This window comes from Clostridium neuense (genome assembly GCF_045310695.1).
Classification (GTDB): Bacteria; Bacillota; Clostridia; order Clostridiales; family Clostridiaceae; genus Clostridium_S; species Clostridium_S neuense.
Map to the genome: position 1 here is coordinate 1 of NZ_JBJIAA010000008.1, position 115,343 is coordinate 115,343.

General features: G+C 30.5%; 116 protein-coding genes and 1 pseudogene (1 of these 117 running past the window's edge). 81 read left to right on the plus strand and 36 right to left on the minus strand.

The genetic code is table 11. The features are described 5' to 3' along the window. Window positions 1-130: 130 nt before the first annotated feature. The 3 genes from ACJDT4_RS10400 to ACJDT4_RS10410 all read right to left on the minus strand — a co-directional run bounded on the left by ACJDT4_RS10400 (window position 131) and on the right by ACJDT4_RS10410 (window position 1,781). Window positions 131-418, minus strand: a complete 288-nt coding sequence (locus ACJDT4_RS10400; protein WP_406787500.1) for a putative quinol monooxygenase — start codon at window positions 416-418, stop codon at window positions 131-133. A gap of 16 nt (window positions 419-434) precedes the next feature. After that, window positions 435-944, minus strand: a complete 510-nt coding sequence (locus tag ACJDT4_RS10405) for a nitroreductase family protein (RefSeq protein WP_406787501.1) — start codon at window positions 942-944, stop codon at window positions 435-437. Window positions 945-1,343: 399 nt separating this feature from the next. Then, the gene (locus ACJDT4_RS10410; protein ID WP_406787502.1) at window positions 1,344-1,781 is read right to left on the minus strand and encodes a MarR family winged helix-turn-helix transcriptional regulator; all 438 of its coding nucleotides are present in this window, start codon (window positions 1,779-1,781) and stop codon (window positions 1,344-1,346) included. Window positions 1,782-2,165: 384 nt separating this feature from the next. Here ACJDT4_RS10410 and ACJDT4_RS10415 point away from each other — a divergent pair, with 384 nt between their 5' ends. The 11 genes from ACJDT4_RS10415 to ACJDT4_RS10465 all read left to right on the plus strand — a co-directional run bounded on the left by ACJDT4_RS10415 (window position 2,166) and on the right by ACJDT4_RS10465 (window position 12,529). Further along, window positions 2,166-2,453: a CD3324 family protein gene (locus ACJDT4_RS10415; protein WP_406787503.1), complete on the plus strand. Its 288-nt coding sequence runs from the start codon at window positions 2,166-2,168 to the stop codon at window positions 2,451-2,453. 169 nt (window positions 2,454-2,622) lie between these two features. Continuing rightward, complete coding sequence (locus ACJDT4_RS10420) at window positions 2,623-3,396, plus strand: class I SAM-dependent methyltransferase (RefSeq protein WP_406787504.1); 774 nt, start codon at window positions 2,623-2,625, stop codon at window positions 3,394-3,396. Between the two features lie 265 nt (window positions 3,397-3,661). Beyond that, the gene (locus tag ACJDT4_RS10425) at window positions 3,662-4,003 is read left to right on the plus strand and encodes a hypothetical protein (RefSeq protein WP_406787505.1); all 342 of its coding nucleotides are present in this window, start codon (window positions 3,662-3,664) and stop codon (window positions 4,001-4,003) included. A 186-nt stretch (window positions 4,004-4,189) separates the two neighbouring features. Continuing rightward, a complete protein-coding gene (locus ACJDT4_RS10430) occupies window positions 4,190-4,825 on the plus strand; it encodes a CPBP family intramembrane glutamic endopeptidase (protein WP_406787506.1) in 636 nt (211 codons plus the stop codon). Between the two features lie 227 nt (window positions 4,826-5,052). After that, a complete protein-coding gene (locus tag ACJDT4_RS10435; RefSeq protein ID WP_406787507.1) occupies window positions 5,053-7,581 on the plus strand; it encodes an ABC transporter permease in 2,529 nt (842 codons plus the stop codon). Between the two features lie 72 nt (window positions 7,582-7,653). Then, on the plus strand, window positions 7,654-8,370 hold the full coding sequence (locus ACJDT4_RS10440; protein ID WP_406787508.1) for an ABC transporter ATP-binding protein: 717 nt from the start codon (window positions 7,654-7,656) through the stop codon (window positions 8,368-8,370). Beyond that, window positions 8,367-9,170: an efflux RND transporter periplasmic adaptor subunit gene (locus tag ACJDT4_RS10445; RefSeq protein WP_406787509.1), complete on the plus strand. Its 804-nt coding sequence runs from the start codon at window positions 8,367-8,369 to the stop codon at window positions 9,168-9,170. Before ACJDT4_RS10440 ends, ACJDT4_RS10445 begins: the two co-directional genes overlap by 4 nt. A gap of 144 nt (window positions 9,171-9,314) precedes the next feature. Then, window positions 9,315-9,515 (plus strand): helix-turn-helix transcriptional regulator, encoded by a 201-nt coding sequence (locus ACJDT4_RS10450; protein ID WP_406787510.1) that lies wholly within the window; start codon window positions 9,315-9,317, stop codon window positions 9,513-9,515. Further along, on the plus strand, window positions 9,516-9,926 hold the full coding sequence (locus ACJDT4_RS10455; protein WP_406787511.1) for a DUF2178 domain-containing protein: 411 nt from the start codon (window positions 9,516-9,518) through the stop codon (window positions 9,924-9,926). A 232-nt stretch (window positions 9,927-10,158) separates the two neighbouring features. Beyond that, entirely contained in the window at window positions 10,159-10,893 is a 735-nt protein-coding gene (locus tag ACJDT4_RS10460) for an ABC transporter ATP-binding protein (RefSeq protein ID WP_406787512.1), read from the plus strand. Then, window positions 10,880-12,529, plus strand: coding sequence for a putative ABC exporter domain-containing protein (locus tag ACJDT4_RS10465; RefSeq protein ID WP_406787513.1), 1,650 nt, complete (start codon window positions 10,880-10,882; stop codon window positions 12,527-12,529). The genes ACJDT4_RS10460 and ACJDT4_RS10465 overlap by 14 nt, the downstream gene beginning before the upstream one ends. A gap of 97 nt (window positions 12,530-12,626) precedes the next feature. On the opposite strand, the gene ACJDT4_RS10470 is transcribed toward ACJDT4_RS10465, so the two are convergent. Beyond that, the gene (locus ACJDT4_RS10470; RefSeq protein WP_406787514.1) at window positions 12,627-13,142 is read right to left on the minus strand and encodes a nitroreductase family protein; all 516 of its coding nucleotides are present in this window, start codon (window positions 13,140-13,142) and stop codon (window positions 12,627-12,629) included. A 373-nt stretch (window positions 13,143-13,515) separates the two neighbouring features. Between ACJDT4_RS10470 and ACJDT4_RS10475 the strand changes: the two genes are divergently transcribed. After that, window positions 13,516-13,701, plus strand: coding sequence for a (2Fe-2S)-binding protein (locus ACJDT4_RS10475; RefSeq protein WP_406787515.1), 186 nt, complete (start codon window positions 13,516-13,518; stop codon window positions 13,699-13,701). 1,009 nt (window positions 13,702-14,710) lie between these two features. Here ACJDT4_RS10475 and ACJDT4_RS10480 read toward each other — a convergent pair. Then, the gene (locus ACJDT4_RS10480) at window positions 14,711-15,961 is read right to left on the minus strand and encodes a WS/DGAT domain-containing protein (RefSeq protein ID WP_406787516.1); all 1,251 of its coding nucleotides are present in this window, start codon (window positions 15,959-15,961) and stop codon (window positions 14,711-14,713) included. Between the two features lie 12 nt (window positions 15,962-15,973). After that, window positions 15,974-17,089 (minus strand): acyltransferase family protein, encoded by a 1,116-nt coding sequence (locus ACJDT4_RS10485; protein WP_406787517.1) that lies wholly within the window; start codon window positions 17,087-17,089, stop codon window positions 15,974-15,976. Between the two features lie 107 nt (window positions 17,090-17,196). Between ACJDT4_RS10485 and ACJDT4_RS10490 the strand changes: the two genes are divergently transcribed. The 3 genes from ACJDT4_RS10490 to ACJDT4_RS10500 all read left to right on the plus strand — a co-directional run bounded on the left by ACJDT4_RS10490 (window position 17,197) and on the right by ACJDT4_RS10500 (window position 20,820). Continuing rightward, window positions 17,197-18,483, plus strand: a complete 1,287-nt coding sequence (locus ACJDT4_RS10490; protein ID WP_406787518.1) for a helix-turn-helix domain-containing protein — start codon at window positions 17,197-17,199, stop codon at window positions 18,481-18,483. 220 nt (window positions 18,484-18,703) lie between these two features. Further along, entirely contained in the window at window positions 18,704-20,074 is a 1,371-nt protein-coding gene (locus ACJDT4_RS10495; protein ID WP_406787519.1) for an MATE family efflux transporter, read from the plus strand. Between the two features lie 77 nt (window positions 20,075-20,151). Then, window positions 20,152-20,820 carry a TetR/AcrR family transcriptional regulator gene (locus ACJDT4_RS10500; protein WP_406787520.1) on the plus strand — a complete coding sequence of 223 codons (669 nt, stop codon included), beginning with the start codon at window positions 20,152-20,154 and terminating at the stop codon, window positions 20,818-20,820. A 26-nt stretch (window positions 20,821-20,846) separates the two neighbouring features. Here the strand turns inward: ACJDT4_RS10500 and hepT are convergent, their stop codons facing one another. The 3 genes from hepT to ACJDT4_RS10515 are packed head-to-tail and all read right to left on the minus strand — an operon-like array spanning window position 20,847 to window position 22,720. Beyond that, window positions 20,847-21,257, minus strand: coding sequence for a type VII toxin-antitoxin system HepT family RNase toxin (gene hepT, locus ACJDT4_RS10505; protein ID WP_406787521.1), 411 nt, complete (start codon window positions 21,255-21,257; stop codon window positions 20,847-20,849). Next, entirely contained in the window at window positions 21,250-21,666 is a 417-nt protein-coding gene (gene mntA, locus ACJDT4_RS10510) for a type VII toxin-antitoxin system MntA family adenylyltransferase antitoxin (protein WP_406787522.1), read from the minus strand. Before mntA ends, hepT begins: the two co-directional genes overlap by 8 nt. A 40-nt stretch (window positions 21,667-21,706) precedes the next feature. Next, window positions 21,707-22,720: a LacI family DNA-binding transcriptional regulator gene (locus ACJDT4_RS10515; protein ID WP_406787523.1), complete on the minus strand. Its 1,014-nt coding sequence runs from the start codon at window positions 22,718-22,720 to the stop codon at window positions 21,707-21,709. A gap of 142 nt (window positions 22,721-22,862) precedes the next feature. Between ACJDT4_RS10515 and ACJDT4_RS10520 the strand changes: the two genes are divergently transcribed. Both ACJDT4_RS10520 and ACJDT4_RS10525 read left to right on the plus strand, forming a co-directional pair. Next, on the plus strand, window positions 22,863-23,822 hold the full coding sequence (locus tag ACJDT4_RS10520) for an L-lactate dehydrogenase (RefSeq protein ID WP_406787524.1): 960 nt from the start codon (window positions 22,863-22,865) through the stop codon (window positions 23,820-23,822). Between the two features lie 324 nt (window positions 23,823-24,146). Further along, window positions 24,147-24,728 carry a cupin domain-containing protein gene (locus ACJDT4_RS10525; RefSeq protein WP_406787525.1) on the plus strand — a complete coding sequence of 194 codons (582 nt, stop codon included), beginning with the start codon at window positions 24,147-24,149 and terminating at the stop codon, window positions 24,726-24,728. Between the two features lie 287 nt (window positions 24,729-25,015). On the opposite strand, the gene ACJDT4_RS10530 is transcribed toward ACJDT4_RS10525, so the two are convergent. Further along, on the minus strand, window positions 25,016-25,813 hold the full coding sequence (locus ACJDT4_RS10530; RefSeq protein WP_406787526.1) for a class I SAM-dependent methyltransferase: 798 nt from the start codon (window positions 25,811-25,813) through the stop codon (window positions 25,016-25,018). Window positions 25,814-25,987: 174 nt separating this feature from the next. Between ACJDT4_RS10530 and ACJDT4_RS10535 the strand changes: the two genes are divergently transcribed. From ACJDT4_RS10535 to ACJDT4_RS10570, 8 genes are all read left to right on the plus strand, one after another. Beyond that, complete coding sequence (locus tag ACJDT4_RS10535) at window positions 25,988-26,350, plus strand: GntR family transcriptional regulator (protein WP_406787527.1); 363 nt, start codon at window positions 25,988-25,990, stop codon at window positions 26,348-26,350. A 10-nt stretch (window positions 26,351-26,360) separates the two neighbouring features. Further along, window positions 26,361-27,233: an ABC transporter ATP-binding protein gene (locus ACJDT4_RS10540; RefSeq protein ID WP_406787528.1), complete on the plus strand. Its 873-nt coding sequence runs from the start codon at window positions 26,361-26,363 to the stop codon at window positions 27,231-27,233. Continuing rightward, window positions 27,226-27,942 carry a hypothetical protein gene (locus ACJDT4_RS10545; protein WP_406787529.1) on the plus strand — a complete coding sequence of 239 codons (717 nt, stop codon included), beginning with the start codon at window positions 27,226-27,228 and terminating at the stop codon, window positions 27,940-27,942. Before ACJDT4_RS10540 ends, ACJDT4_RS10545 begins: the two co-directional genes overlap by 8 nt. Before the next feature lie 12 nt (window positions 27,943-27,954). Continuing rightward, entirely contained in the window at window positions 27,955-28,491 is a 537-nt protein-coding gene (locus ACJDT4_RS10550; RefSeq protein WP_406787530.1) for a hypothetical protein, read from the plus strand. Between the two features lie 25 nt (window positions 28,492-28,516). Next, on the plus strand, window positions 28,517-29,443 hold the full coding sequence (locus ACJDT4_RS10555) for a CPBP family intramembrane glutamic endopeptidase (RefSeq protein ID WP_406787531.1): 927 nt from the start codon (window positions 28,517-28,519) through the stop codon (window positions 29,441-29,443). 402 nt (window positions 29,444-29,845) lie between these two features. Next, a complete protein-coding gene (locus ACJDT4_RS10560; RefSeq protein ID WP_406787532.1) occupies window positions 29,846-30,583 on the plus strand; it encodes an ABC transporter ATP-binding protein in 738 nt (245 codons plus the stop codon). Then, on the plus strand, window positions 30,573-31,751 hold the full coding sequence (locus tag ACJDT4_RS10565; protein ID WP_406787533.1) for an ABC transporter permease: 1,179 nt from the start codon (window positions 30,573-30,575) through the stop codon (window positions 31,749-31,751). Before ACJDT4_RS10560 ends, ACJDT4_RS10565 begins: the two co-directional genes overlap by 11 nt. A gap of 25 nt (window positions 31,752-31,776) precedes the next feature. Further along, window positions 31,777-32,715 (plus strand): AEC family transporter, encoded by a 939-nt coding sequence (locus tag ACJDT4_RS10570; RefSeq protein ID WP_406787534.1) that lies wholly within the window; start codon window positions 31,777-31,779, stop codon window positions 32,713-32,715. Between the two features lie 254 nt (window positions 32,716-32,969). Here ACJDT4_RS10570 and ACJDT4_RS10575 read toward each other — a convergent pair whose 3' ends face one another. After that, the gene (locus tag ACJDT4_RS10575; protein ID WP_406787535.1) at window positions 32,970-34,169 is read right to left on the minus strand and encodes a S8 family serine peptidase; all 1,200 of its coding nucleotides are present in this window, start codon (window positions 34,167-34,169) and stop codon (window positions 32,970-32,972) included. 128 nt (window positions 34,170-34,297) lie between these two features. On the opposite strand from ACJDT4_RS10575, the gene ACJDT4_RS10580 reads away from it, so the two are divergent. Beyond that, a complete protein-coding gene (locus ACJDT4_RS10580) occupies window positions 34,298-35,077 on the plus strand; it encodes a PhzF family phenazine biosynthesis protein (RefSeq protein WP_406787536.1) in 780 nt (259 codons plus the stop codon). 92 nt (window positions 35,078-35,169) lie between these two features. Next, window positions 35,170-35,361: an FmdB family zinc ribbon protein gene (locus ACJDT4_RS10585; protein WP_406787537.1), complete on the plus strand. Its 192-nt coding sequence runs from the start codon at window positions 35,170-35,172 to the stop codon at window positions 35,359-35,361. Window positions 35,362-35,650: 289 nt separating this feature from the next. Here the strand turns inward: ACJDT4_RS10585 and ACJDT4_RS10590 are convergent, their stop codons facing one another. The 3 genes from ACJDT4_RS10590 to ACJDT4_RS10600 all read right to left on the minus strand — a co-directional run bounded on the left by ACJDT4_RS10590 (window position 35,651) and on the right by ACJDT4_RS10600 (window position 37,455). Continuing rightward, on the minus strand, window positions 35,651-36,082 hold the full coding sequence (locus tag ACJDT4_RS10590) for a DMT family transporter (protein ID WP_406787538.1): 432 nt from the start codon (window positions 36,080-36,082) through the stop codon (window positions 35,651-35,653). A gap of 88 nt (window positions 36,083-36,170) precedes the next feature. Then, window positions 36,171-36,656, minus strand: coding sequence for a dUTP diphosphatase (locus ACJDT4_RS10595; protein WP_406787539.1), 486 nt, complete (start codon window positions 36,654-36,656; stop codon window positions 36,171-36,173). A gap of 244 nt (window positions 36,657-36,900) precedes the next feature. After that, window positions 36,901-37,455: a 2'-5' RNA ligase gene (locus ACJDT4_RS10600; RefSeq protein WP_406787540.1), complete on the minus strand. Its 555-nt coding sequence runs from the start codon at window positions 37,453-37,455 to the stop codon at window positions 36,901-36,903. 129 nt (window positions 37,456-37,584) lie between these two features. On the opposite strand from ACJDT4_RS10600, the gene ACJDT4_RS10605 reads away from it, so the two are divergent. The 7 genes from ACJDT4_RS10605 (at window position 37,585) to ACJDT4_RS10635 (ending at window position 43,179) form a co-directional block, all read left to right on the plus strand. Further along, window positions 37,585-37,752, plus strand: coding sequence for a DUF1540 domain-containing protein (locus tag ACJDT4_RS10605; RefSeq protein WP_406787541.1), 168 nt, complete (start codon window positions 37,585-37,587; stop codon window positions 37,750-37,752). Between the two features lie 218 nt (window positions 37,753-37,970). Next, the gene (locus ACJDT4_RS10610; protein ID WP_406787542.1) at window positions 37,971-39,227 is read left to right on the plus strand and encodes a UDP-N-acetylglucosamine 1-carboxyvinyltransferase; all 1,257 of its coding nucleotides are present in this window, start codon (window positions 37,971-37,973) and stop codon (window positions 39,225-39,227) included. Between the two features lie 16 nt (window positions 39,228-39,243). Then, window positions 39,244-40,035 (plus strand): MBL fold metallo-hydrolase, encoded by a 792-nt coding sequence (locus ACJDT4_RS10615; protein ID WP_406787543.1) that lies wholly within the window; start codon window positions 39,244-39,246, stop codon window positions 40,033-40,035. A 41-nt stretch (window positions 40,036-40,076) separates the two neighbouring features. Further along, complete coding sequence (locus tag ACJDT4_RS10620; RefSeq protein ID WP_406787544.1) at window positions 40,077-40,652, plus strand: GerMN domain-containing protein; 576 nt, start codon at window positions 40,077-40,079, stop codon at window positions 40,650-40,652. A gap of 101 nt (window positions 40,653-40,753) precedes the next feature. Next, window positions 40,754-41,254: an SEC-C metal-binding domain-containing protein gene (locus ACJDT4_RS10625; protein WP_406787545.1), complete on the plus strand. Its 501-nt coding sequence runs from the start codon at window positions 40,754-40,756 to the stop codon at window positions 41,252-41,254. A 158-nt stretch (window positions 41,255-41,412) separates the two neighbouring features. Then, window positions 41,413-41,892: a 23S rRNA (pseudouridine(1915)-N(3))-methyltransferase RlmH gene (gene rlmH, locus ACJDT4_RS10630; protein WP_406787546.1), complete on the plus strand. Its 480-nt coding sequence runs from the start codon at window positions 41,413-41,415 to the stop codon at window positions 41,890-41,892. Window positions 41,893-42,177: 285 nt separating this feature from the next. Next, window positions 42,178-43,179 carry a hypothetical protein gene (locus ACJDT4_RS10635; RefSeq protein ID WP_406787547.1) on the plus strand — a complete coding sequence of 334 codons (1,002 nt, stop codon included), beginning with the start codon at window positions 42,178-42,180 and terminating at the stop codon, window positions 43,177-43,179. Window positions 43,180-43,616: 437 nt separating this feature from the next. Here the strand turns inward: ACJDT4_RS10635 and ACJDT4_RS10640 are convergent, their stop codons facing one another. Further along, entirely contained in the window at window positions 43,617-46,853 is a 3,237-nt protein-coding gene (locus ACJDT4_RS10640) for a DEAD/DEAH box helicase (RefSeq protein WP_406787548.1), read from the minus strand. Further along, window positions 46,846-47,712: a hypothetical protein gene (locus tag ACJDT4_RS10645; RefSeq protein ID WP_406787549.1), complete on the minus strand. Its 867-nt coding sequence runs from the start codon at window positions 47,710-47,712 to the stop codon at window positions 46,846-46,848. The genes ACJDT4_RS10640 and ACJDT4_RS10645 overlap by 8 nt, the downstream gene beginning before the upstream one ends. Before the next feature lie 750 nt (window positions 47,713-48,462). Between ACJDT4_RS10645 and ACJDT4_RS10650 the strand changes: the two genes are divergently transcribed. The 4 genes from ACJDT4_RS10650 (at window position 48,463) to ACJDT4_RS10665 (ending at window position 51,646) form a co-directional block, all read left to right on the plus strand. Continuing rightward, window positions 48,463-49,773 (plus strand): hypothetical protein, encoded by a 1,311-nt coding sequence (locus ACJDT4_RS10650; protein ID WP_406787550.1) that lies wholly within the window; start codon window positions 48,463-48,465, stop codon window positions 49,771-49,773. A gap of 267 nt (window positions 49,774-50,040) precedes the next feature. Beyond that, window positions 50,041-50,481, plus strand: a complete 441-nt coding sequence (locus ACJDT4_RS10655; protein ID WP_406787551.1) for a site-specific integrase — start codon at window positions 50,041-50,043, stop codon at window positions 50,479-50,481. A 130-nt stretch (window positions 50,482-50,611) separates the two neighbouring features. Continuing rightward, window positions 50,612-51,232, plus strand: a complete 621-nt coding sequence (locus ACJDT4_RS10660) for a hypothetical protein (protein WP_406787552.1) — start codon at window positions 50,612-50,614, stop codon at window positions 51,230-51,232. Between the two features lie 18 nt (window positions 51,233-51,250). Then, the gene (locus tag ACJDT4_RS10665) at window positions 51,251-51,646 is read left to right on the plus strand and encodes a hypothetical protein (RefSeq protein ID WP_406787553.1); all 396 of its coding nucleotides are present in this window, start codon (window positions 51,251-51,253) and stop codon (window positions 51,644-51,646) included. A 478-nt stretch (window positions 51,647-52,124) separates the two neighbouring features. On the opposite strand, the gene ACJDT4_RS10670 is transcribed toward ACJDT4_RS10665, so the two are convergent. Then, window positions 52,125-52,226, minus strand: coding sequence for a putative holin-like toxin (locus tag ACJDT4_RS10670; protein ID WP_231017283.1), 102 nt, complete (start codon window positions 52,224-52,226; stop codon window positions 52,125-52,127). 380 nt (window positions 52,227-52,606) lie between these two features. On the opposite strand from ACJDT4_RS10670, the gene ACJDT4_RS10675 reads away from it, so the two are divergent. The 12 genes and pseudogenes from ACJDT4_RS10675 (at window position 52,607) to ACJDT4_RS10730 (ending at window position 63,334) form a co-directional block, all read left to right on the plus strand. Then, window positions 52,607-53,326, plus strand: coding sequence for a hypothetical protein (locus ACJDT4_RS10675; RefSeq protein WP_406787554.1), 720 nt, complete (start codon window positions 52,607-52,609; stop codon window positions 53,324-53,326). An 87-nt stretch (window positions 53,327-53,413) separates the two neighbouring features. Beyond that, window positions 53,414-53,740: a hypothetical protein gene (locus ACJDT4_RS10680; protein WP_406787555.1), complete on the plus strand. Its 327-nt coding sequence runs from the start codon at window positions 53,414-53,416 to the stop codon at window positions 53,738-53,740. A 105-nt stretch (window positions 53,741-53,845) separates the two neighbouring features. Then, the gene (locus tag ACJDT4_RS10685) at window positions 53,846-54,016 is read left to right on the plus strand and encodes a hypothetical protein (protein ID WP_406787556.1); all 171 of its coding nucleotides are present in this window, start codon (window positions 53,846-53,848) and stop codon (window positions 54,014-54,016) included. A 448-nt stretch (window positions 54,017-54,464) separates the two neighbouring features. Then, complete coding sequence (locus tag ACJDT4_RS10690; RefSeq protein ID WP_406787557.1) at window positions 54,465-55,040, plus strand: barstar family protein; 576 nt, start codon at window positions 54,465-54,467, stop codon at window positions 55,038-55,040. A 604-nt stretch (window positions 55,041-55,644) separates the two neighbouring features. After that, on the plus strand, window positions 55,645-56,295 hold the full coding sequence (locus tag ACJDT4_RS10695; protein WP_406787558.1) for a CPBP family glutamic-type intramembrane protease: 651 nt from the start codon (window positions 55,645-55,647) through the stop codon (window positions 56,293-56,295). Window positions 56,296-56,318: 23 nt separating this feature from the next. Continuing rightward, the gene (locus tag ACJDT4_RS10700) at window positions 56,319-56,627 is read left to right on the plus strand and encodes an MGMT family protein (protein ID WP_406787559.1); all 309 of its coding nucleotides are present in this window, start codon (window positions 56,319-56,321) and stop codon (window positions 56,625-56,627) included. 35 nt (window positions 56,628-56,662) lie between these two features. Continuing rightward, window positions 56,663-57,574, plus strand: a complete 912-nt coding sequence (locus ACJDT4_RS10705; RefSeq protein WP_406787560.1) for an AEC family transporter — start codon at window positions 56,663-56,665, stop codon at window positions 57,572-57,574. A 268-nt stretch (window positions 57,575-57,842) separates the two neighbouring features. Then, window positions 57,843-58,349 (plus strand): GNAT family N-acetyltransferase, encoded by a 507-nt coding sequence (locus ACJDT4_RS10710; RefSeq protein ID WP_406787561.1) that lies wholly within the window; start codon window positions 57,843-57,845, stop codon window positions 58,347-58,349. A 113-nt stretch (window positions 58,350-58,462) separates the two neighbouring features. After that, window positions 58,463-59,784: pseudogene (gene xylA, locus ACJDT4_RS10715) on the plus strand (xylose isomerase). Window positions 59,785-60,018: 234 nt separating this feature from the next. Beyond that, window positions 60,019-60,606 carry a TetR/AcrR family transcriptional regulator gene (locus tag ACJDT4_RS10720; RefSeq protein ID WP_406787562.1) on the plus strand — a complete coding sequence of 196 codons (588 nt, stop codon included), beginning with the start codon at window positions 60,019-60,021 and terminating at the stop codon, window positions 60,604-60,606. Window positions 60,607-60,742: 136 nt separating this feature from the next. After that, window positions 60,743-61,921: an acetyl-CoA C-acetyltransferase gene (locus ACJDT4_RS10725; RefSeq protein ID WP_406787563.1), complete on the plus strand. Its 1,179-nt coding sequence runs from the start codon at window positions 60,743-60,745 to the stop codon at window positions 61,919-61,921. A gap of 381 nt (window positions 61,922-62,302) precedes the next feature. Continuing rightward, complete coding sequence (locus tag ACJDT4_RS10730; protein WP_406787564.1) at window positions 62,303-63,334, plus strand: epoxyqueuosine reductase; 1,032 nt, start codon at window positions 62,303-62,305, stop codon at window positions 63,332-63,334. Between the two features lie 33 nt (window positions 63,335-63,367). Here ACJDT4_RS10730 and ACJDT4_RS10735 read toward each other — a convergent pair whose 3' ends face one another. Further along, entirely contained in the window at window positions 63,368-64,027 is a 660-nt protein-coding gene (locus tag ACJDT4_RS10735; protein ID WP_406787565.1) for a flavodoxin family protein, read from the minus strand. Window positions 64,028-64,153: 126 nt separating this feature from the next. Between ACJDT4_RS10735 and ACJDT4_RS10740 the strand changes: the two genes are divergently transcribed. From ACJDT4_RS10740 to ACJDT4_RS10755, 4 genes are all read left to right on the plus strand, one after another. After that, window positions 64,154-64,480 carry a winged helix-turn-helix transcriptional regulator gene (locus tag ACJDT4_RS10740; protein ID WP_406787566.1) on the plus strand — a complete coding sequence of 109 codons (327 nt, stop codon included), beginning with the start codon at window positions 64,154-64,156 and terminating at the stop codon, window positions 64,478-64,480. Between the two features lie 344 nt (window positions 64,481-64,824). Then, window positions 64,825-65,829, plus strand: coding sequence for a tocopherol cyclase family protein (locus ACJDT4_RS10745; RefSeq protein WP_406787567.1), 1,005 nt, complete (start codon window positions 64,825-64,827; stop codon window positions 65,827-65,829). Between the two features lie 149 nt (window positions 65,830-65,978). Beyond that, entirely contained in the window at window positions 65,979-66,596 is a 618-nt protein-coding gene (locus ACJDT4_RS10750; RefSeq protein ID WP_406787568.1) for a TetR/AcrR family transcriptional regulator, read from the plus strand. A 23-nt stretch (window positions 66,597-66,619) separates the two neighbouring features. Then, the gene (locus ACJDT4_RS10755) at window positions 66,620-67,243 is read left to right on the plus strand and encodes a DUF998 domain-containing protein (protein ID WP_406787569.1); all 624 of its coding nucleotides are present in this window, start codon (window positions 66,620-66,622) and stop codon (window positions 67,241-67,243) included. An 18-nt stretch (window positions 67,244-67,261) separates the two neighbouring features. Here ACJDT4_RS10755 and ACJDT4_RS10760 read toward each other — a convergent pair whose 3' ends face one another. Beyond that, complete coding sequence (locus tag ACJDT4_RS10760; protein ID WP_406787570.1) at window positions 67,262-68,026, minus strand: DeoR/GlpR family DNA-binding transcription regulator; 765 nt, start codon at window positions 68,024-68,026, stop codon at window positions 67,262-67,264. A 134-nt stretch (window positions 68,027-68,160) separates the two neighbouring features. Between ACJDT4_RS10760 and ACJDT4_RS10765 the strand changes: the two genes are divergently transcribed. Both ACJDT4_RS10765 and polC read left to right on the plus strand, forming a co-directional pair. After that, entirely contained in the window at window positions 68,161-68,952 is a 792-nt protein-coding gene (locus ACJDT4_RS10765) for an HAD family hydrolase (protein WP_406787571.1), read from the plus strand. A 102-nt stretch (window positions 68,953-69,054) separates the two neighbouring features. After that, a complete protein-coding gene (polC, locus tag ACJDT4_RS10770; RefSeq protein WP_406787572.1) occupies window positions 69,055-73,395 on the plus strand; it encodes a DNA polymerase III subunit alpha in 4,341 nt (1,446 codons plus the stop codon). A gap of 232 nt (window positions 73,396-73,627) precedes the next feature. Here the strand turns inward: polC and ACJDT4_RS10775 are convergent, their stop codons facing one another. After that, window positions 73,628-75,961, minus strand: a complete 2,334-nt coding sequence (locus ACJDT4_RS10775) for a bifunctional metallophosphatase/5'-nucleotidase (RefSeq protein ID WP_406787573.1) — start codon at window positions 75,959-75,961, stop codon at window positions 73,628-73,630. Window positions 75,962-76,317: 356 nt separating this feature from the next. On the opposite strand from ACJDT4_RS10775, the gene ACJDT4_RS10780 reads away from it, so the two are divergent. The 3 genes from ACJDT4_RS10780 (at window position 76,318) to ACJDT4_RS10790 (ending at window position 78,923) form a co-directional block, all read left to right on the plus strand. Beyond that, window positions 76,318-77,046: a glycosyltransferase family 2 protein gene (locus ACJDT4_RS10780; RefSeq protein WP_406787574.1), complete on the plus strand. Its 729-nt coding sequence runs from the start codon at window positions 76,318-76,320 to the stop codon at window positions 77,044-77,046. 53 nt (window positions 77,047-77,099) lie between these two features. Beyond that, window positions 77,100-77,912: an aldolase/citrate lyase family protein gene (locus tag ACJDT4_RS10785; RefSeq protein WP_406787575.1), complete on the plus strand. Its 813-nt coding sequence runs from the start codon at window positions 77,100-77,102 to the stop codon at window positions 77,910-77,912. Window positions 77,913-77,981: 69 nt separating this feature from the next. Continuing rightward, window positions 77,982-78,923 carry an NAD(P)-dependent oxidoreductase gene (locus ACJDT4_RS10790; RefSeq protein ID WP_406787576.1) on the plus strand — a complete coding sequence of 314 codons (942 nt, stop codon included), beginning with the start codon at window positions 77,982-77,984 and terminating at the stop codon, window positions 78,921-78,923. 239 nt (window positions 78,924-79,162) lie between these two features. On the opposite strand, the gene ACJDT4_RS10795 is transcribed toward ACJDT4_RS10790, so the two are convergent. Both ACJDT4_RS10795 and ACJDT4_RS10800 read right to left on the minus strand, forming a co-directional pair. Next, window positions 79,163-79,432 carry a hypothetical protein gene (locus ACJDT4_RS10795; protein WP_406787577.1) on the minus strand — a complete coding sequence of 90 codons (270 nt, stop codon included), beginning with the start codon at window positions 79,430-79,432 and terminating at the stop codon, window positions 79,163-79,165. 209 nt (window positions 79,433-79,641) lie between these two features. Beyond that, window positions 79,642-80,532 carry a LysR family transcriptional regulator gene (locus ACJDT4_RS10800; protein WP_406787578.1) on the minus strand — a complete coding sequence of 297 codons (891 nt, stop codon included), beginning with the start codon at window positions 80,530-80,532 and terminating at the stop codon, window positions 79,642-79,644. A gap of 139 nt (window positions 80,533-80,671) precedes the next feature. On the opposite strand from ACJDT4_RS10800, the gene ACJDT4_RS10805 reads away from it, so the two are divergent. Beyond that, window positions 80,672-81,400 (plus strand): YoaK family protein, encoded by a 729-nt coding sequence (locus ACJDT4_RS10805; protein WP_406787579.1) that lies wholly within the window; start codon window positions 80,672-80,674, stop codon window positions 81,398-81,400. An 86-nt stretch (window positions 81,401-81,486) separates the two neighbouring features. Here ACJDT4_RS10805 and ACJDT4_RS10810 read toward each other — a convergent pair whose 3' ends face one another. Then, window positions 81,487-82,371 (minus strand): AraC family transcriptional regulator, encoded by an 885-nt coding sequence (locus ACJDT4_RS10810; RefSeq protein WP_406787580.1) that lies wholly within the window; start codon window positions 82,369-82,371, stop codon window positions 81,487-81,489. 165 nt (window positions 82,372-82,536) lie between these two features. Between ACJDT4_RS10810 and ACJDT4_RS10815 the strand changes: the two genes are divergently transcribed. The 5 genes from ACJDT4_RS10815 to ACJDT4_RS10835 all read left to right on the plus strand — a co-directional run bounded on the left by ACJDT4_RS10815 (window position 82,537) and on the right by ACJDT4_RS10835 (window position 87,589). Beyond that, complete coding sequence (locus ACJDT4_RS10815) at window positions 82,537-84,096, plus strand: alpha-amylase family glycosyl hydrolase (RefSeq protein ID WP_406787581.1); 1,560 nt, start codon at window positions 82,537-82,539, stop codon at window positions 84,094-84,096. A gap of 526 nt (window positions 84,097-84,622) precedes the next feature. Further along, on the plus strand, window positions 84,623-85,474 hold the full coding sequence (locus ACJDT4_RS10820) for an amidohydrolase family protein (RefSeq protein ID WP_406787582.1): 852 nt from the start codon (window positions 84,623-84,625) through the stop codon (window positions 85,472-85,474). Between the two features lie 2 nt (window positions 85,475-85,476). Next, entirely contained in the window at window positions 85,477-85,905 is a 429-nt protein-coding gene (locus tag ACJDT4_RS10825) for a secondary thiamine-phosphate synthase enzyme YjbQ (RefSeq protein WP_406787583.1), read from the plus strand. 13 nt (window positions 85,906-85,918) lie between these two features. Beyond that, the gene (locus ACJDT4_RS10830) at window positions 85,919-86,707 is read left to right on the plus strand and encodes a PfkB family carbohydrate kinase (RefSeq protein WP_406787584.1); all 789 of its coding nucleotides are present in this window, start codon (window positions 85,919-85,921) and stop codon (window positions 86,705-86,707) included. Between the two features lie 51 nt (window positions 86,708-86,758). Then, window positions 86,759-87,589 (plus strand): sugar phosphate isomerase/epimerase family protein, encoded by an 831-nt coding sequence (locus ACJDT4_RS10835; protein WP_406787585.1) that lies wholly within the window; start codon window positions 86,759-86,761, stop codon window positions 87,587-87,589. Between the two features lie 246 nt (window positions 87,590-87,835). On the opposite strand, the gene ACJDT4_RS10840 is transcribed toward ACJDT4_RS10835, so the two are convergent. Then, complete coding sequence (locus ACJDT4_RS10840; RefSeq protein ID WP_406787586.1) at window positions 87,836-89,179, minus strand: APC family permease; 1,344 nt, start codon at window positions 89,177-89,179, stop codon at window positions 87,836-87,838. 363 nt (window positions 89,180-89,542) lie between these two features. Further along, window positions 89,543-90,025, minus strand: a complete 483-nt coding sequence (locus tag ACJDT4_RS10845; protein ID WP_406787720.1) for a staygreen family protein — start codon at window positions 90,023-90,025, stop codon at window positions 89,543-89,545. Between the two features lie 429 nt (window positions 90,026-90,454). Between ACJDT4_RS10845 and ACJDT4_RS10850 the strand changes: the two genes are divergently transcribed. Continuing rightward, window positions 90,455-91,063, plus strand: coding sequence for a sugar O-acetyltransferase (locus ACJDT4_RS10850; RefSeq protein WP_406787587.1), 609 nt, complete (start codon window positions 90,455-90,457; stop codon window positions 91,061-91,063). A gap of 38 nt (window positions 91,064-91,101) precedes the next feature. Here the strand turns inward: ACJDT4_RS10850 and ACJDT4_RS10855 are convergent, their stop codons facing one another. After that, window positions 91,102-91,854, minus strand: a complete 753-nt coding sequence (locus ACJDT4_RS10855; RefSeq protein WP_406787588.1) for a 3'-5' exonuclease — start codon at window positions 91,852-91,854, stop codon at window positions 91,102-91,104. Window positions 91,855-92,078: 224 nt separating this feature from the next. On the opposite strand from ACJDT4_RS10855, the gene ACJDT4_RS10860 reads away from it, so the two are divergent. Further along, window positions 92,079-93,029: a metallophosphoesterase family protein gene (locus tag ACJDT4_RS10860; protein WP_406787589.1), complete on the plus strand. Its 951-nt coding sequence runs from the start codon at window positions 92,079-92,081 to the stop codon at window positions 93,027-93,029. A gap of 66 nt (window positions 93,030-93,095) precedes the next feature. Here ACJDT4_RS10860 and ACJDT4_RS10865 read toward each other — a convergent pair whose 3' ends face one another. After that, window positions 93,096-93,812, minus strand: coding sequence for a 4Fe-4S dicluster domain-containing protein (locus ACJDT4_RS10865; RefSeq protein WP_406787590.1), 717 nt, complete (start codon window positions 93,810-93,812; stop codon window positions 93,096-93,098). A 158-nt stretch (window positions 93,813-93,970) separates the two neighbouring features. On the opposite strand from ACJDT4_RS10865, the gene ACJDT4_RS10870 reads away from it, so the two are divergent. From ACJDT4_RS10870 to ACJDT4_RS10880, 3 genes are all read left to right on the plus strand, one after another. Further along, the gene (locus ACJDT4_RS10870) at window positions 93,971-94,555 is read left to right on the plus strand and encodes a TetR/AcrR family transcriptional regulator (protein ID WP_406787591.1); all 585 of its coding nucleotides are present in this window, start codon (window positions 93,971-93,973) and stop codon (window positions 94,553-94,555) included. 99 nt (window positions 94,556-94,654) lie between these two features. Then, entirely contained in the window at window positions 94,655-94,996 is a 342-nt protein-coding gene (locus tag ACJDT4_RS10875; protein WP_406787592.1) for a cupin domain-containing protein, read from the plus strand. Between the two features lie 29 nt (window positions 94,997-95,025). Continuing rightward, window positions 95,026-95,448: a hemerythrin domain-containing protein gene (locus tag ACJDT4_RS10880; protein WP_406787593.1), complete on the plus strand. Its 423-nt coding sequence runs from the start codon at window positions 95,026-95,028 to the stop codon at window positions 95,446-95,448. A gap of 454 nt (window positions 95,449-95,902) precedes the next feature. On the opposite strand, the gene ACJDT4_RS10885 is transcribed toward ACJDT4_RS10880, so the two are convergent. Further along, the gene (locus tag ACJDT4_RS10885) at window positions 95,903-96,772 is read right to left on the minus strand and encodes a DMT family transporter (RefSeq protein WP_406787594.1); all 870 of its coding nucleotides are present in this window, start codon (window positions 96,770-96,772) and stop codon (window positions 95,903-95,905) included. A gap of 164 nt (window positions 96,773-96,936) precedes the next feature. On the opposite strand from ACJDT4_RS10885, the gene ACJDT4_RS10890 reads away from it, so the two are divergent. From ACJDT4_RS10890 to ACJDT4_RS10905, 4 genes are all read left to right on the plus strand, one after another. Next, window positions 96,937-97,359 (plus strand): MarR family winged helix-turn-helix transcriptional regulator, encoded by a 423-nt coding sequence (locus ACJDT4_RS10890; RefSeq protein ID WP_406787595.1) that lies wholly within the window; start codon window positions 96,937-96,939, stop codon window positions 97,357-97,359. A gap of 73 nt (window positions 97,360-97,432) precedes the next feature. Then, complete coding sequence (locus ACJDT4_RS10895) at window positions 97,433-98,263, plus strand: alpha/beta fold hydrolase (RefSeq protein ID WP_406787596.1); 831 nt, start codon at window positions 97,433-97,435, stop codon at window positions 98,261-98,263. A gap of 112 nt (window positions 98,264-98,375) precedes the next feature. Then, on the plus strand, window positions 98,376-99,098 hold the full coding sequence (locus tag ACJDT4_RS10900) for a flavodoxin family protein (RefSeq protein WP_406787597.1): 723 nt from the start codon (window positions 98,376-98,378) through the stop codon (window positions 99,096-99,098). A gap of 22 nt (window positions 99,099-99,120) precedes the next feature. Next, on the plus strand, window positions 99,121-99,747 hold the full coding sequence (locus ACJDT4_RS10905; RefSeq protein ID WP_406787598.1) for an MBL fold metallo-hydrolase: 627 nt from the start codon (window positions 99,121-99,123) through the stop codon (window positions 99,745-99,747). Here the strand turns inward: ACJDT4_RS10905 and ACJDT4_RS10910 are convergent. Continuing rightward, on the minus strand, window positions 99,744-100,382 hold the full coding sequence (locus ACJDT4_RS10910) for a TetR/AcrR family transcriptional regulator (protein ID WP_406787599.1): 639 nt from the start codon (window positions 100,380-100,382) through the stop codon (window positions 99,744-99,746). The genes ACJDT4_RS10905 and ACJDT4_RS10910 overlap by 4 nt on opposite strands. Before the next feature lie 210 nt (window positions 100,383-100,592). On the opposite strand from ACJDT4_RS10910, the gene ACJDT4_RS10915 reads away from it, so the two are divergent. From ACJDT4_RS10915 to ACJDT4_RS10925, 3 genes are read left to right on the plus strand one after another with little or no spacing between them, the layout of a single operon-like run. Beyond that, the gene (locus ACJDT4_RS10915; RefSeq protein WP_406787600.1) at window positions 100,593-102,293 is read left to right on the plus strand and encodes a molecular chaperone HscC; all 1,701 of its coding nucleotides are present in this window, start codon (window positions 100,593-100,595) and stop codon (window positions 102,291-102,293) included. After that, complete coding sequence (locus ACJDT4_RS10920) at window positions 102,293-104,260, plus strand: J domain-containing protein (protein ID WP_406787601.1); 1,968 nt, start codon at window positions 102,293-102,295, stop codon at window positions 104,258-104,260. Before ACJDT4_RS10915 ends, ACJDT4_RS10920 begins: the two co-directional genes overlap by 1 nt. Continuing rightward, complete coding sequence (locus tag ACJDT4_RS10925) at window positions 104,244-104,912, plus strand: DUF1266 domain-containing protein (protein WP_406787602.1); 669 nt, start codon at window positions 104,244-104,246, stop codon at window positions 104,910-104,912. Before ACJDT4_RS10920 ends, ACJDT4_RS10925 begins: the two co-directional genes overlap by 17 nt. Window positions 104,913-105,164: 252 nt before the next feature. Here the strand turns inward: ACJDT4_RS10925 and ACJDT4_RS10930 are convergent, their stop codons facing one another. The 3 genes from ACJDT4_RS10930 to ACJDT4_RS10940 all read right to left on the minus strand — a co-directional run bounded on the left by ACJDT4_RS10930 (window position 105,165) and on the right by ACJDT4_RS10940 (window position 107,064). Next, complete coding sequence (locus tag ACJDT4_RS10930) at window positions 105,165-105,554, minus strand: YsnF/AvaK domain-containing protein (protein WP_406787603.1); 390 nt, start codon at window positions 105,552-105,554, stop codon at window positions 105,165-105,167. A gap of 64 nt (window positions 105,555-105,618) precedes the next feature. Continuing rightward, window positions 105,619-106,068, minus strand: a complete 450-nt coding sequence (locus tag ACJDT4_RS10935; protein WP_406787604.1) for a YsnF/AvaK domain-containing protein — start codon at window positions 106,066-106,068, stop codon at window positions 105,619-105,621. Between the two features lie 162 nt (window positions 106,069-106,230). Continuing rightward, entirely contained in the window at window positions 106,231-107,064 is an 834-nt protein-coding gene (locus ACJDT4_RS10940) for a methyl-accepting chemotaxis protein (RefSeq protein ID WP_406787605.1), read from the minus strand. Between the two features lie 212 nt (window positions 107,065-107,276). Between ACJDT4_RS10940 and ACJDT4_RS10945 the strand changes: the two genes are divergently transcribed. From ACJDT4_RS10945 to ACJDT4_RS10955, 3 genes are read left to right on the plus strand one after another with little or no spacing between them, the layout of a single operon-like run. Beyond that, entirely contained in the window at window positions 107,277-108,098 is an 822-nt protein-coding gene (locus tag ACJDT4_RS10945; RefSeq protein WP_406787606.1) for a hypothetical protein, read from the plus strand. A gap of 21 nt (window positions 108,099-108,119) precedes the next feature. After that, window positions 108,120-108,659 carry a hypothetical protein gene (locus ACJDT4_RS10950; protein ID WP_406787607.1) on the plus strand — a complete coding sequence of 180 codons (540 nt, stop codon included), beginning with the start codon at window positions 108,120-108,122 and terminating at the stop codon, window positions 108,657-108,659. 21 nt (window positions 108,660-108,680) lie between these two features. Next, entirely contained in the window at window positions 108,681-110,168 is a 1,488-nt protein-coding gene (locus ACJDT4_RS10955) for an AAA family ATPase (protein ID WP_406787608.1), read from the plus strand. A gap of 83 nt (window positions 110,169-110,251) precedes the next feature. On the opposite strand, the gene ACJDT4_RS10960 is transcribed toward ACJDT4_RS10955, so the two are convergent. Then, window positions 110,252-111,547, minus strand: a complete 1,296-nt coding sequence (locus ACJDT4_RS10960; RefSeq protein ID WP_406787609.1) for an Nramp family divalent metal transporter — start codon at window positions 111,545-111,547, stop codon at window positions 110,252-110,254. A 183-nt stretch (window positions 111,548-111,730) separates the two neighbouring features. Here ACJDT4_RS10960 and ACJDT4_RS10965 point away from each other — a divergent pair, with 183 nt between their 5' ends. Then, window positions 111,731-112,198 (plus strand): metal-dependent transcriptional regulator, encoded by a 468-nt coding sequence (locus ACJDT4_RS10965; protein WP_406787610.1) that lies wholly within the window; start codon window positions 111,731-111,733, stop codon window positions 112,196-112,198. Window positions 112,199-112,247: 49 nt separating this feature from the next. On the opposite strand, the gene ACJDT4_RS10970 is transcribed toward ACJDT4_RS10965, so the two are convergent. From ACJDT4_RS10970 to ACJDT4_RS10980, 3 genes are all read right to left on the minus strand, one after another. After that, window positions 112,248-112,982 carry a TIGR03943 family putative permease subunit gene (locus ACJDT4_RS10970; RefSeq protein ID WP_406787611.1) on the minus strand — a complete coding sequence of 245 codons (735 nt, stop codon included), beginning with the start codon at window positions 112,980-112,982 and terminating at the stop codon, window positions 112,248-112,250. A 26-nt stretch (window positions 112,983-113,008) separates the two neighbouring features. Further along, a complete protein-coding gene (locus ACJDT4_RS10975; protein WP_406787612.1) occupies window positions 113,009-114,118 on the minus strand; it encodes a permease in 1,110 nt (369 codons plus the stop codon). A gap of 633 nt (window positions 114,119-114,751) precedes the next feature. Further along, on the minus strand, window positions 114,752-115,343 hold the 3' portion of the coding sequence (locus ACJDT4_RS10980) for a metal ABC transporter substrate-binding protein (protein ID WP_406787613.1). The gene runs 314 nt beyond the window's last position; only the last 592 of its 906 coding nucleotides appear in the window; its start codon lies off the right edge, out of view; its stop codon occupies window positions 114,752-114,754.

The following is a 115,343-nucleotide window of genomic DNA, read 5'->3' on the forward strand; positions in this document are numbered from 1 at the left end:
CTGTTATCAGTTTTTGGAAAATGCATTAATCTTTTATTCAATTAGGACTTTTTCAGTGGCCTCAAAAATTCCTCCGTGCCTACGGAATTTTAGGCGGGAATCTTTTTATAGAAAATTATGTTATAAAGTTTTATATTACTTTCTTATAAATATTAATTTCAACTGGTTTATCCATGAATTTTTCAAGTTGTGGTGCAAGGGACTTAAATTCATTAGAATTCAAATGGTTTGTTAAATCCTCTCTGGTATTCCACTCTTCTATCATTGTAAGTATACTCTTATCTTTTTCATCTTGGTACATCTCATAATTTATGCAGCCTTGTTGTTTTATAGTTATTGCTACAAGTTCTTTTACAACACTTAGCATTTCTTGAATTTTGTCTTTTTTTACAAAATGTTTTGCAACTACTTTTACCATATATACACCTCTTTATTTATTTCCAGCTTTCATAATGTACTTTGCTTTCATTGAATCTGTCTATGAATTTATTTTCTTGCCCCTCATCTGGATATCCAACAGAAATTAAAGCAAAAGGTTTAATATTCTCTGGCAGGTAAAAGAAATTTGTTATAAATTTAGAAGCATCTTCTGATGTTGCAACTCCAAGCCATACGGCTCCAAGATCTAATTCTACTGCCTCTAATAAAAGATTTTCTGCTGCAGCTCCCATATCGTGCTGCCAGCCTGTTTCAACTCTAAAGGCTTCAGCATTTGCAACAAGCACAATTGCAACGCCGCAGCTTGCTACCATTTTTGAATAAGGACTCATATTTGAAAGCTTGCTTAAGGTATCTTTATTTTGAACAACTATAAACTCCCAGGGTTGTTGATTAGCTGCTGATGGAGCCTGCATTGCTGCTCTTAAAAGTTTTTCTACTTTTTCTTTTTCAATTGGTTTATCCTTATATTTTCTTATACTTCTCCTGTTAAAAATTGCGTTCATTTTTATTACCTCCAGTTATTTTCTTTTATATTTTAAAACATAGTTTACAAAACTATACTTAGTTGTACATACAAATACGATGTCAAATAGCAATGCTTCGTCGCATAAACCAACGGGGGTTTGGGCGTTTAGCCCATGTGATTCTTGAACTAGATAAAAGCATTCCCTTAAATAACTATATAAATCTAAGGCTTAAAAATCATAAAATCCTAAGAGTTGAGAGTAACTCGCCTATGGCTCAAACAGATTTAAAACTCTAAGCATTTTGTGATTTTTAAGTCAAGATTTATTAGAATTTTTTTAAATCGTTTCGTCAGCATTGTTATTTGGCTCCCACGGTAGTGCAAGGAAAAAATTCCTCCGTACCTACGGAATTTTGGTGTGAATCCTTATAGTGCATTATTTGAGCAAGTCATCAATACTTTCACACGCATTGTTAATTACTTTTGTAAGGCTTTTATATTCATCTTCGCCTAAGGCATTTAAGCATTTTAAGTGAAAATTTGTCCATGCTTTGTTAATTTCAGTTTGGAGTTCTAAGCCTTTGTCTGTTAAATATATAAAGGAATTTTTACCATCATTTTTTCTATTTAAAAGACCTTTATTTTCAAGTTTATCAATAAATCTGGTTGTTGTAGATGGAGTAATATGAAGAATTTCTCCTATGTTTTTTTGGCTTATGCCTTCACTTTCGTTTACAATGCTAATTAAAAATGCATAAGTAGGAGATAATCCTGTAATTCTAAATTCTTCATCTGCTATTTTTCCTAATGCCCTAGATAATTTATTGCACGAAAAATATAGGCATTCGCATAAAGCTTCATTTATATCTGACATTATTTTACCTCTTTATAAAGTTTTATTTTCAAAGTATGTTAGTTGTACATACAACTATATATTAAATAATAAAATATGTCAATGTTTTTTTATGCTTTATATTAATTTTTATATAATTCCATGTAACTATCCTCTATATATTGAAAATATTATTAATAATTTTATATAATAGTAATATTAATAACTCAAAATTTAGAGGTGATTGCATGTGTTATAGGATTTTAGATAATAAAACCAGATGCTCCAAGCGAGAACTGCAAGAAGACGAATTTATAATAATTCGTTTGGAGCCTAATTCTCATAAATAGATTAAGCGAATTGTTGTATGCGTTTAATTGTGGTTTTTGCTTTAACCTAAGAAAATATTAGGAAGGAGCAGAAGCTATGAATTATGTAAAAGCTGAGGATATATTGCCAGATGATTTATTAAAGATGATTCAGCAATATACTGATGGTGTGTATATATATATTCCAAGAAAAAATGAAGAACGTAAGGCTTGGGGAGAAAATAGTGGGATAAGGAAAAGTCTTAAATTCAGAAATAGGTTAATTTATAAGGATTACATTAAAGGCAAAAAGGTTAAGGTTTTATCTCAAAAATATTATCTTTCAGAGCAAAGTATTTGGAGAATTATAAATAACGAAAAAAATTCTCTCGAAAACAAAGCATAAGCATTTATGAAATTGAGAAATAAAAAGAGAATATGTTAAAATGCAAGTAATAAGAAGAAACTACATGAGATTTTTAAATTGTAGTTTCTTTTTAAATTTTCAAACTTCAATGGAGAAAATTTAATATTAATTGTTTAGTGTGAACTAATTTTATAAGGAGGGAATTTGTTTGGATAAAACTGAAACAAGAGAAAATTGGGACAAAATGGCCGAAGCGTATGAGGAATTTACTTCTGTTGAGGATTCCTATAGTAACTTAATTGAATGGAGAACTATAAAAGGTATACTTCCAGAACTTAAAGATAAATCTATTCTTGATTTAGGATGTGGAACTGGAAGATTTAGTTTTTTATTTGAAGAATACAAACCAAAGAAAATAGTAGGCATGGATATTTCAGAAGGGATGATAGCAATAGGTAAGAAAATTGCTGAAGAGAGAGGATCTATTGTAACTTTTCTTAACAAGGATGCAGAAAGTCTTTCGGAAATTGAAGCCAGCAGTTTTGATCTTATATTTTCTTCAACTATGCTTCATTATATAAAAGATTTAGATAATGTCTTGAAGGAAATTTATAGACTTACAGCTGAAAATGGAACATGCATTTTATCTATAATTAATCCAGTTTATTCAGCTTGCTATCCAGTAATGAGAGCAGATGGAAAGTTTCCTAAGGATGAAGAATGGAAAATTAGATATCTGGATTACAGACTGAGGGCTTATATTCAACCCTGGATTGAATATAATGATGCTGTAAGTGATTTCCTTTCTTATAGTTATCACCATACAATGTCAGATTATATAAATGCTATTGTGAAATCTGGCTTTCAGATTAAAGAGATGTTAGAGCGAATACCTCCAGCAGAATGGAAGGAAAATAATTTGCCAAGGTATTATGGATATTTAGAAACACCAACATATGCAATATTTAAGTGTCAAAAGTAAGTTTTATAGGTAGGCTTTGTTTTAAATAAGAGTAGATTTTGTACTTATTTAGAGCAAAGCTTTTTAGTATGTTTAAAATTGCGAAGTCTACTCTTCGTAGATATTATATATTCAACTATTCATAGGTTGATATTATTAAAAATATTGTGATTGCAATAATCTTCATAATTTCTATACTTTCATCATGTATTTGTTTGCTGTGTAATTATCTCGTTAATAATAAATTTAATTGGTCGTTATATGTGGTAGGAGCATTCATTGTTTTATGGCTATAATAATTCCTATATTTAAATTAAAAAGATTTAGGGCAGTGATTTCCTTAGCAGGATTTACAGTAACTTTAATACCTTATTTATTCTTGATACAATATCTTGCACCTGTTAAAGGATGGGTAACTCCGCTTGCACTTCCTATAGTAATTTTGTCAATTTTAGCCCTAGGCAGTTCTTTATTTATATGGTTTTATACTAAAATTAATAAGTTTTATAGTGCTGCTATTACAGTATTACTATTTGGTGTAGTTTGTGAGATAGGAATTCAGAAAATCACTGAAAACTTTGTTGGAAATTCTGGAGCAAATGAACTCTCAATGATTATTACATATTGAGTTCTATTGTTATATCAGCAATATTGGCTGCTTTTGGATGTATAAGGAAAAATAAAAAGCTTAGCTCGCAAAATAATTTTACGAGCTAAGCTTTTTATTTGTAAATGTACTTTGACAGACGAGGTATATATAAGTATAATATAAATAAAATATTGTAATATAAAAATTGGATATGGGGGGAGTAAAATGAAAAAATACATAATAGGGTTGGTAGTGCCAATTTTGTGGGAAGTATTATTTCTTATGTCATGTATCTTTTTGCCAGAGAGATATTTTGTATATACTAATTTTTTATTTTACTTTGGAATTATTGTGTATTTTGTACTAAGAAGAAATTTCAGTTTAAAGGAGCTGAAAGTAAATTTAACTGCTGGAAAGAAGTTCTGGGTACCTGTAGGAGTAACATTTTTATTTTTAGTTTTAGCCTTTGTGGTAAGCTATTTACCTAAAATGGTTTTTCATAATTTAGATAGTGGAATGATTAATTTAGAGAAAAATACATGGATAAAGTTAATTGCGTTTGCAATATCAACAATAATTTTCCCGTGTTTGGCAGAAGAATTATTTTATAGAAAGGCAATGATAAATTTTGAAAGTAAAAAGGTTTTGTTTCTATCTACTATTGTAAGTCTGCTTTTGTTTGCATTGGAGCATTCTCTTACTCCATATGGGATTTTACAGGCAATGATATGGGGAATTCCTTTTAGTATAGCTTATATAAAAACAAAGAATATTTATATCCCAATGACAGCACATTTTATTAGTGATTTTATTGGAAATTTTCCTTCTGTTGTCATTACGATTATTCATTTTTTACACTAGCACGTAAGAATCATAAGAAATTAGTAAGATTTAGTTAATAAAAAATAAACAATAGGAAGCTAGAATTATAAATGTGACATTAGTCATATGTTTTTATTACTCAAGTCAGTATAAAGTTACAACATTATTTTGTATAATATAATATATTAATTCTATGTGTAAAATAGTATACTATATGAATAATACAGTATGATATATAAACTAATAAGGAGAAATGAGGTGACTGAATGGGAATAATTCTTAAATTTATGCTAAGGAATATAAAAGAAAAGAAATTAAGGACTTTTCTTGTAGTCTTTTCAATAATGGCATCAACAGCATTGTTTTTTGCATCAAGTGGTATGAATACGAGTATAAAGCAAACTTATGTGGATATTGTAAGACAGTTTTATGGAAATGCAGATATAGAAATAAACACAAACAGTAAATCTCCAACACCGTATTTAAATATAGAAAAAACAGATATAGTAAGAAGTAAAACTGATTATATAACTGGAGAATTAGATGCAAATGGGGTATATGCCCATGATAGTAAGGATAGGAACATAATTCTTAGAGGCTTCAATTATGATGACATAAAATTTATGGACTTGTTTGATTTTAATAGTAAGGGATCTGTTACACCTTTTAGTGGAAACAAGATAATAATAAGTAAAAAAGCTGCTGATCAATATGGACTATCAGTAGGAGATAAACTTCCAGTGAAAGTTGGCAAGGAGGCTGTAAAGCAAAATTTTAATATAGTTGGCATAGCTGAGAATAAAGGTATGTTTGCAATGGAAAGCGAACAAAATATGATGGCAGTAATCCCTATGGAGCAAGCTGAAAATATAAACAATGTAAAGGGAAAAGTGTCAAATATATATATGAAAGCTTCAAAAGCTGATGATATAGATAAAATTGTAAATGAGCTGACTCCAGTTTATAAGAACTATACTGTAGCGAAGGTAATTAATGAAAAAGCAATAGATGAAGCACTTGGTTCTATAACTACAGCATTTAGACTTATGATGATTGTAGTTTTAATGATGAGCACGTTCATAATATATACAGTATTTAAGGTAATAGTTGCAGAAAGACTTCCGGTTATAGGAACCTTTAGAAGCATTGGTGCTACAAAAACATCTACTAGTATGGTTCTTGTAGGAGAAAGTATAATATACGGCATAATGGGCGGTGCAATAGGAGATCTTGCTGGTATAGGAGTACTTAAAGTACTAATGAAGCTCATGGCATCAAGTATGGCACAAGGAGTGGCTATAACAGCTTCAGTTAATTATACTTCTGGACAATTAATAAGCGCATTCATATTTTCAATAGTCATATCGTTTTTGAGTGCTATCCTACCTATAATAAAATCATCAAGATTATCAGTAAAGGATGTTGTACTTAATACTATAGATAATGTTGAAAAAGAAAAGCTTTGGAAACTAGTTTTGGGTTTGGTATTTGTATTAAGCACAATCATTATTCCAAGCATCATTAAAGGAAGCTCTTTAAATAGCAGTGAAGGATTAATGCTGCTTGTAGTATGTATGGTACTTTCAGTTATTGGCATTGTAATGATTATCCCATATGTTACTGAGCTTTTGGCAATAGTATTGAATAGATTTTACAACATTATATTTGGAAATGAAGGAAGTCTTGCTGCGAAGAATTTAAGAAAGAATAAAAGTTTAATAAATAATATCTCACTTTTGGCAATAGGAATATCAACTTTATTTATGATTAATGTTGTTAGTGCTAGTTCTGGTGCAGTACTTGCTAAAGCTTATAGCTTTTTTAATTATGATGTGGTTGTATGGAATGAGGATGGAAATTCCTTTGATAGAGCAACCATTGATAATGTGAAAAATACCGCGGGAATTAAAGAAGTAGAAGAAGCTTATTCATCGCGAAATATTGAGGTTGCTCAAAGCAAAGAGGCGATTACAGCAATTTATTTTATGGATACCTATGAAATAGATAATTTTGCAAAGGTTAAAACTCTTCAAGACAGAAGTGAAGTATTTAAGAATTATAATGATGGAAGAGCTATAATACTCACTAAGAGTAATTTGAAAAGATATAACAAGCAAATAGGAGATTATATTACTATAAAGACTACTAGAGGTAATAGGGAGTATAAAATAGTTGGTTCTTTTGATACAATGATGCAGGATGGGAATATGGCATTAGTACCTAGAAAATATGCTAAGGGAGATTTTAAATTGTATCAATGCTCTTCTTTAAATATTAAGACTTATAAGAGCCCTGATTATATAAAAAGTGTTCTTTCTAAAAAGTTTAAAACTAGGCAAATCGGTATTGATACAATGGAGCATGAGCAGGCACAAAATAAAAAGCAAAATGATCAAATGCTCTTTTTAGTTAAAGCATTTCCAGTAATAGCACTTATAATAGGAGCTTTTGGTGTAATAAACAATTTTGTCATAAGCTTTATAGAAAGAAAAAGATCACTTGCAATATATGCTTCTGTTGGAATGAGTAGGTCGCAAACAAGGAAAATGCTATTTGTAGAATCACTTTCCATAGGACTTATAGGAAGTCTTTTAGGAATTGCAGGGGGAATGCTTATGATTCACATAATGCCATTTATGTTTGAACTTGCAAATTTTCCTATGGAATTAGAATATAACGGCAGCGTTTTTGCAACAAGTATAGTATTAGGAATATTAATAACTGTTATAGCTTCAATTGTTCCATCTCTTAAATCATCTAAACTAAATATTATAGAGGCTATAAAATATGAATAAAGATAAACCACTTGAAACTTATAAATTTCAACATTTAAGTTTGTTTATCTATAAAAATTAGGAGGTATAAATATGGAAGCCTTAGATGAAAAAGTTGAACCTAAACTTGGGAAACCAGTAATAGAAGCTGTTAATTTAAATAAATCCTTTAAGCTTGGTAATTCAAATGTAGACATTCTAAAAGATATTAATCTTGTAATAAAAGAAGGGGAATTTGTATCAATAATGGGACCTTCAGGTTCTGGTAAAAGTACTCTTTTGTATCTTCTTGGCGGGCTTGATAAACCAACTTCAGGAAGTGTTAAAATAGCTGGTAAAGAGTTATCAACTATGAATGATAAGAAACAAAGCATAATGAGAAGAAGGGACGTTGGTTTTGTATTTCAGTTTTATAATTTGATACCTAACCTTAATGTTGAAGAAAACATAATGCTGCCAATACTTCTCGACGGAAAAAAGCTTAAAAATTATAAAGATAAGCTTGAGGATATATTAAAAGTAGTCGGCTTAGAGGATAGAAGAAAGCACACACCAAGAGAACTTTCAGGTGGTCAGCAGCAGAGAGTTGCAATTGCAAGAGCGCTTATAAATAATCCCGATGTAATACTTGCAGATGAACCTATTGGAAATCTAGATAGTAAAACGGGAACAGGAGTAATGGAACTTTTAAGAGAGATAAACCTTGAAAAGGGAAAAACCATAGTTCAGGTTACTCACTCTGAGGAAGCTGCAAAATATGGCCAGAGGATAATATATGTAAGAGATGGAAAGGTGGTAGAAAGTAGATGAAAAGATCAAAAATAATATTGTCAGCAGTAATTATAGGAATGCTTGTTACAGTAGTTGGATGCGGAAGTTCAAATTCTAGTGCAGGAGATACAAAGAAAACTACAAAAAAGGCTGTTAGTAATTATATAGAGGCATCGGGTGTTATAAAATCTCATAATACTGAAAACATAGTTATAGACGGTGGTCAAACCATTATAAAGGTAAATTCAATTAATGTTAAAGAAGGGCAAAAAGTTAAAAAAGGGGATAAACTTTTAGACTTAGACATATCTCAACTTAACTACCAAATAACAGCTAAAGAGAAGGCTGTAGAAGCAGATAAAGATTTAAAAAACGATGCTCAAAATCAAACTGATAATCAAAAAAATGCCCAGGATGCAAAAATAGCAGCAGAGCAAGCAGAGGTTGATGCTCTTAATTCAATTTTAAACAAAAGTTATTTAAGTGATGGCAGTGTGATTTCTGATATGGACAATGCTGTTGTGACAGAGCTTAATTATAAAAAGGGTGATGTGGTTTCAGCCCAACAAAAAATTCTCAGTCTTCAAGATTTAAGCAGCTTGTACGTAAACGCCAAGGTTGGAGAGGAATTTATAAAGGATGTTCAAGTTGGAAAAACAGTTACTATAGTTCCTACATCAAATTCTTCTGCAAAATACACAGGAAAAGTAGTTGCCATATCAAATGCAGCAGTAACAGAACAAAACGGAGAGACAAATATACCTGTAGAAATATCTATAGATAATAACGATGGCAAGCTTTTACCAAATTACAACGTAGATGTACAGATACAGAAATAAGATCTTTTATTCTAAAGCTCCCCTAAAATCCTGATATACTCAATCGGGATTTTTTTATTAAAACAATGTAAAGCAAACTTGACATGCATTTGATATAGTAATACAATTAATGTAAAGTAAACTTAACATAAGGAGTTCCTAGGATTGAAAAATAAAATTAGAGCTTTAAGAGAACAGTTTGGATTTACACAGCAGGATTTAGCAGAAAAAGTTCACGTGTCAAGGCAAACAATTATATCGCTTGAAAATGGAAAATATAATCCATCCATAACCTTGGCACATAGCATATCAAAGACTTTTAAAATGACTATTGAGGAGATTTTTATTTTTGAGGAGGAATTATAGATGAATGTAGAAGCTTATATAAAAAAAGGAATTTTATATTCAGGAATATTTATTGCTGTAGGAGGACTGGCGGCAGTTTTGGGTTTAGTATTTGGGTATGAAAAAGATCTTATGTTTGGTATTATGATAGGTTTTCTTCCTACAGGAATAGGAATGTTAATTATCTATAAATACTCAAAAAATAAACCTAGTGCTATAAGGAATATAGAAATTGAGAATGAAGAAAGAAATGTATTTATTAACAATAAGGCTGGTCATACTGCATTTTGGATATCATATTGGTTTATATTTGTGGCTGCTATCTTGCAACACTCAATAAAAATATCATTATGGCAATTCCTAGTTATAGCTTTATTTTTTATGCCAATAATATACTTCTTATTTGTAGTTATTTATCACAAAAAATATTAGATATTTAGAAGAAAATATATTGACTAAGCTAAAACAATAGTGTACTATGTATATATAACAGTGGAATACATAAAATTCTAATTAAGCTGTTATTTTATATAAATATTGTGTAAAAAATAAATACAAGGGAATATTACTCGTGTTCCCAACCTCCCCTAAAATCCCGATGCTGCCCAATCGGGATTTTATTAAACATAGATTATAAAAATATAATTTTAAGGAGTAGTAAGTAATGGAAAGAAAAGTATTGGAAGTAATAAATCTAAAAAAACACTATAAAGGAAATAAAGCAGTAGATGGTATCTCTTTTCATCTTAATGCAGGAGAAATAGTTGGACTTACAGGACCTAATGGTGCAGGAAAAACTACAACTATAAAATGTATACTTGGACTTCTTAGAAAAACAAAGGGAAGAATTCTTGTGGATGGAATGGACAGCACAAAGCAGGAGTCAAAATACAAACTTGCATATATACCTGAAACACCGGATATATATCCTATGCTTACGGTATGGGAACATTTGAAATTTATTGCTCTTGCTTATTATATAGATAATTGGCAGGAATATGGCAGTGAAATATTAAAGAGATTTGATCTTTGGGATAAAAAGGACAGCCTTGGAAGGGATTTATCTAAAGGAATGAGACAAAAACTTTCAATTTGTTGTGCTCTTTTGCATAAACCAGATGTGTTCTTAGTTGATGAACCTTTAGTAGGACTTGACCCTAAAGCTATAAGGGAACTTAAAGACGCATTTAAAGCGCTGCGTGCTGAAGGGAAATCTCTTCTTATTAGTACTCATATGCTTGATACGGCAGAAGGTCTTTGTGATAGAATAGTTGTTTTAAAGAAAGGTACTCTCATTATGGAGGGAACTATAGAGGATTTAAGGCATAAAGTTAATGCAGGAGAAGATACTTCTTTGGAGGATCTATTTTTGGAGGTAACTGAGGATGAAAAAGAATAACCCTGTACGGGATTGTATAAATTTATCGTATATAGAATTTTTGAAGTTTAAGAATTATCTTAAGGTTACCATGACACATCCACTTACAGCAATAAAAACTGTGTGGTCATACTTGTTTGTAATAATAACGTTTGCAATGCCTTTATTTTCAGGTAAGAACTCAAAAAAGAGAATAATTGTTGATATTTCAGTTAAAGACAACTTTACTCTTAATATTATTTCTTTAATTGTAACTATAATACTTTTAATTGTTTTCTTTTACGCTATATATTCTGCGGCTAATAAGTATAGACCAAGTCAGTTTAGTATATCTGATGCAAATTATCTTTTTTCATCACCAATTGAACCAAGAACAATATATTTATGGACTATGCTTAGGAGCATTATCAGTAGTCTTGGATTGATTTTATTTTTTATAGTTATGTATCTTTTATATGGAGTTAGGTATTATAAAATAAATTTAAGTAATTTTGTTTATGTTGCTTTTGGATTATTATTTTTAGTTTTGCTTTTAAAATCACTTTCATTTTTTATATATTCTGTTTGCATGAAATTTAAAATACATGGATTAATTAAAGGTTTTGTATATGTGTGTATGTCAGCAACAGGAATATATGCAGCAGGGTCAATGCTATATAAGAAGGCTATTTTAAAGGGATTATTTTGGAGCTTGAACAGCAGTATAATCAGCAATGTACCAGTGGTTGGATGGATAAGAGATGTTTTAATTTCACCTTTCTTTTCAGAATATAATCCATTATATAAGGTCATTGCTCTATTTATTATAGCTCTAGTTTTCTTCTTTTTAGCAGTATACTTTGCTACAGATTACTATGAAGAAGCAGTTCAAACTATTGAGGTTGTTGAAAGAAATAAGAAAGCTGTAAAATCACAAAATTCAGATGATATTCAAGATATAGCTGGTGAAAAAGAGAAGAAGAAAGTAAAGGCAGTAAAAGATAAATTTGAATTTAAGGGACCATGGGCTTTTATATGGAAAGCAAATATTGTGAATCAAAGAACATCTACTAATGTAGTTATGTATATATTTTGGGGACTAGCGTTTGTTGTTTCCATGATTGTAGCATATTTAGAACGAAACTCAAGCTCAAGTAAAATTTTAGAAGAGTACCTTACAACTACGCTTATTATGGTAACTTCAGGTGGAATGAGTGTAACTTCATTAAAATATGAAAGAACAAAGCAATATTTATTTATAATACCAGGTAAAGCCTGGGAGAAAATAGTTTCTCTTCATTTCTTTGATTTTATAAGGAGTTTTTTATTAAATCTTTGTATCGTACTTCCTATTGTAATTATGAATAGAAAGGTTAATTTATTTGGAGTGTTGTTTTTACTTCTTGGATTATGGGGTACGTATATAGTTACAGTTTTTAATAAGCTTTTAATAAACTTGATTATGCCATCTTTTGACGATGGAAAAAATGGCTTTTTAATGGCAATATTTGATATGCTTGCATTTGCACCAGCTGGAGTACTTGCTGGAGTTGTAGGATATTTCCTTTTCCATAGTTTAGTTTGGGGCTTGTTTATATATTGTCTAGGGCTTATTGGAACGGGAGTGCTTTACTGCTTGTTTATGGAAAACTTGTTTAGTGCCATAGAAATGAAATAAGGACAAGTAATATTGATTTGGAACATTAAATAAAGCTGATAAAGCTCTATTTAATGTTCCAATTTAATATAGTTGTTCATATTTATTTTTAGAATTATTAAAATTTATTAAAGTGGAGCTTATTGTAAAGCAAATCTTTATCTTCATAAGCTTTTTTCTCTTCATCAGGATAGCCTACTGCTATCATGCATTCAACGTTATATTTTTCAGGTATATTTAAAAGCTTTTTTATATAATCGGAAGTTGTTTCGTTTTCTGTATGCATTCTCTCATGAGCTTGAACCCAGCAAGAGCCAAGACCTAATGAATGAGCAGTTAGATGAAGTATGGTTGCTGCAATAGAAGCATCTTCTACCCATACATCGACATCCTTGTCAGCTAAAACCACTATTGCAAGAGGAGCTCCTTTTAAAAATTGACTTCCAAATTGTCTGCTTTGAGAAAGACTTTCAAGCAAGTTTTTGTCTGTTACAGCTATAAACTCCCAGGGTCTTCTTCCTTTTGAGGATGGTGATAAAAGAGCTGCTTTTAAGAGTGTATCAATTTTTTCTTTTTCGATTTCTTTATCTTTGTATTTTCTAATGCTTCTTCTTGTTTTTAATAAATCAATCATCTTATAACCTCCAAACAAATGTATTTAGAATAATAATACTACAAAATTTTAACTAATTAAATATAAATTCTTTGTATATAAAGATAAAAAACCTTGGAACTTGGAATTCTAGGTTTATTCTGGCACAGTAGGGGTTGAAGCAATTTACAATTTTAAAATAATAATTAATGTATCTTACATATTAAAGTAATAAATGGTGAAACTAATTATTGCTAGATAAATTTATGCCCCTAAGTATAGCCATCTGAAAATTTGAATTTCATGTGTACTTGAGAAGAATTCATATATCTTAGTACACATGGATTTCATTAATAGAACTTTGCTTATAGGGTACTTAAATTACAGATAATAATCAATAAGAGGAGGAAATACGATGAGAGATAAGGATGAAATAATATGTGGATGTTTTGATCTTAAGGTTGAGGACATAATAAAGGCTGTAGAGAATGGAGCTACAACATATGACGAAGTTCAAGAAGCTACTCAAGTTGGTACTGCTTGTGGTCAATGTGAAGATGAAGTTAAAGAATTAATTGATGAAATATTAGCACAAAAATAATAGTGCGCGAAGTAACAATGCTTCGTCATATTAAAAAAATTCTATAAATCTAAAACTCAAAAACCGTAAAATCCTAAGATATTTCAATAACTCGCTGAAAAAATGCTCAGACAATTGAAATATCTAAGGATTTTACGGTTTTTAAGTTAAGATTTATTAGAATTTTTTTAAATAATTCCTTCAGCATTGTTACTTTGCTCTCACGGTAGTGCAAGGAAAAAATTCCTCCGTGCCTACGGAATTTTGAGTGATAAGCTTTATTTAATATCCCAAACCAATATTACTTCACCCTTTGATTCCAAACATAAATATAAATACTCTAAATCTTTTCAATATCTCATAGGTCATTAAACTAACAGTGAGTGCAAGGATTATAATTAAAATATATTGAAGCAAAAATATGTTTGTTAGTTTTAAAATAAAATATGCAAATATAACAATGTAAGTTTGATGAATAATATAAATTGTGAAGGATGCATGGGAAAAATGTGAAAGAAAATTTGTACTGAAGTTTAAGTACCGTTTACCACAGCCTATAAATGTGAGTAGTGAGCACCATATAGTAAAGTAATATATTAAGGAAAAGATTATGCCAAGAAGGCTAAAACCTGATTGCCAACCTATTGAACTTATTTCAATAGAAATTATTGTATATCCAGCAATTGAGCAAATGAGATAAAAGCTTTTATGACTTTCAAGCATACTTAGAATAATATCATCTGAAGCTATTAAAAAACCTAAAATTACATAAATTCCATATACAAATATGTTTTTACCAGCTATACTTGGCAGTGCTGAGGCTATAGTAATTGAATACATATAATTAGTATTTTAAATGATCCCTTAAACAATCTTATATTATGTGTTGAAAGCTTTTTTATAATTGGTAAAGTAATTAAGGAGATAATAAATAAGTATAATATAAACCATAGGTCTCCAGGAGTAAAACTTCCATGGTATCCTGTTAAATCAGAATAATTTTTTCTCATAAATAATGTACCCTAATTTTTTAATTTGGAAGTTCTTTATCAAGTAAGGAAAAAAAGTTTTCTATGTTTTCTTTGTCTTTTGAATTACCATATAAGTTTACGGTAAAGGTCATAATATTATTATAGCTTGTCAAGGCTAATTGAAAATATGGTTTGTATTTCATTGAACCAAACATAAAAGCATTACTTATTTGTGCGCCTTCAAAACAGAGCCTTTTAGAATCTAGAATTCCAATATTGGTCATGCCTATTAGGGGGTTTTTAAAACCATTTTTAAGTAACTTTTTAACATGCTTGTAGCTAAATAATTTAAAGAGCAGTGAAATTTTAACGAAGGCATTTAGTCCAATAAAATTCTTCTTTTTTAAATTCATGTCATTGTTAACCTTTCTTACAGTATCATCAAAAGTATCATTAGCTTCAATATTTAGATTACTAATAACTGTAGCACTAAGATTGGTAAGTGCATTGATATTTTTATCTTTTAAATATTTACGCATATCTACCGCTACTGATATACTGAGTTCATTTTTATTTAGAATTTTATAAAGTGCTCTGTAGAATGCAGCAAGAGTTACATCGTTAATTGTAATCTTGTGGCTTTTACAGTATTTTTTTATAGATAAAAATCTATCTTCAGGAATTTCATGTGTTAATATAAATGGTTTCGCTTCTTTTTCGCTACTCATTGGGAAGTTGAGATCAATAAAACCATTGCTTTCTTTTCCTTGAAGCATAAGTGTTTTAAATTTGTCTTTGAAGCTAAACTTATTGTTTATAACATCTATGCTTCTATCTCCATTAAGAAGGTGCTTTACTGTGTAGCCAGGATTCTTTAGTAAATTTGAATATAAGCTGCACAGCAAATAAAGGTATTCTTTGAAACCAGCAGCATCGCATATCATATGGTTCATAAGTATGCATAATGAATCATTACTTGAATTAAGCAGACAAGCTTTTACTTGAGGTCCGGTGGCTTCATTAGTTCTTGATGTGATAAATGAATTAAATTCACTTTTAGTGTTTGCAAAAGTTAGAATATCTTTAAAACTTGAACTATCTATTCTTTCCCAGTAGGGTTCTTTAGTATTTTCTACGTATTTACTGCTTAATATTGGAACAACATCTAAGGTTATAGTTAGAGCTTTTTTTAAAACTGTTTTATTAATGTTACCGTTAAAGTGTATAATACAGTGAAGATTATGATCATTAAATTTATAAGTTTCAAAAAGGAATTGAAGCTTATCAAAAATCTCAGATTTAAACAGCATAATAAGTCTCCTTTATAATATTTTTTTAAGTAATGGTAGTCTTCTTAAAACGTAATGGCTCAAAGAAAAACAAATAACACTAACAGAGGTAACAACAATTGAAAATTTTATAAATGGATGAACTGAAAAACCAATAATTAAACATTCAATTAAAACACTGATAGGGGCATGAATTATATACACAGGATAGCTGCTTAAAGCCATAGAAGACCAAAAACTTGAATAAGTATTAAACTTGTCCCTAAAAGAAGTTATAAATTTTAAACAAACTCCAACACACATAAACTGTTCCCAGGCTGCATATATAAATGACTGCCAGTGAAGGCCTCCTAAGAAGTCATCAACGCTATTTGAGTTTGCACCAAGTAAGAGGGTTATTACTAATATAAATATACTTGCAATAGCTATGTTGAACCATAAGTTTGCACAGGAACTTTTTATTTCATTAAGCCAATTGTTTTCGTAGGCGATAATTCCAAGAGTAAAAAGAAAAATATATTGCGGAAAATATCCAAGCTGCATTCCTAAAATCTCAACACCTGTTGGACATACAAGCCGTGTAAGAAATGATAGCAAGCCTAGAAAAATAATAAATGAAAAAATTATCTTATTATTAGGAAAGGGAATACTAATTTTGTTTTTAAATAAATTCTTAATTCCAACATAAAAGAGTGAGAATATAAGTAAAGCCGTAACAAACCATAATGGACCAAAGCCTAAATTTTTTAGATTTGATATCGAGTGGTAAAGAAAGCTTAAATAAGACAAATTCTTTTTATAAAGTATTGTTAACAAAGTATATGAAATTGTGGGATTTAATATGAAATAAAAAATAATAACTGGAATGCCAAGTCTTAAAAATCTATCCTTCAAAAATTTTAGAGTTCCTTTTTTATTGAAGGATCTAGGTGTAAAGTATGCCGATATAAAAAAGAAAAAACCCATTGAAAAAGATTGCACAACGGCATTAAATATTGTGAATACAACTTTTGCCGTCATACTGCTTGTGCTTTCGGTGTAGTACCAGCTTCCTGATCCACCGTAGCAGACAGAAGCATGGATAGATATAACCATTAGGCAGAGTAAGACCTTTATTTTGTCTATGTAGTATATTCGTTTGCTAGTCATTTTTAACCTCCAGGATTTTGTTTATAGACTTATTATACAAACAAATGTTATGATTTAATATAAATGGGACAATTCTGGACTGGACAAATTGTTTTGGAGGTACATATATGGAAAATAAAGCGCTATTTGGGGATTTGCTTTCTCAATTACTTGAGCTTAGAGGGTGGACAGCTTCTAAATTAGCACGAGAAATAAATGTTGATGGATCTTATGTTAGAAAATGGATTAGGGGTGAAAGGACACCAGCTCTAAAATCGGATTATGTTGAAAAAATATCAGGTTGTCTTTCAAATGGCATGGATGAAAAAGTTTATATGAATTATATAGAAAGCTTAGGATATAAAGTTGAAACTGGCATTTTGGATATATTAATGGAAGCACAAATAAATTCTTTAACACTAAATAAAAAATATAATTCGCCAATAAAAAAACGAAATAATTTAAGTAAGGTACCAAGTTTTGTGAAGGGTAAAGAAGAAGTTTTTAAATATGCCAGTATGATTTTAAATGCTGCGTATGAAAATAATAGTTGTAATAAAGAAATATTTATGACATTCCAAGGTGAAAAAGATATACTTGATGGGTATGAGAAAACTCATGATTACTTTATAAATATTGTATCAAAGTTAGTAACTAAGGGCTGGAATATAAAACATCTCTGGAGATTAAAAGACAATGATGCTAGGATTGCTACGCTTGTAAGAAATATTACAGAACTTCTTAAATTAGAAAAAGGGTATGAGCCAAGATATTTCATAAAATATGGCACTATAACTCCACCTTCAGAATTTATTATAGTTGGGAGTTTAGCAGCAATACTTTTTATATCAGATGAAACTAGCGAATATATAAGCTCTGCCTTTTTTTATACAAATAGGGATGAGGTAGAAGCATTAAGAAAGCATGTCTTCCTTATGTCGCTTCAAACAGTGCCTATTATAAATTACAAGTATGATAAAAATCTCTATAATATTATAAATGGAAATGGAGATATATTTTCAATTGATACAGAAGAAAGATTTGCATTACATAAAATAAATGATGAAGAGATATTAAGAAATCATAATATAAAAGAGATAATAGTTGTTCAAAATGTCAGTGATAAGAGTAACTTAAATTGTTTTAAAAATATGCTTAACTTACTTGAAAATTGTCCTAATTATGAAATTGCTATACTTGATAAGATTCCTTTGACAAGAAAGATTCCTAAATTTATGCTTTTAAAGGAAAATGCAAAGTTAATTATAAAGGTAGGAGAGGAAGAAGCAAGCGTAGAAGAGACAATTACAATTGGGGGATTTAAGGAGTTTTTTATGAGTATATGGGATGGGATTTCTCCAATAAATAAGGATAGACAGTATAGTATAAAATGGATTAAAGGGAAGATAGGTTAGACAAAAAAATTTTAGCAATAGATAAACTGCTTCAACTATTGAAATTTATTTGCACCAAAATGCCTAGAAGATGGTATTTTTGTACAAATAAATTTCAAGTTTCAAGATGGTTTATCTTTAAAAATAGAAATTAATAAAAGCATATATTGACTTAAGTCAGTCATTTGTGTAAAATACTAATTGACTTAAGTCAGTCAATAAAATATATGGAGGTTAAATTATGTCAAATGTAAATGAAATGGAAAGTGGAGAAATTAAAAAGCTTTTATTGAAGTTTTCTATACCATCTATAATATCTATGCTCGCAAATGCATTATATAATGTGTGTGACAAAATATTTGTAGGTATTGGAGTTGGAGTTCTTGGAATTTCAGCTGTAACTATATCATATACTGTAACTTTAGTAATATTGGGATTTTCACTGTTAGTTGGATTAGGGGCAACTTCACTTGTTTCTATAAATCTTGGACAAAATAATATTAAAAAATGTGAAACTATTGTTGGAAATACATTTATCATGTCTTTTATAGTGTCTATTATTTTAATGATTTTTGGTTATAGCTTTTTAACACCTATACTTATGGCGTTAGGAGCAAAGGGAAAGGTTTTAAGCTATGCAGTAACTTATACAGGCATAATACTTTTAGAAACGCCTTTTCAAGTTTTAAGCTGTTCTATGAATAACATTTTAAAGGGTCAGGGAAAAGCTAAGCGGGCAATGGTCAACTTTTTAATATCAATTATTCTCAACATAATTTTCAACCCACTGTTTATATTTGTATTCCATATGGGCGTTGCTGGTTCTGCCATCGCTACAGTAATTTCAACAGCAATTGGCGCAATATTTTCTACATCACCTTACTTTGCAAAAAATTCTAATATAAGAATTCATTTTGAAAATTTGAAACTAAAAAAGGATATTGTTATTTCATCGCTTTCAATAGGGATGTCGGGATTTGTAATGCAGGTTGCACTGGCAGTAATAAATATTATTATAAGTAAAGAGTGTTTAATATATGGAGGAAATACAGCTGTAGCAGCTTTTGGTATTATATATAATGTTAATATGCTGGTTTTGATGCCTATAAATGGTATTAATCAAGGAGTTCAACCTATAATAGGATATAACTATGGAGCAAAAAGATATGATAAGATACTTAAAGCATTTAAATTATCTGTTTTGTTTGGAACCATTATTTCCTTAATTGGGTTTATTTTATTTGAAGTATTTAGTAAAAATATTTTTTATGTTTTTGGGCAAGGAACTAAGGAACTTATAGTAATAGGAGTACCAGCTATGAGATTATATTCAATGAGCCTTCCTATACTTGGATTTATGCTTTTGGGAGCAAGTTACTTTCAGTATGTTGAAAAGGCAAAGTATTCAATAATTTTGATCATGCTTAGACAGGTTATTATAATTATACCAATGCTTATTATATTGCCTAAGTTTATGATGATTATAGGATTATGGATAGCAACTCCAATTACAGATTTGATTTCAGTAGTAATTCTTTTGAGACTCATATTTCCCGAAATAAAAAAGTTGAGTTCATTAGAAAATGCAGAAGTAATACAGTGTGATGATTAATTGACTTATGTCAATCAACTAATTATAATTAAATTAGTCATCTTAAAGGTAAAAAACGTTCAATTGGAGGGGTTAACTTGAGAATTTCAAAAGATCCAGAAGAAAGAAAAAACGAATTAATTGATGCAGCAGAAGAGCTTTTTTCAACTGTTGGATATGATAAAACTTCGGTAAGCGATATAGTAAAGAAAGTTTCGGTAGCTCAAGGAACTTTTTACTACTATTTTAAATCAAAAGAAGATATATTTATGGCAATTTTCACAAGAGGCTCTGAAAAATTGCTTTTGGAAATGAAGGAAAAAGTAAAAGAAAAAAATATTGATGCTGTAGAAAAGCTAATAATAGTAATAAAATTATATGTTGAATCAAAGAAAAACAATGTAAGTAATAAACACAAACTTGTTGAGGCACTTCATAATGACGAAAATACAAGTTTGCATCACAAGGTAATTGTAGTGGAAATAGCAACTAAGCGAGCGATGCTTACTAATATTATAAAACAGGGAATAGCCGAAGGGGTATTTCATACAGAGTATCCAGAAGAAGTAGCAGAATTTATACTTACTGAATTATATTTTGTATTTGATCCCAAAGTTTTTGGATTTAATAATGAAGAAATTTTAAAAAAGTCAGAAGCTTTAGCAGATATGGTTGAGAAGCTTTTGAGTGTTACTAAAGGAACGTTTGTGAGTAAAGTTGTACAATTAAAAGAATTATATAGTAGCAGTAATATAACTGATTTATAAAGTTCCATAGCATAACTAATTGTGCACTAAAGTTTATAGCTTATAATGGTATCACAAAATTCTTTTAAATCTATAAGATGATGCTCAATTATTTCTTTTACAACATCGAGATTTACGGCTTGATAATCGTGTACAGCTATATTTCTAAAGCCAACCATGCTTTTTAACTTCTTTGTAAGCTTGGAACCAATAATATTATTACTATATAATACATCAAAAGCATCACGACTAGTTTGTGGTATTCCAAGCTTTTTTTCTGAAGCTATATGCATCGCTAAATCTATGCATGCTTCACAAGAACGTTGAATGTTTAATATTATTGAATCTTGTTTTGTATAATCAGTTAAATTTTTAAAATCATTGTCATACACAGCATTAATTCTATTTATACATCTTTCAATTGTAGATATTTTATTAAAAATAACATCATTACCCATAGATGTTTCCTCTCTTTCTAATGCCATCTAAAATTTCTTTTCTTTCCTCATTTAGCAATGCATAATCCTTAAAAGCATACATTTCAAAGTACATTCGCTTAGTATCATCACTGCAATAAATAACTTTTCCGTTTCCAACGATTTGTGCTTTAAATACAGTTGATGCCTTATTTAAATCTATTAAATCTACATCTCTTTTAACAATATCAGCAATATCATTTGCTAATATAAATATTTCATAGTTTGATAAAGCTACATCGCTTAAATATGCTATATCAATGTCACTGTCTTCCCTAAGTTCATTTCGAGCAGCTGAACCAAATATATATATTAATGTAGGCTTTACATTTTTGATTAATATATCAATAATATTTTTAAGAGTGTTTTCATTTAATTTTGACGACATCATGTTAAATCACCTCTTTAATATATTATATCATTATTTTGATTTAATATTTGCAGGAATCTCTAATAATCAAGGGCGCATCAACAAAAATGGAAGTTGGTTTTTCAAGTTTTTGATTAAGCATATCTGAAATAAGTTCAATGCATTTTCCAGCCATTTTCTCAATAGGTATATCGACTATAGTAATAGGTGGTGTGCTAAATTCAGTATGCTCAGAGTCATTCATTCCAATTGCAATTATTTCTATGTCTTCTGGAACTTTTATTCCTTCCTTATTAAATACATGAAGAGAACCTAAAGCTATGCTGTCAGAATTACAAAACAAGGCCTTTGGCATAGTTGGCAGTTTTAGAAGCTTTTTTGCAGCAAGAACACCGCCTTTTAGGGAATTATCAGCATCTAAAATGTGTTCTTGTGCAATTTTAATATTATTTAGGCTACAGGTTTCTGTAAAACCTTTATTTCTATTATCCATTGCAGTATTTAAGGATTTAGTGAGTATAGCGGCAGCACTTTTATACTTTTTCTCAATAAATAGGTTAGCTGCCTTTTCTCCCATTTTGTAGTTATCAACGTTTACTGAAGAATATTTCTCTGATAACCGATTGAACAAAATTATTGGGAGTTTTGGTGTGATTTTATTTAAATAAGCCATGTCTAAAGTAGATACGTTAGCTATAATTGCTGCATCAAACATATTATTATTAATACCCTTTTCAAGGTGAATAAAATCATTTTTATAAGGGCAAATTACAATATCAAAGTTGTAATTAGACTTAATAATTTCATCTTGTAAGCCCCTTAAAAATCTAGATATTATATTAACACGAATGGTAGATGACCAATATAATGCTATAGTAGGATTACTTCGAGTATTTTGGTCTCTAAGTTTTCGTGCTGAAATATTTGGACGATAATTAAGCTCTTTAACAGCATTAATAACCTTCTTTTGGGTTTTTTCTGATATTTTTCTTTTAGCTGAATTACCATTTAAAATTATAGATACAGTACTTGGTGAAACACCAGATAATCTTGCAACATCTTTTATGGTAGCCACTACTAATCACTCGTTTCAAATAAGATTAATGTATATATTTTTACATACTTTAGGATAAAAGTAAATAATATTGACTAGCGGTACAACGTTGTACTAAAATTAAGTATAACGTTGTACTCAGTTAAATAATGGAGGGATAATAATGAATTTTGTTAAAAATAAACTTGTTGTTGTAGGAGCAGGTATGGTTGGATCAGCTGTACTTAATACTGTTCTTTCACTTAATCTTTTGTCAGAGGTTGTAATTGTTGATATAAATGATAAAAAAGCAAGAGGAGAAGCACTTGATGCAAGTCATACAACATCCTTTGCATATAGTCCTAATGTAAATGTTAGGGCAGGAAGTTATGAAGATTGCAAAGATGCTCAAATAATTGTTGTAACAGCAGGACCAAGCTTAAAAATAGGTGATAAGATGGACAGATTGGTTTTAGCAGATACTAATGTAAAAGTTGCTAAATCAATTATGGAGAATATAACTAAATATACTAAGGATGCAATTATAATTGTGGTTACAAACCCGGTTGACATAGCAACTTATTACTGCCAGAAATATTTTGACTATCCTAAGAATAAGATTATAGGTACAGGAACACTTCTTGATACTGCACGTATGAGAAAAATCATAGGTAAAAAATTTAATGTAGATAGTAAAAATGTTCATGGATATGTTCTTGGAGAGCATGGAGGAACTTCATTTACTGCATGGAGTGGTGTTAATATTGCAGGAATTCCTTTTGATGAATTAGATGCTACTTTTAATGCTAATAACAATATAAATAAAGATGAAGTAGATAAGGAAGTTAGAGAAGCGGGAATAGAAGTTTTACAGCTTAAAGGTTATACAAGTTCTGGTATTGCAATGAGTGTAAGTAGACTAGTGAAAGCAATACTTTTAAATGAAGAAAGTATTTTGCCAGTATCATCAACACTTGAAGGTGAATATGGAATTAACAATGTAGCTTTAAGTATACCATGCGTTATAACTAGTAACGGAATAGAGAAAAAGCTTCAAGTTCCGCTTAAACAGCATGAAGTTGAAGAACTTAAAAATAGTGCAGAAAACTTAAAAACAATAATTAACGGATTAAAATTAGAATAAAGTAATAGGATTTCGAAACATTAAATATAATCCATAAATCTAAGAGCCTAAAGCTTAAAAAACTAAGAACTTTCAATAACTCGCAAAGCTCAGACAAATTGAAAGTTCTAAGCCTTTTAAGCTTTAGGCTCTAAGATTTATTGGAATATATTTAAAACGTTCTCTCAACCCTATTATTTTATCCAAGGTGGGTTTAAGGAATATTTTCCTCCATTTCATTACGGAAAATAAGCGAGATAATGTTTTATAAGATAAAATAAATACACACCTATAAAACTTGTTGCATATTATAATTCTGTAATATTACAATAAGGAAGGAACAATATGAATAACAATTATGGGACATATGGTTGTCCTTTTTTGAGCAATACATTAAGATATGATGAAGATAGTATGTATGATGGATATAGGACTTATCAGTGTCCTTATTTTCATGAGCCTTATATTCCCTTTGATGATGAAATGGAATATGGCTCAAGATTTGCTTCTCCACAAGCTGATAATGCAGCAATTTCATTGCAGGATTATGGACCACAACCTTATGTGGTTAATATTAATGAGGCTGCTAAGCAAAATACAAATTTTCGTACAGCGCTATGGACAGGAAAACATTTGCAAGTTACTTTGATGAGTATTAATGCTGGTGATGATATAGGCTTAGAAATTCATCCAAATGTTGATCAATTCATACGTGTGGAAGATGGTCAGGGAATTGTTAAAATGGGAAAGAATAAAAATAGGTTAGATTTTCAAGCAAAGGTTTATGATGAAATTGCAATTATGATACCTGCTGGCACTTGGCATAATGTTATCAATACAGGCAATAAACCACTTAAGGTATACTCAATTTATGCACCACCTCAACATCCCCATGGCACAGTACATGTAACTAAACCAGTGGAGTGAAGGAACAATGCTTTGTCGCGTTAAAAAAGTTCTATAAATCTAAGACTTAAAAATCGTAAAATACTAAGAAATTTCAATAACTCGCTGAGAAAATGCTCAGACAATTGAAATATCTAAGTATTTTACGATTTTTAAGTCGAGATTTATTAGGACTTTTTTAAATCGTTTCTTCAGCATTGTTCCTTCACTCCCACAGTAGTGCAAGGAAAAAATTCCTCCGTACCTACGGAATTTTCGCGTAAACATTTATAGTGCATTATTTAAACAAGTTATCACTGTTTTTATTGTTAGCAGAGTTTCAAGTGTACAATTCTATCATTAAAGCGGTTTTTAAAGGCTGGAATTAGTGAAGGAAGACGCATCCAGTGCCATCTATCTCTGTGATAATCAAAATAATTCCATTCTTCAATAAACTTAATTTTACTATTATAACTTTCCATTTGTTTTCCACTTTTTATGCCCCAGTTAAATTTAACCCCAAGTTTGCTTGCAGTGTCATGATGTTTACTCATTTTAGCAACAGTCGGAGTCATCATTTCAAAAAGTACTTCTGCACCTGGAAATGCTTTGATAATTTCATTAAATAAGCTTTTTATTTCATCTTCTGTAAAATACATTAGTATTCCTTCAGCTATAATTAAAACTGGTTCATTTGATATGTTTATTTCATTAATCCAGGAGTAATCAAAAACAGATTTAGCTATCATTTTATATCTTTCTGTTTCGGCAAAAAATTGTTTGCGTATTCTAATTGGCTCTGGCAAGTCTAGGTCATACCATTTAATTTTGTCATTATCTAGTCTGAAAAATCTAGTATCTAGACCACAGCCAATATTTATAATTACGGCATTAGGGTATTTATGAATAAAGGTTTTAGTACTATTGTCTAAAAGTTCAGTTCGTACAGCAACTCCTATTTGGGACAACCATGTATTATCAAATTTTGAAAAATCATAATCGATGTTTTTCATCATTTCTACTGCCTTATAATCTTTTACTATAGGGCTTGAACTTTGCGTTTCTGTTGCCCTTGCCCATAGTGGAATGAGTAATGTCTCTGGAACACCTTTTAATTTTTGCTGCAAGCGAATTACCTTCCTTCAAAGCGATATTGATATTCATTATCATTTACTATAATTTTATAGTAGCAAATTAAAAATGATATGTCAATGATTTATAGTCTTGCAAAAGTATTCCGTTTGTTATATAGTTAGTTGTATAAGTAATTAACCAACTAAGTAAAGGAGGCATGAAATTCAGTGAAAATAAATTTAGATGATGCAAAACCAATATATCTTCAAGTAGCGGAAGGTATTGAGGATGATATATTGGATGGATACATAAATGAAGAAGAACAAGTTATGTCCACCAACCAGTTTGCCTCTATGTATGGAATAAACCCGGCTACTGCAGGCAAGGGAATAAATCTACTTGTAAGTGAGGGAATACTTTTTAAAAAAAGAGGTATAGGAATGTTTGCTAAAGTTGGAGCTAAGGAGCAAATAAAGAAAAAGAGAAGAAAATTGTTTTTTGATGAATATGTTATTTCAATGCTTAAAGAGGCAAAAAAGCTAGATATAACCAAGGATGAAATAATAAAAATGCTTAGTGAAAGTGAATAGGAGTGGTAAAATGTCATATGCGCTTGAAATTAAAGATTTAAATAAATGGTTTGGAAAAATACAAGCAATAGATAATTTTAATATAAGACTTGAAGAAAATAAAATATACGGCTTACTTGGTAGAAATGGGGCTGGAAAGACTTCTCTTCTAAAATTAATAGCTGCACAGTATGTTAAAAACAGCGGTAGCATTAAGGTGTTTGGAGAAGAAGTATTTGAAAATGAAAAGGCTCTTTCTAAAATTTGTTTTGTAAATGATGAGAACTCTTTCATTTCAAATCTAACAGTAGGAGAAATATTCAATATATCAAAGATTTTTTACAATAATTGGGATGATGAATTTAAAGAAGAACTCGTGCAAAAATTTGATTTAGATTTGAAACGCAAATATGGTGAACTTTCAAAGGGAATGAGGTCAGCTGTAGCAATAGTTGTAGGACTTTCAAGTAGAGCAGAATTAACAATATATGATGAGGCTTATTCTGGTCTTGATGCAGCTGCAAGAGAAATATTTTACGATGAGCTTTTAAAGGACTATGGTGAAAATCCAAGGACTATAATTTTCTCAACTCATTTAATTGATGAGGTAAGTAAAATTTTTGAGTCGACAATAATTATTGATAGAGGAAGGCTTAAACTGTTTGAAGATTGTGATGAGCTTAGAGAAAAAGCTTTTTATATTATGGGCAATAAGAATAAGCTGAATGCAGCTTTGAAAAACGCAAAGGTTATTCACAGAGAAGAATTCGGTGAAACCTTGAAGGCAGCTATATTTGAAGAAAAGGATAAAACTTTTAAACAAAGCTTGAAAAATGAGGGCTTTGAAATAAGTGCACTGCCCCTTCAAAAATTATTTGTTTATGTAACTAAAGGAAGTGATTAAAATTTTAAGTGAATTTGATAAAAGAAAGTTTAAAATAAAGCTTCATGTACAGTTAAGCAAAGTAATATTAATACTTATAGCAATTTGTCTTTTAAGTATAGGTGCAGTTATTGCTTTAGATACTGATTATAAAAATCAATTTGCATGTGTTTATTCAGCAGTTCTTCTTCTAATGATATCTTTTGCTCAAATACAAACTGCATTTTATGGAGAGGTTTTAAAGTATTTTTCTAGACTTAACTTTAGCAGAAAGCAATATTACTCAGAAAATATATTGTTGTTATTAGCTGCATCTGGTATAACATCCGTAGTTATTTCCATAGCTATTATGATAAATAAAATAGCCTATAATAGGGAGCAAGTAATATGCTTTTGGTATAGATTCTCCAGGGTAGATTTTATTTCGATTACTCAAATAATAATTTTGAACTTTGTTATTGTTACTGTGATTTATTTTTTCGCTAATTTAATATCAATAATTTGTATAGGTAAAGCAAAGCGGTATAATCTTGCAACGATAATATTAATTTTAACGATAATTTCATTATGTGTGGCAAATACATTTTGGAAGAGTAATTACTTTAATGTTATGTCAGGTTTTATTGAATATAATAAAAGTTATGGTCTATATTTAATAGGCTTACTGCTTACAGTATTCTTAGAGTATTATATAGGAAAGAAAATGTTTATGAAAAAGGACATTGATTGAGGGTGAGTAAATATGTGTGGATTGAAAAAGAGCATACAGACTATATTAATAATTAAGAAAAAGCCATTGATATGCATAAGTATTTTGTCTTTAATTATGTTTTTTGTAAGTATATATTTTAAATATAATGCTGCGGTTTTTATATCCGAAATGATAGTTATAACTATATTTTCGGCATGGCCATCATATAAATATATGGTAGCAGGTGGTATAACAAGGAAAGCCGCTTTTTTAGGAAACCTTATTTTGAATATAGCTTTATGCTTCTTATTGTGTATAATTCAATTTATTATGGTTGATTACCAAAATATACTTTTGTTTCTAACAGTAGCGTTTGCTTCAGCATTTATAAGTATATTAGTTGAAGCACAAAACAAAGCAAAGGCAGCACTTATTTTTCTACTGTATTATATAATTTTTGTGTTATTGTACTTTTTTCCTGTTATAATGTTTAGAAGCAATGAAATTATATATGAAATTATAATTTTCTTATTGAGTAGTTTATCATTAATATGGGGGTGGAGGGTTTTAAAAAAGCAGGATATATAAATTTTATTTTGAGGAGGAAGGCATTTTGAAAAGACCTATAAAAGTAAATATATTTTTTCTTATACTTATATTATTGCAAGTTTTTGGTGGATATATAATAAGACCAATCAGTAAAGTCATTAAGTTCACAGTAGCTAGCTCTTTGCTTACAACTCAACTTATGTTTTTAATACTTCCGGTAATAATTTATTTTATAATAACAAGACAATCTATAAAAGAAACTCTTAGATTTAATAAGATAAAAATAAGAAGCATTGGCTTAATTGCTGTAATGGGATTTTTATTTGTACCTGTAGGTATGTTTTTAGGGCAAGTAACAAGCTTCTTCTTTTATAATAATGTACAAGATGTTTTTAACAAGCTTCAAAGCTTGCCATTAGGCTTGATGCTTGGAGTGGTAGCTCTTACTCCAGCCTTATGCGAAGAAATTACAATGAGAGGAGTAGTACTTTCAGGATATAATGGAAGTAAGCTTTGGAAAGCAGCACTTATAAACGGTTTTCTTTTTGCAGTACTTCATCTTAATCCACCACAATTTTTGTACGCTTTAGTTTTAGGAGTAATGCTTGCATATGTAGTTAGAATTACAAATTCTATTTTTGCATCAATGATTATACACTTCATATTCAATGGAACTAATACTTTGCTTAGCTGGTGGTCTATGAAAGTTAATTCTACAGCAGCAATTAAAAAAAGCCAAGCGATGCTTAATAATACTAGTGCTAAAATTATGGCTACAGTGTTTTTAGGTGTAATTGCTATTATAGCTGTAGCTGCAATAGTAACATTAATTAAAGAACTCATTAAGGATAATAAAGAAAATTTAAATAATGTAAATTTGCTGCCTTCGGGTTCAGCAGAAGTAATGCTGTTAAAGGATAAAATTGCAGCAGCAGTACCTGTTGTAATTTCAGTAGTAATATACTTCCTACTTGTAATGAAAAGGATATAAAAGAGAAAAGTAACAATGCTTCGTTGCGTTAAAAAGGTCCTATAAATCTTGGTGATGATTTTAAACGAGTACATGCTTGAGGTATAGAAGGATAACGATCATATACGAGGTTTGGGATGCAATCCCATTATCCTTCTTTAACTTGTATTAGTCATCTATATATTAGCCCATGCCCCGTGCATGTTTACTCGCTGAGAAAATTCTCAGACAATTGAAATGTCTAAGTATTTTACGATTTTTAAGTCAAGATTTATTAGGACTTTTTTAAATGGTTCCTTCAGCATTGTGAGCTGTGAATTAACAAAAGTGACTTAAGTAATTTTCTTAATTACTTATAGTACTATGAAAAAAACATATTATTTAATAAAATATATACATATAGTTTCCTAAGGGGGTAGCAAGATGGTAGAAGTTATTGGAATTACAAAGCAATTTAAAAAAGTTAAAGCTGTAGATAATATAAGTTTTAATGTTAATAATGGAGAAATAGTTGGACTTTTAGGTGAAAATGGAGCGGGCAAAACAACGACTTTAAGAATGCTTGCAACAATGCTTAAAATTTCAGAGGGAAAGGCAATTATAAATGGATATGATGCTTCAAAGGAACCTTATAAGGTTAGAGGTGAAATAGGAATCCTCTTTGGAGGAGATGTTGGACTTTATGACAGGCTTACGGCGAGAGAAAATATGATGTATTTTGCAAAGCTTAATGGAATGTCAGATGAAGAAGCTAAGACAAGCATAGCAAATCTTTCAAATCAGCTTGAAATGCAAGATTATATGGATAAAAGAGTTGGAAAGTTTTCAAGAGGAATGAAGCAAAAGGTTTCTATAGCAAGGTCTATTGTTCACAATCCTTCTGTAGTATTATTTGATGAACCAACTACAGGGCTTGATGTAAGCGCAGCAAGAATAGTTCAGGATTTTATTTTAAATTGTAAAAAACAAAATAAGGCAGTGGTTTTTTCAAGTCACAGCATGACTGAGGTTGAAAAGTTATGTGATAGAGTGGTTATAATACACAAAGGAAAGCTAATAGAGCAGGGAACAATAGAAGAGTTAAAAGAGAAATACAACAATAATGATCTTGAAGAGGTATTTGTAAGTCTTATAAATAGAGGTGAAGAATATGAAGGTTAATACAACAGTTTTGGTATTTAAAAAAGAAATTACAGATATGTTTAGGGATAGAAAAACAATAATAATGAGTGTACTACTTCCAATTTTACTTTTGCCGCTTTTATCACTTTTATTAGGAACTTTTAATAGTAGCCAAAATAAAATAAAGCAAAGTGTAAAAACAGCTGTAGTTGATAAAGGACAAAGCAGTTTTGGAGAATTTTTAAAGTCTCAAAAGAATATAAAGATAGTTAAATCCGGTGATATTAAAAAGGACATTAAGGATGGGAAAATATTAGTTGCAGTTACTATTCCAAAAGATTTTGATGAAAAGTTGAAAAGTGATTTAAATACAAAACTAACTTTAAGTTATGATGATTCAAGCGCAGATGCAGATACGGCTACAGAAGTTATAAATGCTTATGTACAAGCTTACTCAAAACAAATTGTAGCATCGAGACTTTCAAAGAAGAATATAAATCCAGATATACTTACACCTATAAATATAGTAAAGGATGAGATGCAAAAAGGTGATGGTAAGAGTGCTTTTCTTGTAACAATGCTTATACCAATGTTATTAATGCTTTATGGGGCAACAAGTACAATAGCACCTTCTGTAGATTTGGGAGCTGGTGAAAAAGAAAGAGGAACCCTTGAACCATTACTTACTACTAAAGCAAGTAGAATGTCAATTTTATGGGGCAAGCTTATGGCAATAAGCACAATGGGAATAATAATGTCATTAGCATCTCTCCTTGGAGTTTATCTAACAATGAAACAGAAGAATGGAATGTTTGGAGATGGAAAGGGTATTAATTTAGATACTGCAACTTTTATTCTAATAATAATCATACCAATATTAACAACGGTGGTTTTTGGAGCAATAGAGCTTGCAATAAGTATATATGCAAGATCATTTAAAGAAGCTCAAACATATTTAAGTCCAATAACTATCATAGCAATGGTTTTAGTCTATGCTGTAATGATGAAGGATGCTAAGAGTATAGAAACCTTTTATTTTAACATTCCAATTACCAATGCAACTTGTCTTATGAAAGAATTTTTAGTTGGAATTCACAACTACACACATATTGCAATGACCTTTGGTTGGATGGTAGTATATATAGTAGGAGCTCTTCTTTTGGCAAGATATATGTTTAGCAGGGAAGAGGTTATATTTAGATCCTAATATTGTTACCAAGGAAGGGATTTTAGTGGTTCTATTAAATGCAATTCAAGGCATTTTAACTATTGTAATAATGATATCTATAGGATATGTATTAACTGAAAAAAAGTGGTTTAACGAAGAAACTTCAAAAAGTTTTGCAAAGCTTGTCACCAATGTATCACTGCCAGCACTTATGGTTTCTGATATCATGGGAAATTTTACAAAGGGCAAGCTTATGAATTTATCAAAGGGGCTTATAGCTCCTTTTTTGTCTATAGCTGCTTGCTACATAATTGCAATTGCAGTATCAAAAATTTTAAAGGTTCAAAAGTCAAGACAGGGAACCTTTCAGTCTATGTTTTTTAATTCGAATACTATATTCATTGGGCTTCCAGTAAATATAGCGTTGTTTGGAGAAAAAAGTGTTCCGTATGTTCTTTTGTATTACATAGCAAATACAACTTTCTTCTGGACTCTTGGAGTTTATTGTATAAGTAAAGATGCTCCTGGAGAGCATGGAGGAATACTTAGCAAGACAACTATAAAAAGAATTATATCTCCTCCACTTTTGGGATTTATAATTGCTATTATTTTAGTGCTTTTAAAAATAGAACTTCCACTCTTTATTATGAATACTTGTAAGTATCTTGGAAATTTAACAACTCCGCTTTCAATGATTTTTATAGGAATAAGTATTCATTCTGTAAAGCTTAAAGAATTGAAAATTGATAAAGATGTTATAGGTGTTTTGTTAGGAAGATTTTTGGTATGTCCACTAATAATGATTATAATTCTTATATTAATACCAATACCAAAGCTTATGAAGGATGTCTTTATCATGCAATCTGCTATGCCAGTAATGACAAATGCACCTATAATTGCGAAGGTTTATGGTGCAGACAGCAAATATGCAGCAGTGATGGTTACTTTAAGTACAGTTCTTTCAATGATTACAATACCAATATTTATGGTTATTATGTCGTAAAAAAATAATGCGAAGTAACAACATATTTAATGTGACAACTCTATTTAAAATCAATCTAGAAATGATAGCCCCTGGGGGGTTGGGCCTCAGGGGCAGTATTTAGACAAGTAAACAACCATGGTTATCTACTTGATTGCGAAATTGTTTCAAATGCAATTTCGTTTACTAAACGTGGCAGCTAATAAAGAAGTTTCTCTTTCACTGTCACTTATAATATGTGCTGTTTTTATTTTTTTATGCGTTAAAATTATATGCTAAAAAAATAAATCTCTAAAATCTATATATCCATAACCCTGCTGCCATTTTGGAACATCTAATAGTTTGCATGAAGTTTTTATCATTGAAATTGCATCCTTGCATTGCAAATCAGGAATTTTTTCAAAAAGCAATGCAAATACACCAGCTGTAAATGCAGCAGCGCATGAGGTGCCGGTATAAGTGGTGTAAGGCTCCTTTAGTTCTCGTGGATATAATTTTATTCCATTTCTTTCGGATACAAAAGCAGTATCACAATTAAGAGAAGTTAAGTCTGTACATGCCGCACAAAAATCAGGCTTTTCAGGTTTCCCACAAGGACCAGAAGAAGAATAAGTATAAACTTTTTTTTGCGTGCTAGAAGTTATCCCAGATACGGTTACGCAATTACTAAGAGTTGCTATGCCTATCATTGAATTTTTATCATTTTTATTGTTTCCAGAAGGAAGAACTACAACAATATTATTTTTATTTGCAAGAGTAAATAATTTTGAAAACAAGGAATCAATAAATGAATCCTGGAAAGAGGTTTCAAAAGGAAGACATATTATTTTTAGGTTGCTTTCGGCACTTTCTTTTATGAGAATATCTAGAGCCGTTAATACTGATGATACGTATGCTTTTCCAGTGGCTTCAAAGGCTTTTATCATATATATTGAACTTTCTGGTGCTATACCAATATATGTTCCTTTAGAACTTGAGCCACTTGCAGCAATTAACCCGCTTATAAAGGTTCCATGACCATTATCATCATATGGATAGTTAAGTCCATTTATGATATCTAAAAATTTATATATTTTTGGAGTTGGATATTTTAGATCCTTATGAGGATAAACACCAGTATCTATAATGCCTATTCGTATTCCTCTGCCTGCTAATTTAGAATTCTTTGTGAGGCTAGAGCCGATGTTGTTTGCTGAATGTACATTGTGACCACATATATTTGCAAAATTATCAAGGGTTATATAATCCACCTCAGGGTATTCGGTAAGTCTAGTTATCATAAAAGAAGAAGCTGAGGCACAAATGCAATTTAGCGTATCTATAGTATAATAAATAGTACACTTATGTGATTTTAGCCTTGATGTAATTCTGTTTATAAAATTTTTGCAATGTATAAGTATTCTAAAACTTCTATGCTCATTTTTTACTGTTAAGGCATAGAGGTTTGGATTGATTTTACCTTTTAGAAAAAACATTATATATTCATTCCTTGCAATAAAGCTTACAATAACAGTATATTATTTGTTAGCAGAAAATGTCCGCATTGTGTATAATAAAATTAAGTCATAGTAGCCAATAAATTATATTTTAGGGAGAGATAAGGATGAAATATTATGTTGTTGATGCCTTTACTGATGAAGTATTCAAAGGAAATCCAGCAGGAGTATGTGTTTTAGATAATCCAATAGATGACAGTACAATGCAAAAAATTGCAGGAGAAAATAACTTATCAGAAACAGCTTTTGTGGTTAAAAAAGGCAATGATTATGATCTAAGATGGTTTACTCCAAAGGCTGAAATAGATTTATGCGGACATGCTACTTTGGGAACCTCTTACGTTATTTCTAATTATGTTGATATAGGAATTAAAAATATGACATTTAATACTGCTAGTGGACCACTTAAAGTTAAGCGGGAGGGTGATTTATACGAAATGGATCTACCTTTAAGAGAACCCCAAAAAATAGAATTATCACGTGAAATAATATCGGATGTTATTGGAGATTATCCTGCTGAAACATATTTGTCAAGAGATTTATTCGTAGTATTAGAAACAGAAGGACAAGTAGAGAAATTAATTCCTAACTTTTCTAAAATGATAAAATTAGAAAAGGGATTAGGTGTTATTGTTACAGCTAAAGGAATTAATGTAGATTTTGTATCTCGCTGCTTTTATCCGAAACTCGGTGTAAATGAAGATCCTGTAACTGGTTCGGCACATAGTAATTTAATACCATTTTGGTCATCAAGGTTAAATAAAGATGTAATGGTGGCTAAACAACTATCAGCACGTGGTGGAAAGTTATACTGCAAAATGGCTGGTGATAGAGTTAAAGTGAGTGGAAAAGCTGTACTTTATATGATAGGAAATATTAATATATAATTATTTTGAACTTTGAGTAGCAAATCTATATTGAGTTCGTGCAATGTGGTAAAATAATAATAGTAAAATTTTTAAAGTAGGAAGTGATTTAAGTGCCTTTAATAGATTACAAATGTAAAAAATGTGGGAATGAATTTTTTGAAATAGTAACTAATGATAGTGAAAAAATCATATGTCCTAAGTGTAAAGCAGAAGAAGTAGATAGACTTTACAAAGGAAAATTTTATGGTAAAAATGGAGGCAACTGCACTGGACATTGTGCAAGCTGCGGCGGATGCCACTGAAGGGATTATTGGGGTTAACAACATATAAACTTTAAATCAACTAAAATTTATTTGTTGTCATTTAAGTTTTATATAGAGTAGAGAGTATAGAGCACAGAGTACAGTGAAGGATAATTTTCTGCTTTTGCAGAAAATTTTAAAATTTAATGCTGGTGCTATTTCAAGATAGGACATAATTATTTTTGTTCAATATACTTGATAGGGTTTGCTTTTATATAATTTTAGATTTATCTGACGTAAGGAAGATAAATCATCCTTCACTCTACTCTTTACTCTCTACTCTTTGCTCTTATATTTTTAATTTAAATACTACTATCCCTGCAAGCATCAATGCCACTCCTATGTATTCATTAGTTCCAAAGGATATTTTTTTAGAATCAAATAGACCAAAGGCATCTATTATGGCGGCTGAAGTTAGTTGAGCTACCAAAATAACGGAAATTGAACATGTTGGTCCTAAGGCTGAAATACCTTTCATTACTGTAAAAATTATTATTGCACCTAGAATTCCGCCAGTTAAATAAAGCTTATTCACATTAAAAATACCTTTTATGTGACCAGTTCCAAATACTAAAGATACTATTAAAGTTATTATAAATGCTGAACCCTGAACCCAAGTATTTGTTTCCCATAAGCCTATTTTGTCGCTAAGCTTTGTATTGAACACACCTTGAAAGGTCATGCATATTCCTGCTGCTATAGAAAATATTATACCAAGCATAAAAATTCACCTCAGGAATAGTTTAACCATATATAATAAAATTACGCTAAAAAGGTGTGAGAAATTTTCTCACACCTAGATTGTATTCCTAGTAATTAGAGCTTTGTCTTTCTTGATTAAATTCGTTTTTCCCAATGTATTCACTCTCAATTTCTAATTCGGAAAATCCTAAGTTTTTTCCAAGACTTAAGAAGTCTTCAAAAAGAGTTATGTAATGATCTTTTGATGAGCAAATTACGAAATCGTTAATATCTACATATAAATCCAAGAATTGCTCTGTTATATTATAGTTGAATTTAGCTAAAGAGGGAGTTATATCATCAAAATTTTTATCAACACCTATACTAAGTATGAAATGTAAGCAGTCTATATATTCTTCAAGTATTATTTCTCTTTTAGCAGGTGCTTTGTTACTCCAGTATTTAAAACATCTTGTTTCATCGGCTAATTTGCCTACTTCAACTTGCAGTGCAAGAGATTTCTGAGAAAATAAAACCTCATCCTTAAGATTGTGTTCTTCTATGATTTGTGCATCTAAATCCTTTTGTAAACGAAATAGTTTATTAAAATCCATAGAAATGTGCCGCCTTTCTTTAACTTTGGTATATATATATTTTATATTAAAGTTATAAATAAAGAAAGTTCCACTAAACGATTACATTAAAATTTATTAAAAAAAATTTACATAAACTTAATCATGTTATATAACAGCACAATAATTGTAAAATTATTCAATGGATAATTTTGCATAGCAAAAAGGGAAAACCACTAAGGATTTTCCCTTTTTATTTATGTGATGATTTGTAAATGACATAGAATTAGTAGTCCTTTAAAGGATAACTTTTAATTACTGATATTTTTTTGTAACCTGTCAATTTACATAGCTTGAATCCTTGTATTTTAAAAAATGATGTTCCAGCAGACTTTTCTAATATATTGTTAACATTTTGATTTGCCTGTTGAAAAAGGTTTTTTAATTGGTAATTGCCATTTGCAATAGGAATATATAAATTATAAAGATCATCTAAATTTTTATAATGAAGCTTAAAGCCGCTATAATTTAGCTTTTCACATAGATTTCTAATAATTCTTATTATGTATCCCTGCTGTTCTACTTTTAGAGCAACAGCCTTTTGTTCGTTATCATATACAAGATTAGGTTCAATCTTTATCTTGAATTTTTTATAAGGTTTTATTTGTTCAAGCATTATCTTGTCTAGCTTATCTAAGTTTGGCTCATCCATGGTTTCGAGCATTATGTGAAGGTTTTGCAGTTTTTTATATAGCTTATATTTTTTGCAGGCATAACGCTGTACATTTTCTATATTTGAATAGGATTCTTTTGTAAACTCTGCGATTAAACAATATTTCATTTTTACCCTCCACAAATTATAATGTTAAACAATAATTCTATTATACCATATAAATTAATTTATTGTTAGAATAATATTTTTATATTTTGCAATAATAAATTTGTAAGATAAAATTAAGGAGGAAATATTATGGAGCATAATGAAAGTATAGGATGTACTGTAAGCGAATGTAAGTTCCATTGCAAAGATGATGATTATTGCACTTTAGAAAATATTATGGTTGTAAAGCATAGACCAGAAGCTCACGATGTTGAAGCTACAGACTGTGGGAGCTTTAAACACGAGGGTCAACAATAAATAAAAAAACCGCGTATCTAGTACGTGGTTTTTTTATTTATTGCTAGTATAGCAATTATTGAGCCATAAATGTCAAATTTAAATTACATATTTGAAAATTTAGTGTTAAAATACAGTGCACTTATGTTATAATAATATTTGTATGTTTGTAATTATTATAAGTGAATTTAACTTAAAGTTTATATATATAAAATTAATTGGTAAGGATGGATACGTTGATGGACAAGTTAATTGTAAGAGGAGGCAAACCTCTTAATGGAAATATAGAAATCGGTGGAGCTAAAAACGCAGCTGTAGCAATACTTCCTGCGGCTGTAATGGCCAGCTCAGGAATAGGCGTTATTGATAACATACCTGAAATAGAGGATATACAATGCTTGGAGAGAATAATAACAAGTTTAGGTTGCAATGTTAAAAGGACTGGTAATTCTGTTGAAATAGATAGTACAAATGTAACAAGTGTAAGTGTAACTACAGAAGATGTTAGAAAGATGAGAGCTTCTTATTATTTCTATGGAGCTCTTTTGGGTAGGTTTGGAAAAGTAAGGGCTGAACTTCCTGGTGGATGTCCTATAGGGGTTAGACCTATAGATCAGCATATAAAGGGTTTTGAAGCTCTTGGGGCAAAGGTTAAAATAGAACATGGAGAAATAGAAGCTACGGCTGATAAGCTTGTTGGAACTAATATTTATTTTGATGTAGTAAGTGTTGGTGCAACAATAAATGTTATGTTTGCCGCTGTACTTGCTGAAGGTACAACTGTACTTGAGAATGCAGCAAAAGAGCCTCATGTAGTAGATGTTGCAAACTTTTTAAACACAATGGGAGCCAATGTAAAAGGCGCAGGTACGGATGTAATAAGAATAGTAGGTGTAAAGGAATTAAAAGGCTGTAATTACAGTGTTATTCCAGATCAAATGGAAGCAGCAACATATATGATTGCTACTGCTGCTTGTGGTGGAAAAGTAATGATAAAAAATGTAATTCCAAAGCATTTAGAATCTGTTTCGGCCAAGTTAGTTGAAATGGGTGCTAAGATTAAAGAAGGCGACGATTTTATAGAAATAGAATCAGATAAAGAACTTAAGGGCGTAAATATTAAGACACTGCCTTATCCTGGATTTCCAACAGATGCACAGCAGCCAATGAGCACGCTTCTATGTACTGCTAAGGGAAGAAGTATAATTAATGAAAGCATATGGGAAAGCAGATTAAAACATGTTGACGAGCTTAAAAAAATGGGAGCAAACATAAAAGTAGAAGGTAGAATTGCAATAATAGATGGTGTTGAAAAACTTACCGGAGCAGCTGTAAAGGCTACTGATTTAAGAGCAGGAGCAGCAATGGTAATAGCAGCTCTTTCAGCAGAAGGTGAAAGTGAAATATCATGTATAGAACATATAGATAGAGGATATCCTCATATCGAAGAGAAATTTAGAAAATTAGGTGCGGATATAAAAAGAGTAAAGGCTTAAATATAAAGGAGTTATTATGAAATTTTGTTCGCTTTATAGTGGAAGTAGTGGAAATAGTATTTTCGTTGGTTCTGATAATTCAAGTATATTGGTTGATGCTGGACTATCTGGCAAAAGCATAGATAGTGCTATGTCATGCATTAATGAGGATCCTTCGAAGATAGACGGTATTTTTGTAACACATGAACATTTGGATCATATAAAGGGCGTTGGAATTTTATCAAGAAAATATAATATACCTATATATGCAAATGAACTTACTTGGCAGGCAATGGCTGGAAGCTTGGGTAAGATCAAAAGTGAAAATATAAAAATAATGCCATATGGTGAATGCATAAGCATAAAGGACTTGGAGATAATATCCTATAAAATACCGCATGATGCTGCTGCTCCATGTGGATATAAAATTGTAAGTAAAAATAAATCTGTCTGCGTAGCTACTGACCTTGGATATTTTTCAGATGAGGTAAAAGCTTCAATAAAGGATTCGGATGTAATACTTCTTGAAAGCAATCATGATGTTGAAATGCTAAAATTTGGACCGTATCCATATCCTTTAAAATGCAGAATACTTAGTAATGTAGGGCATTTATCCAATGAAGATTGTGGCAAAGCTATTTTGGATATAATAGGATCAGGAAAACGGAAAAAGATTATTTTAGGGCATTTGAGCAAAACTAATAATTATCCTGATTTGGCGTATAAAACGGTTGAAAATGTATTAGTAGAAAGCGGCGTAAAAGTTAATAGCGATGTTTTTATTAGCATGGCCAAAAGAGGGGAACCTAGTAATTATATGGAGATATAATCGATTTGTGTTTAAAGTAAAATACAAGGAGAGATTGTTATATGAAAAGGCTTATTGCTTTAGTTTTAGGAATTTCAATTTTAACTGCTTCGTCTGTTACTTTTTCAGGTTGTGAAAAAAAGGATAAGTCTAGTGTAGATACTACTGAAAAGATTAAAAAGTTAAAACTTTACAAGGAAAATAGTAGTGTTGTGGATTTTAATTTGTATTTTGATTCATCTAATAATGAAAATCAGGCTCAAATCTCTAAAGAGGAGAGAATGATGAGTAAAGATGAGATAATGGGAGAATTAATAATTAATGAGTTAATTAAAGGTCCTGCTGTGAATAGCAAGTTGAAGCCGGTATTGCCCACAAATACAAAATTGCTTAGCTTTTCTGTAAAGGATGGAATTGCTTATGTAAGCTTAAGTGGTGAGGCTAAGATTAAGATGACTGAGGCCAAGGAAGGGGCTACTTTAAAAAGCATAGTTAAATCCTTGGGACAGCTTGAATCCATAAAATCCGTCAAAATACTTATAGATAATAATGATACTGATACCTTAGGCGGAAATTACGATATATCAAAGCCTATAAACAAAAATAATATAGAATCTTTGAAAAAAATTACAAAGTAGCATAATATAATTAAAAATATATTATTTCTCATGTTGAAAATAGAGAGAAATATGGCTATAATATTATAGGTAAATATTTATTAAAAGGAGAATAAGAAATTATGAGTCTATATAAAGATTGGACAGACATGATTGTAGACTATGTAAAACATAAAGGAGAAGCGGCATTTTGGAAAGACTATGGTGAAATTGAAACTTCAATTTATACTAAGCTTCTTGCAAATCACAAAAAGGAATTAAAGGGCAAAGTAGAGGATTTGGCAAAAGAGTACAACACATCTACAGTTTTTTATATGGGCTTTTTGGATGGTATAAATGACAGTTTAAAACAGCCTTTAGACCTTGAAAAAATTGAAGCTGATTCTGAAATTGAATTAAATATTGATTTTGAAAAGCTTTATTTCAATATGCTTGAAGCAAAAGCTGATTACTTATACAGCCTACCTCAGTGGGATGGTATTTTTTCACCTGAAAAGAGAAAAGAAATTAAGAAAAGCTGGAGCACTTCAAAAATTTTTGTAAATAAAAACAAGATAGGGAGAAATGATCCTTGTCCTTGTGGAAGCGGTAAAAAATATAAAAACTGCTGTGGAAAAAGATAATACATAAATATAAAACTCTCTATTGTTCTGATGGAGGGTTTTTTATTTATGTGCTATTTATGGATCATCAAGTAATATTTTTTAAATTCACAATTCACAACATAAGGATAATTTATTTTCCCTAAACTGTGAATTGATTTTTTAATGAGGAGCGTAAAATGAATATAACTTTAATAACCGTTGGAAAACTTAAAGAAAAATATTTGAAAGAAGCAATTTTAGAATACTCTAAGCGTCTTAGCAGGTATTGTAAGATAGATATAATTGAACTTCAGGATGAAAAAACTCCAGAAAATGCATCATCTAAGGAGGAAGCCTTGATTAAGGAAAAAGAGGGAGAAAAAATACTTTCTTCAATTAAAGATAACATGTATGTCGTAGCTTTGGATTTAAATGGCAAGATGCTTTCTTCTGAGGAATTCTCAGCCTTTATAGATGACCTAGGGCTTAGGGGAAATAGTAATATTGCATTTGTAATAGGTGGCTCTCTCGGACTTTCAAAAGCGGTTTTAAACAGGGCAGATTACAAGCTTTGCTTTTCTAAAATGACATTTCCTCATCAGCTTTTTAGAGTTATGCTTTTGGAGCAGATTTATAGAGGGTTTAGGATTAGTAGAGGTGAACCGTACCATAAGTAACAGCGTCACTTTGGAAAATGAAATGCATTATAAAAGATGTGAAGTTTCTCGGGAAGCATTGATAGTAGTGACTTTGATGTGAATATTGATTTCTTAAATTATATTTTATATTAAATAAATTATAATATGCAAGTATAAAAGAAACAGAGAATAAACTGTTTCTTTTATTTTGCTCACAATTTTATGGAATTAAAAAAATAAATTGATGATTAATGTGAAATAGCCATAATATAATGTATAGGAAAATGATATAATAGATGTAATATTGAGGTTTGGAGTGGTTTAATGTTAGAAAGGTTAGATGAATTAGTAAAATGGAGTGTTAAAAATAAAGAATGGCTATTTTCTGGAGCTGGGATTTCTATTATAGGGATAATTTCATTTGTATTAAAAAAGATTTTTAATACGAATAAGAACGATAATATAAAATCAATAAATATTAATTATAATAACAATAACTTTCCACAAAAATCATCTCAATCAAATAATGAGCAGAAGGATGATATAAATAATGATATGCTAAAATTAGTAGATAGGTTTATTAGCGTATATACAAATCATGGTATATTAGTAAATCAAATTTGTTTTTATATTAATCCTGATTTTCAATTGAAATTATCAGATTTTAAAGATAAAGATAGTATTTTGCAAATACTTGATGATAAAATTATTAATTGGACATGCAAAATGTTTAATGTCCAAAGAGAATGGATAGATGGAAAATCAAATAGAATTTATGCGAGCATAGATTACTATAAAAGAATTACAGTGTGTATTAAAAAACTTGTAGAATTGAAAAACTTATATAATGAGGATTTGGAAATATATTTTATAAAAAATGGTGATTTGAATCCAAATGTATTTGGTAAAAGCTATGTTATAATAATATTTAAATATGCAATAAATAAATTTAACAATTCACCTATATATAAGTATATTCCAATAAAAACAATGTGGGATTGGGGACATTGGAGAAGTAGATATCAATTAAAATCAATTATATATTTTTGCGAAAAACTAGGCTTAAATATTAATGGATACGATATGCCTTTAGATGTTATTGAGAATATTTCTATGGGAATAGTTTTCCCAGAATTAGAAATTGATAAGATACCAATAAATATATGGTATCCAGAAGATTATATTGATTATGAGACAGAAAATGTTGAGGCTAAAGAAGTGCAGGAAACAGATAGTATAATGCAATATATTAAAGATGAGGGCTATTTAAAATATTTTTATAAAATTCAGCAAGATGAAAAAAATATAATTTTAATGGAAAATTAAAAGAAAGTTATTTTAAAAATAAGGTAAAGTGTAGATAAAGATTATTGCTAAAGTAGCTTTTGAAAAATCAGATCATGTTGGTTTTGTAATCAATATTTGATAAAAATGAGCTGGTAATTCATTTTGAATCATTGTCAAAAGGTAAATAAAGAAGTTTTCATAATTTAGTAATTTTATTTTAGACATTGAATATAAATAATTATTTGAAAATCATACTGTTACAATAGTATAATAAAAAACTAAGTGGCTTTCACCACTTAGTTTTACTAAAGACTAATGTTTTAATAAACTAATCATAAATTCCAGTCAAGTTCACAATTAATTGTTACAGGTAGTTTAATAGTAGATTTATAGAATAAGTTTATCATCTACTTCCTACCATAGTCGTAACGATAAATTTGTTAGCTTTTTATATTGAAATAGTATTTTATCAAGAACTATTTTATTTTACTGTCTACAATTTCTTTAATAATTTCACTAGAAACATTTTTGATCTTATATTGTTTAGGTTGTATTTGTGATACAATGGCTTTAAGATTTTCTATGTTATTAGCTTTTATTTCGAGTTCTGGGTGTTCTGATTTAAGCACATTCAAAACATTTTTAACTGCAAAACGTGGAACACCAATTTTTGAAATGATTGCGGCTTCTTTATTGGATACGCCATAATAAATGTAAGATGGTAACATCTTAGCATTTTCTGTTCCTAAATCATAACTTAATTCTTGATAAATATTGATTCCCCAAGGCATATAAGATTTCATTTGACTATTTAGATACTTATTGCATAATTCCATTGCAGATTCTAATGGTTCATTATCTCTTCTAATTGATTCTGCAATGCTGCTTATTTTTTTACCATTTACCCATCCGATTACAAGCTTTGCAATACTTTTTGAATCTAATTCTCCTTTACCTGTCATCTCAATGTGTATTTCTGGTATTTTGGAGATTATGTCTATTATTTCACCTAATTTTTCATAATTTTTTGTTTTAAGTATGATGTCAGAGGCTTTATATTCATTATCATTTTGGCTTTTTAAGCCAGTAATAAATGCACCAATTATTGATTTGACTTTTGAGAAGCTTATATCACTAATTCCAAGCTGATCTGCTTTTTTCAATTCTTCCTTTTTTTTATCACTAATATGGCGGACATATTGAGCAACAAAATTATTTAATTTCATTTGTGCATTAATATAGCCTTCTTGTTTATCTAGGCTGTGGTATAAATAAGAATCATTTAAAATTGTTCTTATTTTAGCTAGTTCTGATGTATTTATATTGTATTCATATCCAATATTTAAAATGTGACTAATATATTGAATTAAATTAAGTACTGGAGTATTATTAGGCTTCTTTAAAAAATCATAATCTAAACTTATCTGGTTATCTCCTGAAAAGAAAGAATTTAAAGATGAAATTACATCCTCTGCATCTTTTTTTATATATTCCTTAGTGCTTTCTCTAGTTTCTTTTGCTGAATTCCTAAAGGATACTATAATATAACCCTCTTTATCTTTGTATGCACGACCAGCCCTTCCTGCTATATTCCAGAATTCTGCATTAGTAAATTTATGATCACCCCTAAATTTAATGGTTTCGAAAATCACAGTACTAATTGGAAAATTCATTCCTTGTGCCAATGTGGTAGTTGTAAATGCAAATTTTATAAGATTTTTTCTTAGCAGATCTTCAAGGGTTTCTTTTACAAGTGTAGATAATCCAGAATTATGATAGCATACTCCATATTTTACACATTCCAATAGAGGATCATATTCATCGGATTCTAATTTAATTATTTCCAGTGCCTTTTTTATGTCTTTATTGCTAGTTAAATCTCTCAATTCTCCATTATTCATAAAATAATTCTTGATTTTTATAGCAAGAGTTTTGGTTGTTCTTAAACCTTCACATAAAATTAAAACATTACCTTCTTGTCTAACAAAATCACTAAGAATACAGCATATTTTAACAGTATTATTAATACTTTTTTCTTGCATCTCCTGTTTTATATCCATAGGATTATGTCTTAAAGCAATTTCAATATTTTCTGTTCCAAGTTTATTTCTTGCTGATTTATAAAATTCCAATATAGATTGTGTTTTCTTATTTTCTAAAATATTGCAACCTACATACTGATTTGTAGGGGACCATTCAAATGATACTACAGTAGAATTTCGTTTAGAATCAGCAAGCCATTCTCCTATTTCATTTGCATTAGGAATGAATGGACTTAATAATAAAAAATTAACTTCTTTCATCCTCTGCTTTATAGTTGCTAATACCAATTCGAATTTTGAACCTCTGCTTCTATCTCCAATATTATGAGCTTCATCCATAATGACTAAACGGGTATTCATAATAGATGGATGACCAATTCTAACTAGAGATTCAAGTTTTTCTGGAGTGCTAATTAAAATATCAATATGTTTTCTATTTAAAATTTCTTCTTCTATTTCATCAACATCATAACAAGGTAAAGCTGTTTCAATATTAAATTCGAATTCTTTGAAATCTTCATTTAAATCCCTCTTTACCTGTTCGATTAATGCATTAGTAGGTACTATATAACAAATCGTAGGTTTAAAATTTTGTGTACTATAATTGTGCAAACTAAATAAAATTTGCATTTCAGCTAGTAGTGATTTTCCGGAACTTGTAGGCATACTTACTATAATACTTTTTTTTGGAGTTAAAACATCTGAAATTACTTCTCTCTGTGATGGTAATAGAGAATATACATAGTTGCCTTTTCCAAGCAAATTATTTTCTATAAATTGACGAATCTTAGGTGATTTCTCAGCTATATTCCAAATGGAATTTTCAGCAACTTGAGTATAAGAATACTTAAGCAAATATCCAATTAATTTTAATTCTATGTTTTCAGCATTTAATAAATAAAAAGCATTGTATGAGTATACATCGATAACGCTATAAATATCCTGATTTTCTTCTTTTTCAATCTTTCCAGTAAATAAGTATTCTTTAAGAAGTGAGGTAAGATAAATTATATTGCCAAATGCACTAATTTTTAATCCGTTTTCAATATCCAGTTCATCTTTTTCAATTTCCTCATTTTGTGCTTTATCTAGTTCTTTTTCAGCTTTATCAATGTATGAATTTAATTTTAATAAACCATCATAGTTCTTAATATTACTAACCATTAAAACAATCAAATAATACGTATCAAGTTCTAATTTTTCTAAAGTTGTCAAATTAGTATATTTATCTATCTTGTTTTTTAATTTAGCATTATACTCATTAATAACAATATTAGAAATTGTTTGTTTATCCGCTAGATAAGAAAGCATACTGTACATTACAAGATACGATAAATTATTCCACACGCTATCATTATCTTGACTTAATAGCTGTTCATATAATGTAGCAGTTGAACTATACAATTCTGATAATAAGTTTTTTCTTTCATTACTTTTTATTTCTTCCATATTAGGATTTTCTAAAACAATTTCCATTAAAGCATTAAGTAAATTGGTCTTTGAAATTAATTCGCTATTTGAATATTTATTTTCTTTAAAGACTGTACCGAATTTATGATGAATGCGGTTTTTATCAATATTTTCCAGCATTACACCGAGTGAAAATAGACTATCTTCACTTACTTTAAAAACAGATTTTATTGAATTTATAATTGCATCAATATTATTCATTTCCTATCGCCTCTTTATAAATGGCATCACTAAAATTATTTATAGATTTGTTAAATGCAAGTATAATATTTTCAATATTATTACTAGCACCACTAATAGTAAAATTTTTATAATCACCTGTGTCTTTATTACTTGTTATCTTATTATTATTTCTTATAAGTAAAGGAAAAAACATAATATTTTCGGCTAACGTATCTTTTTCACCAGCTATTAAATGCGATAAAAAATTTATAATTCTTTGAAGCTCATCATCATGAAACTTAACGTTTCGAATTCCGTACATATATTGCAAAATTTCTCTTGAAACTCTATTATCTCTATTATCTACTGCTTTCTGAATATCATCTTGTAATGAAGCTATTACTGAAGTACATGGTATTTTTTCAGTTTCTGATGCTTTAACTTCACAAATAACAAATTTTATTGAATTATCAACTATCCGAATACCTGGGACATCAATTCCATCTGTATGTTTATCTATTTCAACCGGTTTTAAATTCATTCTTTTATCTGCTTCATCATAAAAAGTACAGCCATATTCTTTCTCTAGCAAAAGTTGAGCCATCCATTCAGTTACTCTTTCTCTACGAACATCGAATTGAGGAACTTTTGATTTTTTAGGAATGCTTATTTTAGCTACTTTTTCATTAAACTTTTGGATAAATTCTGGTTTTAGATTTTTAGCTGCAAAATATGTCAAATCATAGTTCTCTACATTGTGAACGTTGGAAGATTTTACTTTACTAATTAAATACTCTCTTAGTTGATTATAACTTTGCTCGTCATCAATATCATATTCAAATAGTTTTACATTTAATCCATTTGTTTTAGTTGCAAGTAATTGTTTTATAGCTGCCATCTTAAGTCCCCCATTGTTACTATTATTTATTATTCGAAGAGTATTCGTAATATTGTGCTTTTAGTATATCAAATTGTTTTTATTTTTTCTATAGAAATGATATATGTATTCAATTTTTAACATTATAATACATTTATTATATCATTTTCAGCTACATTAGTCATATCAGTAGTTATAAACAAGTGTATATCACTTATTGTAAAACCTACATTCATTATTTAAAATCCGTATCAACCACTATAATATTCATATATTATTATCATGAATAAATTTAATATAAATTAAGAGCTTTAACTGCCTCAATAATAGGTGCTTAAAGCTTTTTTATTTACTAAAAAATAAAATTATTAGGAAGAAGTAAAAATGTCAACAAAAAAATATCTAAGGAAGAAATTACAGAAAGCCAAGCTCTAGTAGAGGAAAAAGAAAAGTCTAATTTTCACAAGAAAGCAGTTGTATTTAACATAAGTGTAGGCTGTAAAAAAATCATAGATGAATTCAAGCAGTATCTTATAGAAAACAATAAAATTTCTAGTACTTTAAGGTCATACCCTTTTGACGTTAATAGTTTTATAGATATGGCATGGTATCACGTTAGAATGAAATGAGTAAGGTAGTAAATTTTTATGCAAAAATTATTTGAATCATGTAAATAATTTTTAATAATAGGAATTTTATTTAAAATAATATTGAAAATGGTGGTATAATATGTAATATATTGGTTTGATAGATAGATGGGGAGATGAAATTTTGAATAATGAAATAATTTTACCTACATTAGAAAATGGAACATTACCAGCAGTAAAAGAAATAATAACAGCTTTAAATTTACCAAGAGAAGTGTTGGCTAGTGATGAAGAAATTGTGTATGCATGGAGAGAATTACCAAGGGAATTAAGAGCTATACCAGAAAATTTAAGAGGAGACTTATTAGCACGTATGTGTATAGCAACTTCTGTAGGATTATTTGATGGTGCGATAAATTATGTATGGAATGCATCTGTAAATAATCTTAGAAAGAAAGTAAAGGATTTTGGATATAATGTAGTTGGGCAAATATTACAAAAACAATTTGAAGAAAAAGATTTATATGATATGAAAGATGCTGAGTTATTAGAGCTTTGCTTACAAATTAATTTAATATCGGAAGATGGATACTATTTTTTAAGTCAGTGTAGAGATATTAGAAATAACTATTCGGCGGCACATCCTAATAATTCAATGCTTGATGATAGGGAATTAATTATTTATTTAAATAGATGTGGCAAATATGCATTGTCAACAAGTGTTAATGCGAAAGGTGTAGATGTCAGTGAATTTATGTCAGCTATAAAAGTTGGTAGATTTACACAAGAACAATTAGAAGTATGGAATACTAGATTAAAAGAAACTCATCAAGCACAAAGAGATTTATTATTTTCAATAATACATGGACTATATTGCGATTCAAATTCTAATGAACAAATTAGAAGTAATTGTTTGAAGATATCTAAAGAATTTGTACAAGTGTTTTCTCCAAATTGTATTTCAGACTTACTTAATAGACATTATGAATACAAAGCAAAAGGAAAAGAGGATAGTTATTCTGCATCACAACAATTTTTTGAGAAATTAGGATTAATAGGATATTTTGCTGAAGGAGAAAAACATAGCATAGTGTCAAAAGCATGTTCGAGATTAATGTTAATTCATCAAGGATATGATAATTTTTATAATGAACCACCATTTGCTGAAAGATTATATGAGTTAACTAATAAAACGGGTATACCAGAAAGCACAAAGGAAGAATTTGTTAAGGCAGTAACAACATGTTATGTTGGAAATATTTATGGGTATTCTAGGTCGGCTATAAAGTACTATGAAGAAATGATAAAGAATTTTACCCCTAAAGAGATAGAAATTTTATTGAGTTTAAATACAAAACGTTGTTTATTAAAATCGAGAATAGATGAATCAATTAATTGTAAAAAAAGATATAGGGATGCAGTAATGTTGATTGAGGAAAAGAGTGTACCTATTTCATTAAAGATTAAGTATAATAAGTTGAAAAACAATAGATAAATATTGAGCAGGAACTAAAAAATAGATATACATGTTGCTTGCTTTGATAATTTTTACTTTATAAAGAGAGATTATTCATATATATTCTAATTTACCGTAATGATATAAGTAGAAATTATCATTTGAAATCCGTATCAACCATAATAATATCTATATATTATTATCATGAATAAATTTAACATAAATTAGGAGCTTTAACTGCCTCAATAACAGGTGGTTAAAGCTTTTTTTATTTACTAAAAAATAAAATTATAGGAGGAAATAAAAATGTCAACAAATAAAACGAAGGAAATATCTAAGGAAGAAATTACAGAAAGTGAAGCTCTAGTAGAGGAAAAGGAGAAATCTAATTTTCACAAGAAGGCAGTTGTATTTAATATAAGTGCAGAAGGTAAAAAAATCATTGATGAATTCAAGCAGTATCTTATAGAAAACAAGAAAGTTTCCAGCACTTTAAGGTCATATCTTTTTGATGTTAATAGTTTTATAGAATTTGTTGAAACTGATGGAACTGCATTTAATGGTAAATTCACTCTTCAAAATTATAAGGATTTTATAGAAATGCAGGTAGAGAAAAAATTTAAGATTAACACCATTAACAAAAGAATTAATAGCCTACAGCAGTTCAATATATTCTTATTATCGAAGGAGTATATGGATGGCGTGATTATAATTCTAAAGAAGGACAAACTTACAGAAGAAAAATAGAAATAAAAATAAAAAACTTAAAGCAATCAATTTAAGTTTAAATTAACTATATATAAATAAATATAATAGGAAAATACATAAATGATAGATGAATTAAGGTCTATCATTTTTTTATTTGGAGGGAAAGGAAATGGACAATAAATCAGATAACAAAACCTTTAATAAAACCATAATTAGCAAATTTATTATGAAGGAAGTAGAGCAAATTTACATGAAATACAGTGCTATAGAAGAAGAGGAATTAAATATAGTTGCTGATTTCATAAGGTTACTTGAAGAAAATAAAATAGATTTTGACCCTTATGTAGACTACAGAGCTACGAAGGCTATGGCTTATATTTGCAAAGATATAAGTGATGTAGAGCTTATACGATTTTATTTGTTTTTAAGATACGATATAAGTTTAGATGTAGAAGTTAAAGAAGCAGAAAAAGCATATAAAAGTTTAAATGAATATGGTTATACAGAGGTTCAAAATTACTATGTTTACTATAAGGATAAAGAAGAAGCAGTTATAGAGTTAGCAAAAGAAGTACTTAATAAAAAATTGGAAGACAGTGACGAAGTAACAGCTATGTTTGATGAAGAGGAATTAGCTTATATGTGGATATTTAACACATCAAAAAATCAAGCAGGCGAGGAATATTTATCAGAGCATGGTTGGAAGGGTGTATTGGAGGTTGGAGAAGTAGAAGAAGGCTATGTTAATTCAGAGGGAAAAGAAGTTTTATACTGCTATAAAGATATATAGAAGAAGGGGAGAGATTAAATGTACATTATTCAAACAAAACAGGATTTAAATATATTAGAAAAATCAAAGGTGATGGAGGAAGAATTTATTAAATTACTTAAAGATAAATTTAACAGCTTATACGAAAACCTTTCAGAAGGAACACCATTAAATGAATTTTCTCTTGAAGATAAAGGGTATATTGTAATACTACATGAAGGTGATAATATAAGAAATTTATCAACGGTGGGATTAAATCCAAATGGGGGGCTTCTTTCTGCAATACCTGAGTTTATAAATGAAATAATCCTTAATAAATTTAAGATATACGAGATAATAGTAGTTTATAATAATGAATTTTGCATGACATTTTATATGTCAGATAAAATAATGAATGATGATGAAGTAAAGAAGTGGATAGAAGAATATAAGTAGAAGCTCTTAGCCTAAGTAAATTGGTTAAGAGCTTTTTTATATAAAAAATTATTATTGTTATTAAGAAAGGTTTGATAAAAATGATAAATAAAAATTAACGTCGAGTGATATAAGTGTTCTAGAAATCAGGCAGAGCAGGGCAATTGAAAAATTCAACATAAAAGGCTTAATGGAATATGATATTAATTTAACAAGCGGCTGTGATATAGATGACTTCTATAGAGACATTATACAAGAAATCTTAATTGAAGAGGTATTTATAAATACAAATATAAAAATTGAGATTCGATTTTTAATATGATCATTAAAAATATATGTTTATTTTTGCGGAAAATTTGATATAATATAAATAAGAAATGCAAAAAATAAAAATAGGGTGTTGGCGCACCCTATAGTATACAATATAGTTGCTTAGGCAACTGGTATCACTAAATTTTTAGTGTATAAAAATAGTAGCTAACCATTGCGAACGGGGCTACTATTTTTTTGAAATTTTTTCTATAAGTAACACTATAAATGTTAATAGTGCTATTAAGAATATACCTGCTGTAAATAGTAACATTAAATTGTCGTTACTCATATATATCACCCCCCTTCATCAGGGATGAGTGATACCAGTAGCCCACATTCAACTATAAATTGTACTAGAAAATTATATCATAGGATTTATCATAATTCTATAATAAAAATAAAAGTAATTGCTTAGTGATAATGTAGGAAAGAAATAATAAGTTTATTTGGAATATAGGCATATTAAAAAGTATAAGAAAGCATCTATTCTTTGAAACTGACGCCGATAAGATAGTTACGGGGAACCGTATCATAAATAAAGACGTCAGTTGGAAATAAAATATATAAAATTTATTATAAATAATGAAGAAGGAGAATCCTAAAATAAAGAGGGTTCTCTTTTTTCTATTTTGTTTAAGATTAGGAGGTGGAATAATTAAGCTTATACTTATGATATTAAGCGGGCGAAATAACTTAAAAATATCAAATATAGCACGAGACATATTTTTATCTATGGGAAGTATTGATAGTAGAATACAAGCTAGGCGAAATATAGGATTAAGGTTAAAGAATGCTTGTGATGAATGTAATGAAATAGAGCAGAAATTAACTAAGTTACAGAAATTCATAAGTAATTCAATGGATAGATATGAAAAGGCCGAAAGAAAAGTAGAAAATGAATCAGAGGAACTAATAGCATTATGGAATTTAAGAATGGAAACTCTTGTGGAATTAAAAAGTATGGTTGGGATTTTAGGGACAAGCTCCTCTTATATTGAAAATGCTAAAATGTTTTATGATGGCGAAAAAGTTGGAGATGATGATGACGAAGATACAGAGGAAATATTAGAAGATACCGACGAGCTATTAAAAGAAGTAAATGAAGAAGATGATAATGACTGGACAAGGCAACCTGCAAAAGAAGATATCTTTGATAAATTTGCAGACTGGCTTACTGAGGAAGTTACAGGAGAAAAAGCAAGTCCAAAAACTCAGGGAGAGGAAGTAATAGAAGCACAGTTAACATCAATGTCTCTAGATGAACAAAATATTTTAGCAGATATTGCAAGCGATTATCAAACAGCATTTAGAGGGTTAGCTAGTGCAGATAGAATAAATGAGGCATTAGAAAATTTTGAAGAAGAGCCTGTGTTTAGTAGTGGAAAATAATACTAAGGTAGGAGATAATCTTGTATCTACTGGAGCTCGTAACATGTCAGTGAAGAATATTTTAAACAAGAATAAGCAGCAGAAACAATGTATAATAGTATCAGAAATTTAACTGATGATGTTTCTAATATTGCTAAAAATACTGGTATGTCAGAACAACAAATTCAAAGAATAAAAGACCATGTATTTAGTGATGAACATATTTTATTGGATGGCGTAGGACAGTTTAATCCGGACTATGATATAGCACAAGCTTGGAATAGATTAAGTGATGGAAGTTATAACCAAAGTGATATTAACTTATTAAATCATGAATTGTTTGAATCAAAATTTGAGGGAATCTTTAAAACCGATTATCAAACAGCCCATAATGCTACAATTAGTTCTGGGCGTACATGGAATCCTGATAAATAATAATTATACTGGGAGGTAGTAAAAATGGCATCATTTGTGTTGTTAATTAAATAATTTGAAGATAATGATAGGGTAGTATATAAGTTTGGACCTAATGAGAAAGTCATGGGAAAGATAGAACTAAATAAAAAGACAAAGATGTTTAGTGAACTGGAACCTGTTCAGGATTCAGTACAATCACCACAATTTTATTTTAATAGAGCAGCTCAACGATTGGCTAGGTGCTTTATTAAAGAAGGAGGAAAATTCCTTGATAAAACAACATTTGAATCTTAGTAAAATAAATTAATTTAAATAAGATGATTTCTAACTAATTGAAAAAATGAAACAATTAACTCAAAATTATAGAGTATGTCCAATATGTTTAAATATATCGCAATTGCTTATAATGATGTGATTTAAATTTACTGCATAATTATGATAATGCAACAAGTTGTAGCAAAAATAAAACTAAATACATGGTAAAAGCTGATGTTGAAGAAAGGCATTGTCCTTTTTTTATGTCTAAAAAGGTAGAGTTTGGTATGAGGCTGATGTAGGACTTGATTATACTAAGGGAAGAAATAATAATCCAGGATATAGAATATTATATTCAAATGATGGTTTGATATATGGAACGTATGACCATTATAAAACAGTGTTTAAAATTGGCACGTATAAATAGTAAAATATGAGATGCAGATTTTATTCTGTAGTTTGTGCTAAATATTTAGGAGGTACTAAAATGACAATAATAGATGTTTTAAGTTTATATACAAAAGATTATTTAGCTAATGACATATTTGAACAATGGGTATATCAAAATGAACAGGAGCTAAGTAAATCATTTGATGATAGCCTATATTATGAAATTATATCAACTGATTATGATAATAAGGGCGAGGTATTTAATTTAAAAACCAAATTGGATAAATATCTAGAGTATAATTATACTAATGAATTTAATAATATTAATGATTCTTATATTGATAAAGTTATTGATTCTACTAAAATAGAAAATCCAATTATAAAATTATTAAAAGAAAGATACGGCCGAAAAGAAGAGGTTGAATTTGATTGTATTAATATAAGTTCTTCGAGAGAATTACACGAAGATATAAAAGACAAATTTGGTTTTTCACAATATTATGGGATGAATTGGGATGCATTAAGAGATTTTTTGATAGAAACCGAGTTGCCTAAAAAAATAATTTTTAGTGGATGGAGTCATTTGGTTAAAGTAATGCATGAGGATTCAAATATCCTAAAAAGTATATTAGAAGAATATGCCACTAATGATACCGACATAATATATAAATAATTAGTGGTATGTAGTATTCTTAATAGATAAGTAAGAGGCTTATAAATATAGGAGATATTAAAAAAGTAGAGGTATTGTTTAAAGAACTTATTGCTATTTTAAAGAAGTATGGAGATAATATAATATTAAATCAAAAAAGAATAGTTGAAAATACGATAGGTCTTATTGAGAGTAATAATATTGAAGATGATAAAAAAATATTGAAATAGAACGAAATTATAAAATTTTATACCCAGCATGTGGAGGATCATCTAAATTTTATATTTGGGATAATGATTTTGAAAAGAGAAAGAAGTTAAATGAGCCTTTAGATAAAGATAGAGAAGGATTATGGGAAATATTCAAATAATTAATTTAGTAGTATTAATAATACAGCAGTGAAAATATAAAATGAATCAGCTGAATAGAGCAGGCTGGTTCATTATTTTTTAGTATAAAATTATATCAAAAGAATATAAGAAAAATCCTATTCTTTAAAATTGAAGCTAATAATATAGTTACGGGGAACTGTACCATAACTAGCAGTTCATTTGCAAAATATGTTATGATAAAATTAAGAACAAATTTATGTAATGAGCAAATAGTAATTTAGGAAGTTATTGGTATGTATATTATTTATATATTGTTAAGCTTAGCACTTGGATTTGCTTTAAGTGGAATATTATTTGGAATTACTATTGTATTAAGTAATACTAGAGCAAAAGTAGTTGGACAATTTTTAATGCCAATTATCTCTATTATTCCAGTTATTATTTTATTGATTATAACAAGGAGAAATATATTTAACTTATATAATCTATTTGACGGTATTAGTTGGGTTATACTAATAATCACAAATACTATCGTGATTATGCTTATTACATTAAATTCTTCAAATTTGCTTTTATCAAGAAAAGCAATATTTGTAAATGGATTAGAGGGATTAATGATGGAGATTCCTCAAAGAATCCTAATGCAAAACTTTATTTTTTCTTTGTTATCATATTGGAAGATTAATAATTCAGATATATGGTGTGTTTTGATAAATGCTAATATTTGGTGCCTAGGAATTCTGGCTCAAGCGTTAATAATGAAGCGAAACCTATATAAGGCTTTATTCACTGAAATTTTATCATCATTTATTTTTTCAATAGGAATTGGATATGTATTCATGAGAACAGAACTTATTCTTTTACCAATGATAGCGCATTTTGCAGAAAGAATTATTTCAAGAGGATTAAATGTTAAAATATCGTATAAAAATATATCCGAGTAAGGATTCGTATTACAGGTGAATATATGAAAAAAGTTATAAATGAACAATTAATTTATGAAATACTTTCCGTTGTGGAAGAAATCCCAGAAGGAAAAGTGGCTACGTATGGACAAATTGCCAGACTTATTGGTAGAGACAAAAATGCACGGCTTGTAGGGAAGGTCCTTAGCAAAGCAGAATTTTATGGAAGATACCCATGTCATCGCGTGGTAAATCATGCTGGAAGGTTGGCACCGGGTTGGCAAGAACAACGATTTCTGCTATTAGAAGAAGGTGTATCTTTTAAAGATGGGAATCATGTTAATATGAAAGAAAATCAGTGGGACTGTTAGGATGGAGAGAGGATTATTAAATTAGGGGGATGTAAATGGAAACCATATTAATAAAGGCTTTTAGCTTTGTACTTATTATCGTACTTGGTTATATTTTTAAAAGAGTAGGTATATTTGGCAGTAAAGATTATAAACTTGTTTCTAAAATTGTTATGAATATAACTTTGCCTTGTGCTCTTATTACTGCATTTTCAAATTTTAACATGGATAAGTCTATGATCTTTATTACTTTAATTGGATTTTTAGCTAATGTAATCATGTCGGTAACGGGCTACATTATAGCAAGAAATAAGGATAACAAGGAAAAGGCTTTTAATATTATTAATCTTGCAGGCTATAATATAGGATGTTTTACACTTCCTTATGTACAGAGCTTTTTAGGACCATATGCAGTTGGGATAACCAGTCTTTTTGATATAGGTAATTCCATAATGTGTACAGGCGGTACTTATGCTGTTGCATCAGCAGTTGTAGGGGAGAGTGGTACTAAGAACATTAAAGGATTTGCTGGGAAAATTTTCTCATCTGTACCTTTTGATACATATTTATTAATGCTTGTAATTGCTATAACAGGAATTAAGTTGCCAAGAGCATTATATAATGTTACCGCAAATTTAAGTGCTGGAAATGCATTCCTATCAATGTTAATGATAGGAATGATATTTGAATGCAATTTTCATAAAGAGCAATTGTTTAAAGTTGCTTCAATGGTAAGTATTCGTTATTTAAGTGCACTTATTTTTGCTTTGATAATATACTTTTTTATACCATTTTCTTCAGAAATAAAAAAGGTCCTAATCATATTAGTATTTGCACCAGTTTCAGTTCTTGCACCAGTATTTACTGGATTATGCAAATCTGATGAAGGACTTGCTGGAGTGGTAAATTCTATGTGTATTCCAATAAGCATATGTATTATAACCTTTCTAATTCTATTTTTAAAATAGTATAAAAAGTTTATTGATTCTAATAATTGAGGAGAGTTAAGTACAGATGTGGGAGGTTCTCTTTGTTACCTATCAGGCAATGAATTTATATCTTTACTATCGAGAAGAAAACAGTGATATTATACGATATATCAAAAAGAATCTTAATAAAGAGAATATTGTGGAAGAATTACTTACATTATTTCCTCAGTATGGGCTCGGAGATTTACAATATCAGTGAATGATTGAAGATGTAAAAATGATTTATATGACAAAAAGGAGAATGAAAATGGAATTTAGAAAATCAAATAAAACAGATATCAATAGTATAATGAACATCATTGGGCAAGCACAGGCTTACTTTAAAGAACATGGGATTAATCAATGGCAAAATAATTATCCTAATACTGAAACAATAAGCAACGATATTGCTAATAATAATAGTTATGTGTTTTTAAAGGATAACAAAATTGTTGCAACTGTGGCAGTTTCTTTTGATGGAGAAAAGACATATAACTCTATTTATGAAGGTGAATGGATCAGTAACAATAAATTTGCTGTTATTCATAGAATAGCTGTAGATAATACTTATAAAGGATTAGGTTTATCATCTCAAATTATTAAAAATGTAGAGAAGCTTTGTTTAAGTAAAGAGGTATATAGTATTAAAGTAGATACCCATGAAGAAAATGTATCTATGCAAAAGTTGCTTAAGAAAAACAAATTTCAATATTGTGGAATAATCTATTTGGAAGATGGAAGCAAAAGGATAGCTTTTGAGAAAATACTATCTTAAAGATATAGTTGAAATTATAGATTTAATAAGCAGGGGTATTAATTCATTATATTAGGGAATAACTTGTAACTATATAACACATAATAAATGAAAAAGATAAGAGGTGTAATATAGTGAAAGAATATTTTGATAACATTTCAAAAATAAATTATGAAGGAGCAAATTCTAAAAATCCATATTCATTTAAGTATTATAACCCAGATGAAGTTATCGGTGGTAAGAAAATGAGAGACCATTTAAGATTTTCTTTATCTTTTTGGCATACATTAAATGCTAGCGGTTCAGATCCATTTGGAGCTGGAACTATGCTTCGTCCGTGGGATAATGAGACAGATAAAATGGAAATAGCTAAAATTAAAATGGAAGCAGCTTTTGAGCTTATGGAAAAATTGAATATAGATTATTTTTGTTTTCACGATAGGGATATAGCTCCAGAAGGAAATAACTTGAAGGAAACTAATAAAAATTTAGATGAAATAGTTAATTCATGTAAATCATTAATGCAAAAGTATAACAAAAAGCTTTTATGGGGAACAGCAAATTGCTTCACTGATCCAATATATGTTCATGGTGCAGGTACTCATGTAATGCAGATGTATTTGCTCATGCAGCAGCACAAATTAAGAAAGCAATTGAAGTAACAAAAGAATTAGGTGGAGAAAATTATGTTTTTTGGGGTGGTCGTGAAGGCTATGAAACTCTATTAAATACAAATATGAAATTGGAATTAGATAACTTTGCTAGACTACTGCAAATGGCTGTTGATTATGCTAAAGAAATAGGATTTACAGGACAATTTTTAATAGAGCCAAAACCCAAAGAACCAACAAAGCATCAATATGATTTTGATACAGCAACAGTCTTAGGCTTCCTTAAAAAGTATAACCTTGATAAATACTTTAAAGTAAATATTGAAGCTAATCATGCTACATTGGCACAACATACTTTCCAGCATGAACTTCATCTTGCAAGAATTAATAATTTCTTAGGAAGTGTAGATGCTAATCAAGGAGATCCAATGCTTGGTTGGGATACAGACCAATTTCCTACAAACATATATGATGCTGTTTTGGCTATGTATGAAATACTGAAAAATGGAGGAATAGCACCAGGTGGACTGAATTTTGATTCAAAAGTTAGAAGAGCATCCTTTGAAAAAGAAGATTTATTTTTAGCATATATAGCTGGAATGGATACATTTGCTAAAGGGCTGAGAGTAGCATATAAGCTTTTAGAAAATAAAGAGCTAGAGGACTTTATAAATGAAAGATATTCTAGCTTTACAGAAGGTATTGGTAAAGATATAGTTGAAAATAAAGTTGGACTTAAAGAATTAGAACAGTATGCATTAAATAATAATAATATAGTTAACAAATCAGGAAGGCAAGAATTCCTTGAATCTGTAGTTAATCAGTATATATATAATGAAAAATAAGAACATATTTTTTTTGTACAGGAAATAAAGAAGTATCTTTTTCGATACTTCTTTATTTTTGTAAAACTTGGTGTATAGGTGAAAAGGAGAAGAGCATACCACTCCTTGCTCATATGATGAGCTATAAGTTGGTTAAGACTATCTTTATTAGTATAAAAATAAAAAAACAGTTGACAAAATAAACAGAATGGTCTAATATTAAATCAAGCAAATTAAATGTAAGGAGGTTATAGAATGGCTAAGACAACAAAAGGTGAACAATCAAAAATAAAACTTATAGAGTGTGCAGCAGGATTATTTTTAAAAAAAGGGTATAATGCCACAGGTATTAATGATATTCTAGCAGGCACAGGTTTACCAAAGGGATCGTTTTATTTCCACTTTACAAGTAAAAAAGATTTAGCTATTAGTGTTTCACAGTATTTTGAAAAAAGATTTGAAGGCTGGATGTTAAGAAATTCAAAAGATAAAAAATGGAATGAATTTATAACAGCTTTAATCGGAGAAATGATTGAAGGAGCAGAAGAGGGGAAACATTACGGTTGTCCATTTGCTGTATTAGGATTAGAAATAGCTTTCTCAGACGCTGATCTTTCAGAATGTTATTATAACTCTATGAAAAAATTAATAAAGTTATTTGCATCAATTTTTGAATATTCTGGAGTGCCTAAGGATGAAAAATATGTATTAGCAAATCGTGCTTTTGCAATATATGAAGGATACCTAGTGTATTATAGGCTAGGCAAAGAGGTAGACACTTTAAGAATGATGTTAAAAGATCTTATAAAAGTATATGATGATTTTTGTACGATGCAAAAGTAAAAAGCGGTATTAAAAGTGAAAAAGCATATTATGCTGGAAAAGTTCAACAACATATTCAGCATATAAATTTTTAAATAATATGGACAGACTAGTCTGTTTAAAAGAGAAAAATCATAATTTTAGGAGGAATATAGATATGAGAGATGTAGTAATAGTAAGTGGAGTAAGAACTGCAATAGGAGCTTATGGTAAAACTTTAAAGGATGTACCTGCAACAGAATTAGGAGCTATAGTAATAAAAGAAGCTGTCAAAAGAGCAAATATAAATCCAGAAGAAATTAATGAAGTTATTTTTGGAAATGTACTTCAAGCAGGCTTAGGACAAAATCCAGCAAGGCAAGCAGCTGTAAAAGCTGGATTACCTGTAGAAATACCTGCATTTACAATTAATAAGGTTTGTGGCTCAGGGCTAAGAGCTGTAAGTCTAGCAGCGCAAATAATAAAAGCTGGGGATGCAGACACCATTGTAGTAGGTGGTATGGAAAATATGTCTAGTGCGCCATTTTTGGTAAGTAATGCAAGATGGGGACAGAGAATGGGTAACGGCGAGCTGGTTGATGAAATGATAAAAGATGGTTTATGGGATGCCTTTAATGATTATCATATGGGTATAACTGCAGAAAATGTTGCAGAAAAATGGAAGGTAACAAGAGAGGAGCAAGATGAATTTTCACTTTTATCACAGCAAAAGGCTGAAAGAGCTATTAAAAATGGAGAATTTAAAGATGAAATTGTTCCTGTAGTAGTAAAAACAAAAAAAGGTGAGATAGTATTTGAACAAGATGAGTTCCCTAGGTTTGGAAATACCATAGAAGCATTAAGAAAACTTAAGCCTATTTTTAAAGAAAATGGAACAGTTACAGCTGGAAATGCATCTGGGTTAAATGATGGAGCAGCGGCTTTAGTGATAATGAGTGCAGACAAAGCTAAAGCTCTAGGAATAAAACCACTTGCAAAAATAAGCTCTTATGGATCAGCTGGACTAGATCCTACAATAATGGGATATGGCGCATTTTACGCAACTAAAGCTGCTTTAGATAAAATTAATTTGAAACCAGAAGATTTAGATTTAATTGAAGCTAATGAAGCATATGCTTCTCAAAGTATAGCAATAACTAGAGATTTAAATTTAGATATGAATAAAGTGAATGTAAATGGTGGGGCTATAGCTCTTGGACATCCTATAGGTGCATCTGGCGCACGTATTCTTGTAACCTTGCTATATGCTATGAAAAAAAGAAATGCAAAAAAAGGATTAGCTACATTATGTATTGGTGGAGGTCAAGGAACAGCACTAGTAGTTGAAAGAGAATAAAGCTTGCTGTAATACTAAAGATAAATAACATTAGAGATTTAAATTCACAATACCAAATTATGATGTTAAATTATGGTTTGACTCAGAGCACAACTGACAGAGTACAGATCACAGTGAAGGTAAATTTACCTTTCGTTTCTCTCAGATAAATTTTAAAACTTATTTAGTATCAGCTGCGCTGAATATTATACTTTAAGCCATGCGCGAGCATTAAGTTTTAGATTTTTCAAAGCGATAGCGAAGAAAAATCATCCTTCACTGTACTCTGTCAATTGTACTCTGTACTCTAAGTAAAATATTAGTTTTTGGGGATAAACTTAGTGTTAGTCATTTCAAACTTTCATGTTGTCTATCCATAAATTTATTAAGGAGGACTTCATTATGGATGTAATTGCTCAAATGATTCAAAAAAAGGCCTACAAACTTGGTTATGAAAAATGTGGTATTATTTCTATTGATTTAATGGATGAGTATGCTGAAAAATTTAATGAACGTATTGAAAAAATCCCAAGATTAAAGATGTTTTATCAGAGTCAGCAGCGTTTAGCTAATCCTAAGAAGATATATCCATGGGCAAAATCTGTGGTAGTGCTTTCAGTAGCATATGGAAAGTACAAGGTTCCAGAAGAATTAAATGGACATATAGCTAAGGCATATTTATTTGATACACGTGTCGATAAAAATACAAAACAATATCAGAGTAATCGTGCATTAGAAAAGTATATGCAGGAACTTGGTTTAAAGGTAGAGACAAATCAAAAGTTTGGAGTAGTTGGGATGCGTTGGGCAGCCATGAAAGCTGGAATTGGCATTATTCGTAGAAATAATTTTTTATACACAGAATCTGGTTCATGGGTTCAACTTGAAGCCTGGGTAACTGACAGAGAAATGGAGTTAAAGGAAACAAATAATGTTGTGCAATGTCCAAAAGCTTGTAATCGCTGTATGACCTCATGCCCTACGAAGTCCCTTTCTGCTCCATATACCATGTCACCAACAGAATGTATTTCCTTTTTAACAACCTTTGGCGTGAGTAACTTGCCACAGGAAACATTGAGTAAAACATTTGGAAACTGTATTTATGGATGTGACATTTGTCAAGATGTATGCCCTATGAACAAAGGAAAGTGGAAGGAGGAAATAGAATTCCCTGGCCTTCCGGAATTATCTTCTTTGCTGACCCCAGAAAGCATTTTGAAAATGGAAGAAGATTTCTATCGTGAGAGAATACAACCTAAATTTTTCTATTTATCGTCAGAAGAGCTTTGGAAATGGAAGGTAAATGTATTGTGCTATATGCGTAATAATTATAAGGAAAGTTATAAACCACTTATTATAGATGCATGTGATAATGAAAATAATAAAGTACGTGAAATGGCTTATTCAATTTGCAGGAAACTTTGTTTGCAATAAGAATAAATTTATCTAAGTTGGATAATAAAATGACTATATAGCAGATATACTAGCTTGTTTAGCAAACCGCATTCCCATATCAAATGCATTTTGACAGTCCTTTGGAAATTGTTCTTCTTTTACTTTTCTCTTTTTCTTTTCATCAAATAAAGGAGCGACATATTTTGAGTAATTATCAAATTGGTACGTATCATTTACAATTAAGGATTCAAAAGATCCAAAGGTTTTTTCTATATACATTTGCATAGATTTAAGATTATTTTCATATTTAGCTTTAAACTGCTCGTTGCTTACATTCATTGTATAAATGAACCCAACTGGTATTTTCCTTTGAAAAAGGCTTGAATGATTTGTGTCATAAACTAAATATTGAAATATGAGTCTTTCTAAAAAAGCTTTCATACCGCTAGTAATTGAATGGAAATATATTGGAGAGCCTAAAATAATTGCATCAGCATTTGAGACTTTTTCAAGAATAGGTGCCAAGTCATCCTTTAAGGCACATTTACCGTAACTTTTGCTATCTTTTAATTTACAAGCAAAACAGCTTACACAACCTTTATAATTTTGTGCATAAAGATGAATAAGCTCTGTCTCGGCACCACATGAAGCTGCTCCTTCAAGTGCTTTAGTAAGAAGAGTGGCTGTATTTTTATTTTTTCTTGGACTTCCGTTAATTGCTATTACCTTCATTAATTATACCTCCATTTGTATGCTTAATTCATTTTATGCTATGATTATATATCATAATAAAAAAATAAATAAGTATGCACTTATTTGTTATATTCTAACCCAAAGGTAAGTAAAGGAGCAGGATTTATGAATAGCTTTGAAGATAAATATGGAGCCTGTGGAATGCGATATACATTATCTATAGTTGAGGGAAAATGGAAATGGATTATATTATGGAAAATATATAAAGCTAAGGTAATAAGATATAATAAGTTAAAGGATAGTTTAGAGCCTATTGCCCATAAGACATTAAGTGTACAACTAAAAGAACTTGAAATTAGCAATTTAATTCACAGAGAACAATACAATGAAATTCCACCTAAAGTTGAATATTCATTAACTGAAGAGGGAATGACATTAATACCAATTCTTGAGCTCATGAGTAAATGGGGAGACGAACATATTAAAAAATAGATTTAATTAAATATAAGCCTATAGCCAATAGCAGCAATCCAAATGGAACTGTAAAGTAAGGGAATGAAAGAATTAAATGTGTGATTTAAAAATACGCAGCGGTGAAGTAGATAAAGCCATAGAAATTATACGAATTGAGGTTTTAAAATAAGTTTTCTATATATCTGCAATAAAAATGCATAATAACACCTTTTGTATTAAATAATATTACATATTAGAGATAAACGGCTTCAACTATTGAAATTCATGTGCACGAAAATGCTAAGAAGACGGCATTTTGATACAAATAAATTTCAAGTTTCAAGGTGATTTATCTTTACTAGAAGTACAAATGAGGTGTTTTTGTGATCAATCTTATTAGAAATCCTGACGTTTATCATGGAGAAAATAGAAAATCGAATTTTTTTGAGGGGTGGTACTTTAAACTTGTGCAGCCCCTTACAGGCCGTACATATTGTTTTATACCAGGGATATTTATTTCAAGTGAAAAAGGATATTCACACAGTTTTATTCAAGTACTTAAAGGAAATGAGAACAAGTTTAAATATATAAAATTCAAAAAAGATGAATTTAAAGCAAGTTACTCCGAATTCAACCTAAGTGTAGGAGAGAACTTTTTTTCTATCAGTCAAATAGATTTAAATATTAATCAGCAGAATGAAAATATATCTGGAACATTGCATTTTGATAATATAATAAAATGGCCAGATAGTCGGATTAATCCAGGTAGCATGGGGTTCTATAATTATTTGGAGTTTATGCAGTGCTATAGCCAGGTTTGTGCTGTTGATGGTTTTATAAGAGGAAAATTATATATTAATGGTGAAATTATTGATTTTACTGGAGGAAAGTTGTATATAGAAAAAAACTGGGGTAAGGCTTTTCCATATTCATATATATGGGTTCAGGGAAATTCCTTTGCAGGAGGAGAAGGTGCAGTTACATGTTCCATAGGGCAAGTTCCACTTCCGTTTCCATTTAAAAGTTTTACAGGCTTTCTGATAGGCATATATGCAAAGGGAAGGTTTTATAAGTTTACAAGCATAAATAAAAGCAGTTTGTCAGTTAAATGTGAAGATGAAGAGGTTATTTTAAAGGCTTATAATAAAAAATATTCTCTTAAAATTGAAGGTTTTTATAAAAAGCAAGATTTTATGAGCTTATATGCACCTAGTAAAGGAAGTATGCGTCCTATAGCGAATGAAACTCTTCATGGAAATTTAAAAGTAGAACTTTATGATAATATAAAAGGTTATACAATTTTTAATGATGACTGTTTTTCTGCAGGCATTGAGCTGTCTGAGAATTATATAAATTTAACTAATAGAATGTGCTTTAAAGAATGTTAAAGTGCAGGCAATTAATAAAATAAGGAAATCTCTAAGAGGTGGGGATTTTCTTTTTTTATGGCAAAGTAAGAAAAAGAAATTGACTATGCTAACAAATGATAGTATTATATACAGTATAAACTAACGATAGATAGTAGGGCGGCGAAAATATGCAGGGCAATGAATCAAAAAGAAATACAAAACAAAAAATATTTGAGGCTTCAGCAAGGCTCTTTGCTAAAGAAGGATATTATGGGGTATCTATGAGAGAAATAGCTAAAGAAGTAGGGATAAAAGAAAGCTCCATATATAATCATTATAAAAACAAAGAAGAAATTCTTAGCAGCTTGCTTGATTATTTTGCAGAAAAATTAACAGTGTATAGACCTAGTGAGGAAGAAATTGAAAATATGCTCGATTATATGTCCGTTGAAGATGTTTTTAAACAGCTTATTATAAACTTTGGAAAATCCTTGAACGGTACTTTGGACACTGTTGCGAGAATAGTATACACAGAACAATTTAGAAATGAAAAGGCAAAACAATTAATGCTAGAAAATTTAATTGATGAGCCATCAAGGTTTGCAGCAAAGGTTTTAAGAATTATGAAAAGAAAAAAATTAATAAGAAATGTTGATGTAGATTGGGTATCAAGAGAATATAACTACACTCTTTTGGCTATAACCTTTGAGTATGCTCACGCTGTAAATAATGAAGAGGATACAGCACCTGTAATTAGAAAAATGTTTAAACATGTTAGCTTCATATGCGAATATTTAAAAAAATAGTTTAATGGAAAGAAGGGTATACTATGAGAAAAAAGCTATTTGTAGCTGGAATTATTTCACCAGTAATATATGTGTTATATGTTATTATTGGAGGAATGCTGCGGAAGGGATATAGTCAAATAAAGCAGCCAATAAGTGATTTATCTGCAAAGGGTGCACCTAATCTAGGAATGTTAAATACCTTTGGAAGTTTGTCACAGATATTTGGATTTATATTTGCAATAAGCGCATTTATTTATTTGAGGAGATTTAAGATAAAGGCTGTAACTATTTCTATGGTATTTTTTTTAGCGGAGACATTAATTACTTTTTCATATTCATTTTTCCCGGAGGACATGCCAGGTACCACTCTCACGTTTACAGGTTTTATGCATTTAGCTGTAACTGCATTAGTTGTTATCACGATTATTTTAATGCTTGTGTTTGCTGGTGTGGGCTTTAGGAAGCTCAATGGCTATAAAAAATTCTCAGGCTATTCTATAGTTACTTGTATAGTTATTGTTATTTCTGGAATATCATCCGGTATTGTCATATCAAATAATATTCCTATTTTTGGGGTTGTTGAAAGAATTAATATAGGTGCTTTACAATTGTGGGTATTTGTATTTGCTTTAGTACTTTTAAATAGTCTGCAGGAATTTGAGTAAATCAATTCATGCAGATTTTTATATTAAATTTATATTGTACTGTTCAAGCAAAGTCAATACAGCATCATTTGGATTGGCTTCTGTAATTATACTGTGAAAATCTGATATATTTGAAAAGTTAAAAATTCCATCCAAATTAAATCTCTCATTTGTTGCCATAAGATATGCTTCTTTAGATATACTCATGATTGCTCTTTTAGTGCCAGCATCCTCTGACATGCCAGAACTAACATTTCCGTTTGTAAGGTTTATTCCACTGCAGCCAATAAAAGCTTTGTTGCAGCTATAAAGTTTAATTTGTTCAATGGAATGAAATCCTATATTTCCACCTACAAGCTTGTTGTAGTCACCACCTATAAAAATAACCTTCATTTTTAGATCTAGGTGAAGCAGAGATGATACTTCAACCATATTTGTTATTAAAGTGATATTTTTATTGTTTTCTATAAGCAATTTTATAAGGAAGTAAGAAATACTAGATGCATCCAAAAAAATTGTATCGTTGTCGTTAATTAAGTTATAAACTTTTTTAGCAATTATTTGCTTTAAATCGGTGTCCTTTTCAACTCGCTTAAATAAAGTTTCAGCACTTGCTATACTGCGTTTTATGTTAATTGCCCCTCCGTAGGTACGCTGAAGTAAATTGTTTTTTTCTAAAACCTGAAGATCCTTTCTAATCATACTTTCACTTACATTAAATTGTGTGCTTAGGTCTTTTACCAATACTTTTCCGTCTCTTTCAAGTAAATCTAAGATATGTTTGTGTCTTTCTTCAATAAACATAATTTCCTCCGCCTTATTCTCATTTGTTCTTATTTTATCAATTATAATTGTAAAATGCAATTGAATTAATTGACAAGCGATAATAAATAAAATAAAATGATACTGAATGATAATGAATTGTAGGAGAGAGAATTATGAAAAAAGCTGTATTTTTTGATGTTGATGGAACCTTAATAGATTGTTTAAATGGAATAACGGATATTACGCCTAGAGTGAAAAAGTCTATACGTAAATTACAGGCAGAAGGAAATTATGTTTTTGTTGCAACAGGCAGACCATATGCTTTTTTAAATGATAATCTTCTTAATTTTGGCTTTGATGGCTTTGTGCTTACTAATGGTGCATATGTACAAGTTAGAGATAAATGCATATATAAAAAATCTATTAATAAAAGTTGTATTAAGGATTTAGTTGATAAGTTTAACAGGCTCAATATTCAGTACATGCTTCAGGGGGAGACATATTCTTATATTAAAGATGAATATAAAAAGCTGCGTTCTGTATATGATGCATATAAGATACCTGAAAAATATTTAAAGGGTAAGTATAAGCCAGAAGAAGTAGATGTATATAAAATTGAATTATTGTGCAGTGATAAAAAGGGCATAGATTACTGTTTATCCTTAAAGGATGATGGTTATGATTATATTTGTGATACAAAAACCGGTTATTTTGAATTATATTCAAGGGCTAATACTAAAGCTTCTGGAATATTAAAGGTATTGGATTTTTTAAATATTCCTTTAGAAAATAGTTATGCTTTTGGCGATGGGAAAAATGATATAGAAATGCTGTCAACAGTAGGCTGTGGAATAGCTATGGGAAATGCTCATGCTTCTGTTAAGAATTATGCTGAAGAAATCACAGATACTGTGCAAAATGATGGAATAGCACTTGGAATAGAGAAGTTTATTTTAAATATATAATAGTATTATACAAGAAGAATTTTAATACGAGTATTTTCAGAAAAAATTTCATAGTATATAATAGTAAAGGACTAAAAATTTTAGAGAGAGGTAAAGGATGCCATGAAAAGAATAAATGAAATTTTTAGTGACTATGGAGCAAGCGGCAATATAAATACTGCTTTTGTAGAATCGGTAGTTTTAAAGAAAAAAAGCAAACGGTTAGAGATGGAAATTAGCTCAGATAAATATATAGAAGTGCGAGAGTTTGAAAAACTTAATAGCTTTATAAGACAAAGATTTGCTTTAAATGATTCTATAATTGCTGTAAAGTATGCTGATGGGACGGACAAAAAACCTATAGAAGAAGAACTTAATAATATTGTACTTTTAATGGCAGACAGACATCCTGTTTTAAAAACGATAGTAAATAACAGCGAATATAAAGTAGATCAGAATACTATAAATTTTAATTTTAAAGTTGCTGTGTCTGGTTTTTTAAAGGCTATGAATTATGATAGAGAGCTTTATAAAGCTATAAAAGCTCTTTATGGCACTACATATAATATAAACTTTGTTGATAAAGTAAGCAGTGAGGAATTAATGCTTCAACAGGAAGAGCGTGAACAGGAGATGCTTGCCATTTCAAAGAAAATTCAGGAGTCTTTAAGCAGTAATGCTCCTAGAGTACATAAGGAAGCTTCATTTGGAAAGGAAGAAACAAAAGAAGATGGAGAGGGTAAGAAGACAGATCCATCTTTAATATTAGGTAGAAGTTCTAGAATCAAAGAAAATGTAATAAAAATTACAGATATTACGCCGGATGAGGGAAGAATATCCATAGAAGGTGAAATATCTAATATAGAAGCTAAGGAATTAAAAAGTGGAAAGACTCTGGTTTCTTTTGATTTGTATGACGGTTCAAGTTCTATGACCTGTAAGTCTTTCTTAAAGCCCGGTGAGGATGGTGAAGTATTATCTAGACTTAAAAAAGCTAAAGGTGTTAGGCTTTTAGGTTCTGCTGGCTATAGTAAATTTTCACAAGAAGTTGAAATGATTGCTAATGTTATAGTTGAAACAGGAGGCATTAGGAGAACTAAGAGGATGGATAATGCAGAAGTGAAGAGAGTAGAGCTTCACATGCATACGCAGATGAGTCAGATGGATGCTATGAATAGTGCTACAGATTTAATTAAAAGGGCTATGAGTTGGGGGATGAAGTCAATTGCTATAACAGACCATGGAGTAGTTCAGGCGTTCCCGGAAGCACATAAGTTACTTGGAAGAGATAATCCTGATATGAAAATCATATATGGAGTAGAAGCGTATTTAGCACCAGATAAAAAACCATCTGTAACAGATTCTAAAGGTCAAAGTATTGATACTACCTATTGTGTGCTTGATTTAGAGACGACAGGTTTTTCACCAGTAACCGAAAAAATTACTGAAATAGGAATTATGAAATGCAGGGATGGGAAGGTTCTCGATAGTTTTAGCTGCTTTGTAAATCCTGAAAAACCTATTCCTTCAAGAGTTGTTGAGATTACAAACATAACTGATGATATGGTGAGGGATGCAGAAACTATAGATAAGGTTTTTCCTAAAATGCTTGAGTTTATTGATGGCAGTGTTTTGGTTGCACATAATGCCAGCTTTGATGTGGGCTTCTTAAAGCATAATGCAAAGGTATTAGGCTATGACTTTGATTTCACGTATTTGGATACCTTATCCTTAGCTCAGGATATATTTCCTCAATATAAAAGTTATAAATTGGGGAGAATTGCTAAGAATCTTGGCATAAAGGTAGAAGTAGCCCATAGAGCTTTAGATGATGTGGATACGACTGTTAAAATATTTAATGTAATGCTTGAAGAATTAAAGAAAAGAGGAGCAAAAACTCTTGATGATATAGATAGCTGTGCTTCTGATGAAGCGGCTAAGAAGGAAGAATATAAGAAGCTCAAGACTTATCACGCAATAATACTAGCAAAGGACTATGTAGGTTTAAAGAATTTATATAAGCTTGTATCCTATTCTCATTTGAATTATTTTTATAAAAGACCTCGTATATTAAGAAGTCTTTATAAAAAGTATTCTGAAGGGTTAATTTTAGGCAGTGCCTGCAGTGAAGGTGAGCTTTTTCAGGCAATACTTCTTGGAAAATCCGATGAGGAAATTGAAGCAGTTGCGGCAGAGTATGATTATTTGGAAATTCAACCTTTAGGAAATGATGATTATTTAATAAGAAATGGTCAGGTGGCGGATAGAGAAGCCATAAAGGATATTAATAGAAAAATTATAGCTTTGGCAGAAAAATTAAATAAACCTGTAGTTGCTACTGGTGATGTTCATTTTATGGATCCAGAGGATGAAATCTACAGACGTATACTTGAAGCAGGTCAGGGCTTTAAGGATGCCGATAATCAAGCTCCACTATATTTAAGAACAACTGAAGAAATGCTTCGTGAGTTCTCTTATTTAGGAAAGGAAAAAGCTTATGAAGTGGTGGTTACTAATACTAACCTTGTATCAGATATGTGTCAGCAAATTAGTCCTATTTCACCAGAAAAATGTCCACCTCATATAGATGGCTGTGAAGAGACAATTAAGAATATTGCCTACAGCAGGGCACATGAGCTGTATGGAGATCCACTGCCAGAAATTGTTCAGCAAAGGTTAGATAAAGAGCTTGAGTCAATTATAAAAAATGGTTTCTCTGTAATGTATATCATAGCTCAAAAGCTGGTTTGGAAATCCAATGAGGATGGATATCTTGTTGGTTCCAGAGGTTCAGTTGGTTCCTCCTTTGTGGCAAATATGACAGGTATAACTGAAGTTAATTCACTGCCAGCTCATTACAGATGTCCTAACTGTAAGTATTCGGATTTTACCGATTATGGAGTTAAAAATGGCTTTGATTTACCAGATAAAGTATGCCCGGTTTGTGGTGAAAAGCTTGATAAAGATGGCATGGATATACCTTTTGAAACCTTTTTGGGTTTCAATGGTGATAAGGAGCCAGATATAGATTTAAACTTTTCGGGAGAATATCAGGCAAAAGCCCATAGGTATACGGAAGTTATCTTTGGAAAGGGAACGACTTTTAAAGCGGGAACCATAGGTACTATAGCAGAGAAAACTGCTTTTGGATATGTGAAAAAGTATTATGAAGAAAAAAATATTCCTATAAATAAACCGGAGACTATAAGGATTGCAAAGGGTTGTACCGGTATAAAGAGAACTACTGGACAGCATCCAGGCGGAATTATAGTTGTACCAAAGGGAAGGGAAATTTTTGAATTTTGCCCTGTACAGCACCCTGCTGATGACCCGGATTCAGATATCATAACAACACATTTTGATTATCACTCTATAGATCAGAATCTACTTAAGCTTGATATACTTGGTCACGATGATCCTACGGTTATAAGGATGCTTCAGGATATAACTGGAGTAAATCCTCATAAGATCCCTCTGGATGACAAGGAGACAATGTCTTTATTTTCATCTACAGAAGCTCTAGGTGTAACACCAGAACAGATAAATTCTAAGGTGGGAACCTTTGGTATTCCTGAGTTTGGAACTAAGTTCGTACGTGGAATGCTTGTGGATACAATGCCAAAGACTTTTTCAGAATTACTATGTATATCAGGTCTTTCACATGGTACCGATGTTTGGCTTGGAAATGCTAAGGATCTTATTGATCAGGGCATAGTTACTTTAAGTGAGGCAGTTTGTACTAGAGATGATATCATGATTTATCTTATCAAAAAAGGTTTGCCTCCAAATACTGCCTTCAAGATAATGGAGACGGTACGTAAGGGAAAGGCGCTCAAAGACCTAAAAAAATGGGGAGAATATGAAGCTTTAATGAGGGAACACAATGTACCGGAATGGTATATAGATTCCTGTAAAAAGATAAAATACATGTTTCCAAAAGCCCATGCAGCAGCTTATGTAATGATGGCCTTTAGAATAGCATGGTTCAAGGTTCACATACCTAAGGCGTATTATGCAGCGTACTTTAGTATAAGAGCAAAGGCCTTTGATGCAGAGTTTATGATATTTGGAAAAGAAAAGGTTAAAGAAAAGATGAAGGAAATTCAAATGATGGGTAATCAAGCAGGCCCTAAGGATAAAGATATGTATGATGATTTAGAAATAGTTTTGGAGATGTACGAAAGAGGTTTTAAATTTCTTCCTATTGATTTATATAAATCTCATTCTACAAAGTTTTTAGTGGAAGAAGAGGGCTTGAGACCGCCTATAAATAGTATATCTGGTATGGGAAATGTTGCAGCAGAAGGTATATATAATGCAGCACATGAAAAACCCGTAAATTCTATAGAGGATTTGAAGAAACGTGCTAAAATAGGAAATTCTGCAGCAGAGGCACTCAAAAAGTTTGGATGCTTAAGGGGCCTTCCTGAAAGCGACCAATTAAGCTTTTTTGATGCAATTTAATGCGAAGTAGCAATGCTTCGTCACATTAAAAAAATTCTATAAATCTAAGTCAAAAAAATCGTAAAACCCTAAGATAGTTCAATAACTCCCTATCGGTCAAACAATTGAACTATCTAAGAGTTTTACGATTTTTTTACCAAGATTTATTAGAGTTTTTTTAAATTGTTCCTTCAGCATTGCTACTTCACATTTTTTTAGTTGCAGCTGAAGTAATTACTAATGAAACAGACTATTATTTTTGAGACAATCTCTTAAACGTATTTTTTTTACTAGCAGCAAACAAAGCGGCGCCTATAGCTAATAATAGTATACCTAAATCAATAAGTAGATTGGTGTCTACAAGTGAACCTGTTTGAGGCAACTTTGCAGCTGAAGCTGGCTTAGCATTTGAGGTATTGCTGTTGCTTTTTCCAGAAACAGGAGCTGTGGTATTTGAAGCAGGAGCAGGATTTAAATTATTAATTGCTTTTTCTGCTGCTGTAAGTTTATTGGAATTTGCTACTAAGGTTTTTTGATCAGGAGTTAATAAATTGTAGGCTGCTCTTGCTATTGTAACAGCAGGTTTGTCAGTCAGTGTTACTTTGTCAGGGATTTTATTAATTATATCCGTAACTTTTTCTGCAACATAAGAATTTGATACCTGTAGTGCTGCTGAAACAGGAGAGACGGTACCAGAACCGATTAAATCATCAATGTAAGCATCGGCTGCTGCACCAGAGGTTAAAATGCTTACAGTATGAGCACCAGAAGGAATATTGCTTATTTTTAATACTCCATTTGCATCTGTATTTGCAGAATAAACAGTACCTTTATCAATAGAATAAAGAACTGAGGCATTTGCTAGATTTTTTGAGTCACTTCCAACTAAAGTTATAGCCGCAGTATATGGTTTATAAACGTAATTAGATACAACCTTTGATCTTCCTTGAACCATTGGATAAGAGAAGGTTCCATTTCCATTTTGCGTTAGGTCACTTATGTATTTAGTGACTATTCCATCTAAGGATGCACCTTCACCTATATTTTTTAGGTTTCCAAGCATAGTATAGCCATCTCCACCACTTACTTCATAGTCATTTGATACTAGTACTATTTTGGTAGTGGTATCGTTTTTGTCTAGCAATTGCTTGTCTGATCCATCTGCATTTAAAAGGTATATTTTGTTAACACGATTAAGTGAAGGCTTTGTAGGATCGTATTCAAACCTAATTCCTGATATTTGAGGAAAACGACCATCAGCACCATTAAGAACGCCGGTAGTTTGGTCCTGAGACACAACTTTAGAAACACCATTTTCAATTACTCCATATAAAATTGCAGGTGTTACTTCTTTAAGTGAAAGTATATTTCCAAAAGGTAATACTGTAGAAATCTCACCAGCTGTAATATCGCCTTCTGGTATTGAATCACGTACACCACCACCATTTTCCAGTGCAACAATTGGAAGATTTTCATATGCTGTTCCTTGAACCTGTGATTTTGTACTATCTTTCATGGCATCAGCAATTAAATCACCAAGATTTGTTTCTCCTATTCTTGCAATAGATTGATTGTTTACAGTACCGGCCCAAAGAGCAGTTGAAATATGCCCTACTTTAGTTGCAAAAAGTTGTTTTTGTTTTTCGTTTATTTGAGAAGCTAAATTAGAAACATTGCTGTCTGGAGTGTATTTAGTAGCATCTGCGGCAGATATCATATTTTCGGCAGCAGTGACTTTACCATCAGGAGAAATCTTGATATCTAGTCGGCCTAGATTAGCACTGTAACAAACAGTTTGAGCAATAAGTGTATTATTGACTACGGTATTTTCTAAGGTATGACTATGACCGTCAATTATGACATTAATTCCATCTACATTTTTGGCAATATCTGAACTTGTAGGGTTACTTGATGGGTCGTCTCCAATATGATCTATTGCGATTATTACAGAAGCACCCTCTGATTTTAGCTTAGCCACTTCTGCTTTTGATGTAGCAATAGGGTCCTCAAAGGTAATACCTGTTATATTAGCAGGATTAGTTTTATAAGAGGTTTCCTGTGTTGTTATTCCAAAGAAGCCAACCTTTATACCGTTGACTGTTTTTATAAAGTCACAGCCGTTATTTCCATTTATTCCTTCTAAGAATGGTTTGCCGTTTTTGATTGTGTTTGCTGAAATAACAGGAAAGTTTGCAAGCTTTGCATTAGATAAGGTATTGTCTTGTCCATAATCAAATTCGTGATTTCCAAGTACCATACCGTCATATCCAGCCGCATTCATTAATTTTATTACATCTGCGCCTTTAGTGAGGGTCGCAAATGGGAGGCCTTGAGTTGCATCTCCTGCGTCAATAAGAAGTGAATTTGGTACACTTTTTTTTATTGCAGAAACGTAATCGGAGCCAATTTGAGTAAGAACATTGTTTTTGAAAGAGTCTAGTACACGACTGTGCATATCGTTGGTGTGAAATACTGTAATGCTTACTGATCCATCTGAAGTATCAGCAGCATAAACAGGAATTTGAACTGCGAAAGAGCTTATTATGATCATAATTGATACAATATAAGCTGTAAGTTTTTTTTTCACTATTTTTCCCCCTTTATTAATATATATTTTATAATGAAAATGAAGGCTTAACATGATTATTTTAACATTTAAAATAGGCTTATACAATTGAATTTAATAAAAATAGCATGGAAAAATTAATGATTTAATTATTCTGTTATATAATCAGCGTGAAAACAAAATTATAAAACATGAATTTTAATAGTTGAAATGTTTTGTCTATAAAGATTCAATGTTGGCAAAAAAAGCTCTAGAAGGCTTTCTTGGTGAATAAGAACTTTATAAATAATAAATTCATATATTATACTACACAGAAAGTAATTTGTACTTTGAAATTTAATTGTGTGAAATACATTCATTTTGAGGGGTTAATTAACATGATAATTCATATTTATGCTTTGTGTTGGAATGAAGAAAAGATGCTTCCATATTTTTTTAGGCATTATGATAAAATAGCTGACCAATATTATATTTTTGATAATAATTCAACGGACAATTCTTATTCTATTCTAAAATCGCATCCTAAGGTTGTTGCAAATAAAATCAATTTACCAGGACAATCAATGGTGGAAGCTGCACAACAGCAATATAATAGTATTTGGAAGAAAAGTAGAGGAAAGGCGGATTGGGTTATAGTTTGTAATATGGACGAACATTTTTATCATCCTAACCTTAGAGATTATCTTGAAAGATGTACTTCTGTAGGCATTACATTAGTAATACCAACTGCATATGAAATGGTTTCTGATGTTTTTCCAGTCAGTGATAAACCTTTATGTGAAACTGTAAAATATGGTGCAAGAGATTATACAATGGATAAACCTGAAATATTTAATCCAAATGAAATTCAGGAAATAAACTTTATACCCGGTAGGCATTGGGCTTCGCCTGTAGGTAATGTTAAAAAGCCACCTATTAGAGAAGTATTACTTTTACACTATAAATATTTGGGGTTTGATTATGTAAATAAACGACATTTAGAACTAAAAACTGGATTAAGGCAAACTGATATTGTTTCTGGATATGGTATTCAATATCTTATGAATGAAGAAGTAAGGCGAAAGAAAATTTCAAAATTAAAAGAACAATCTATAAAAGTAATATGAAGTAAACAGGTGGTATGTATAGATGATATTTATAAAAGGAAGTGTAAGAAAAAATGATTTTGTTGTTAATTACAAACGACCCAATCATGGCCGCCTATGCACAATCTGCTGGAATAGATAGAATAATGATTGATTTGGAGGTTAATGGCAAGAGTCTCCGTCAACGAGGTAAAAATCTTTTCTTGTCTAATCATAAGATTAGTGACATTCCAATTATAAGAAAAACTTGCAAGAAAAATAATATTCTTGTTAGGATAAATCCAATTAATAGTGATACAAAAAAAGAAATAGATACTGTCATTAAAATGGGTGCTGATATCATAATGCTTCCTTATTTTCATAGTATGGATGAGGTTCAAACTTTTTTAAAACTAATAAATGGTGCAGTTAGGACTAGTTTGTTAGTTGAGACGAAGGAAGCAACAGAGCTTCTTCCTAAAATAGTTGATTTACCAGGAGTTAATGAGATTCATATTGGATTGAATGATCTTAGTATTAGTTATGGATATAAGACTATATTTGAACCTATATTAAATGGGTCACTAGAAGAATATTCTAAAATTATAAACTTTAAAAAAATTCCATGGGGGTTTGGTGGAATAGGCAAATTGTCGGATGAAAATGTTCCGATAAACCCTAAGCTAATATTATATGAACAAATAAAGCTAAAAACCTCTATAGGGTGGCTAGGAAGAAGTTTTAGAGATGCATTAGATAAGGAAAATATAGATATGTCTATTAAAATGGAAACTTTATTATTAAGAAAATTTATGAAAAAGTATGCTAACGCTTCAAATGACTTTGTTCAGTCTAAACATGTAGAACTTTTGGAACAGATTTGTTCAATGACAAATAGTATGAAGTAAGGAAATTAGGCTAGAAGCCTGTATTTTTAAATACATTGTTAAACTAATATAAGAAAAGGTGTTTTTGTTTTGAAGGTATTATGTACTTTTGATTTTGGTAAAGAGAAAATGGATCGTATTAAAAAGTTGGGAGGTGAAATTGTTTTAATAAAGGAGAAAGATATATGTCAAGTTGATAATTGCAATGATTTTGATGTTATTATTTGTAATAATTCTTTCAGGCATTTTGATATTTCTAAGTTTGTTAATTTAAAATGGATTCAATTAGTTAGTTCTGGAGCAGATGCAGTGCCTATGCAGGCTTTAAAACATTCTGATGTTATTTTAACAAATTGTAGAGGTGCTTATAGTATACCAATTGCAGAATGGGTTATTGCAAAGGTATTAGAGATTTATAAAAGCAGTAAAAAGTTTTATGATTTGCAAAATAATAAAAAATGGGAGAAATATAAATGCATATATGAATTAAATAATAAGAAAGCTTGCATTTTGGGAACAGGAAGTATAGGCGTTGAAATTGCAAGAAGACTTAAAGCTTTTGGAGTTGAAGTGATGGGAATTAACAGCACAGGAATGGAAATACAATCGTTTAGCAAATGTTTTACTATGGAAGACAAAGATGACATACTAAGTATAAGCAATATAGTAATAAATACACTTCCATTAACAGCAAAGACAATGAATTTAATAAACGATAATTTTTTAGCTCAAATGAAAGCTAAAAGCGTTTTGGTAAATGTTTCTAGAGGAAAAATATTAGATGAAAAAGCTTTAATAAAATATTTAAAATCAGGTCATTTATTAGGCGCTGCACTAGATGTGTTTGAGTCAGAACCGTTACCTTCAACTAGTCCTCTATGGTTATTAGATAATTTAATTATTACACCGCATATTTCATATAGATCTGATGTTGGGAATCAACGAGTGTTTAAAATTGTATTTGAGAATTTGATAAGATATAAGAATCATAAAAAATTGATAAATATAGTAGATCATAATAAAGGATATTAATGCCCCTGAAGTATTTATTATTAGATGCTTTTGGGTATTTTTTGAGTTATTAAATCTTTAAGCTCTGTGTAAGCTATTTTATGTTTTTTATCAAGATTTATATAATGGATGTAAGCATTGTTGCTACCAACTAACTTGTTAGCAATTTTCGCCTCAACTCTTCAGAGGCAATTTTTCAAAAATTTTCTACTATATAATTAATTTTATAGTGCAACACCATCATTTATTGAGTAGCATGGTTAGTATTTGCTATAAACATCTGTAACCTTTGCTACATAATCATCATATCCTGATTTTGCTAATACTATAATAGGCTGATTTTGACCTGATATTTTAACTAGGTATGCCTGTGAGTCGCCTTTATCAAGGTATTTATCTCTCTTAACACTTATTTCATCTCTATTTGCAACTCTGTAATCTTCTAGAATTTCTTCAACTCTATTTTCTAAATTTCCAGTTGGACATTCAAGCTCCTTAATTCTATGGATTGCTTCGTTAATTTTGTTCATTGTATTCTCCTCCTATAAACTAATTATAATTTTTATTATGCCCCTTTATTTCTTCTTAATTCTAAGCATAACTGTATTTTAGGAAAAGCTTTTTACTACTATATAGTGAAACCAGCTCAGCTACAAATTATTCATGCACCAAAATGCCTAGAGGACGGCATTTTGGTACAAATAAATTTCAAGCTTCAGAGTGGTTTATCTTTAATGGTTTACTTTTTATTACGAATTTTAGGTTTATTATTTTGAATATTAGTTATGAACTTGGTTAAATGTTTTAAAAAATTATTTACATATTTGCTATTCACAGAATTATAATTTTGAGTTGCATAAATAGTTCTAATGCAATTGGGATGCTCAATTGGAAGTAGTACTACATTTTTTGCAGTTAATTTTCCCCAAGCATATTCTGGCCAAAAAGCAATTCCAAGATTAGAAGCAATTAAATTTTTAATACATTCTGGATTATCGCTCTCAAAAATAATTTGAGGTTTAAAGCCCTCTTCTTTGCAGTATTCATCGCAAATAGCGCGAAATGGTCTTGCACCAGAAAAGCTAATGAAGCCTTCTTTTTCAACCTGTTTTAGCGTTATAGATTTTAAAGAGGCATATTCACTAATGCTTGGAACAGCTAGTAATACTTTTTCTTTTAGCAGAGCTACAGAAGTCTGTGGAATTCTATCTGATGTTGTACAGGAAATACATATATCAAAGTCCGGTTCACCTATATCCTGCAGCAAACGAAATTTAATTTCTGGATATAATTTTTTAAAGGAAATAATTGATTGGGTAATAAGCACCGATGCGGCTAAAATATTTAGCTGTATGGTAGTTGAAGCTTTCTTATCAATTTCTTTTAAACGTAGAGGCATAGAGTCTAAAGTATTTATAATAGGTATTAATTCGGACTGCAGCAGCTTACCACAGGCATTTAAGCGTATGCTTCTGTTTTTTCTGTCAAAAAGTACAACTCCAAGTTCTTCTTCTAAGTGTTTAATAGATTGAGAGAGAGCTGGTTGAGCAATGTGCAGCGAATGAGCAGCTCTAGTCATGTGCTCATATTCAGCAGCAGCAAGAAAATATTTTAATTGAAGAATATCCATAGTAACCTCCAAATTTTATCATAAGTAAAACTTATCAATTTAATAAATATTATATATTTTTATTTATGAAACAACAACAGTATAATTAAAGATGTCGTTAAATTAGGCAAAAATATTATTTATAAAAAGGTGTTTTACATTGAAAGATAAAAAAGGTTGTACAGAAATAACAGAAAAATTATGGTTTGCAATGCTGCTTGCAGCAACAGGTGGCTTCATGGATATGTATTCATATACTGTTCATGGAAATGTATTTGCAACTGGACAAACAGGAAATTTTGTACTTGTTGCCGTCCATTTAGCAAAGCAAGATTATACAGGAGTTTTTCGCTGCATTATACCAATCTTATCGTTTTGGATAGGTATTTTTATAGCATGGCATATGTTTTACTCTTATTTTAAAGAAAAACAATTATTATGGAAACGAAGTATTATAGTAGCAGAGATAATTACTGTATTTATTGCAGGTTTTATTCCTCTATCCTGTCCGGATATAATAGCTAATACATTGGTTTCTTTTGCGGCTTCTCTACAATTTTGTGCATTTCGTAAATTAGGTACAAGCGAAAATTATGCTAGTATATTTTGTACCGGAAATATGCGCTCTTGTGCAGAAAATTACTACAAAGGGATTGCAAGAAAGGACAGTCAATGTCTAAAAAAAGCAATGCGATATAGCACTATTCTAATTTCGTTTTTTATGGGTGCAATTATTAGTGCATTAGAAGCAGGCTTTTTACATCAAAAGGCAATTTGGAGCGTGGATGTCATATTTTTATCAGCTTTAATAGCTTCCTTTGTATTAAATATTAGAATGAAAAGAAATTCATTTGAAGATGAAGAAGCTTTAGAGGAACGTGCAGTATAGATTTTCTTATACTAGCAATTTTATTTATGTAAAAAAGGTGCCTGAAATAGAAGAGGAGTGATTTATATTGCTTCTCTTCTATTATTTTAATCTGCTTGGGTGCTTTTTTTTCTATAGGATAGAGGTGTATAGCCTACTAGCTTTTTGAAGGCTCGAATGTAGTAGCTAAAGTTTTCAAAGCCATTTGCAAAAGCAATGTCCATAATTGGCAAATCTGTATTGATAAGCATATCCATAGACTTATCAATTCTAAGTCCATTTACATATTCAATAAAAGTCTTGCCAAAATTGTCCTTAAAGAACTTACAGAAATATTTTGGCGACATGTTAAATTTTTCGGAAATAGTTTCTAAATATATTCTTCTGTTATAATTCTCATGTATGTATGATGTGATGTTTTTTAGTAAGTTTAATTTATTGTCTTTGACTATGGAGAGGCTAGAGTTTCTCTCCTTTATAAGTTTTCCTTTTGCTAAAAGATATACTATATTTAAAAGAGATATTTTAGTTGCAAATTGATATTCATTTTCTTTTGCTTCATTCAAGTGAATCAAAGTTTTTAACTCATGTAATATTTTTTCATAGCTTTCAGAAGTGATAGGTATTTTATTTTCAAAAATGCTGTTTTTATTACAAAGAGCCCCCAAATATGAATTTTGTACAAGATCATTCATTTCAAAGTTTAAAAATTTTAAAGGGAATAAAAATGCATAGTATAAGGTACAAGTATCTTCTGTATACATTCCGTGCAACTCTTCTTCGTTAACAATAAATATATCACCAGAAGTGCCTGCATATTGTTCGTTGTTAATGTTAATAAAAAGCCTGCCAGCTTGTACATATATTATTTCAACATAATTATGCCAGTGATGTAAAACAAATACCTTAGTGGTGTTGTCGTTCATATAGTAAATTTGAAATGGGTATAATGATGTTCCATGTGATTTTTCTTCTTTTAGAGAATAATTCATTCTTAACATTCCTTTCTCGTTTTATTGTACCAGCCGTATATATTTTTTCAATAAGTATTTGCGAAAATTGTGTTATTTTTAATGAATATTTTGCAAGAATTAATGATTGCATTATTGATATTATGTTATTGGAAATTAAGTTTGTGTATTACAGGAGGAATTATTATGTCAAAGTGGCTCGATAATGCTATATTTTATGAAATTTATCCACAGAGTTTTAAAGATAGCAATTCTGATGGTATTGGTGATATTCAAGGTATTATACAAAAATTAGATTATATTAGTGAATTAGGCTGCAATGCAATATGGCTTAATCCATGCTTTACATCTCCTTTTTATGATGCTGGTTATGATGTTGAGGATTACTTTAGTGTAGCTCCTCGTTATGGTACAAATGAAGATTTAAAGGAGTTATTTGAAAAAGCTCATGAGAAAAACATGCATGTAATTTTAGATTTGGTACCTGGACATACTTCTGTTAGACATCCTTGGTTCAAGGAATCTATGAAGACAACAGAGAATGAGTATACAAATAGGTATGTTTGGACAGATGATATTTGGAAGGATTTTAAGGATATTAAGGGTATTGCTGGTAATATTCGAGGAATGTCTGATAGAAATGGTTGCTGTGCAGTGAACTTTTTATCCATGCAGCCAGCGCTTAATTATGGCTTTGCAAATCCACAGGAAAGTTGGCAATTTTCAACTTCTTCAAAAGAAGCAATTGCTACAAGGGAAGCTATGAAAGAGGTAATGAGCTTTTGGCTTGAAATGGGCTGCGATGGTTTTCGTGTAGATATGGCTGGTTCACTAGTAAAAAATGATACTGATAGTAAGGAAACTATTAAGCTTTGGCAAAATTTTAGAAGTTTTTTGGATAAAAAATTTCCTAAGGCAGTGCTTATTTCTGAGTGGGGAGAACCAGAAAAGTCTTTAGCTGGTGGCTTTCATATGGATTTTCTACTTCACTTTGGTACATCTAACTACATGGATTTGTTTAGAAGTGAAAATCCTTATTTCTCAAAAGAAGGAAAAGGAGATATATCTAAGTTTGCTAAGAAGTATGTGGAAAATTATAAACTGACTAATGGAAAAGGGCTTATGTGCATACCTTCTGGTAATCACGATATGCCAAGAATAGCACATAAATTGGATGAAGAAGAAATAAAAATAGCTTTTGCATTCTTACTTACAATGCCTGGAGCTCCGTTTATATACTATGGTGATGAAATAGGAATGAAATACTTAGAAAATATTATATCGGTGGAAGGCGGATATGCAAGAACAGGAGCACGTACTCCAATGCAATGGGATAATACGGTTAATGCAGGATTTTCTACTGCTCAAAAAGAAAAATTATATATAATGCAAGATCCAAGTGAAGATAGGCCAACAGTAAAAAATCAGATGGAAACTGAAAGCTCTTTATACAATGAAGTGAAAAAACTTACTAAATTAAGACTTCAAAATGAGCCTCTTTGTTCTAATGCAGGAATAGAATTTTTATATGCAGAAGAAAATGCTTATCCATTTGTATATAAAAGAACTGGAAAGGAAGAAAGTATCTTAGTTGTGTTAAATCCTTCAAAGGAAAAGGTAGCATGTGAAATAAGTGAAAACTTAAAATGTGAGGTAATTTATTCAAACAATGGTGAGGCAGTTATAGACAATAAGATTATCACTGCTCCAGCTTGTTCTGCTAGTATATTTAAAATATTAAAATAAAAAATTGGATGTTATGATGTAAGATATTAAACAAAGTGGCTGCTACACTAAGAATTCAACGGTAATTTATAAAGATTGCAAATTACGGTTGAATTCTTGGTGCGACAGTTTTTTTATTTTTTGCAATTGACTGCAAATTGAAAAGGATATATAATATATTCAATACAATATAATACAAATTGTTTTATAATAAATTAAGGTGTATCGCGCGAGCACTTTATAAAATAGCTATATAATTAGTTTAAAAGGAGGTTTTATATTATATTTTGAAATCGAATACAAAGTGCTGTCAGCTAAATCTTCATCAAAAAGAAAGAAAAATGCATCTAATGTACCAGCATTAATTAATACATTACAATACAAAACAATGAAAAAAGTAGTGTTAAAGATAAATCAACTTGAAAGTTGGTGCTTTGGAACATAAGTAGTTTAAGTTTTGCAGTAGTTTCACTATATATACATTAACTTAGTCAATTGAATTACAAAAACTATAAAAAACTTGTATGTAAGATAGAGGAGGAAGACAATGGTAATTGATACACATATACACCCAGCTCTCTATAAAGAGATTTGCTTGGATAAAGAACGTTTTGACAGAAGATGTGATGAAATGAATTTTCATCTTATGAAGCCTTCTGATTTGGATATTTTAAAAAAACAATACGCTTTGGCAGATATTAAGCATGTAGTACTGCTACCTCAGGATTGTTCAGGGGAAAATGGAACAGCCATTATTACCAATGAAGAAATTAAACAGATTGTTGATAAAGATCCAGATTTTTTTATAGGTTTTGCATCAGTAGATCCTAGAAAAAGCAATGCAGTGGAGTTACTTACGGATGCATTTGAAAAATTAAAGCTTAGTGGATTAAAAATTAATACTGCAAAGTTAAAAATGTATCCAACAGATGAAAAATTAAAGCAGCTATATAAAGTTTGTCAGAAATATAAAAAACCAATTATATTCCATGCTGGCATGTCGTTGGAAACGAATACAGTAACAAAATATTCTCATCCAATGGAATTTGAAGAAGTGGCAATAGAATTTCCAGAAGTAAAAATATGCCTAGCACACTTTGGATGGCCATGGGTAAATGAAACAGCAGCTTTATTAATAAAATATGATAATGTGTATACTAATACGGCTATGATGTACATGGATAGTCCTAAGGATTTGTTTGAGAAAGTATTTAAGCAGGATTTAGGCAAGTATTGGTTAGACCATAATTTTGCTGATAAAGTTATGTTCGGCTCTGATTCACCAAGGATTAGGCCTGTAAGAAGTAAGCGAGGCTTGGATGCATTAGAAATGGAAGAAGTAACAAGAAAAAAGGTCTACTACGAGAATGCTGTAAGATTTTTAGGATTGGAGGAATAAGAATGGTAAAGTTTTTCGAAGTACCCATATGTGCTTCTAAGGAATTTGAATTGATAAAGATTACAGATACTGTTAGAGAGTATGTAGAAAAATCTGGAGTTAAAAATGGTGTGGTTCATGTAATAACAGAGCATACTACAACTGGGATTACAGTAAATGAAAGTCTTCCTTGCGTGGAAACTGATTTGATGAATGCACTTGATAGGATGTTTCCAGAAGATTATCCATACAGTCATAATCATTATCTTCCTTCATATGGAACTATTGGCGGTAATGCTCCGGGACATTTAAAATCTTTGGTTACAGGAAATCACTGCGTATATCCAATTATTGATGGAAAAATAAAACTTGGTGGGGCCACAGATATATATTTTGCAGAGTATGACGGAATTAAAAACCGAAAATATATGATACACATAATGGGGGAATAAGGGGGAAGTAAAAATGAAAAAAGCAATTGCATTAGCAGACAATTGTATTGATGTATATTATAAGCTGGATCGTTACTACCTTACGGGGAATAGCATAGACTTTGCCTTTAACTATAAAGAAATGGGTGGAGATATCACGGAAATGACCATCCTCGGAAATGATGTATTTTCTATGGCTTTAGAGGAGAGGTTAAAAGAAAGAAATATTCCTTTACGTATACTTAAAAAAGTAGACAAGCCAACAGGAATGGCAACAATGGACATTGTAGATGGAGATAAAAAACATATACAGTTTTTAGGAAATGCAATGGAGGATATAGAACTTAGAGAAGATGATTTAGAGTTCATCAAGAATTTTGATATTGTTTATGCAGAACGTTGGGCAAAGATAGGCAGATATATTAAAGATCTAAGAAAGGATAATCAAATATGGGTTTATGATTTTTCAAAAAGACTTGAATTGCCAAGTAATGATGATATTATTCCATATTTAGATTATGCATTTTTTTCGTATGATGCTGATAACGACTACATACGGGAGTTTATGAAGAAAACACATAAAAAGGGAGCTAAATGTGTGATAGCAATGTTGGGGGAATGTGGAAGCCTTGCATATGATGGTTTTAAATTTTATGAGCAGTCAGCGGAAAAGGTTGAGGTTGTAAATACGGTTGGGGCAGGCGATTCATATATTGCTGCTTTCACTTATGGAATTAGTCTTGGGGAATCAATTCCAGAGTGTATGATGAGAGGTAAAGAGCGGGCTACAAAAATAATTCAGCAATTTCAACCTTACATATAACGCAGAAGGAAATAAGTAAATATATAAAGTAATACAAGAGGAGGAGATAAAATGATTTCCATTTCTAGATTAAGTGCAGCAAATTATCATTATAAAAGATATAGCTTGGATTATTTTCTTGATTCAGTTGAACGTCTTGGTTATGAAACTATTGAACTTTGGGCTTCAGGTCCTCATTTACATCTGGAAGATTTTTCGCTTGGAAGACTAAATGAGGTTAAAAAGAAAATTGAAAGTCATAATTTAAAATTAATATGCTTTACACCAGAACAATGCTTATACCCAATAAGTGTTAGCCACCCAGACAAAGTTTACAGGGATCGTTCAATAGATTTCTTTTGTAAACATATAGAGGCAGCTGCTGCTCTTGGTTGTAACCGTATGGTAATGTCCACGGGTATCTCATATTTAGATGTTGATCCCCAAAAGGCGTGGGAATGGTGTGTAGATGCTTTCCAAAAGATATGTCAAAAGGCCGAGAGAGAGGGCGTGTATTTAGCAACAGAACCATTTACTAAATATACAACGAATATCTGTAACAATATTTCTCAGTTAAAGCAGCTTATAAAAGAAGTTGACAGCCCTATGCTTAAGGGATTGGCTGATACAGATGTTATTGCCACTACAGGTACAGATTCAATCGATGATTTTATTAAAACTCTAGGTGAAGATTTGAATCATGTTCATTTTCTGGATGGAAATCCTGGAGGTCATCTTGTTCCAGGAGATGGAAAGTTAGATTTGAAGCATGTATTAAAAGTTTTAGATCAAGTAGGATATAAAGGCTATTTGGCGCTTGAAATTCTAGATAGAAGATATGTTATGGAGCCTGAAAAAGCTTTAAAAGCAGCTATGGACTGGTATAAGAAAAATGCATTATAGTAAAATCAGAACTTATGATAACCAGATTGCGTATAAATGAGTTAAGGGTGTAGAAGGAATAACTCAAGTTGAGCTTTCAGATGAACTTTATATAAGTATGTCAGCCTTAAAAAGCTTTCAGGTGGCATAGAGTTTTAAAGTCCAGTAAATCTCGTTTTCCTAATATCGATATTAGAAAACGGAGCAAAAATAAATTAAAGGCTATGAATTTAGAACTTTACTAAATTCGTAGCCTTTCTGCATTTCTTAAAGTTTACTATTTCGCTTTTTAATAAAAATATAAATTGGTATTCCTAAAGCGGTTACAGCCAGACCGTATAGTGCGTTGGAAGTATCGCTAATCAATGTGCTAATTAGTATGTATACTCCGCCTCCTATTCCTACGATTGGCACTATAGGAAATAGAGGAACTGTATAGGGTCTTTTGATATCCTTATGTTTTGATCTTAATATAAATATACCTATAACAGTCATTACAAAGAATATCCACATGGAGAATACAGCTAAATTTGTTAAGGTTTCAAAGGAACCACTAAGTACATATAGAGCTGCTAACACTGCTTGAAATAATAAAGTGTTTATTGGAGTTCCAAATTTATCACTTAATTTTCCGAAAAAGTTTGCAAAAGGAAAAAGCTTGTCTTGAGCCATGGCAAAAGGAACTCTTACACCAGTCATTAAATATCCATTAAGTGCACCTAATATAGATATCATAATACCAACTGCAATTAGAGCGGCACCTTTACTGCCCAATAATATAACTGCAGCATCAGAAGCTGCTTTTTGAGACGCTATAACCTTTGTAATAGGCATTACTTTTATAATTGCAATATTTATCAATATATAAACAACTATTATAATAACTAACCCCGTGATTATGGATCTAGGAAGGTCCTTTCTTGGGTTTTTTAGTTCCCCTGCCATATTACCAACATTAGCCCAACCATCGTAAGCCCATAAGGTTCCAAGTATAGCAGCTCCAAAGCCAGATAAACCTACAGAAATGCTTGAGGAAGAAGTAGCTGTTGCTGTTGCAAAACCATTTGATTTGTTATATAGAAGCCCAAAGACAATAATAACAAAAATAGGAATTAGCTTTGCTACTGTAGCTATAAATTGTAGTTTGCTACCAAGCTTTGTTGAAATTACATTTATAATTGTTATAAAAAATATTATGAAAATAGCTAATATTTTTTGACTCATAGGTGATAAATAGGTGAAATATGTTGCCTGTGTGGCGAATACTATAGATAATGCAGCTATAACACCAGGAGTGTAAATAATCGTTTGCATCCATCCAAATAAGAATGCCCACTGTTCACCATACAATTTTTTAAGGTATACAAATATACCACCTGTTTCAGGAATAGCTGCAGCAATTTCTGCGATTGTAAGTGCAGAGGCTATAGTAATCATACCACCAACTGCCCAAGCAAGTATTCCTAATATTGGGGTCCCTGCATTATTAAATACAGAAGAAGCTTTGAAGAAAATGCCAGAACCTATTACTACACCAACAACCATTGTAATGGCCTCTGGCAAATTAATTTCTTTTTTTAACGACTTAATATTTTGGGTATCGGATTTCAATATTATGCATCCTTTCTTTAGTCACTTAAAAAATTAAGCTTTAGTTTAGTATGAGCTAGAATTAACTAATATATTATAAGGCAAGATTTCATTAATGTAAATAAAAACACATATATACTATAAGGATATTTATAAAATACATAAATTTTACATTAATGCTATTTACAGCATATTTTAAATGTGATATTATTGAGAACGGTAAACAAAATGATTTATAAAAAATCGACAACTATGGTAGGGTTTGAAAAAATCCTGTATAATTTCTTGGGATTATGCAGGATTTTTTATTATGGTTATTTTTAATTTTACAGTAATAAATATAAAAGAAATGATATTTACTGTTGTTTAAATAATTAATTAATTTTATGTGAAAGATGCTGATTTTGGCAAATTTGTAATGTCGTAATCTAAAAAAGTACCCCAGTTTTCTACTTTATTAAAGCGAGGATTTTTGGATATAAAATAGACTAATATTGTAGCTTTGTTTAATTCAGGATGTGTACTAAAAAACTTTCTGTCTCCGTACCTAATAGCTTCTAAAGCAAGCGGCAGTTCACGTCTAAAAATGTAGTTTCTTATGGCAGCTGTTTTAGAGCCTAGCTTGCCGTCTACATGTAAGTATACATAATAAATATAATTCTGTCCTTCTTTTATCCACTGACCAAGTACTTCATCTCTTTTGTTGTTATCAATTTTATCATAGGCATATGTTAATCCAATAGTTAAAAAGAGTTGCGCTGTTACATCAGAATGTGTCAGAGTGTAACGCCTAGGAATAATAGGGTCTGTATCAGTAACGTCTTTTCTAAATTCTACTGATAGCTTTTTAGGATTTAATTTACTCATTAACATACTCCTTTGAAATAATTCCGATATAATAATTATATGATAGCTTGCAGAATTATGTTAAAATTTTATAATGAATTTTTAAAGTATTATAGATAAACAACATGAAAGATTTAAATTCACAATACCAAATTTATGCTGTTAAACTATGGTTTAACTCAGAGCACAACTGACAGAGTACATAGCACAGTGAAGGTAAACTTACCTTTCGTTTCTCTTAGGTAAATCTTAGAACTTATTTAGTATCAGCTGCGCTGAATATTATACTTTAAGTAAAATCTTATTTTCTAGGATAAATTTGGTCATAGTAATTTAAAGCTTCCAGCTTGCTTATCTATAATTAGTGAAGAGAGCATTAGGTATAATGGAAATTATATAGATTTAGTTCAAAAAATTACAAACAATAATATTATAGAAGGAGAGATTGCAATGAACCAAAAAGAAAGAATGATGGCAGAGTTACCTTATAAAGCATGGCTAGATGGACTTAGTGAAGAAAGAATACAAAATAAATTGAAAATATATGATTACAACTTACTTCGTCCAGATGAAGTGAAGAAAATGGAGGAGATGATTAAAGACATACTTGGAAAAACAGGTGAGAATATTTTTGTAGAACAGCCTTTTCACTGTGACTATGGCAAAAACATTGAGGTTGGAAACAATTTTTTTGCAAATTATAATTGTACAATATTAGATGTTGGAAAGGTGATAATCGGAGAAAATGTTCAACTTGCTCCTAATGTATCAATTTATACAGCGGGTCATCCAGTTCATCCAAAGTCCAGGAACTCTGGATATGAATATGGGATTAAGGTAACAATAGGGAGTAATGTATGGATAGGCGGAAGTGTTGTGATAAATCCTGGCGTTAACATAGGAAATAACGTTGTTATAGGTTCTGGAAGCGTTGTTACAAAGGATATACCAGATAATGTTATTGCGGTTGGAAATCCATGTAAGGTAGTAAGAGAAATAACAGATACAGATAGAAAGTATTACTATAAGAATAGAGAATTTGATGTTGATGATTATTAAATAATAAAATAAGCGGTTGAAGTTTAGCCAGAAGGGACTTATTTTTCTTTAATTATGAATTGTCTGGTTTTACCCATAATATAGGCAAGTTTTATCATAGATTTTTCTTCTGGCGACATTTCTCTATTGTACATTTTCTCAAATTGATCTATTAAAGCAGCGGTATCAATTTTTTCTTTAGGCTCAGCAGCTCTTTTATGAAAATCAAACTGATAGATATCGGGCTTTATAGTATTATTATAAATATGTTTAAAAACCTCTCCTGTATAATAAGCGTCATTAAAGGCATCATGAAATTCGCCATTAACCTGTATATTTAAAATATCTACAGCGGTTTTTAGGCCAATTCTGGATTTTTTAGGAGCATTGAGATGTTTTGAAGCATACCTTTGGACATCAATATAGTATTTAGGAATTGATGAGCTTGGTAAATTATAAAACTTTACATTTCTTATAAGTTCTTTAATATCGCTTGTTCCCCAAACGCAGAGCACTATCTCGTCTTTATCAATAAACTTTAAAAAATCCTCATAAACCTTTACGAAGCTTTTGCATAGACTAACCTTAGAATTGCTTATTTTAGTTAGGCTTTCTACATAAGGATGAATTTTAGGATAAACAGTAGGTTTAATAAGAGCATTAAACTTGGAAATTGTTTCAAAGCTTTCATTGAGCTTTAATGCGCCAATTTGAATAATCTCAAAGGGTAAGCTTGAAGTATTATCGGACTTAGTTTCAGTGGAATCTGGATATTTTTGATTAAATTCTAAATCATATATTATATAATTCATTGTTTCTGCGGCCTCCAAAGTTATAAATGATTCTATTTTATTATCGTTTTATTTTAAGCCAATATTTATGATTTTACACTTGTTTAAAACTTTCTTTTATGTTTAATCCATATTTAAATAAAATATAAATTTGACTTGTAGCTGGAATTAAAGATAAACCACCCTGAAACTTGAAATTTTCAAGTTCCTGATTTATAAATAAAGTATAGCGGAGGTGAATAGAAATGAAAAAGATTAGACTGATTGTTATTGCAGTTATTATAGTTATTACGGGTGCAATGACAGCAGTGTATATGCATATACCTAAACCTATTGCTAAAACTACATCAGCAGTAAAACCAAAGACTGAGCTTACTTTTGCTGTATTAGGAGATGTTCACAATAGGATCGATAATCTTCAAAGAGCTATTAATGACTTATATACAATAAATCCTATTATGGATGCACTTATATTAAATGGCGATACTGTAGATCAAGGTGTTGACAGGCAGTATGCTTCAGTAAAAAGCACTCTAAATAGGAATAAAGCTTTGCTGCCTAAAACGATTATTAAAAATATTGGGAACCATGAATTTTTTGATTACAGCATAGGACGAAATTCACCTAAGCAGGTTAAAACTTTTATAAATAAATATCTTGAGTTTTCTGGAGAAAAGAAGGTATATCATGATAAATGGATTAAGGGGTACCATTTTATATCGCTTGGCTCTGAAGATGGTAAGTCTAAAACCACAAATTCAACAGAAGCTTCTATATCTGATATTCAATTAAATTGGTTAAATGAAAAATTAGCCCAAAATTATCAGAGGGGGAAGCCTATATTTGTATTCTTACATCAAAATTTAAAGCCCTTTTGGAATTGGGTTGGAGTTAAGCAAAGTGAAAAGGTTAATGATATACTGTCAAAATATCCAGAGGTGATACTGTTTACATCACATACGCATGCTGATATAGATGCTGGGAGTGTAGTGTTAAATCAGCCATTTACCATGGTTCACGTTCCAGCACTTCAATATACGCTTGAACCTGAAGTAAGAAGTGGCGTTATAGTAGGCATAAATAAAAAGCAGTATATTAAAGGCTTGTATGTTGAGGTAAATGGAAATACTGTTATTATTAAAGGAAGGGATATTAAAGAAAAGCAATGGATATTTACAAGGAAAATTTCTAACTAATGCGTATACTTTAAAAGGAGGATTATTAAGTTTGTAGATGTATATAGCTGTGAAGCTAGGCTAGGACTACAGTGAGGTACGCCTAGCATGTCTTTTTGCAATAGCAATAGCTTCCTTTAAGGAATGGTGGATAGAAATTGCTTGTTCAGGGCAGTTATTTATACAAAGACTGCAATGGGTGCAATCTGCTTCGTTTTTTATAATAGGCTTTTTATCTTTAATTTCAAATACTTTCATTGGGCATACAGCATAACATTTGTTGCAGCCAATACATTCATTATAGCGAATTTCAACATTATGACCATTATGAACAGTATCTGTACCTTTGCAGTATTGAGGCAATATACGGTTTACAAATCTTGCTGCTTTCATTTCATCATTTTCGTTTGGCTTTCCTTTATTACCACCTCCAACTATGATATATGGACCGGTACAATCATAACCTCTAGAGGAAAACTCACCAATGACAGGAATACCTTGCTTGTCTAAAATAGTTTTAAGGCTGTTATGGTATTTGCCGAGGAAGGGGCTTCCATGTGTAGAGAATATAAATGCCTTTTGCCCATTATTCATTTTTCCCGCAGCCTCTAATAGCTTTGGGTGATGAGCGGTGAAGTATATTCCGGAACCAAGACCAATTATCTTATAATCTTCTATATTTTCAGATGAAGCTTCTTCACAATTCAAAAGACGGCAATTTAACTTTCTTGCCATAGCAGCAGCTAATTTTTTTGTATTTCCATGATACATTGATTCACATATAATTAAAATTTCCTTGTTCATTTTTTCCTCCTATATAAACTTCAAGTTTCACATGGTTTATCTTTAAATATCAAATAATAATGTTGACACTGTAAACATGGCTTTATTTTAGCACTGAAAGTTTACAGTGTCAACATAGAGTGATATAATTTTTATAATGAAACTGAGGAGGACAGAAAATGAGAGAAGATCAATATCATCATGGTGATTTAAAACAAGAGCTTATAGATAAAGGCTTGCTGCTTTTAAATGAGGAAGGCATTGAAGGCTTTTCACTTAGAAAGGTAGCTAAAATGTGCGGCGTAAGTCATGCTGCGCCATACAAGCATTTTAAAGATAAGGATGCGCTTATAAGCGAAATTATAAAAGAAGTTTGGAAGAAACTTTATTTATCACTGGTTGAAGTGACAAAGCTTTATTCTAGTGATGCTAAATTGCAGTTAGTTGAAATGGGGAAAACTTATGTTAAATTTATGACTCAAAATCCTCAGTATTTAAAATTTATGTTTTTATCAGATAATAATTGCAGTGTAGATATTAAAAATGGTGAGTTTTTTGTGGAGGATGCAGCCTTTGAAGTATTAAAAAATAGCGCTGAAGTTTTTTTTAAAGAGACTAAGCTTGATAAAAAGCTTTATATGCAAAAGATATTAGGTATGTGGAGCTTAGTACATGGATTAACCATATTAATTACTCAAAAGAATCTCAGATATGATGGGGATTATTTAGATTTGGTGGGGGAAATTATAGAAAGTAATATATAGATAAGAAGTATGCTTTGAATTAGTAACTTATGTTACGGACATAATAGATACAATGCATTAAACTTTAAATAAATTAAGAAATATTTAGGAGGGTTAACAGTGGATGGAAAGTTTTTTAAGAATATAGAGTTTGCAAAAAAATTAGCACTTAAAGAAGAAGTTACTTATGCTAAAGGCCAAGTGGTTAGTAAGACACTTGTACAAACGGATAATGTAAGTATAACTTTGTTTTCTTTTGATAAGGGAGAGGAAATAAGTGCACATTCAGCTCCAGGAGATGCACTTGTTTATGTTATGGAGGGCGAAGTTACTATAACAATTGGAGATAATGCACCAGAGGTTGTTACAGAAGGAAATTTCATAGTTATGCCAGCTAATATTTCTCATGCCTTAGAAGCAACAGAAAAATTTAAAATGATGTTAATAGTTGTAAAAGGTTAATCTAAGTTTAGGGATAGGAGCGGTATTATATGATAGACATAAGTAATTTTACAAGGCAGCATAAGGATATTTTAAGTGACATAAATGAAATTGACAAAATAGTAAATAGGCAAGACTATGAAGAGTACTTAAACGAATTTGTTTCACATATAAACAATTTATCAGGAAGATTAAAGATTCATTTAAGCTATGAAGATAAGTTTTTATATCCAAGTTTAGTCGACGGACAAGACACAGAATTGAAAAACTTGGCACAGGAGTATGCACATGAAATGGGTGACATTGCCGATGTTTTTTCACATTACAAAAATGAATTTAACACTAAAAGCAAAATAATTGAGAGACTAGACACATTTAAAGTTAATACAAAACATATATTGGATGAAATAAAAAATAGAATTTCAAAAGAGGAAAACGGACTATATAAAGTGATTTTAGAAAAGCGATTATGATAAAAAATTGCGAAGTAACAATGCTTCATCACATTAAAAAAATTCTATAAATCTAAGTGATGATTTTAAGCGAGTGCTTGCTTGAGGTATAGAAGGACAATGGGCAAAGCCCAAGCCCCGTGTATGTTTACTTGCTGAAAAAATGCTCAGACAATTGAAATATCTAAGTATTTTATGATTTTTGAGCCAAGATTTATTAGGACTTTTTTAAATCGTTCCTTCAGCATTGTTACTTCGCTCCCACAGTGGTGCAAGGAAAAAATTCCTCTGTACCTCCGGAATTTTAGGCTTGAATCTTCGTAAGCAATTAAATCCTTGTAATATTATAATATGATTATTAAATTCTATTGATTAACCATGTTTACAGAGAGTTTTTCGTAGAGAAACGGAGAAAAAGTTACCTTGTATTTCCGGGTTAGCGAAGTAACATTAATACGAAATCTATGCTTTTCGTTTAAGCTTTCTTTTCTTTTGCAAGTATAACTGTTGAGATTAATATAAGTGCACTTCCTATGAGTAATGAAAATGTCAGCTTTTCATTCAAAAATAACACTCCTAAAAATACGCTAACTATAGGTTCAAAAGTTCCAAGGATTGATGAAGATGACACGCCTATTATATCTATAGCTTTCAAAAGTAAAATTATTGATAGTATTGTTGAAACTATGGAAATTCCAACACAGCAAATTAAGATGTTAAAATTAAAGTTTAAAGTTATAGAATTATTAAAGGTACCACATAAAACAGTGCCTATTGCCGAGCCTATGCAAAGATACATAGTGGTAACTCTATTATCTAAAGAATTAATACATTTTAGATTAAGGGCAATCAAGGTTAGCCCATAAGCTAGGCCGGAAAATAAAGCTAAGGAAATCCCCAAAATGCTTATAGCGTTATTTTTTAAGCCAACCAATGAATAAACGCCAACTGCAGCAAGCAGCAGAGATATAATTTTTTTGCTGCCCATTTTATCTTTATAAAGTATAAAACTTGTAATGCAAACTATAACTGGATATATAAAATGCAGAGTAGTTGAAAGACCTGCACCTAAATAATTATATGATATAAATAAAGCTTCAGTTGTTATGGTATATCCAGTTATACCAATAGATATGAGTAATAATACTTGCCTTATTTTTAAGTTAATATTAATATGTATGCATTTTAAGTATAGAAATAATATTAACGCTGAAATTGAAAATCTAAATATTAATACGGCGGTTGGATTAGAACCATTAGCGTATGCAACCCTAGCTAAAATGGGCATAACTCCAAATGCTGCTGAAGATAAAAGTGCATAAGCTATTCCTTTGTAACTATTCAAAACTTGTCCTCCTCTTTAGCTTAAGTAAAAAACCACAGATTATTATAACATGGATTGAAAAGCAATATGTTTGTATTTTATTAAATTCGATTATTAACTAAATTTCATATTTTATATTTATATAAATATTGACAATAGTTTGATATAAAACTATAATGTGAATTATGAAAACAACAGATATAATATCATTAATTTCAAAAATAAGGGACAATGCAAACCGGTTTATTGTAAATGAAATGGATAGCTGGGGAGTAAAAGGACTTGCACCATCTCATGGTGACATTATTTTTGCACTTTTAAAAAATGAGAAAATGACAATGAATGAGCTTGCAAGGAAAATAGGTAAGGATAAGTCTACAATAACTGCGCTTGTAAATAAATTAATAAATCAAGATTATGTTCAAAAAACCAGGGATACTGAAGATAATAGAGTAGTATTTGTGACTTTAACTAAAAAGGGAAGAAAATTAGAACCTATGTTTAATAAAGTATCAGAAGATTTATTGTCTACGGTGTATAGGAATATTTCTCAAGATGAAAGAGAGGAGTTACTTAAAACTTTAGAAAAAATAAAAAACAACTTCTAATTTTTTTTGGATAAATAGTTTCACATAAAACTATTTGATATAAAATTAAATTAATACGAATGGAGTGAATAGTATGAAAGAAGTAAAAATCTATAGGAACATTGCTAGGCTAAAAAATATTGATATGTTTTATTTTGATACAAAGACACAGAAACCAGTGATTGTTTGCCTGCATGGAAGATGGGGAAGAGCAGAAGTATGGGCTGATTTTATTAATCACTACGGAAAACAATATAGAATTATTGCACCAGATCAGAGGGGACATGGACTTAGCAGCAAACCTATATCAAAATATACATCTAAGGAAATGGCAGAGGATATAATTGAGTTGTTAGATTTTTTAGGAGTACATTCAATTATTTTAGTAGGACATTCAATGGGTGGAGCAGTAGCAGGATATTTGGCAGCTACATATCCTGAGTATGTAAAGGCGGTAGCTATACTTGATGTGTCGGCAGCAGGACATTCAAAAACAAGTAGTTTTCCATTGGATGAAAGCAAGCTTGTAGATCCTTTTACAAAAGATTGGCCTATGCCATTTGCAACTCTAAACGAAGCAAAGAATTTTATTAAACAAGCTTCACATTCAAGTTTGGAATATCAATATTTTATGAATAGCTTGATAGAAACTGTAGATGGATACAAGATGATGTTTAGTTCTCAAGCCATGGCGGCCAATAGCGTATATCGTGAAGAATGGTTTCATTTATTACCTAATATAAAATGTCCAGCAATGTTAATAAGATCGAGTAGCCATGAGGGAATACCAGATGAAGAGTTTGAAAAAATGAAAGCCTTACTTCCAAATTGTATTGCTTGTGAAATGTCACATCCAGATCACAATGTTCATTTAGCAAATAAAGAAGAATTTTATAAGTATTTTGATAAGTTTTTAAAAAAATAAAAAGTAATTGTAGTTGCACACATTGTGTATTTGGGTTACAATATGTAACATAGGTATACAATGTGTGTTGCTTTATTTGAGAATAAGAATTGATGGAAAGAGGAGAGGTAAAGTGAAAAAGAATATTAAAATTGTTGGAGTAATAAGTAGTTCAAAAATAAAAGGAAACACTGCAACTCTTGTTAGAGAAGCACTTAAGGGTGCAAAAGAAGAGGGGGCATCAGTGAAAGAAATTTTTTTAGCTAAGCATAAGCTTAATTTTTGTACAGGCTGTTTAAATTGTACAGCTAAAGGAAAGTGTCCTTTGCCAGATGATTTTGAGGAAATTAGGAAAACTATTTATGAAGCAGATGGAATTATTCTAGGTTCTCCAACCTATGCCACAGAGTACAATGCAATAATGAAATGCTTTATTGAACGTTTAGGGCCGTATACCCTATATGCTTCTTTACTTGGAGGAAAATATGGTGCAGGAATATCTACAGCATATGGTGCAGGAGCAGCAAAAAAAGTTGCCAAAAAGCTTGCCAATACTTTTGGTTTTGCAATATTTCAAAGATCTTATGTATCAGGATATCTAGGAGTTGGGACTATGTTTAAAGGGGAAGAAAAGAAAAGCTGTGAAAATGAAGAAGCACTAAAAAAGGCGCATAATTTAGGCGTCAAAATTACAAAGGACATAGAAAATAATAATAAATATCCTTTTCAAAGTTTAATTATTAGATTAATGGCTGGAGTATATTTAAAACCTATATTTAAAAATAAAATCTTGAACTGTAAAGCTGGAGAGGAACGTGCTACATATGAAAGCCTTTCAAAAAGAGGACTATTATAAAATAAGTGAGGTATAAAAGTAAATGAAAATAACGGATAATGTTTATGCACTAGATTCTACAAAGGGAGCGTATGCTTACATAATACTTGGCAAGGAAATAATTCTTGTTGATACAGGGCTTAAATGGCAAGGAAAAGGAATTTTAAAGGAACTTGCAGCTATGAATATAAAATTAGAAGATATAAAGCATATAGTTCTAACTCATCATGACTTGGATCATGTTGGAAATGCTGTAATGCTTCAAAAGCTAACTGGAGCTAAACTGTGGGCAGGTAGTAAGGATATTCCATACATTAAAGGATATAAAACAAGGCCTGGAATAAAAAGAGTTTTTTCATTTTTTAATAGAGTTGAAAAGCCAGAAGAAATATATGCTTATAATGAAAATGCAAAAATTGGTGATATACAAGTTATACCGACACCGGGGCATACACCAGGTCATGTTTGTATACTTTACAAGGATATATTGTTTGTTGGAGATCTAGTGAAATCTAAAAAAGGAAAAATAGAGCCTTATCCAAATATGAATTGGGATGAAGCACTATTAAAAAAGTCTATAAAAAATATATCATCTGTTCCGTTTAAATGGGTATGCCCAGCACATGGAGCGCCAGTAAGGAGAGAGGATAAATGGGAAAGGATGTGCTAGTTTTTTTTACGTATAGCATCACATAATAGGTTAATATTAAAGCGTATAAATTCTTCTTCGTTAAGTGAAAAGTGGCTCATAAATGTTTTGCCGGATACAGAAAGCATGTGGAAAAAGCCTGTTAATGAAAATTCAGAGGATAAGGTTAAACTCATAGTGTCAACGTCTGTGCGGATGGTTCCATCCTTTTTACCCTCATCAATAATTTTAGCAACTTGTTGTGCTACTGAATCTGTGATTTTATTGAATTCCTTGAGCTTATCTTCACTTTCTTTCTTTGATTTAACGTATCCAACATAATTCATAAGGGCAAAGATGCCAGAAAAGTCCTTATAAAATTTATAATAGGCAAAGCCTAAATTTTGAAGCTTTTCAAAGCCAGTAGTTCCATTTTTTATTTCTTTTTCAAAGTACTCTAAAAGTTTAGTAAAACCTCTAATCACAACTGTATAATATAAGTCTTCTTTATTGGCGAAATATTGATAAAGTGTTTTTCTAGTAAACTGGCATTCTCTTGCTATTTGTTCCATTGAGGCTTCATTATAGCCTTCCTTTATAAATATTTTTTCTGCGGCATTTATTATATCTTCTTCTCTTGCTTGTTTTTCTCGTTCTCTTCTAGATATTGTGTTCATTAGCTTGCGCCTCCTACGATAATATATGTGATACACATACTGTATACTAAGGTTACACTGCGTAAAACAATCGTATATTATATTTTGATTTATGTCAAGGGATTAAAAAAGACCTATTGAGTATATAGTGATTATTTTGTAATTTTATGGTCTACATGGTAAAATTAAATTCGGTATAATTGGTATATAAAATAATTGGGAGGACTTAGAATGGCAAAGATAGGAATTGACTTAGGAACAACCAACAGCTTGGTTGCGTATTTTACTGATGATGGACCAAAGATAATACCAAATGCTTTTGGAGAAAATCTTACTCCATCTATAGTAAGTGTAGATGAAAATGATGAAATATTAGTAGGAAAAATTGCAAAGGAAAGACTTATTACTCATCCACAGAATACAGCTTCAACATTTAAAAGATACATGGGCACGGACAAGCGTTACAATTTAGGCAAGTATGTGTTCTCTCCAGAAGATTTGTCGTCTTTTGTAATTAAATCATTGAAAGCAGATGCAGAAGCTTTTTTGAAAGAAGAAATATCAGAAGCAGTTATAAGTGTACCAGCATATTTTAATGATGCTCAAAGAAAGGCTACAAAGCATGCAGCAGAGCTTGCAGGTTTAACAGTAGAAAGACTTATAAGTGAACCAACCGCCGCAGCTATATCCTATGGAATACATCTTAGGGATGCAGATACAAAGTTCCTTGTTTTTGATCTTGGAGGTGGAACCTTTGATGTATCAATTTTAGAGATGTTTGAAGGAATAATGGAGGTTAAATCTATAGCAGGAGATAACTTTTTAGGCGGCGAGGATTTTACAAATCTGCTTGTGTCTTATTTTATAGAAACTCAAAAAATAGATATTGATTCGCTTGACAGCAAAGAACGTTCAGCTATATATAAGCAGGCTGAAATGTGTAAACTTGCTATAAGTAATGATAGCTCAGGTGAAATTAAGTTTACCAAAGATGATAAAACTTTTGAGATGAAAATTATTAAAAATGAATTTGAAAGACTTGCAAATACTCTTTTAGTACGTCTTCGCCAGCCAATAGAAAGAGCTTTAAGAGATGCATCATTAGCACCAGAAGATCTTGATGCCGTAATCTTAATTGGAGGGGCTACACGTATGCCTTTCATAAAATCTGTTGTTGGCAAGATGTTTGGAAAACTTCCATATTCAAATATAAATCCAGATGAAGCAGTTGCACTGGGAGCGGCAATTCAAGTTGCTCTTAAGGAAAGAAATAAAAGTTTAGAAGAATTAATACTTACAGACGTATGTCCGTATACTTTGGGAACTGATGTTGTCCATAGAATTTCTGAGAAAGATTATGAGGCTGGATACTTTTTACCAATAATAGAAAGAAATACGCCTATACCTGTAAGTAAAGTGAAACGTTTATATACAGTAAGTGATAGGCAAACTATAATAAATGTTGATATATATCAAGGCGAAAGCAGACGAATTGAAAACAATATTAAACTTGGTACACTTAAAGCAAATGTGCCTTCAGCACCAGCGGGTAACCAAGCGATAGATGTAAGATATACTTATGATATTAATGGAATTCTTGAGGTTGAAGTTACAACAGTAGAAACAGGTGTAAAAAAGAGAGTCGTAATTCAAGAAAATCCAGGAGTAATGTCAGAAGGAGAAGTTGAAAAAAGGCTTGAAGCTCTCAAAGATATTAAAATTCATCCAAGAGAGAGAGCGGAAAATAGATATCTTTTGGCGAGGGCAGAGAGATTATATGAAGAATCTCTTGGCGATAAGAGAGCGTTTATTGGTATGGTTACTGAGAAATTCGAAGCAATATTAGAAAGACAAAATGAAGATGAAATAAAAAAAGCAGCAGAGGATTTTAAAAGTCAATTGGATTATATTGAAGGTGAGGTTATATATTAATGGGATTTTGGGATGTTTTAGGCATTGAGCCTACAGATAAAATCTCTGATATAAAAAAAGCTTATGCAAAAAATCTTAGGTTACATCATCCTGAAGATGATCCTGAAGGATTTCAAAATCTCAGAGAAGCTTATACTGCTGCAATAAATTATGCAAAGAGAAGTCAGAAGGGTACTGCCCCAAATGATATAGAGGAAGAAACTTATGATACTAAACTGCAGGATGTCAATTTTCACAATGAAGCTAAGCAGGATATTAAACTTCAAAATATTAACTTTAAGGATGACCTTGAAGTAGATAGTAAAAGGATAAACCTTCATAATTTTAAGGATTATGAAGGTTCATCAACTAATGAGGATAACTTTAAGAATTCTGTGGATAAGTTTATTAGCAATGTGGAAAAGTTATATGATGATTTTTACTCTAGAATTGATATTGAAAAGTGGAAAGAGATTTTAAATTCAGATGTTATATGGTACATGGGAGACAAAACATATCTTAATGATAAATTTATTGGATTTTTAAAGACAAGATATTATATGCCTAGAAAAGTATGGAAGCTTATTGATGATACTTTTGAGCTTACTAATAACAGAGATTATTTTTATAAAAGGTATTCTAAAGAGGTTATGCAATATTTATATATAGCTATAGATGGACCTTTTGAATTTTCATTTGAGCATCTCCAAAATGTGGAAAATATTGATATTGATGAATATTTTGATTTCAGAGAATCAGGTTACTATGAATTTATGGATGGAAATTTAGAGGAGGCAGGGCAGGAATTTTTTAAGGCATATAATATTTATAAAAACGATCCAAGTCTTCTCAAGATGATTGCTGAGTACTATTTTGCAATTAAGGATTTTGATAATGCTCTTAAGTATTTAAAAAATGTTTTTGATATAACTCCAGATGATGAAAATGCTGCTTTTTTAAAAGCAAAAATATTATACGAAAAAGGTGATGTAAAAGCTTCTTTAGATATTTTAAAAGAGTTAAATAAAAAATCTCCGGAAGATGAAGCAGTGCTGAGCTTTCTTGGAAGAAGCTATTTTAAATTAAATGATATAGAAAATTCTCAAAAAGTATTTTTAAAGATAATAAAGAAAAATCCACTGGATATTCAAGCTAAAGCTGTACTTATGCGTATTGTGTATAAAAAGAAAAAAGGTCTAAAGGGAAGGCGTGAAAAGTCAAAATTAATTAAATTATGCCAAGAAGCTGGAATTTCACAAAAAAATTTAAAAAAGCATATTAAACCTAATATAAAAGCACTTTTGTTTATATTTTTATTTTTTGTAATTTGTGCATTTACTTCTATGAAATCGATGATGAAGGATGCAGATATAAATATTTCTGCAGAAAATATGGTTAAGTTTATTCAGCACAAAAGAACTCCTGTAGTTATAAATAATTATGGTGAACTTATGAAACTTAAGTTAGGGGAAAATGTTGTGGAACTCAAACTTAAAGATGTTCAATTTGTGGGTGTATGGGGAGCTAAGAAAAAGTATGGTAATAAGGAAGTTAAGTTTTATGAAACTATAGAGGATTCTGATGCACCCAAACGTAGTTTGGAAACTCTGGATACAGCCGTATGTATAGGGAAACTTGGTAATAAAAATGTAATCATTATAATGGATGCAGATGACTGCCCTGTGCCTGGCAAAGGTATTTCTTTAGATTATTCAGGAACTGTTTATAAAAATAAATCTTCTGGTCTTACAGAAAAAATAAAAGAATCTTTACGGGAAGGTCATGTAGAAACTATATATAGTAATCAAAATATCAATACCAATATATATGTTGGACCAAAGGCCAAGCTAAAGGAACCAAATGGTTTTAAAACATTTATTTTTGGAACTTCAGTTGTTTTGGGACTTTGGGTGCTTGCATCATGCTTAGTAGAAATACTTAAGAGCATCACTAGCTTTAGGAGGGGAAGACATGAATATACGCCGTGAAATAAATGAATCTGTAGATAAGCAAAAGTTATTTATGCTTTCCATGGCATATTTATGTTCAGATAAAGATTTGCTTTGGCAGAATAAGATATATGGGTGGAAATGCAACATAAACACGAATGACAATGTAGTAAAAGATAGGCTCAAATTTTTAGAAATACAAAACTCCGAAGACTTAAAACAGAAGATAGATTGGTTTTTGAATACAGGTTTTAGAAAAGATTTTAATGAGAAAATGTATTTTTTAAAGGGATTTTCATCTAAGGATAGAAAAGATCACATAAATTCTTTATCAGAGGATGATGAGCAGTATAAAAAGCTATTTATTGTAGAGTATTATATGAACAAGCTCCCTTTATCAACTATAACTGCATATGACTACTCTTGGTGTTGCTACTTGTATTTTGCAGGAAATGCACTTGGATATATTTCTGATAATGAGACGTGGCTATTAGTTAAGGAAGTATCACAAAATATTCAAAAGGCTTACTCTGGCTGGGAGTATTATGTAACTTCTTATGCAGCTGGAGCCCAATTTCATGCATTAGATACAGCGTTTAATTTTATTAAGAAGAATTCTAAATTCTTTGAAAGATATTTTTTGTCACCCAAAAGTCCTGCGAATAGGATTGAGTGGGAAATAGAATTGTAGGGGATAATTTATTGTTTTTATTCTAAATTTTGTTTCAAAAACACCTCATAAATTAGATTTAGAGGTGTTTTTTAGTTAATTATTGTTCAGCTTAATATTTTATTTAATCAAGCATATGATCAATTCATTAAGTAGTTCAAATATTTTTTTGAGCATACTTCCATGCTAATGAGTATGTTATATACTTCCTATCTCCAAAGTGAGTGGTCGGTTTCATATATTGATATCATGTTTGCATCATATAAACAAAATTTATCCTTTACTTAGTTTGTTTATGACGCTTGGAGAACCAGAAATTTTAACTTTAGGTTTCTCCTTTTTTAAGGTTTCTTCAATATGCTTAATATCATCTATTTGCTGTTTATATATTGAAACATCTTCTAAAATTACTTTATGCTTTGAAAATTCAACCTTTTCTTCACTGATAGGTATTCTGATAATTTGAACTGGCTCTGCTTCAGTAGATTTTTTTTCTATTACAAGTTCTTCACGCTCAACAGGTACAGTAAAATTCTTTTTTTCAGATAAGATTTCTCTATGAATTTTTACATCTCCTGTTTGTATCCACTTTTTGGCTATATCAAGTTGTTCTTCTTTGATTTGAAATGTTGCTTCATTTTGAGAAGATGAAAATTTCCCCATGATATTACCCTCCATTTGTTTAAAAAACACCTCGTAAGTTAGAATAAGAGGTGTTTTATAGTAGTTACTGTTGGTCGGTTCCCTGATCGATTACATTAGGATCACCAGTTGTATTTATACGAGCTTCTTCGTGTTTAAGAGTTTCATCTACATGTTCTGTGTCTTCAATGGCACGTTTATGTGCTGAAACTTCTCCGGTTACTACAGTGTGCTTACCTACATCAACTTTTTCCTCACTTACAGGGATTTTAATAGTTTCTTCGCCTGTTATAGGTGTATCACTTGCCTCATTGTTTAAGGATTTTCGCTCAATTACAACTTCTTCACGTTTTACAGGTACATCAACAGCTTTGTTTTCTTCTATAATTTCTTTGCTAAGCTCTACTTCGCCTTTTTTTACATTATTTTTTGCAATGTCTAGCTCTTCTTTGTGTAGGCGAAGTTTTTTATCGTCATCATTAGATTCTTTTTTATCGTCATCGCCATTTCCAAATATATCTCCCAATATGCTCATAATAGCACCTCCATAAGTCAAGAATTTTTCATTTATATATTTCCCTTTAAAGAAGTATATTATCCTATTTTAAATTGGGGCTAATGTACAAGATTGGTAGAGTGAATTTTTTAATTACATAGAAAAAAACACCTCAAATAATCAGAGGTGTTTTTTATTTAATTATCTTAAATTCATGTTATTAACTATGAGCTTTGAGTTTTCAGAAATTTGTTCTACTGTGGCAGATACTTCCTCTAATGAAGCAGCTTCATTTGTTGCTATTTGGCCAAGCTTATTTATTGTATCTATTATCGTTTTCATGTTATTACTCATTTCGGCAAGTGCAGTTGAAACTTTTTTAGAAGAGTCTCGGCTAGTTGAGGCTAATTTACGCATTTCGCCAGCTACAACTGAAAAGCCTTTTCCATATTCTCCGGCTCTTGAAGATTCTATTGCAGCATTTAAACCAAGAAGATTAGATTGTTTTGAGATACTTTGAATTAAAGTTGTAGCTTCATTACTTTCATTTATTAATTTTTCTGTTATTTTAGTATTTTCTATCATGTGATTTAGCTTTTCAGATAATTCTACTGCGTTGTCTGTGATTTGTGATAGAGTTGAGTTTGTCTCTTGGAGTGAACTTTCTAATTCAACTGTGGCATTTTTTATTTTTACAAAACCTTCTATGCTTGTTGAGAAATTAATTAAACCAACAACATCATTTTTTTCGTTGACTACTGGAATTATAATGACTTTTGAGTCTGAACCATGTTCAGCTTTAGTAAGCATAGCTGTAAATGGCTGTTTAGATATAAATATAGTGTCATAAGCACCTAATCTTTCTATAAAGTTAATATCAAATTTATCTCCAAGCTTTATAGTAGATTTTGTGTTTTGATCATCTAAAAAATATATGCATTGCTCTTTATCCCAAATTGAAATGACTGCATTTCCACCATATAACTGTTTCATAATTGGAGCTGTATCAATAAGCGACTCCAAAATTTTTTCCATTGTAAATCCCCCTTTAATCTTTAGTAATGTAAATAATATAGCATATATAATTAAGCTTTTCTACTATGTAAATAATTTCTTATGACTTACTACAAAATTTATAACTATAAAAATATAACCTTATAATAAAATAAGTTTAATGATTTTAGAAAATAATCCGAAATTAAATATATATACTTTAAATTTGTATATGTATAGGAAGGATGCTAAAAATGGTTAAAAGAATTAAATTTCCATTAGAGATGGCAAATGGAGTGCAAGTTCGTAGTCTTGATGAATTGCAAGAAAATTTTGATTTGGAAAAAATTATAGGTTACTATATGAATGGTAAATTGCTTGTATGGCTTAAAGATAGATATTATGATGATAAGGCAGAAGAAATATTAGCACTTGATAGAAGTGATAAAGATTTTAAGAAAAAAATTTGCAATGTTTTTGGTATAAAATGTACGGATTCGAAAAATATAGATATTACTAGATTAGAGGAACGCTCTAAAAGAATATTTGAATTAAAGAAGTATACTGATGATAAGAATGTAATTGATAATGTTGATAAAGTGGCTTTTACTCAAGAGGAAATGGATAGTTTATTGTATGAAAACGTAAATACAGTATATCTATGTGGTAAGCAATTTGTAATTCCACTTAATAAGGAAAATGTTACATATGTTGGCATAAATAATCCAATAGTTATTATTAAATCAAGTACCGTTGTGGATTTTTTAAAGAAAAATATTTTGCTAAATGGTGTTTCTTACAATGAGGAGTATATGAGCGTTTTAGAAAATGCTATCTTAAAAAGAAACGAGATGGAAAATAGGCCCACTTCTCTGCATTATAAAGCATCAGGCTTATTTAATTCAATGGTAAAAAATAGTTATAAAAATGCGAGCCCAAGATTATTTGATGAAATAAGCGATAAATTATTAAAATTTAACTACGATATTGATAAAAAGACTAGGAATAGTGTTGATATTATAAAGAATGCCAATTTATCAGAGGCATTCGATAATTATTTAGACAGAATTTCTTGATTATAGAGGAGTAAATGAATTATGGAGAGTAATACAGTTGATAAAATGAAACAAGCTAAATTTTTTGTTTTAGTTGAAGATATAGATGCTTCAATGCCCTATGTATCTTATAATATTTCAGAAGCAGAAAGAGTGGCAAGCCCTTTAAATTTAATTTTTTATAATGATAAGGATAATGGATATATAGAGGCAATACTATTAAAAGCAAGATTTAATCTCCCAAATTGGTATGGAAGATACAAAACATCAGACTTTAAGGATGTAAATGAAAGAATGTCAGCTGCAAAGGATTTAACCCAAATGCTTAGAAATGATCATTATGAGGCAATAAGATTTATATTTTGGGCATTATTTGCAGTGGCAGTTGATAAAAGAAACTATGATGAAAAAGTTTCGCTAATTGCAGATTTTGCATATATGATTAAAATTGACGAAAAATCTATAGCAGATATTATAATGGTTGTTAAAGTGGCTTTAGGCGAAGATAAGGAACAGCTTAAATTTCAAACAAAGGATGTAAAAAACTTTTTTATGGATTTTTTATGCTGCTGGGGAAAGTAACAATTAAGGGGGAAATTGAGAATGAATTATAGCTTAAGGGAAAAACTAATTCGATATATAGATGCAGGCTTTCCTATAATTTATATTAATAGCTTTGAGGAAAGTAAAGTTGATGAAGTTATTAAGTATGCTATCTCTGGTAGAGAAATTGTAGAATGGAATGGCTTTAATGGTTATGTTGATTTTATAACTAAGGCAAGTATTATAGAAAATTGTTCGCTTAGAGATACTTTAAAGGTGTTTAAAAATAACAGTGAACTTAATAGAAAAGTATTAGTGCTAAAGGATATAAGTCCATTTATCAAAAATGCTAATATTATTTCTTATATAAAAGGAATAGCTCAAAATATAAATGAAGGGCTGGATGCAAATATTATTATAGTTTCTACATCAGTATATATTCCTAGTGAACTTGAAAAATATATTACAGTATTAGAAATGGATTATTTAAAAACTCCTGAGATAGAAAAGATTATTTTAAAGTTTATAAAGGATAATTCCTTGCAAAGTATAAGTACAAGCTTGCTAGAAGAAATGTCGGTTGCATTTAAGGGATTATCTCAATTTGAAATTAATAATATTTTGGCCCTTGGATATGCGGATGATGGGGAGCTAACACACAAGGATTTATCGCTTATTTTTGAGCAAAAGCAGCAGATAATAAAAAAAGCAGGAATTCTTGAAATGATTCCACTTAAGGAGGATATAGGCGATATTGGGGGGCTAGAAAATTTAAAGGTGTGGCTAAAACGTAAAGCAATGGTGTTTAAAAACCTTGTCAAAGCACGTCAATTTGGAGTGGACATGCCTAGAGGAGTTTTAATAGCTGGAGTGCCGGGGTGTGGAAAATCTCTTAGTGCTAAAGCAGCAGCAAAGTTACTTAGATTTCCACTTTTACGTTTGGATGTAGGCAGGTTAATAGGAAAATATGTGGGCGAATCTGAAAGAAATATGAGAAAGGCAATTGCACTAGCTGAGGCAATTTCACCCTGCGTTTTGTGGGTCGATGAACTAGAAAAGGTATTTGCAGGCATTGGTGGTGCTGATGAAGTTGCGGCAAGACTCATAGAAAACTTTCTTATATGGATGCATGGAAAAGAAAGCCCAACCTTTGTGGTTGCAACTGCAAATGATATTACAAAACTTCCTCCAGAGCTTTTGAGAAAAGGGAATTTTGATGAAATATTTTATGTAGGTCTTCCAAGTGAGGAGGAGCGTAAAAACATATTCCGAATTCATATAGCAAGACGTAGAAAAAATGATTTAGGCAGTATTGATATTGACAAGCTTATTTCAAAGACTCAAGGCTATAGTGGAGCTGATATTGAAGAGATTGTAAAAGAAAGTATAGAAACGGTATTTGTAGAGGGCAAAAATGAACTGACTACTGAAGATATTTTAAGGGTAATTGAAAAGTCTCATTCTCTTTCTGAAATAATGAAGGAACCTTTAGAAAAGATGTCTAGAGAATACGAAAATCGTAAATTTAAGAATGCATCAAAATTGTAAACTAAAGACTGGAGTTTCAACTACTTCAGCCTTTCTTAAAAATTTTTTATATTCGCCTTAAGTCTAATTAAAAGCATAACATTTTAGCTCCTGCCTGTGAAGGTTAGATATAAAAGCACTGCATTTAGAGATATTATTATTATAGCTATTAGTATACCAATAACTCTTGTAATGATCTTATTAGCAAGAGCTCCCATTAAATCTTTTCGCTTTGCTATGGTTAGCATTTGTATAATTGGAAATGGTAGTATAAAGCTTAGAGCTACTTGGCTTAAAACAAGTGTATTCATAGGATTTATACCGATAGCAATAATGATTAAGGCTGGAATCATAGTTATAAGTCTTCTCACATTTACAGGTATACTTAAATTAACAAAACCTTTCATAATAGTTTGACCTGCAAGAGTTCCAACTGCAGAGGAGGATAAACCAGAAGCTAAAAGGGCAATTCCAAAGGCTCCACTTGATAAGGAACCTAAAAGTGGTTTTAAAGACATATGAGCTTGCTCTATTGTATCTACGACAATTCCATTTTTATGAAAGACCGCTGCTGATACTATTACCATGGCAGCATTAACAATGAATGCAATATTCATGGCTATAATTACGTCTAGTTTTTCCATTTTTAAATGCTTTGCTTTGCCAGAGTCAGAATTGTCGTTGCATCTATACTGTACCAATTGAGAGTGAAGGTATATAACGTGAGGCATAACAGTGGCTCCAAGCATTCCAACGGCAATTAATAAAGCTTCACTATTAGGTAGATTTGGAATAATGGTATGGATTCCAACCTGAGTCCAAGCTGGTTTAGCAAGAATGAGTTCTATTGAGTAGGCTATGCATATAACTGCAACAAGCAGGGTAATAATAAGTTCTACTACTTTTTGACCATATTTCTCCATATAACAAATAAAAAAAGTTAATACTCCTGTAAGAAGACCTGCGTAAATCATTGGAATTCTAAATAGTAAGTATAATCCTAAGGTTCCTCCAAGGAATTCTGCTAAATCTGTTGCCATAGCTCCTAATTCTGCTATAATCCAAAATATCCAATTCGTACGTTTTTTAAATACCATAGCACACATTTCTGGAAGGTTATGTCCTGTAGCTATTCCCAGTTTAGCTGACATTATTTGAAGAAATATGGCCATTAAATTACTCCATAGTATAACCCAAATTAGAGCATAATTAAATTTTGAGCCTCCGCTAATATTTGTTGCAAAATTACCTGGATCTATATAGGCTACACTAACAACAAAAGCAGGACCTAAAAACTTCAGCAATCCTTTAGAACCTTCTACAGTATTTCTATTTTTCTTCACGATATTCGTGAATCTAAAAAAATGTCTTGGCTTTATCATAACATCTTCTCTATCCATTAAAATTCACCTTTCTTGTAAAAATAAACTATAGCATTAAAATACTTAGTTTTAATTAAATTTATTTACCTAATACAAAATATGAAGCCGAGGGTAAAAAAGTTACACTAAGGTAAATTATTTGATTTTTTCAGCATATAATGTAATGAGGTATATTAAACTTAAAAAGCTGGGGGAGAAATTATGAACTACAATGATTTTCACACTTTTAGTGAATATATGAAAAAAGAAGATAATAAGATTACAGCATCAATGGAAGATTATGTTGAAATGATATGGCGGTTATCCATGGATACGGGATTTACAAGAATAAACGAACTTGCAGAAGCACTTAATGTACATCCTCCATCTGTTACAAGAATGGTTCAAAGGCTTGGAAAGCTGGGGCTCTTGAAATATGAAAAGTATGGTTTGATTATTCTTAAAGAGAGTGGAAGAAGGTTAGGAAAATTTCTATTAAAGCGGCATAATATTATTGAAGCATTCTTAAGATCGTTTAGTATACCTGAAGATATGATCTTAACAGAAACTGAAAAAATTGAGCATACTTTGAGTGCTGAAACTACTAGATGCTTTGAGGAGTATGTTTATTTTATAAAAGATAACCCTGATATAATTGATAGGTTTAATGAATATAAAAAATTAATATAATAATCAAAACGGGTCTGTGAGGTTAAACAGCCCGCTTTTACTGTATACATTATTTAACTTGAGATTTCTTTAGGTATATATATGGACTGCTAGGTTTATTTATGCGTTTTATGCTTTCAACATCAATTATTGGAATTGTTTTTTGATCGCTGTAGTCTTTATCAAAATTTTCTATGGAATTTATAGTACCAGTTATACTTATCCATTCATTGTTTTTAGGGCTAGCATTGTTTTTTACACGACAGGCAAGACCAGTAACTTCAGCATCAGCGGCACAGCATATTATGAGCATTCTTGCAGTTACGAAGGTATTCTTTGAAAAATGATCATCCCTGTAAACAAAGCCTGAAAGGGTTATTTTTTTACCCTTATACTTATTTAAGTTATAAGATATTTCATTTGTCATGTCCGAAAAGTTATCATTAGTAAACCTTATTAAATTCTTATTTACAGCCATGTTTTCTAAATCAGCTTGATTTGAATAAATATTAGAGGTTACTCCTTTGTTTGAGGCAATATTTGAGTTTAAACCTTGAGGATTTATTATATAAGCAAGTATTAATGGAACAAAAAAGATTATTGACACAGAAGTTATATGTTTTTTATCAAATAGAATTTTTTTAAATTCAAGTATGGATAATAAAAACAAAACAACCATTGAGAAAATTATGTAATTGGTCATTTTGGGATGTATAAATAGATATAGCTTTTTGCTTAAGATTAAGTAGTACATGTAATATGCAAATCCAAGTAAGAACATGAACCATTTAAATTTTTTTATCATACATAATCACCACTTATAAATATATTTTATATAGGTATTTTAAGAAAGTTAAATATAATGCCTATGAAAAAGCAGACTGTCATTATAATGCAAGTTAACTTGAATATAAATTTCCAATTGAAGACGTCATTGAGCATAAGTGTATTTTTTATGTCTATCATAGGTCCGCATATTAAAAAGGCTATTATGGAGCCGCTTGTGAATTGACCAACAAAAGTTCTTGCTATAAAGGCATCTGTTTCCGAGCATACACACATGATATATGCAAGAAAAATCATCACTAGAATTGATAATATTTTATGATTTCCAACAGACAAGATATATTTTCTAGGAATGACAGTTTGCATTAAGGCTGATAGAAAAGCACCTACAATAATAAATTTACCAACTTCATTTAGCTCTGAACTTACATGCTCCAGTATATGAGAAACTACATGAATAAAATTTCTTTTATCATTGGGATTATGGTGATTATGCTCATGATGGCAGCAGCAGATGTGTTCGTGTGAACTACTAATATGCTTGTGGGGATCGCTTTCACAGTGAAAAGTTCTTGCATTAAATAAAAGTTCCTTTAATCTAGTAGTTTTACTATGCTTATAGTCTAATTTACTTATTATATAGCCTATTATAATGGAGCTTGTCCATCCTATAAAACCTCTTAATACTACCATATGAGGATTATTTAAAAAGGCATAATAAGTGGAGGATAAGACTACGGGATTGATTATTGGAACTGAAAGCATAAAGGTTATTGCAATGTATAAGGGAACGCCCTTTTTTAATAGTCCTCTAGCGATTGGAACTATGGCACAATCGCATACCGGAAATATAATACCAATAGATGCAGCGGCTACTAAACCTACAAACTTGTTTTTTGGTATTAATTTTGCTATGGTTTCTTCTGATATAAACATTTGAATAGCGGATGATATAAATACACCTAATATGATAAAGGGGAAGGCTTCTAAAATTATACTTATAAAAATTGTTGTAAAGCTTTGAAGTACGTTATTTTGAAATATAAATTTAGAATTAGATTTTAGCACATCAATATTTACAATAAACATAAATGCAAGTGGTAATATAAGTGCTAATAGTGGAATAAAGATAAAAGATTTTTTGCTTTCCTCCAAGATTGAAACCTCCTTTATAAGAATATTGTTTATCTACCTTTGAAATATAGCAAACGTTGATTTACCTAACTTTTTAAATGTTGGACCTTTATCTTTAGCTATATGAGAAGATATTTTAATAATCTTAATACTCCTAATATGTATTGTACTAATTGGAGTGAATTTTTATACCATATTTGAGAAGTTTTTCATAGATGGATATTTTGAAAAGAATACGAAGTAAGTACATAACAGGATATTAAATAGCAATATATAGTATGAAAATTTAATTGGTTACAAAGATTCATGCCTAAAATTCCGTAGGTACGGAGGAATTTTTTCCTTGTGCCACTGTGGGAGCGAAGTAACAATGCTGAAGAAACAATTTAAAAAAATTCTAATAAATCTTGGCTCAAAAATCATAAAATACTTAGAGTTTTAAATTTGTTTGAGTATCTTTTCAGCGAGTAAACATGCACGAGGTTTGGGCTTTGACCATTATCCTTCTATACCTTGAGTAGATACTCGCTTAAAATCATCACATAGGTTTATAGGATTTTTTATTGAAAGTAATTTTATCTTATTCTAGAAGGATAATGGGATTACATCCCAAACCCCGCGTATGTGTATGTGACAAAGCATTGTTGCTCCGCATTACTTTAAGCTACTATAAATCATTTCTAAATTTGATTTCATAGCGTTAATGTAATCTTTTCCATCTTCCTTGCTTTCAATTGTGTATATTTTTTCTACTTTAGCACCTACTTCCCTAGCAAGTGTTTGAGAAACCTTAGGGCTTACCATATCTTCCACAAATACCGTTTGGATTTTATTCTTTTTACAAAAGTCAGTTAACTCAGCTAGTTTTTTTGTGCTTGGTTCTCCTTCGGCAAAAACATCTTCAACGCTATCCTGTTTTAGTCCAAAATCCCTACAAAGATATGCAAAAGCAGCATGACCCGTAACAAAGCTTTTATTTTTTACAGTTTTGAATTTTTGGTCATAGTTATTATAAAGCTCCTCTAACTGTTCTTTAAAATCAGCATAATTTTTTTCGTAAAAAGCTTTATTTTTAGAATCTGCTTTTATAAAGGCATTTTCTATGTTTTTAGTTTCTAATTCTGCACCTTTTAAGCTAATCCATAAATGAGGGTCATAAGTACCATGCTCCTTTATTTCTCCTGCATCAGTATTTTTTATTCCGTTAACTCCATTTGAAGCTTCTACGGTAATTAAATTTTTATTA

Excerpts from the sequence above, each read along its gene's own strand:
- ACJDT4_RS10635 (WP_406787547.1), top strand. The coding sequence starts at position 42,178 with ATGTTAGAAAGGTTAGATGAATTAGTAAAATGGAGTGTTAAAAATAAA.
- ACJDT4_RS10795 (WP_406787577.1), bottom strand. The coding sequence starts at position 79,432 with ATGAACAAAATTAACGAAGCAATCCATAGAATTAAGGAGCTTGAATGT.
- ACJDT4_RS10800 (WP_406787578.1), bottom strand. The coding sequence starts at position 80,532 with ATGGATATTCTTCAATTAAAATATTTTCTTGCTGCTGCTGAATATGAG.
- ACJDT4_RS10965 (WP_406787610.1), top strand. The coding sequence starts at position 111,731 with ATGAACTACAATGATTTTCACACTTTTAGTGAATATATGAAAAAAGAA.
- ACJDT4_RS10400 (WP_406787500.1), bottom strand. The coding sequence starts at position 418 with ATGGTAAAAGTAGTTGCAAAACATTTTGTAAAAAAAGACAAAATTCAA.
- ACJDT4_RS10425 (WP_406787505.1), top strand. The coding sequence starts at position 3,662 with ATGGCTATAATAATTCCTATATTTAAATTAAAAAGATTTAGGGCAGTG.
- ACJDT4_RS10925 (WP_406787602.1), top strand. The coding sequence starts at position 104,244 with ATGAATATACGCCGTGAAATAAATGAATCTGTAGATAAGCAAAAGTTA.
- ACJDT4_RS10640 (WP_406787548.1), bottom strand. The coding sequence starts at position 46,853 with ATGAATAATATTGATGCAATTATAAATTCAATAAAATCTGTTTTTAAA.
- ACJDT4_RS10460 (WP_406787512.1), top strand. The coding sequence starts at position 10,159 with ATGGAAAGAAAAGTATTGGAAGTAATAAATCTAAAAAAACACTATAAA.
- ACJDT4_RS10725 (WP_406787563.1), top strand. The coding sequence starts at position 60,743 with ATGAGAGATGTAGTAATAGTAAGTGGAGTAAGAACTGCAATAGGAGCT.
- ACJDT4_RS10660 (WP_406787552.1), top strand. The coding sequence starts at position 50,612 with ATGGACAATAAATCAGATAACAAAACCTTTAATAAAACCATAATTAGC.
- ACJDT4_RS10690 (WP_406787557.1), top strand. The coding sequence starts at position 54,465 with ATGACAATAATAGATGTTTTAAGTTTATATACAAAAGATTATTTAGCT.
- ACJDT4_RS10415 (WP_406787503.1), top strand. The coding sequence starts at position 2,166 with ATGAATTATGTAAAAGCTGAGGATATATTGCCAGATGATTTATTAAAG.
- ACJDT4_RS10430 (WP_406787506.1), top strand. The coding sequence starts at position 4,190 with ATGAAAAAATACATAATAGGGTTGGTAGTGCCAATTTTGTGGGAAGTA.
- ACJDT4_RS10830 (WP_406787584.1), top strand. The coding sequence starts at position 85,919 with ATGAAAAAAGCAATTGCATTAGCAGACAATTGTATTGATGTATATTAT.
- ACJDT4_RS10670 (WP_231017283.1), bottom strand. The coding sequence starts at position 52,226 with ATGAGTAACGACAATTTAATGTTACTATTTACAGCAGGTATATTCTTA.
- ACJDT4_RS10740 (WP_406787566.1), top strand. The coding sequence starts at position 64,154 with ATGAATAGCTTTGAAGATAAATATGGAGCCTGTGGAATGCGATATACA.
- ACJDT4_RS10855 (WP_406787588.1), bottom strand. The coding sequence starts at position 91,854 with ATGAATTATATAATATATGATTTAGAATTTAATCAAAAATATCCAGAT.
- ACJDT4_RS10950 (WP_406787607.1), top strand. The coding sequence starts at position 108,120 with ATGGAGAGTAATACAGTTGATAAAATGAAACAAGCTAAATTTTTTGTT.
- ACJDT4_RS10700 (WP_406787559.1), top strand. The coding sequence starts at position 56,319 with ATGAAAAAAGTTATAAATGAACAATTAATTTATGAAATACTTTCCGTT.
- ACJDT4_RS10440 (WP_406787508.1), top strand. The coding sequence starts at position 7,654 with ATGGAAGCCTTAGATGAAAAAGTTGAACCTAAACTTGGGAAACCAGTA.
- ACJDT4_RS10810 (WP_406787580.1), bottom strand. The coding sequence starts at position 82,371 with ATGAATTATTCTCTAAAAGAAGAAAAATCACATGGAACATCATTATAC.
- ACJDT4_RS10480 (WP_406787516.1), bottom strand. The coding sequence starts at position 15,961 with ATGCTGTTTAAATCTGAGATTTTTGATAAGCTTCAATTCCTTTTTGAA.
- ACJDT4_RS10455 (WP_406787511.1), top strand. The coding sequence starts at position 9,516 with ATGAATGTAGAAGCTTATATAAAAAAAGGAATTTTATATTCAGGAATA.
- ACJDT4_RS10940 (WP_406787605.1), bottom strand. The coding sequence starts at position 107,064 with ATGGAAAAAATTTTGGAGTCGCTTATTGATACAGCTCCAATTATGAAA.
- ACJDT4_RS10575 (WP_406787535.1), bottom strand. The coding sequence starts at position 34,169 with ATGTTTTTTCTAAAAGGTAAAATCAATCCAAACCTCTATGCCTTAACA.
- ACJDT4_RS10825 (WP_406787583.1), top strand. The coding sequence starts at position 85,477 with ATGGTAAAGTTTTTCGAAGTACCCATATGTGCTTCTAAGGAATTTGAA.
- hepT (WP_406787521.1), bottom strand. The coding sequence starts at position 21,257 with ATGGGTAATGATGTTATTTTTAATAAAATATCTACAATTGAAAGATGT.
- ACJDT4_RS10490 (WP_406787518.1), top strand. The coding sequence starts at position 17,197 with ATGGAAAATAAAGCGCTATTTGGGGATTTGCTTTCTCAATTACTTGAG.
- ACJDT4_RS10435 (WP_406787507.1), top strand. The coding sequence starts at position 5,053 with ATGGGAATAATTCTTAAATTTATGCTAAGGAATATAAAAGAAAAGAAA.
- ACJDT4_RS10720 (WP_406787562.1), top strand. The coding sequence starts at position 60,019 with ATGGCTAAGACAACAAAAGGTGAACAATCAAAAATAAAACTTATAGAG.
- ACJDT4_RS10645 (WP_406787549.1), bottom strand. The coding sequence starts at position 47,712 with ATGGCAGCTATAAAACAATTACTTGCAACTAAAACAAATGGATTAAAT.
- ACJDT4_RS10750 (WP_406787568.1), top strand. The coding sequence starts at position 65,979 with ATGCAGGGCAATGAATCAAAAAGAAATACAAAACAAAAAATATTTGAG.
- ACJDT4_RS10590 (WP_406787538.1), bottom strand. The coding sequence starts at position 36,082 with ATGCTTGGTATAATATTTTCTATAGCAGCAGGAATATGCATGACCTTT.
- ACJDT4_RS10755 (WP_406787569.1), top strand. The coding sequence starts at position 66,620 with ATGAGAAAAAAGCTATTTGTAGCTGGAATTATTTCACCAGTAATATAT.
- ACJDT4_RS10615 (WP_406787543.1), top strand. The coding sequence starts at position 39,244 with ATGAAATTTTGTTCGCTTTATAGTGGAAGTAGTGGAAATAGTATTTTC.
- ACJDT4_RS10865 (WP_406787590.1), bottom strand. The coding sequence starts at position 93,812 with ATGAACAAGGAAATTTTAATTATATGTGAATCAATGTATCATGGAAAT.
- ACJDT4_RS10960 (WP_406787609.1), bottom strand. The coding sequence starts at position 111,547 with ATGGATAGAGAAGATGTTATGATAAAGCCAAGACATTTTTTTAGATTC.
- ACJDT4_RS10610 (WP_406787542.1), top strand. The coding sequence starts at position 37,971 with ATGGACAAGTTAATTGTAAGAGGAGGCAAACCTCTTAATGGAAATATA.
- ACJDT4_RS10780 (WP_406787574.1), top strand. The coding sequence starts at position 76,318 with ATGATAATTCATATTTATGCTTTGTGTTGGAATGAAGAAAAGATGCTT.
- ACJDT4_RS10765 (WP_406787571.1), top strand. The coding sequence starts at position 68,161 with ATGAAAAAAGCTGTATTTTTTGATGTTGATGGAACCTTAATAGATTGT.
- ACJDT4_RS10935 (WP_406787604.1), bottom strand. The coding sequence starts at position 106,068 with ATGAGCATATTGGGAGATATATTTGGAAATGGCGATGACGATAAAAAA.
- ACJDT4_RS10710 (WP_406787561.1), top strand. The coding sequence starts at position 57,843 with ATGGAATTTAGAAAATCAAATAAAACAGATATCAATAGTATAATGAAC.
- ACJDT4_RS10410 (WP_406787502.1), bottom strand. The coding sequence starts at position 1,781 with ATGTCAGATATAAATGAAGCTTTATGCGAATGCCTATATTTTTCGTGC.
- ACJDT4_RS10620 (WP_406787544.1), top strand. The coding sequence starts at position 40,077 with ATGAAAAGGCTTATTGCTTTAGTTTTAGGAATTTCAATTTTAACTGCT.
- ACJDT4_RS10955 (WP_406787608.1), top strand. The coding sequence starts at position 108,681 with ATGAATTATAGCTTAAGGGAAAAACTAATTCGATATATAGATGCAGGC.
- ACJDT4_RS10850 (WP_406787587.1), top strand. The coding sequence starts at position 90,455 with ATGAACCAAAAAGAAAGAATGATGGCAGAGTTACCTTATAAAGCATGG.
- ACJDT4_RS10835 (WP_406787585.1), top strand. The coding sequence starts at position 86,759 with ATGATTTCCATTTCTAGATTAAGTGCAGCAAATTATCATTATAAAAGA.
- ACJDT4_RS10820 (WP_406787582.1), top strand. The coding sequence starts at position 84,623 with ATGGTAATTGATACACATATACACCCAGCTCTCTATAAAGAGATTTGC.
- ACJDT4_RS10930 (WP_406787603.1), bottom strand. The coding sequence starts at position 105,554 with ATGGGGAAATTTTCATCTTCTCAAAATGAAGCAACATTTCAAATCAAA.
- ACJDT4_RS10905 (WP_406787598.1), top strand. The coding sequence starts at position 99,121 with ATGAAAATAACGGATAATGTTTATGCACTAGATTCTACAAAGGGAGCG.
- ACJDT4_RS10880 (WP_406787593.1), top strand. The coding sequence starts at position 95,026 with ATGATAGACATAAGTAATTTTACAAGGCAGCATAAGGATATTTTAAGT.
- ACJDT4_RS10910 (WP_406787599.1), bottom strand. The coding sequence starts at position 100,382 with ATGAACACAATATCTAGAAGAGAACGAGAAAAACAAGCAAGAGAAGAA.
- mntA (WP_406787522.1), bottom strand. The coding sequence starts at position 21,666 with ATGATGTCGTCAAAATTAAATGAAAACACTCTTAAAAATATTATTGAT.
- ACJDT4_RS10405 (WP_406787501.1), bottom strand. The coding sequence starts at position 944 with ATGAACGCAATTTTTAACAGGAGAAGTATAAGAAAATATAAGGATAAA.
- ACJDT4_RS10605 (WP_406787541.1), top strand. The coding sequence starts at position 37,585 with ATGGAGCATAATGAAAGTATAGGATGTACTGTAAGCGAATGTAAGTTC.
- ACJDT4_RS10920 (WP_406787601.1), top strand. The coding sequence starts at position 102,293 with ATGGGATTTTGGGATGTTTTAGGCATTGAGCCTACAGATAAAATCTCT.
- ACJDT4_RS10580 (WP_406787536.1), top strand. The coding sequence starts at position 34,298 with ATGAAATATTATGTTGTTGATGCCTTTACTGATGAAGTATTCAAAGGA.
- ACJDT4_RS10705 (WP_406787560.1), top strand. The coding sequence starts at position 56,663 with ATGGAAACCATATTAATAAAGGCTTTTAGCTTTGTACTTATTATCGTA.
- ACJDT4_RS10465 (WP_406787513.1), top strand. The coding sequence starts at position 10,880 with ATGAAAAAGAATAACCCTGTACGGGATTGTATAAATTTATCGTATATA.
- ACJDT4_RS10845 (WP_406787720.1), bottom strand. The coding sequence starts at position 90,025 with ATGAGTAAATTAAATCCTAAAAAGCTATCAGTAGAATTTAGAAAAGAC.
- ACJDT4_RS10895 (WP_406787596.1), top strand. The coding sequence starts at position 97,433 with ATGAAAGAAGTAAAAATCTATAGGAACATTGCTAGGCTAAAAAATATT.
- ACJDT4_RS10470 (WP_406787514.1), bottom strand. The coding sequence starts at position 13,142 with ATGATTGATTTATTAAAAACAAGAAGAAGCATTAGAAAATACAAAGAT.
- ACJDT4_RS10495 (WP_406787519.1), top strand. The coding sequence starts at position 18,704 with ATGTCAAATGTAAATGAAATGGAAAGTGGAGAAATTAAAAAGCTTTTA.
- polC (WP_406787572.1), top strand. The coding sequence starts at position 69,055 with ATGAAAAGAATAAATGAAATTTTTAGTGACTATGGAGCAAGCGGCAAT.
- ACJDT4_RS10685 (WP_406787556.1), top strand. The coding sequence starts at position 53,846 with ATGGGAAAGATAGAACTAAATAAAAAGACAAAGATGTTTAGTGAACTG.
- ACJDT4_RS10600 (WP_406787540.1), bottom strand. The coding sequence starts at position 37,455 with ATGAAATATTGTTTAATCGCAGAGTTTACAAAAGAATCCTATTCAAAT.
- ACJDT4_RS10675 (WP_406787554.1), top strand. The coding sequence starts at position 52,607 with ATGATATTAAGCGGGCGAAATAACTTAAAAATATCAAATATAGCACGA.
- ACJDT4_RS10890 (WP_406787595.1), top strand. The coding sequence starts at position 96,937 with ATGAAAACAACAGATATAATATCATTAATTTCAAAAATAAGGGACAAT.
- ACJDT4_RS10565 (WP_406787533.1), top strand. The coding sequence starts at position 30,573 with ATGAAGGTTAATACAACAGTTTTGGTATTTAAAAAAGAAATTACAGAT.
- ACJDT4_RS10625 (WP_406787545.1), top strand. The coding sequence starts at position 40,754 with ATGAGTCTATATAAAGATTGGACAGACATGATTGTAGACTATGTAAAA.
- ACJDT4_RS10735 (WP_406787565.1), bottom strand. The coding sequence starts at position 64,027 with ATGAAGGTAATAGCAATTAACGGAAGTCCAAGAAAAAATAAAAATACA.
- ACJDT4_RS10525 (WP_406787525.1), top strand. The coding sequence starts at position 24,147 with ATGAATAACAATTATGGGACATATGGTTGTCCTTTTTTGAGCAATACA.
- ACJDT4_RS10520 (WP_406787524.1), top strand. The coding sequence starts at position 22,863 with ATGAATTTTGTTAAAAATAAACTTGTTGTTGTAGGAGCAGGTATGGTT.
- ACJDT4_RS10445 (WP_406787509.1), top strand. The coding sequence starts at position 8,367 with ATGAAAAGATCAAAAATAATATTGTCAGCAGTAATTATAGGAATGCTT.
- ACJDT4_RS10540 (WP_406787528.1), top strand. The coding sequence starts at position 26,361 with ATGTCATATGCGCTTGAAATTAAAGATTTAAATAAATGGTTTGGAAAA.
- ACJDT4_RS10760 (WP_406787570.1), bottom strand. The coding sequence starts at position 68,026 with ATGTTTATTGAAGAAAGACACAAACATATCTTAGATTTACTTGAAAGA.
- ACJDT4_RS10560 (WP_406787532.1), top strand. The coding sequence starts at position 29,846 with ATGGTAGAAGTTATTGGAATTACAAAGCAATTTAAAAAAGTTAAAGCT.
- ACJDT4_RS10945 (WP_406787606.1), top strand. The coding sequence starts at position 107,277 with ATGGTTAAAAGAATTAAATTTCCATTAGAGATGGCAAATGGAGTGCAA.
- ACJDT4_RS10595 (WP_406787539.1), bottom strand. The coding sequence starts at position 36,656 with ATGGATTTTAATAAACTATTTCGTTTACAAAAGGATTTAGATGCACAA.
- ACJDT4_RS10485 (WP_406787517.1), bottom strand. The coding sequence starts at position 17,089 with ATGACTAGCAAACGAATATACTACATAGACAAAATAAAGGTCTTACTC.
- ACJDT4_RS10695 (WP_406787558.1), top strand. The coding sequence starts at position 55,645 with ATGTATATTATTTATATATTGTTAAGCTTAGCACTTGGATTTGCTTTA.
- ACJDT4_RS10915 (WP_406787600.1), top strand. The coding sequence starts at position 100,593 with ATGGCAAAGATAGGAATTGACTTAGGAACAACCAACAGCTTGGTTGCG.
- ACJDT4_RS10730 (WP_406787564.1), top strand. The coding sequence starts at position 62,303 with ATGGATGTAATTGCTCAAATGATTCAAAAAAAGGCCTACAAACTTGGT.
- ACJDT4_RS10680 (WP_406787555.1), top strand. The coding sequence starts at position 53,414 with ATGTATAATAGTATCAGAAATTTAACTGATGATGTTTCTAATATTGCT.
- ACJDT4_RS10860 (WP_406787589.1), top strand. The coding sequence starts at position 92,079 with ATGAAAAAGATTAGACTGATTGTTATTGCAGTTATTATAGTTATTACG.
- rlmH (WP_406787546.1), top strand. The coding sequence starts at position 41,413 with ATGAATATAACTTTAATAACCGTTGGAAAACTTAAAGAAAAATATTTG.
- ACJDT4_RS10475 (WP_406787515.1), top strand. The coding sequence starts at position 13,516 with ATGAGAGATAAGGATGAAATAATATGTGGATGTTTTGATCTTAAGGTT.
- ACJDT4_RS10655 (WP_406787551.1), top strand. The coding sequence starts at position 50,041 with ATGTCAACAAATAAAACGAAGGAAATATCTAAGGAAGAAATTACAGAA.
- ACJDT4_RS10815 (WP_406787581.1), top strand. The coding sequence starts at position 82,537 with ATGTCAAAGTGGCTCGATAATGCTATATTTTATGAAATTTATCCACAG.
- ACJDT4_RS10870 (WP_406787591.1), top strand. The coding sequence starts at position 93,971 with ATGAGAGAAGATCAATATCATCATGGTGATTTAAAACAAGAGCTTATA.
- ACJDT4_RS10665 (WP_406787553.1), top strand. The coding sequence starts at position 51,251 with ATGTACATTATTCAAACAAAACAGGATTTAAATATATTAGAAAAATCA.
- ACJDT4_RS10550 (WP_406787530.1), top strand. The coding sequence starts at position 27,955 with ATGTGTGGATTGAAAAAGAGCATACAGACTATATTAATAATTAAGAAA.
- ACJDT4_RS10970 (WP_406787611.1), bottom strand. The coding sequence starts at position 112,982 with ATGATAAAAAAATTTAAATGGTTCATGTTCTTACTTGGATTTGCATAT.
- ACJDT4_RS10785 (WP_406787575.1), top strand. The coding sequence starts at position 77,100 with ATGATTTTGTTGTTAATTACAAACGACCCAATCATGGCCGCCTATGCA.